The organism is Pacificibacter marinus, from assembly GCF_018860665.1.
Taxonomy (GTDB): Bacteria; Pseudomonadota; Alphaproteobacteria; order Rhodobacterales; family Rhodobacteraceae; genus Celeribacter; species Celeribacter marinus_A.
On record NZ_JAHKPK010000038.1, the window covers coordinates 1 to 115,343 of the forward strand.

The following is a 115,343-nucleotide window of genomic DNA, read 5'->3' on the forward strand; positions in this document are numbered from 1 at the left end:
CGGCATAGCACCGAGATGCTTTCCTCGCCACGCAGGCCCGCCAAGACGATGCGGATTTTCTCTTCAGCTGAATAGGTTTGCCGCGTCTTGCGGCGGATGTTCTTAACCACCTTGTCGGCGGCGTCTTTTGATGTCTGGGGCTTCTTCGTCATCTCGATCTCCTAATCGATAAGATGAACCAGAAATCCTCCGTTATTCAAATCCTCAAATCTGTCCCACGGGTGCTGACGTCAGACATGGACATCAAGTGTGTCCTTGGAAACGTCGATACCGATGGTAGTGTCCATGTGTCTTTTCTACCTTGTCTTGTCATACGGGCCCGAAGCCCTAGCATCCACCTCTCGGGACATTGCTATGCAATACCCTGCCGGTCAGTGGTTCAGGTCATTAGAAAAAACGAGGGCGACCTTACTCCTCCACGGTCCATCACGACCAAGCGGGAAACGATCCGACCCTCGCCGTTGCCCGACATAAATGCCGTGCCGGGCAACGGCTCCTGTATCGCACAAGAGCCACGTTCTGGATAAGACAAGTGGGATATGAGACAGACAACTGGAACACGCAAAAGCCCTGGCGCGGTCGAGCGGAAGGTGGGCCAAACATTCATCTGGGCGGCACTAAAGATTAATTATGCGTTTGTTGTATATGCCAAGCGGGCAGCTTTGTATGCGGTCAGAGCAGGCGGTAAGTCTTTGAGAGTGTTTTCCATCACAGACCTGTCGCCTTTTTCAGAGGCTATTTCCAGATTTTTACACAGATTGTGTAGATAGGTTGCGCCAATCATACCGCTTGCACCGGCTATTGAGTGTGAAATTGTTTTGATATCTTTGGCGTCATGCGTCGTGAGTAAGAGCGCTATATCCGCCTCGATCTGCGCCACAAAAGCATCTAGGCGGCTCTGCATTTTTGCAAGGCCAAGGATGTCCCGCAATTCTTGAAGTTGTTGCGTATCAATATGCTTAGAAGCGGGTAAGCTGGCCGCAGTCTGAAGGTTTACACCATTGAGCGCGGCCGCAATCGTCGCACGTCTAACGGGCTTTTCAATCGTCGCCAATATGCCGACGTGTTCGAACGCCAATTTGTCCTCTGCCATGACATTTGCTGTAACGGCAAAAATTGCAGTGAGTTTGTTGGGACCGTTTCCGGCCTTGATCAATCTGGTGGCCTCGACCCCGCTGATGCCAGGCATGGAAATGTCCATTAAAATGGCATCGTAGCCCTGTATTTCACAAATATTAACGGCCTCTTGACCTGTTTCTGCCAGCGTCACTTCATGGCCCATTTTGGTGAGCATAGCTTCGATCAGTTCACGATTAACGGCATTATCGTCGACCACCAAAAGGCGCATAGGCGCAGTGTGGGTTGACGTCTCAGGCGCGTTTTTAATCTGTTGAAATGCGTTTTCTTCGCATGGCGTGAACGGCAGTGTGACAACAAAAGTAGATCCGATGCCGATTTGAGACATGCATTGAATGTTACCTCCTAAGCGTTCGACCTGTCGTTTTACTATGCCGAGACCAAGCCCCGTGCCACTTTTACGTTTTTCGTAACGGTCCCCAAGAGAGACAAAGTCGTCGAAAATACGGTCTAAATCGTCGTTTGAAATGCCGATGCCGCTGTCAGTCACTTTAACGATCATGTGATGCAGGTCATCGTGTTTTTTTTCAATCTGTGTCGTTAATGTGACCGATCCTTTGGGTGAAAATTTGACGCCATTGCTGAGAAGATTGCTGAAAATTTCCCTAAGCGCGCGTGGATCAGACAGAATTGGCGCCTTGGCTTCATCCGCAAGGTGGGTGTTTAACAAAACTTCTTCGCTGTCAGCAAAAGGCTTAAGAGACTCCGCAATTGAACTGATCAAGTCGGAAAAGATGAGCGGCTCTAGCGAAAGCGTCTCGTCTGCATCCAATCTCTCAATCACCAGAACGTCGTTGATATGTTCCATAAGCACGTCGCCTGATTTTGTTGCGGCCTTTAAGTATTTCTCTTGTTCTTGAGACATCTCAGTCGTGCCCAGCAAATCCAGCGCTGCGATCACACCATTCAGTGGTGTGCGCATTTCGTGGCTCATGATGGCGAAGAAACGGGATTTTTCTTTTGCATTCGTAAGGGCTTGATCACGCATCTCAAGGATTTCAGCCTCGTAGGCTTTTTGGTTCGTGATATCACGAAAATAGGTCACAAATTTATTGTCGTCGCCATCTTTGACCAAACTAGAGCGCACAGCGGCGGGGAATTCCCGACCATCTTGCGCCCGCAGTGTAAATTCTTTCTCTCCTCGGTCAGCTATGCTGGTCATTCCAGTCTCGCGAAATTTTTTGAGATTTTCCATAATCTCACCTTGATGTCGGCGAGGGATAAGGTTTTCGACAAAGGAGTTGGAAATCAATTCTTCCGAACTTGCGGCAAATAGCTCTTGTGCGGCCTCGTTTATATCAAGGATCATGCCGCGGTCATTGATCAGCAGAACAGCATCACCAGAGGCCCGTAGCATTGTGTCTGATCTGGCTTTTTCAGCCAATGCGTTGGCGCGTGATTGGCGCAGGTGTTTGGATTGCTTCGAGAGAACAAAAATGGTTAGCAATAGGGCCAATGTGATGGCGATCAACAGGTAAAAGAGCCATGATACATATAATGTAATTTCGCTGCGTTGTTGTTCGGCGCGCTCTGCATGAATTTTTATCGAATCGATCGCGATACGCCGCGGCAATGGAGCGATATCCGCCATGAGGCGAGATATCTGAGTCCATTGCGCGCGCAGGCTCGCATCGTTGCTGTCGATCAGATCAAGAGTGTTGTCGAGCTTTGCAAGCAAGTCATCGATATCTGTCGCATCATCTCGCGCGTTGAGGTGAAGCGTTTGCGCCAGTTTGGTTCGGCTGTAAAATACGTTGAACTGTCTGCGGAACGCGTTGAGGTTTTGTGTCTCATTGTTTTCAAGGCTGTGCTGAACGTGCATAAGCTTGAGATATTCGACTTCCAGTTGGGAATAGGCCCAACCCCGTTGGTCGTTGCGCGCTGTGTTAAGCTCTTCTAATCGTTCCCAAAAAGAGAATGATAGTAAAGCTATGAACGCGAATGCCAGCAGGATACCCAGTAGCCACACTCTTTGAAACCACGGGTTTTCAAACCGATTTTTGCTCTTGCTACGCATTTTCAATTAGGCCAGTTCATTCATCAAAGGTGACACGGTCGAGTTGCCAAATAGAACGGCTATAATAAATCTCTGATTGATATGCTGTGTTCTGATCAAATGGGTAAATGACCCAAAGCGGGCCGTTTTCGCGTACAGACATGGCTTGGCCATTCAAAGCGTATGCGATGATTGGTCCATTCTCCACTGCGTCGGACACAGGGATTTCAACCGTATAGTCATTGATTGCAGTCGCATTCATCATGCCCTCGGTGACGTCGAAATGCGCCACGAAATCTTTTAATGAGACTCCCTTGAACACTTGCATGCCACCTTGCGTCCACTGTGTTGTGGTTTCAAATTCGTCAAACGGCATGGATTTGAGGTCATCCATGGTCAGTGTAACGCTTTTTTCGCCTTGATTGACTGTCAGAACAACCTCTTGGGCAAATGCTGTTACAGGCAGACAAAGGGCGCTGACCATGAGAATAGATTTCAAAAAAGACATATTGTTTTCTCCTGACGATACGAAACTGAAGGGATAGTTGCAGTTGCCTTTGGCTTTTTCCATCGCTCATCAGCACATGGCTTATATCCTTTCGTATAGTTTTATATTCTCACACGCTTAAATTGTATATTTACTAAAGGTGCCAAAGCTCTGTTATGCTGAGGTTAGCTCCATAGGGGCAATGAAATATACGTTCGTATCCGTTCTTGAGAGGAATATTTATGGCGCTCACCATTTTAATTGCCGATGATCACGATCTTGTCCGCGAAACGCTGGCGATGTTTCTAGATGCAGATGGGGAGAGCCAAACGGTATCCGCTAAGGATCTGAACGAGGCTTTGGATAAAATCAAAAGCGATGGCCCTTTTGATCTGGTGCTATTGGATTTTACCATGCCGGGAATGAAGGGGCTTGAAGGGCTGACAAAGGCGATCAAGGCCAATGAAGGCAAGCCCGTTGGATTGATTTCTGGCACGGCCACACGTTTGATTGCTGAACAAGCACTCGAAGCTGGCGCGGCAGGATTTTTGCCCAAAACGCTTCCGGCTAAATCTTTGGTGAATGCGGTGAAATTCATGGCCGCAGGAGAGGTCTACGCGCCAGTCCGATTCATGTCTGGTAAGGACGACCCCGAAGAAACCGATTTTGAAAAGGACTTGTCAGAACGCGAACGCCAAGTTTTACGTGGGCTCATGGCTGCAAAGTCCAATAAGGAAATCGCCCGCGACCTTGATCTACAAGAGGTTACGATTAAGCTGCATGTCAAAACACTTGGCCGAAAGCTGGATGCTAAAAACCGGACCGATGCCGCGATGATCGCGCGGGACGCGGGATTCATTTAAGCGATTTACTGACTTTATTTTTTAGGAACGCGCCTCATTTAGATGGCGCGTTTTTTTGTCTTATCAGTTTTTTGATCTAAGGGCGCAGCCGGTCTTCCAACGGTTATGTGCCGACTACTCCAAAGCATATCTTCCTGCCCTCCGTTACTCAAACTTACCCCAACGCTACACTGCGAGAAGCGTGGGCTTGCGCAATCATAGAGGCTTAACCGCTCGGACGCTCCCGAGCAGATGCGCAACTGTCGAAAGACCTTATGATCAGGAATGTCGCTCATGACCTGTCACTATTTTAAACACTCAAAACGCATGTCGAACATGCTTTATCTGAGCCTTGCCGTGCTAACCATAACTTTGACTGCTCCGGCACAAGCTGCCCGGCCAAAGTCACAGCAGGCAGGCGCAACAATCGTGATCAATGGAGATCCCGGCGGCAGCGTTCGCGATCGCTACAATGAGATCAAGCAAATTGATCGATTAGGTCAAAAGATAGAAATCCGCCGTGGCTCGTGCATGTCAAGCTGCACCATGTTTTTGGGCGCCAACAATGTTTGCGTATCTCCAGAGGCCTCGTTCGGGTTTCATGGTCCCTACCGATTTGGTGCGAAATTGTCCCAAGCCGACTTTGATCAATGGTCGCGGGTCATCTCTGCGCATTACCCTGCGTCAGTGAAGGATTGGTACATGACAAAAGCGCGTTTCAAAACTCACTCCGTTACGCGCCTGTCGGGAGCAGAGTTGATCCGCCATGGGGTGCAACGCTGTCTATAGCGGCGCCGAGGGGGTTCCTCGTACCTTAAAACATCGCCCAATAAACCTGTTCTGGCCGTTGAGTTTCGAGAGCACTATCTTCATCGACCAGAACATCTCATGATCGTACAACACCGCCGCATGGTTTCGATTTTCGTGACGATGTCATCGAAAAGACGACAAAGAATCAGCGGTTAACCGGTCCATCTGAAACACAGTATATGATGCTCAGCCTCTGCGGTTGTGATGTGTTTTGCTCAAGTGCGCAACGGGGGCGCTTGGCGTTGGTTATGGTCATCAAGTTGCGATTGCCTGACATCGTTTCCAATCCCGTCTCTCACACATGCAAATTGGTACATTCGACTATTTTCGTCCGCTGGGGCCGATCGTGAAAAATGGTGTCGAGGAAACGACTTGTTTCTGAATTGAAAGTGCCATGCTCGTATCTCTCCATAAGTTCTGGAATGCATCTAAACGAATGCTTGAGTCGCTAGGGACACTTCAGTGAAACATGGGGCGTATGTCTCTTATTCAGACAGTCGGATACTCTGATCCAAAGACTATTCCCTACCTATCCCAAAGCATATCGACCTCCCCACCGGCATTAAAATTTAGCCCTACGCTACAATGCGAGAGGCGCGGGTTTGCGCAATCATAAGTCCATCACCGCTCGGACGCTCCCGAGCAGATGCGCAACCGTCGAAAGACCTTATGATCAGGAATGTCGCTCATGACCTGCTACCATCCTAAATATTTAAAGGCGCTTTATGTCAGCGCTGTTTTCAGCGTCTCAGCGGGCTCTCTTGCCGCTGATGCTCTCGAAAGCACAATGACGTTTCAAATCGTAGAGACCTCATCAGAAGGTGTAGAAATGCTTGTCGAACGCGCCTCAGTAGAGCCGCAAGAAGTCATCCACTACACGCTCTCTCACGAGAACAAGACAGACAAAGAAATGCAGGGGTTGATTATCGGTGCCCCTGTTCCAGAGGGCGTGTCCCTCTCTTTGGACGGCAACAGCACCTCTGTGCCTGCCACTTTCGAGATCCAAGCGGATCTTGATCCCGAACTGGAAGGGCTTGAATGGTCGACCCTCCCAGCGATGCGCAAAGTCGTCGAAGCAGATGGCACCCTGCGCGAGGAAGAGCTCCCGATCGAAGAGGTCCGCGCCGTGCGCTGGTCTTTGAGTGAGGCGCTCGAAGCGGGCGAAACCGCCCTTACCACCTATCGCGTTCGCGTCAACTGATCCGTCTTTTTCGGGTCTTCCTCTAAATCTTACACACAAAGGTAAATCAACGTGTCATATCATTCTAAATTCATGCGTACGGCCAGTGTCGTAGCCGTCAGTGCGCTTGTGGGGACTGCGGTCTTCGCAGCACCTGAAGCGGGCGTGGTCATTGGCAACCAAGCTGTCGCCACATATCAAAACGCCGCTGGTGACACCATTACGGTGACATCAAACACAGTGGAAACCGTGGTCCAGCAGGTTGCAGGTGTAACCCTCACCTCGAACAATTCCGAAACCATTGCGCCTGGGGGGAAAGCCTTCTTACCGCATGTCATCACCAATGACGGTAACGGCCCTGACAGCTTTGGACTGTCCGCCATTGAAGACGATACAGGTGCGCTCGACACCACGAGACTTGTTTTCTACCCGGATGCCAACATGGATGGTGTGGCGGATAGCTCCACCCCTATCACCGAAACGCCTGTCTTGGGTAACGGTGAGCAATTCGGTGTCGTGATCGAAGCCTCTGTCGCGTCCACTGCAACGGGCACTGATGACATCACAGTGACAGCCACGTCGCTTTTGGATGGCGCTGAGACGTCGGTCAACACAGATACGCTGACCATCTCTACGGATGCGATTGTCGAGCTTGTAAAAAACATGACGGTCGATCCCGGCATCAACGGCATCGTTGATTCAGGGGATGAAGTGACCATCACGCTGACCTACTCCTCCACTGGTCTTGCCGCAGCAAATGATTATTCTGTGCAAGATATTCTTGACGCCGATTTGGTTTATCAAGCCGGGTCAGCGGTTTGGTCCGATGCATCAGGCGCGTTGGATGACGACAACACAGCGACGACGACCGATGCTACGAACGGAAATAGCGAAACCATTGCTTGGGATTATGACGACGCCCAAACTGTTGGCTTTACCATCTCGTCTGTTGGCTCTGGACGCTCCGGTAGCGTAACGTTCAAAGCGACGATTGCTTCTACTGCACAAGCTGGCATTGTTCAGAACACAGCAACTCAGACTGTCAACGGTGCCGCCTTCCCACCATCCAACACGGCTCAACTCACAGTGGATAATCAGTATAACATTTCTGTTGCTGATACTGCGATTGACGCGGCGGGCGCAGCCGATGCGGCGTCGAATGCATCGGGCACGGATGACGACACGCTCAACAATGATGTCGTCACCGAAAGCACGGACGTATATCAAGGCGGTGTTGTGAAGCATGAGTTTGTGCTGACAAACAACTCCAACGTTTCGGATAGCCTGTCCTTGTCGGTTGCGAATCTAGACTTTCCTGCAGGAACAACTTTCCGCTTTGTTGGTTCCGACGGTGTGACGCCTATTGTCGGTCCAGTGGGGCCGCTTGCGATCGGCGATAGCACAAAAGTGACATTGATTGCCCAGTTGCCAACGGATCTCCCTCCAACTGCGACAACCGATTACACGGCGACAGTGACCACAACCTCTGAAGGTTCCGGCATTTCAGATACATCCACTGCCGAATTTGACGGTGCGATCCTTGCGTCGGCTGTTGATTTGGAAAACGCAGTTGTTGGCTCAGAAGGTGACGGTGCTGCCCCAACAAACGGCGGCAATCCATGGATCACCACAACCACCGACCCAGGCGTTCCTGTTACCTTTGAGATGCTCGTTGAAAACAACGGCGCTGTCTCTGATACCTACGGTTTGGCTCTCAATACGCCGCTTCCAACTGGTTGGACTGTAGAGTTTCAATTGGCTGATGGGACAGTGGTTTCGAACACAGGCACGATCCCTGCAGGTAATTCTCTGCCGATTACAGTCGTTGTGACGCCTGCTGATCTTGCAGCTCCGGGTGACACGCTCATCGATATCAATGTTGAATCTGCCGTGTCAGATCAGTCTGACAGCATCACCAACCAAGTGACAGTGAACGAGATCTATGATGTTGAAATCATCCAAGATCAAACAGTTCAGGCTTCGCCGGGTGGTGTTGTTGATATTCTGCACACTGTGACCAACGCCGGTAACGTTACCATCATAGATGGTGCGATCACTGAGAGCGGTCTGTCGGACTTCTCGGGCGCGATTTTCTATGACATCGACAACAACGGTGTTCTAGATGCTACCGACCCTGTGATTGACAACTTCAACGATATCACTGGCGGTCTTGCAGCAGGTGACAGCTTGTCCTTGATCTACCGTGTCCAGACACCTTCGACAGCAACCGTCGGTGTGTCTGAAATCGGTACCATCGCCTTGGATAGCACGCTCAACACCACTGAAACCGATGCAGATACGGCGGATAACGCAAGCTCTGACACGATCCAGATTATCTCTGGTGACGTCACGCTGACTAAGTATCAGTATATCGATGCGGCATGTGATGGCACCGTGGGTGTCTTTACGAAAAACCGCCTCGATGTAGAGCCGGGCCAATGTGTGCGCTACCTCGTGGAAGCGGAAAACACAGGGTCCTCTGCGGCGGACAACGTGCTGATCAATGACGCGGCACCTGCCTACACCACGATCATCAACTGTGGTGGGTCATGTGATGCGGTGCTCGTTCCGGGCACTGCCACATCAACGATCACCGCGACTGGTATCAGCTCAAGCCACGGCACGGTTTTGCCAGGCTCTAAAGCATCGGTCGAATTTACCGTTCAGGTAGAAAACTGATCCCTCCGCGCCCCCCAGTTTCCTCGCTCAATTTGGGGGGCGCACTTTTTTTCTCTCATTTGACGGATAGACCAGATGCGCGGTTTTTCTAACACGTTGAATGCATGCGCCGCTTCTCTTGTCGCTGTTGTCGCATGCGTCATTTTCCTCTCACCCAATACCTTGAAGGCCGATCCAGCCCCTGCGGGAACGATTATTCGCAACATTGCTGAGGCACGGTTCTACAATCCTGATTTGGGTATCACTGAAACTGTTTACTCCAACCCAGTTGAAGCCACTGTCGCGGCGGTTCCAACGGTTGAATTATCTGGTTCCTCCGCACTTATTTTGTCGCGCGGAGCGATTGGCCAATATTACTTTAGTGTTGAAAACGTCGGGAATTTAGATGTCTTGACCCGTGTGTCTATCGCCGATTTAGATGCGCAGGATGTCAAGCGTGACGGCCAGCTTTATCTTGATGCCAATAAGAATGGTGTCGTTGATTATGGTGATGTCACATTAGAGCCTAATGCCGAAATCTCGCTTGAGACGGGTGCAAGTTCGCAGTTGATCTATGAATTCCGTATCGCATCAGATGCCGGTCTCGACACGATTGTCGCATCCCAACTGACTGTAGATGCAAGTGCTGGCTCGAACGAGAATGTATCTGTTTTAGGCACAGCCAGAGGCATGACCGAATTGGTTGAAGCCACGTTAGAGCTTGAAAAGACACAAAGCTTTGCGCGTGGTGACGATGCGGATCACCTGACCTACACCCTGCGTATGCGCAACAACTCGGACGAGGCCGTCGCCGCCTATGTCACGCTTGACGGTGACGCGCTGCGTATCGATGACGCGCAGGTTTCGGGCGTATTGCTACGCGATGCAATCCCATTGAATACTATATTTGAAGCGCATCTGTCTCAGGGCGCGATGCAGCCGCTTTTTCATCTGCGCGATATGCCTCTGCACGAGTATACAAGCATTGCGCCAACCGATTTAACCGATGTGGATGCGGTCGCTTTTTTCCACGAGGGCGACTATGCATCTGGTTTCTCAAGCGATGTGATGTTCCGCGTGCGTGTGCCCCATGCTCTTGGGCCTGTCGAGATCGACAACACAGCACAGGTCAATGTGACCGAAGAGATCAGCCAGCCGTCGAACACGGTCGTGTATGGCCGCGTTGACGACAGTCTCGCAGCGTTGCGTTATGTCGAGCCCGGCACAGATTTAGATATGGTCTATGGTGCGTTTGGGTTAGACACATCCTTGGTGCTCAGTGCAGGGGCTTGCAACCAATCGACTGACATCGATCAGGTCTTTGTCACCCTTCGCTCTACGCGCACCGGCGATGTGGAAACTGTTTTGGCAACTGAAACAGGGCCCAACACCGGAGAGTTTCGCACCGCGGCCATTCCCTTGGCCGAAATGGATTTGCCACGTTCCGAAGACGGCGTAATGGCCACATCCAACGGTGACCGTATCGTTGCGATTTCTGATTGTGCGGACACCATGCTTGAAGATATTCTTTGGGTGAACCCAGGTAATTTCGTGTTCAATTCCGTAACAAATGATCCGATTGATGGCGTTTTGGTTACTCTTGTCGATGCCGCCACTGGGGCGATGGTCGATAGCACTGTGACGGATGCGCAAGGCTTTTTCAGCTTTGACACCAATGAGACTGGCGTTTTCGCCTACCGCCTCGTTGGTGCGGATGATTGGACCTATCCGTCGGTGCGTCTTGATTTTCCGGGCTATGGCCGGATCGTGACCGAGGCGAGCTATGGCGAGGATTTCGCGCATATCAGCGGCCCACCGCAGGTTGCCGATATTCCTGTTGATCCGTTCTACGGCACACCGCTTTCTTTGGAAAAAACGGTGGATCGTGATCAGGTCGCCTTTGGCGAATTCGTGACCTACACTTTGGATGTGACCAACAATATGTATCAGGCGTTGATGCATACCACCTTGATGGATAGTCCTCCGCGTGGTGTGAATTTGGTCCTAGGGTCCGTGCGTTTTGACGGTGCGGTTCTTCCCGACCCGACACGGGATGCTGTCGGTGATCTGAGTTTTGATCTCGGGACGCTCAAGCCGCTCACCAGTTATGAATTGAGCTACACGATGCAGGTCAGTGCTGGGGCGCGTGAAGGTGAGAATATCAACACCGCACTCTTTTCCGGGTATCAGGCGGGAACGGGCACTTTGCGCAGTTCTCCCGTGGCGCGTGCTCGTGTCTTGTTGGACAATAGCGGCGGTGTTTTCGCGCGTCAGGGGACGGTGATCGGCTCTGTTTTCATGGATTGTGATGGCGACGGCATACGCGACACGTTTGATGATGAAGACCGTCTTGGCCGTCATGCTGAACCGGGCATCCCAGGCGTGCGCATCGTGACGGATCAGGGGCTAAGCGTCGTGACCGATATCGATGGTAAATATTCACTCTATGGTCTCTCTGCGGTGACCCACGCTTTTCTTGTGCAGCCCGAAACCCTGCCAAAGGACAGCGAAATTCAAATCACGCGTAGCAATGATCTGGGCCGTGCAGGATCGCGTTTAATCCCGCTTAAAAAAGGCGAGTTGCGTGCAGAGCATTTCGCGGTGCAAGCCTGTACGCCAGAAGTTATGAACGAGATTGATGCGCGCCGCACTTGGTTCGAAACAAATGCACAGACCGAAGCCTTGAGGGCTGCCGACCTGCCGCTGGTTGGATCACGTCCAGCGACACGTTCTGCACGGACAGAAGCAGGCGTGGCGACCACAAGCCAGCTTTCACCTGCAAAATTGCAGCGCGAGGCCGAGGCCGTGGGCGCAGAAACAATCGTTCAAAAATCCCGTAACCAACAACGGAGCCGTCCGCTGTCGCAACTGATGAACAGTTTGGACAATACGACTGGATTTATCGGTCTTGAAGACGGACAGGTTTTGGATCGTCGCAGCGCCTCAATCCGCGTCAAAGCGAATATGGATCTGTCTCTCAGCCTTATCGTTAATGGGCGCGAAGTCGATGCTGATCGTATTGGCGAACGCTCCACGTTGGACTCCAAAAATTTGCAAGCCGTTGAATTTGTCGCGGTCAGCTTGCGCGGTGATCAAAACACATTAACACTGGTGGGCCGTGACCCGTTCGGGATCGAACGCGAGCGTGTTGAACTGACGCTGTTTGCTCCCAGCAACCCAGCAAAAGTCGAGGTGATTGCGCCAGAGGTGGTTAATGCTGATCCGACCACGCCTTTTCCTGTGGTAGTGCGCTTTCTTGATGCCCGTGGACGTCCTGTCTTGGCCTCTTCGGTTGTGACGCTTGAGGCGCGTCGTGCGACTTGGGATGTGGAGGATATCCGCCCTGATGTGCCTGGGGTTCAGGTGTTCATCGACAATGGGGAGGCGACATTTGACGTCATTCCTCCGCAGGTCTCAGGTCCTGATCGTCTTGGTGTTCGGGCCGGTTTCGATGATGGCGCAACCACAGTTGAGTTCACACCCAACTTGGATGAACGTATTTTGATTGGCGTGATCGAAGGGGCCATCACTTTAGGAGGTGACGGAGCGGGGACGCTTTTGCCAAAGGATCAGTTCTCGCATTTTGAGGACACGACCGAAGGCCTGCGTGGATCGCTGTATCTTAAGGGCGTGATCCGTGGTGATACGCTTTTGACCCTGCGCTATAATTCAGATCGTGACACGGAAAACCGGTTGTTCCGCGACATACGCGGTGATGAATACTATCCAGTCTATGGCGATAATTCCGAACGCGGTTTTGATGCTCAATCCTCGTCAAACCTTTTTGTGAAGGTCGAAAAGGGGCGTTCCTATATGCTTTATGGCGATATTGATATTTCGCCTGAGGCGGAGGCCTTTAAACTGGGTGGTCTCAGCCGCGTGGTGACAGGAGCCAAGGCACATTGGAGTGACGAACGCACCTCTGTGACTGTGTTCGCAGCGCGTACCAACGCGGAACAGAAGATTATTGAAATCCGCGGCCGCGGTGTCTCTGGTCCTTATGATGTGGATTTGTCAGGCTATATTGACGGCTCCGAGCGGATAGAGGTGCTTGTGCGCGATGAAGAGGGTGGGGATGTCATCTCAACCGAACTTTTGCGTCGCGGCACGGATTATTTGCTAGATTTTTTCAGCAACACCATCACCTTTGATCGCCCTTTGCGCCAGTTCGATCTGGATGGCAATCCGATTTCTGTGCGTATGACTTTCGAAATCGAGGCTGAGAACGCAGAGAAATATTGGATCTATGGCGGCGAGATCAATCACACGCTCAATGAGCGGACAATGATCGGCGCGCGCCTTGTCCATGCGGATGCAGAACGGGGTCATGATGCTCGAACACGACTGATTTCTGGCTATGTCGCGCATGAGGCTCGCAATGGTGGTGACTGGGAGGCAGAAATTGCGCGGAGCGAGGACAAGGACGGCACAGCTGGTATGGGCGCACGTTTGGCCTATGATATATCCACTGACAACAGCCGCTTTTCCGCCGAAGCAATCTACACTGACAATAGTTTTGCGGCTCCAGGGGCATTGGCGAATGCAGGAACCACGCAGATGCGTTTTTCCTATGGTCGCACTCTGAGCCGTAAAGCTGAGTTGGAGCTCAACGGTGAATATGTTGAAGATCGGATCACTGACGCTAAACTGACTCGCTTGGACCTTTTGTATCGCTATCAAATGCAACCACATCTGGGTTGGGAAATCGGCGCGGAAATCGCACAACGCACTACGGCAGGCGAGAATAAAACTCAATCTGCGCTGATCGCCGGAGTGAATTGGGTGCCACAGGACCGCGACAATACCCGTGTGGATGCGCGCTTGCGTTTTCCTGTCTCGGGCGATGGCGCAACAGAACTCACTCTTGGCTTAACAAGTGAGCCAGAAAAAGGTTGGACGGTCTATTCCGAAACAGAGCTGCGTTTTGATAAAGGTGCGACGATCACTCGCTTTTCTATGGGCTTCGACTATCAGATGACCGACTGGCTTACTGGGACGTTTGATCTTAGCCGTGGCGCTGGGGATCAGGCGACCACCTATACCCAAGGCTTGGATGCTGTTTGGGATTATAACGACTTCACAAGGTTTACGTTGGGCATTGAGCATTCGCGTGAAATGGAAACGTCACAATCCAAGCTCACCTCTGTGGCGTTGGGTGCCAAATGGAGTTCTGCTGATGACACTTGGGTTGGAGATGCCGATCTTGAGGCAACGTTCGAGCCGACTGGTGAAACCTATTATGCCAGCTTGGGTATGGCGGGTCAGCTAAACGACGATTGGACTGTTTTGGGTCGCTCACGCATCGCGCTCGACAATCGCGATGGTGACGACAGCACGCGGATTAGGACTCGCATCGGGGCCGCATACCGCCCGTCGAATGATCCGCGCATGGAAGTGCTTGCGTGGTATGAGCATCGCCTTGAGGAAAAACATGGCACGACCCAAACGCATATGTGGTCCGTTGATGCGACCTATGAAGCCAGCGCAGATTTGCGCCTGAACGGCAAATATGCGGGACAGCACCAAAGCTACCGCTTGCCGGGCCATGCTGATGCCGCATCGCTCACCCAACTGGTGCAAGCCGGTGTGAATTGGGAATTCTCGGACGACCGTTTTCAATTTGGTGCAAATGTAGGCCATCTTTGGGACGACGCCGGAAATCGTTCGATGGGTCTTGGGGCTGAGCTGGGCTTTGTCCCTGCGAAAGGCACCCAAATTGCCATCGGCTATAACCACAGCCGCGGGCAGGTCGCAGGCCAATCTGATCTTTATCAAGATGGCCTCTACCTTCGATTTAATCTTCTTCTGGACAATTCCCTTTGGAATCATCTGGACCAGTTTCTTGGCAATTGAGCGACACGGTTGCCAAGAAGGCCGCCCCCAAGCGCATCTGGGGGCGGCCACTTTTTTATCCACCGGCACAGGTTGCTGCCCGCAAGGTAAGGCATTTGCTCGTAAGAGGAGTGATGCCTATCCCTTTGAGCTCCGCGCGCGCCTGATGCGCAAAAGCATTTCGATCAAACAAAGCGCATCATGAAGCATGATTTCATGTCGCAATGGAGATCCTAATGAAAACTTTAACTTACACACGTCCCGCCTTTGAAAACCCATCTACTCTACCGGGCAACTTTCTGGCTTCTCTCGCAATCAGCGTCGCCCTTTGTGGTGGTGCTCACGCCGAACAGTCCAGCTTTGATTTGAATTACGATGCGCTGCAAATTATGCCTGCCTCTCTGCCTTCGAGACCGGACTTGCCGTATGTCTCACAGGTTACAACGGCAGAGATCTTGCGTACATATCTGCCCTCATTTGAAAGCACTGCAACGGATCATTTGAAATCCCTGATTGCTTCTGTGGAGGCGGCAAGCGCAGGTTATGACGCGGTGGTTCACAGTGCTTGGGTGAAGCCTTCTGCACGTCCAACCGACATGACGATCGGGCAGATTTACGATTGGATTGATGCTACTCCTAATCAAAATCACGCGATAGGCCGCTACCAAATCATTCCGGCGACACTCAGACGCCTGGTCAGCAAAAGTGGTTTACCTCTTTCTTCGAAATATTCGGAAATCACCCAAGATTTTCTCGCGGATATGTTGTTGGAAGAAGCAGGTTACAGACGCTTTCTGAACGGCAGTTTAAGCCAAAGTCAATTCATGAACAAACTGGCGCGTATCTGGGCAGGTCTACCGACATCGAACGGGCGATCTTACTATCATGGCATTTCAGGCAACCGCGCGGTGATGTCCAGAAAACGCTTTGACCAGACAATGACCGCGATTTTTTCAAGCGGGGCACAAAGCAAACAGGTGTCGGAGTTGTTGAAATTCTAAAGGGGATGCCCATCCATCTTTAGATACCCAGAGGTCTGCGTGCTTGCCGCAAACCCCTTAACTTGATGTCGCCTTCGGGCGGCATTTTTTTGTTTTCTATACCACAGTATAGCGCGTCCTTACCTTTGCTTTTCCTGTAGTCCTAAGTCTATTTAAAATATTTTAAATCAGTGTCTTATGTTCTTTTTGGGTGCGCATATAAGCGCCTGAATGAAAGACGTCACCCACAGTTTCAGCCATTTTAAATCTACGTTTTCGGACGTGTCGCAAAAGGATTTGGATGCGCGGAACAATCCCTCGATTGGCCGCAAAATATGGAGGCCAAAATGCAGGGTCATATGATGGATCGGTTCAACGGAACCTTTAAAAACGACACTTTGACCTTGGATGGGAAAAGCGCTTCCGTACATGGCTGGGCGGGAAATGATGTCATTTCAGTTCTAGACAGTGCAGGCATGAGTGAGCTGTGGGGCGGGCGTGGCAATGACACGTTGATAGCCTCTGTTCCGGGTGCGGGACAGGTTCACATGGGCGGCGGTGACGGAAACGATACGATTGTCATGGATGTGACCAATCAAAGCGGTGCTCAAGGTCACCATGTGTATGGTGGGAAAGGCGCCGATAAATTTGTGTTTACAAATGTCGATCAAGCCGATGTGCCGACGATTGGGCGCATTGATGATTTTGACGCCTCACAAGATAGCCTTTGGATCGAGGATAGCGAAATCGATCTTTACAACCTTCCAGACGGGGTCGAACTGGTGAGGTACCAAGATCAATATTGGCTCAAGATAGGAGAAAACGTTGTTTATGCCCTTGAAGGGGCACGAGATGGCGGTGAAGAGCGTCACTTTTCCGATTTCCCCAGCTCCGTTGAAGATCTTGAACGTGTCACATGGCAAGACAATGTAAACTACGTGCCTATGGAATTGTACGAAGATGAAGTGGCGGACCTGAATGCGCTTTATGCGACTTACGCAGGGACTGCCGAGGGCACGGAAGAAAATGACTGGATTTACGACGATAACCTTGATCGGTTCGATGATGATGGTGATCAGGTTGTAACCGCCGACAGCACAATCCGCGCAGGTGCTGGCGATGATGTTATCGATGCAGGCAAAGGGGATGACAGGATTTATGGTGAAGATGGCGATGATTTGATCGCCGGCGGCCAAGACAACGACAGGCTTTACGGGGGCAGGGGGAACGATCAACTTTGGGGTGGGTCTGAAAATGACCGCCTTAATGGCGGACAGGGCGATGATACCTTGTCTGGCGGCAGCGGCAATGACGTGCTTGCCGGTAGCCTAGGAGCGGATGCGCTTTACGGAGATCGTGGCGATGACCGGCTTTTCGGTGGGGGCGGTAATGATGCAATGCATGGCGGAAGCGGTGATGATCGTCTAATTGCCGGCAGCGGCAATGACGTGCTTAACGGTGGTGACGGGGTGGATCGCCTTTATGGCAACCGCGGTTCAGATATGCTGTACGGTGATAGTGGTAATGATAAACTTTATGGTGCAGGCGGTAATGACGCGCTGTTTGGTGGCGATGGTGCTGACATCCTGCGCGGTGGCACAGGGGATGACGTTTTAACCGGCGGGAAAGGTCGCGATCTTATGCTCGGAGGGCAAGGTCAGGATGTTTTCGCGATCGGCGAAAATGATCTTGCGTCGTGGAGCGATCTCAGCGGAACTCGATCAGAGAAGATGGCTGAGCTTGATCTTGTCAAAGATTTCAAAGTCGGTGAGGACCGTATTTCTTTCGAAGCGATGGAAGGGGTGAACTCGATGGATGATCTTCAAATTTGGGCAACCAAAGACAACGAAAACCTAATGTATACTTTGCAAATCAAAGACACAGATGAGCGTTTTCTGATCGACGTCGATGACGACACCAAGTGGTCAGACATGATGTCAGAGGATAATTTTGGTTTTTGATTAAAAGCGACTTGCGAGATACGTCTCGTTTTAAACCTATCCGCATGTATATGGAACTATACGTAAAACAATGGTTTGTACCCTTTGCTAGGGGGCATCAATTCACCCGTCGATGGTATTCCTAATTGCAAGATGCGCAAAAAAGGAAAGTACCATGCAACGGGATATAACGAAACCGCCGGTCCAGATGGCGGGCGGGATCACGCAGTGGGTGGGGGCCACAACCTGCGCGATCCCGCATTTTAGCATGAGATTTGCCCTTGGCATGTTACGTGTCGGAGCAATTATAATCCCATTCAGTGGATACGTAGGTGCTTTTTTCGATGCGCGCCTCGCCACCCAGCTCATTTACCTGGTTATCAGTGGTCATGTATCGGCATGCCGCTCACCTCAATTCTGAGTGTCTTTTTTAGGTCCGATAGCCATCTCTGTATCCTTCAGGTGTGTCGCATGAAGTCGCTATGGAACATTCTAACCAATGGGATCATTGCATCTGTGTTTTTGATCCTATCGCACGCCGCACAGGCTGGTGAAAACTGCGGCGCGGCTTGCGTTTTCGCGGGGCCACGCATGGCCAGTGTACAGTCCAGTGACTCTGAGTTGCTTGGGCCTATCCTTGGTGGCTTGCTTGGAACAGACGTGGGGTTGAGCGTTCTGGATTGGAACGCCATAGCGGGAGCTGATCTAAACCTTCTTGATGTGATTGGTTCGGGCGATGTCGCCGTTTCCAATCCTGGACAGTTGATCGATGCTGATATTACGCTGCTCGAATTGGTCGATGCCTCGATTGCCGCGGCCGAAGCTGACAATGACACAGCCTTGGTCTCAGCGCTCGGGGCGCTGCGCATTCCTGTGGGTGAACTGAGTGGGACAATCAATCTGGTGGATTTGATTACAGTTGATTTGCCTCAAGGGGCCTTGGCCAATCTAGAGCTTAATGCGCTAGATTTAATTGGTGGGGCTATTCAGCTTTATAACTATGAAAATGTCGTTACAACGACAGAACCTGTCGCACTGAACAATGAGATTTTGCAACAATTTGGTATTGGCGGCGCCGAGGTGTTGCTTCAAGTCGTTGAACCGCCTCATTTCGAATGCGGTGGTGCTGGCACCCAGTTTCACACCTCAACAGTTCGCGCGAAAGTGTCGCTTGATCTTGCCGATTTGGCCTTGGATACGAGCACAATTGATGGGCTTTTGGGGCCACTGGTTGGCGGGTTGGCGTCAACAGATCTCACTTTGGGCGATCTTGATCTCTATTTCGAATTTGGCCGTGTGGATGGTGAGGTCCTCAGCGCGGACCCTGAAAGCAAAACGGCCAGTGTGATCCTTGCTCCCAGTGCGATTGATCTCTTTCTCGGCAGCATTGATGACGCACTCTTTTTCAATCGTGACCGTGCGATCGTGCCCTCTGATATCGCTTTCGGAACCGTGGGAGAGCTAGAGGTTGCACTTTTTGGCGGTCTCATTCGTGAACGGGCCTCTATCGAGGTCAAATCCTTTGCCCAAAGCGCGCCGGGGACATCACAGACACTGTTCTTTTCGCCACCCTATCCACAGAGTCAGTCCATCGGGGATGGGGCATCGTCTTTCAGTGATTTGATTGGCACGTTGGCGCAAAATTTGGATATTCGCGTCGAAGATACTCTTGGCAATCTCGTTGGGCCACTCATTGATACGGTCGTGGAACCGGTTTTGGGAAATCTGGTTGGGGGGCTGCTCGTTGACGCGATCTCGCCAGTTATCGATCTGACGCTTGATCCACTTTTGGGCTTTTTTGGCGTCGGTATCGGAGAGGCTGAGGCCTCAATTTCCGGTGTCACTTCGATTTGTGTTGAAAGGTCAGACTGTCCTGTGTCAGGCCCAGCCCCCAATGGCAGTGCATCTGCGCGCTACGGAAGTCCGACACATCTGATCTATGACACGCTGTTCATGGGCTTTGCCCCGCCTGACGAAGATACGTCATCACGGGCAAGTGTCGATGCGCTGGGCGATGACGAGAGCGGTTTGGATGACGAGGATGGGGTCGAGTTGCCGATATTCGCGGCAGGGCAGACGAGTGAGATTGAGATCACTTTGTCAGAAACCGGAGGCGAGGCAGGATATTTGCAAGGCTGGATCGACTGGAACGGAGATGGTGAGTTTTCCGACACCGAACAAATTGCCCGTGACCTTATGCTTGCGGGCGGCGGCGTTCTATCGCTGTCTGTGACGGTGCCAGATCCGGCATTTGTGGGCGGGAGTTTCGCCCGTTTTCGGTGGTCTACGCTTGCGGGCTTAAATGCGACCGAACCGGCGCCTGATGGCGAGGTTGAAGACTATTCCGTGACCGTAAATAGACGCCCTACGACAGCTGTGTCAGGGCGCATTTTGGTGGATACTGGGATCGGCGGGGGCGTTGCGCATGATGCTGTTCTTAATGGCGCTGAGCTCGGCCTTGATGGCGTGACGGTCCAGTTTGAGACGACTGAAGGTCAAATCATTAGCGTCGCACAAAGTGATGCACAGGGCAATTGGCATGTCGATCTGCCGCCAAATTTTATCGCCAACGCGATTGTACGGGTTATACCACCTGAAGGATATCTGGCAGTTTCAGAAACCAGTCCGTTGTTTGAGGGTGGAAGCGATGGACAAATTATCCTGACGGTTGCAGCGGGCGAAAACGTTTCTGGGTTGAATTTCGGCCTCATCCCAGCGCCACGGTTCTATCAGGATGGACAAGCCTTTGTGCAGGCAGGCCAAGTCGCCACGATTTATCACGATTATGTGGCGGAAACGGCAGGTGATGTCTCGTTTTCGATTGTGAATGGTGGTTCTGATCTGGCCAATATTGCTCTGTTCGAAGACCTCGATTGTGACGGAAGTCTAGATCAACTCGTTTCTTTGTCCCGAACTGTCGTAGCGGGGGAACGCATATGTCTTGGCGCGCGCACGTCGACAAGTTCCGGCCTCTCATCGGGGCAACAAATCCGTTATGAGATTAACGCGGTGACAGTGTTAGCCAATGACGCCGGAGACGTGACGCTCATCAACCGTGATGTGGTATTCATCGGGCAGAACAGCGGTGGATTGGTTATCGAAAAGACCGTTGAAAACATCACGCAAGGCACCGGTGAATTGCGCTCCAATTTTGGAGAAGTTGGCGATGAACTTTTGTATCGCCTTAAGGTCCGCCATCAGGGCCTTGCGCCGATCACGAATGTGGCTGTCTATGATAAAACACCGCCATACACCGAGCTGTCGAATACGATTACCCAGTCTTTCATATTAGGGGACGGGGTGAGCTGTGTTCTGAAACTGCCAGACGTCGCCAGCATTGGCTATAAGGGCAACCTGCGTTGGCGGTGTGACGGTCCAGTGTTTCCGGGCGCACAAAGCGCAATTGAATTTACGGTGCGGATCGCGCCGTAAGTGATGCGCCTGATTTGGCGTATATGTTGACTATCCCAAAGGATAGAGCATTGGCTAAATGCACTCGGCGAGCGCCAAAGGGGAAGAGGCGGCACTTGCAATTTTCTGAGAAACTAAAGCTCAGTGTCGCAGCCCTCAGTATGCGCGCGGGTCATTCTCATCCCAAACGAATGTCTCGTCCTGAGGTCTATCATTTCTGGGAAACTCTGAGGTGCCCCCGTGAATAAGCCTTTGTCGCGGCTTTCCAAGTCTGCCATAAATATTAGTCTTTCCATTTTTTTGACGGGCTTCGCCCCTGCCAGTTCTGTGATGGCTGGCGAGTTTCAGGTTGATTGGAGCACGTTTGATTGGCCTGCCGGTTTTGCCGGACCCATCACACGCACATGGTCAGACCAATACGGTTTTGAAATTGATGTGGAAGCAGAACTGACAGGGACATTCGGAAGCTATCAAGATAGCGGTGGCGCATCGGTGCCAAGTCCGGATGACGTGGAATTTTTTGGCGGCAATATCGATTCTCTTATCGTTATCGGCAATGCGCCACAAAATGCGGGATCTTTGGGAGATGATAGGATCACGGCAACGGTGCGTGCAAGTTCCGGTGGCGTGGCTTTTCCTGTTGATAGTCTTGAAATTGATATACTTGATATTGACGGTGTGGATACCAATAGCACAAGCGATCGATGTGATTATGTGACTGGGTTCGGCAACAACGGCAATCCGACATTTTCAACACAGTCTGTTACGCCATCCGTTCTAGTTGGCCCAGGGCCTGGGTCGGGGTTCACAGGAAATCTGGGTGCGAACGAGGCTCAGTGTATTTACATAAACGGGCCTGCGGATTCGCCCACATCTGCGAACGATAATACGGGAACTGTGCGTGCCACGTTCCCCGACGGCACGTCAGAGGCCACATTCTGGTATGATGAGTCGATCCAGAATGTGAAAAATTACAATGCCTTAACCAACTATAATCCAGGTGCGCGCGGCATTGGGATGTTTGGAAATGTTGTCTTTACCGTGGATCAAAGCATCGATTTGACGCGATCGGTCTCTCCGAACTCGGGCATCGAAGGCGATACAATCACTTACACTTATGTTGTCGAAAATACTGGGGCTTTGCCTTTTAATACAGGACAAGACCTGTTCATCGAAGACAGTTTGTTGGGCACTGTTACTTGCCCTGCCATCGCGAGTCCAATTGCGCCGGGCGGCACTGTCACATGTACGGAAAGCTACACAGTCAACGCGGTCGATGTTCTAAGTGGGTCTGTTGATAGCTCTGCTACGGCGGGCATTGGTGCCATTGGCACGCCGTTTGTGTCGCGGCTGCAATCGAATGTTGAAAATCTAAGTGTTGTGACCAACGTGTTGACCAATTCCACGGGGCCGCGGACTTGCACGCCACAATCTGCTTTTGCTCAACCGCGAACACAATTGGCAGGAAGCGGTAGCGCATCGGCCTTAACCACTTCTGATATTTTCGTTTTCGACAACGTTACAACTGATATCAACGGTAACGATATCGATGCCGTTTTCCAACTGACAGCTATAAGCAACGCAACGAATATTAATTTGGGCACCTCGCTTGAAGCAACCATGGCCGCCGCGAACAATGGCTATGTCAATTATAAAATGCGTCTGGTGCAGGATGGAACGGCAACAGTGTCAGATCCGCTCGGCACGCAGGTTGAGCAAAGCCGCATAAACGGCGTTATCATTCAACAAACCGATGTGGACAGTACAAACACGGGGCAAGACAGTTCCGATGTTGTGGGGCCATTGTTAGCCCCCGATGGAATATCCTTTTTCAATACCGCGACAGTGACTGGATTTCCATCAGCAGGCCAAGCCATCGCGATGGATCCCGCCAAGACTGGGGACCCAAACGACTGGACTGATGAGGCCAATGAATCGAACTTTGATAACTATGTTACGTATGAGTACGACACCTTCGTTGAGGCTGAATTCATTCATGGTTTGACCGGTACATACACGCCTGAACGCCGTCGTGGTTCCGCATTTTTGATTTGTGCAATCAGTAATATTTCAGCCAGTGTTGTTGCTGAAGATGATGACTACACAGCTTCGCCGCTGAACTCTCTTGCTGGTGGTTTAGCTGGTGAGGTGATGTCAAACGACACTATAAACGGATTGCCGGCGGCCTTTCCGACTGCCACGCTCGAAGTGATCACTCCGGCCACAGAACAGTCGCTGGGCGCTCTGGTGCCCTATCTTGAAACCGCAGGTGCCGAGGCGGGCAGCGTCATCGTGCCATCAGGTGTGCCTGCTGGCTTTTATGAAATTGAATATGAGCTTTGCGATAGCCTTGATCTGGAACAATGCGACCGTGCAAAGGTCACATTGTCCGTATTCGAAGGGATCGGCGTCGATTTTGGCGATGCCCCTGCGCCTTATTTGCCTGCCTCGCACGGGGTAGGACTGGCCGCAAGCATCTATCTGGGGGCCTTGGCGCCGGACACTGAACTGGTCAATCAATCGGATGCATTCGCAACTGCGGATGATCTGATCGGCATTGATGACGAGGACGGCGTATTTTTCCCCGCGATGACGCAGGGCGTCACCACGACCATTGATGTGACAGTCGCCGGAACAGCCTATCTACAAGGGTGGATCGATTTCAATGGCGATGGCATTTTCGATGATACGCAAGATGAACGTATCGCCAGCAACCTTTTGGATGACGGCAATTTTGACGATGATATCGCGGGCGATGGCGTGATTCAGATTGACGTAAGCGTGCCAACGGATGCGACCACATCGTTAACATTTGCACGTTTCCGCTATGCCAGCCAGACCGACACCCCCTTTGCTGGTTTCGCGTTGGATGGTGAGGTCGAAGATTACTCTTTGGTCATAGCAGCCGCTGATTTGGTGGATCGCGGGGATGCGCCCGAAAGCTATGGTGATCCGCGCCACATTGTTGTGCCGTCTATTTATCTTGGAGCTGGCTTGCCTGATACCGAAGTCGAAACCCAACATAGCGAGAATGCAGATGCAGACGACCTCAATGGGTTGGATGACGAAGATTCCATCGCGGTTTTCCCCATACTCGAAGCAGGAACCACTGTGTCTTTGACGGTTCAAACCCATGAAACATTGTCGAACCTCTATGACGTTGGTGTACCTGTGTTGACGCCGGGTATCACCAATCTACAGGTCTGGATCGATTGGGATCAAAGCGGGACGTTTGAGACCACTGAACAGATTGCCGTTGATTACCGCGATGGTGGCACTGGCGACACCGATGGCGTGTTCAACAATCAAATCAGTTTGGACATTCCGGTGCCAAACACAATTGTCAGTGGTTTCACCTTTGCGCGTGTGCGGTGGTCCACGTCCAGCGCTGTCGCTGCAAATCCTTTTGATGGATTGAATTTTGACGGTGAGGTCGAAGATTACCAAGTACGCCTTTCTGCAGGCGCTGTACCGTTTATTTGTGACGGGACGCTTTACCGCGTGGTGGGGACATCTTCGCAATTGCAAGAGTTGGTCTTCACTGAAAATGGCACAGGGGGATTTACTATTACCGATGCAAATGTGGGGTCACCTGCAGGTGTCGATTACAACTCAGCTTGGGGATATAACGCTTTAGACGGTTTGTTCTATGGCGTGGACAATGGGACGCTAGATCTTGTGCGGCTCGATTCCTTGGGGAACTTCGATGTGATCTCTACAATTCCCGCCACTGCCTCTGTGGGCAGTAACGCAGGCGATATTATGGCAAGCGGTGTCATGATTTACCGCGTGAGTGGCGGTGGCGCATTTCAGTTGATAGACCTGTCTGACCCGTTCAATCCGCAGGATTTGGGCCTCATCACATATGCCGATACTTTAACTGTGGCCGATTTTGCCTTTAATCCGAATGATGGCATGTTCTATGGGATCAATTCCGCCACAGATCGCCTGTTCTATTTTGATCCGCTAGGTGGGTCCTCTGGCTCGACGTCCATCGTTGATTTCGGACCGGCAACCTTTACCGCAAGCTATGGCGCGGTTTGGTTTGACTTCTTCGGGCGTTTCTACATCAATCAAAACGATACGAATGATGTTTTGGAGGTTGATGTAGGCTTTGAAGGAGACGGAGACGGTACGGCAACCGTGATCGATACTCTGACCCTGTCGAACGAAAACCGTGTGGATGCCGCGGCATGTCCGTCTCGTTTTGGTCCGTTGCCACCCGAAGGTTCGATCCGTGGCCTTGTTTATATCGACAGTAATTTGTCGGGCAATCCAGATGGACCAGGAGAACCTGGTATCGAAGCGGTCACCGTGTCAGCCTATGATATGAATTCGACCCCGGATGATTTCTCGGATGATACGTTCATTTCGTCGACACAAACGGATGATCGTGGCCGCTATTCTCTTGATGGGCTGTCGGCGCTTTTGACCTATCGGATTGAAGTCGATGAAACAGATCCTGATCTCTCTGGTGCGCAATTAACGACCGAAAATCCCTATCCTGTCGTTCGAGTGACAGCCGGAAGTCGGACACGCGGATTTGATTTCGGCTTTGCGACCTCCGCTGATTTGTCGCTCACCAAGGTGGCACTTGATACGAATGCCGTGGTTCTGACTGAGGCGACTGAGGGGACGGAGATTGATTTCAATCTCACGGTCACAAATGAAGGCACCAGAGCCACGTCAGCTGTGCAAGTTCGCGATCTGTTGCCGAGCGGCTTTACCTATGTTTCGGACACGGCTTCGACCAATGGTGATACATATGATCTAGGGACCGGAATTTGGGATATCGGCGATCTGGCCGATGGAGCCAGCGTCAGCCTGACCATTCGTGCGACCATGAATGCAACGGGTGAACATACCAACGTGGCCGAAATTATTGCTTCATCTGTGGATGATCCTGACAGTGATCCTAATACTGGTCCTCTAACGGATGATTTTGCGGATGGTGTGGAGGATGACGATGAAGCCAGCGTCACCGTTGCGTTTGTTGGTGGCGGCTCTGTTCTTACGGGAACCGTGTTTCAGGACAACGGCGCAGGCACGGCGTTTGATGGCGTTCAAAATGGCCTTGAGGTCGGGACAACCGCAGCCAAAGTAGAGGCATTTAATGGGGCCGGCACCTTTATCGATAGTCCTGAAATTGCCGCCGATGGCACTTGGTCATTGACCTTACCCGACAGCTTTGCTGGTCCTGTAACCATTCAGGTCACAGCCGCGGCAACCCATCTGGTGATTTCCGAAACGCCTGCGGCACTGCCCTCTGGGGTAAACACCGATCCACGCGACGGGCAGTTCACCTTTACGCCTGATCCTAATGAGGATTATCCGGTGCTTGATGTCGGGTTGCTGAAACAAGCCCGTCTGCGCGAAGATCAATCTGCCGTCATCGGGGCCGGTCAAGTCGCTGAGCTACGTCATGAATTTATTGTGGACGCCGAGGGCAGTGTCGCGTTTTCTGTGACGCCTATTTCTGAAACCCCCGCAGGTGGGTATTCGCAAGCCTTGTTTGAGGACACCAATTGCGATGGTACGGCTGATACAGTGATTTCGGGCGCTTTGACGACATCTGCGGATCAACTGATCTGTTTGGTGCTCCGCGTTTCTGCGTCGTCCTCGATCGGCCCGAACGCCAGCTATGTGGTGCAACTCGATGCGGTAACGACCTATGGCGCGACCGGTGTAAGCGAGTTGGATCGCAACACAGATCGCCTGACCACGGAGTCCTCTACGGGTGCTTTGCGGTTGTACAAAACTGTACGCAATATCACCCAAGGCGGAGCAGAAGGCGTGCGCAATGGCGGGGCTGTTGGCGATGTGTTGGAATATCGTATTACGGTTGAAAACCCGTCTGCCTCGCCTGCAAGTGAGATTACAATCTATGATCGCACGCCGCCATACACAGAGTTGTTCGCACCGATTGTCTCACCATCCGCTCTTGGCGATATGATCTGTACGCTTATCGCGCCGTCCAGCAATACTGCCGGATATGCAGGCAATCTGGAATGGGACTGTGTCGGGGCTTTCTTGCCGGGGTCACGTGGGAATGTCGCGTTCCAAGTGCAAATTGCGCCGTAATGCAAATTTGGTTGGATGTAGGTGTCTTTGTGATGCGTGGATCGCCCCCAAACATACTGAATGTAAACGTATTTGGGGGGCGTTTGGCTGTCCACTCTGCCCCCGCCACAGTTTCATTCGTTTGGACATTGCTGCTTTAGTGAAGGCGAGATGGATCGTTTTGGTGCGGAAGTTTTCACTTTGCTCACTCGGTGATACCATCCGATAGAGTTAGGTTTTGTCTTTTTGGGGGCACGTTTTTGCTATATTTCTGCGTAGACGCGATAGATTCGGCGCGTCGGGAAGGTAGAACAAGACCGCCTCATATGACGGTATCGTCACTCTAGGCACAAAATATCGCGGGCCTTTAATTGAGCGATACGATGCAACGTTGCGCAGTCAATTGTTCTGGACGTGGCTCCGTACCTCGGTATTTCTCCTGATGTCGACCAAAACCTCAAACACCCTCCGCATTACGGAAGGTGTTTGAGGTTTCAGGATATTACTTTTCAGGATGCAACGAGTTGTCTCACTGTTGCGACTAGAGTGTCTGTGTCGCAAGGCTTTCTAAGCCACCCGTTCGCGCCAGCTTGTCTCGCACGATCATGGGTCTCGCTGAACTGCTCGCTACTGTGGACTAAGATTGGTAGGGTTGCATTGCCCGTATCGCGTCGAATTGCCTTGATGAAATCGATACCATCCATTCTGGGCATTCGAATGTCAGTGATAATAATATCGGGGGAAAGTGCCGTGACGAACTCGATGCCCTCTACACCATCACGGGCGGCATGAAATGTGAAGCCGGCCGTCTCGAAAGCTGCTTGAAGAATGGCAAGAATAATATCTGAGTCATCTACCCCCAGAACTCTCACAGTCATTTTACAAAGTTTCTTCGGATCATTCTGATACGCGTTCCAACGCGGACCTCTGAAAGGTGCCGGATACACGCGATATTCCCCTGTTCCCAGAGCAACTCTCCTTGGATCTGACTGTACTTACCAATGCTAATACAGGCAAATTCTTTGTGAATGGACGCTCTAGAGCGGGTCATACTTTTTCCAACGGCATCAAGCATAAGAAATATCCTTTATTCTTCGACTAACACTATATCGCAAAAGCGTGCGAGGGCTTCGTCTCTGAGGGATGTTGCTTGTAGGCTAAAGGATATAACGCAGTGGGCCTGTCGCGCTTTCGTGCCGCCCTCAGTGCTCGTTTAGGCCACCTTGCGTTCGAAAGCGAAAGGGCTTTTGCAGCCCAATGCTGAATGACGGCGGCGTGGATTTACGAGGCCGTTGATGTATTCGAAGATCGCCATCTCAGCCTTCCGCCGCGTCTCCCAAGGATGCCGCCAGATAAGTTCAGCTTTGATCACTACCCGGCAAGGTATTGCGCAGCAATGTCCCGAGAAGACATTTCTGGTTTGGAGCATCTGCGTTGAAGTCACGATCCAGAAGATTGGGCGCGATGTTGAACTTATGATTGCTATCCCCCTCTCGGCAGATTGCTTTGCAATCGCCTGCGGGGCAATGGTCGTGACCTTGTGTTTGCGTGTTCTGAAAACAGATATGTCGTTCTGGCGGATTAAGCGGCCCACACGGCGGTGATCGACGCTCAAGCGCTCTTCTGGTAACTCTTCAAGTCTGTAGCTTTCCATGCTCAAACGGTGCTGTTCACGGATAGCCAAGCGACTTTCTTCAACTGAAAGGAGTAGGCTGGACTGATGCTTGCGAAACGATGGAGGCATGGCGTCAATGCGACAACGAAAAACGACCGCGCAGCGTTATCAGAAATATCTGCCCGATAATGCAGGCATTCTCAGGTGGCGAAACCAGCTCGCATTGTTGAGAAAAGATGGAAAACTCTGACACTCATTGGCAGAAGGTTTGGGAGTAGAGCATGAATTGTCTCTCGGTTTTCAGGCCCAAGGCTACAGTCGGGTGGGTACGAATTGGTGATGGTGCAACGCTGACCGTTACTGGATTCTTTGCACAGGAAGCCTAAGAGTCCGTCACATTCGAGCATTTTAAAGCTTTCAAGGCAAAATGAGTACACTTATCGGACCAAGCAGAGATGTCAGAGGTCGTCCCATCGTAATTGGGGTTTAACAAGGCTTCCCTTTGTGCACCGTTAATCATGCTGCGTAGCAGTGCTGCCGCTTCGTAAAGGTCAACATCCTTCTGAGGTGCGCAGTCAGTAAATATTGCGACAAACCGGCGGTCAAATCCTTCTGCGACCGTTTGGATCGACGATAAGTAATTATCGCGGAACTCAGGGAATTGGGATTGTTCTGCAAATACGGCGCGGGCATTTAAAACGCCGCCCTCACCAAGGACAAGTTGCGAATAGGCACGTGACAGCGCGAGGGCGGCGTTTTCAGCGGTTGTTTCACGGGCAGGGGTGTCGAGATGTGCGATGCTTGTCTTGATTGCGTCATTTGCGACCAGTCGGAACAGGCTCGCTTTGTTAGGGACTGTTTTATAGATCGTGCGGGTCGACATGCCTGCCTTGCGGGCGACAGCTTCGATGCTGGTGCCTGCGTATCCTTCGCTTAGGAAGACCTCAGTCGCAGCCTTGATCAAAAGCGCATGCGTTTCTTGTTGCGTGCGCAGGGAAGGGCGGCCGCGTGGTCGTTTTGTGGTGGGTGCTTTGTCTTTTGTCATAGGGGCTCCTTTATCGCTTTATAAAAACGGAAACTTTCTTAAATCAAGGGGCGAGTGCTGCGTGTCCGGCATATGCGCACCAAACGCGTATGAAGAGTAAGTTTCTGGCTTGACATCGGAAGGTCCAACAATTTAGAAAACCATGATTTTCCAAATAACCCTGACGTCGAGGATATGTGATGAAACTAAACAAAACCGCTGTTATCGCAGTGATCGCCGTCGCAGGGGCTGCAGCCTATTTAGGGTGGACGGTGAACCAATCCGCGACTTACCTCGTGCAAGGCGAAGTCGAGGCAACGCGCATAGATTTATCAGCGATGATTTCTGCACGTATTTCGGAAGTGTACGTGGGTGTCGGGGATCGTGTGGCCGCGGGAGATGTCGTCATACAGATGGAAAGCGCGATACTAGATGCGCAACTTGTCGCCGCTCAAGCTGCACTTGAGGTTGCGCGTGCCAACCGCGATTTAACCTACTCCACCCGTCCAGAAACAATCGCCGCCGCTCAAGCTCAGTTGGAATCTGCACGTTCAAACGTGACGCTGGCGCAAAGCAGCTTTGAGCGTTTCGAACAGTTGCGCAGCGATTCCGTTGTGTCGCAGGCCTCCCATGATCAGGCCGCCAATAGTCTGACTGCCGCAATTCAAGCGCAAGCCGCAGCGCAAGCCAGTCTTGACCAAGCGCGCAATGGCACGAGCCCTGAACAAAAGGCGGTGTCTGATGCGCAAGTTAAACAAGCTGAAGCAACTGTTGCACAGACCACCGCCAGCGTAGATGAAATGACGGTGACATCCCCCATCGATGGTGAAGTGACTGCACGAACCGCAGAGCTGGGCAAGCTGTTTAGCGCAGGCGCGCCGCTGATTTCGATCGTGGATGTCGACCACGCTTGGTTTACATTCAACCTACGAGAAGACCTTTTGGAGGGGTTGGAAATTGGCCAACCATTGAAAGCCCGCATTCCTGCTTTGGGGGATGAGGCCGATCTGATCGATGCAACGATCACTGCCATCAATGTCCAAGGCAGCTATGCCAACTGGCGGGCCACGAAAGCGACAGGTGACTTTGATTTACGGACCTTCTCGGTGCGTGCAGACCCCGTTGAGACGGTCACAGGATTGCGCCCCGGAATGAGCGTTTTGGTGGACTGGCCCGCCGCCGCGCGCGCAGATCGATAAGCCAGTGACAGCCTCGCATCTTCCCCCCGGTTTTCGTCGCGTTTGGCGCCGTGAGTTGCGCCAGATTGCGACACGACCTGCACTTGCGTTCATGCTGGTGCCGCTGCCCCTGATCCTGTTTTTGGTGCTGGCAGTGATCTTTGCGCCGGGCTTGCCACGTGATCTGCCTGTGGCGGTTGTCGATCTTGATGGATCCACGATGTCGCGCCAGATTGTACGGATGGCCGATGCGGCCGCTGATGTTGAAGTTGTCGAACAGCTTGCATCGCTCAGCGAGGCACGGCAAGCGCTTGTGGCTCAGCGCGCCTATGCGATTTTGATGATCCCCTCAGGAATGGAGCATGACCTGTTATTGGGGCAAAATCCAGAAGTTGTGGTGTTTTCCAACAGCCAGTTTTTGACGGCAGGCGGGATTGTTGGGCGCAGCCTAAGCACGACTGTTTCGACGTTTTCCGCGGGTGTGTCCTTGCGCCTGTTAGAGGCTCAGGGCATCGGGACTGATCGCGCGATGGATTTGATTACGCCCATTCCTGTTCAGGCGAGTCCACTGTTTAACCCTTCACTCGATTACATCCAGTTTTTGCTGTCAGCGATCATGCCAACCGTCATGCAGATATTCATCTGTGCCACTGCGGTTCTGTCCTTTTCACGCGAACACCATTCCCCCAACGGCATGCCACGTCTTCAACGCATTGCAGGTTCGCCAACCCGTGCAGTTTTGGGAAAACTTCTGCCCTATACCTTTGTCGGCACGTTTGTTTTGTTGCTTGGCGATGTGGTGTTGTTTCGCTTTTTTGGCGCCAGTTTTCGAGGCAATATTTTTGTGTTTTTCCTCAATGGATTCATGTTCATTTTGGCCTGTCAGGCCATGGGGGCGTTGATCGCTTTGATTGCCAAGGACACGACAGGGGCGCTTGGGATGATGGGGCTTATTGTGGCACCGTCATTCGGGTTTGCCGGCGTTAGCTTTCCACGCTTTGGGATGACGCTTTTTTCCCAAATTTGGGGCGCGATCATACCGTTGACGCCGTACCTGCAATTGCGGACAGATCAGACCTTGCGCGGTGCGCCGTTAGAGTATTCCCTGTCGACGATGGCATGGTTGTTCGCTCAACTTGTGGTTTTCTCATCTCTGTTGTGGCTGATGACGCGTAAGACAATGGCGCAGACACCTGTAGTGAAAGAAAATATCACCACCGATCCCCAAGAGAGTAAGACATGATAAAGCTGCGTCATTTCCTTGCCGAGGTATTTGGGGTCATTCGGACGCTTTTGGCGGATGATAGTGCCAAATCCACGATGATCGTTGGTATTTTGATCTATAGCGTCCTTTACCCGCAACCTTATGTTGGCGAGGTGTTGCGTGATGTTCCTGTCGTCGTGATTGATCAGGACAATTCGACAGCAAGCCGAACCCTTGTGCGTGAAATTGACGTGACCGATTTGGTCGATGTGACCATGTCCGCGCCAGATATGAAAACCGCGCGGGATGCTTTTTATCGACGTGATGTGTACGGAATTGTCGTCATTCCTGCTGGCTTTGAGGCAGATATCCTTGCCAGCCATCCTGCGCCCGTGGCGGCCTATAGTGATGGCAGTTATCTGTTGATCTATTCCAATGTTATGCGAGCCGTGGCTACGGTTGCGGGGACGATGGGAGCACAGGTGAATTATGCGCGCCTCACCGCACAAGGCATCGATGACAGCACGGCGCGCACGATGCTTTCGCCCGTAACTGTCACAGATATTTCGGTTTTTAACCCGCAGGGCGGCTATGCTAGCTATGTTATTCCTGCGGCATTTGTCTTGATCTTGCAGCAAACCTTATTGATGGGGATCGGGTTGCTGCACGCGGGGCGCAGGCCACCAACTGGGAGGCGTTTGTGGGCAACGATTGCGGCCTATTTCGGTCTGTATATGATCTGGGTTGCGTTCACGCAGATGTTGATCCCCTATCTTTATAGCATTCCGCGTACTGGCGATTTGGTGACGTTATTTTTGATCGCTGTTCCGTTTATCTGCGCCTGTATTGCAATGGGATTTGCCATCGCGATGGCCATTCCTTGGCGCGAAGGGGTTGTATTTTTGCTTGTGGTGATCGGGATGCCGTTGTTCTTTCTATCGGGTATCTCGTGGCCTGTTGAAATGATCCCTGACCACCTGCGCACTATATCATTGCTTGTTCCGTCATCCTCGGCCATTTCTGCCTTTGTTGCAGTGGATCAAATGGGGGCCTCTGCACAGGACGTGGCCAAAGCAATACAGACGCAGATTGTTCTTGTGGTTGTCTATTCGGCATTGGCTGTGGTTCTTTCTCGGCTGCCCCACAACAGACGGTAGTAAATTCTTGGAAGACAAGAGGCGGGCACCCAAGTGTTCAAGATCAACCCGCCTTAATCGAACATTAGTATCCGAGTATGGTGCTGGCGCACAAATGCCAACTCATGGGACGCAACTGTGCAGCCTGATCGTGCATGTATAGTGCCGCTTAATCAAATACTTCGCTCAACCCTGCGAAGTCGTGTCCCAATCCTACTTCTGCTCCGATAAATACTATACTTTGTATAACCTCCTGTTCACAGGACGTTTGGTATTCGGGCTGTTTTTGCCCCCAAGCTTCAAAGCCAAAATGCGTGCCAGAGCGGCTGGCTTTGGCATGGTTGTGATTTTATCAATCAACCAAGGAACCTCAATCTTTCTGTGGTCTTTGATGAATTACAAGGCGAGTGGGAAAAATGATAGATTTTTGACGACATTCGAGGCGGCGATCCTTTCCATTAGAATTTGTGAATGAGACAGTTCATACGATGCAGTCGCGTGCTGTTTTACTGCAAATTCTACATGGATCGAATGGCTAAAGGATATGATGAGATAATGACTATGTATCAACGCCTCAAAGCGCTTCCCAAGGTTGAGATACATTTGCATCTGGAAGGGGCTATTCATCCCAAAACGGCGTTTGAACTGGCACGCAAAAACAATGTCGCTTTGCTGCCCTGTCATGCGCCTGAAGACTTATATGACTATGAGACCCTTGATGCGTTTCTCGCGGTCTATTCCGCCATTTCGCAGTCCGTCGTCGAGGTCGATGACTTTCGGCGTGTCACATATGAGATGCTTAAAGGAGCGGCCGACAGCGGGGCACGCCATATTGAGTTTTTCATTAGCCCTCATGCGCATGATGGGGTTCCATTTGCACGGCAATTCGAAGGTATTCGCGCAGGAATGAAAGACGCATTGACTGATTTCGGTGTGACGTCTTTGATTATCCCTGGAATGAACCGAGAGCTAGGCCCTGAACGGGGCGAGGCATATTTGGATGAAATTCTAGCCAACCGAGAGGACGATGTAGTTGGATTAGGCCTTGATTACTATGAGGCACCGTACCCGCCGGAACCTTTTGCAGGGGTGTTTGCCCGCGCGCGCAAAGAAGGGCTTAAACTGTCTGCGCATTGTGGTGAAGCAGGGCCTGCCTCTTATGTGCGTGGATCGATTGAAACACTTAAGGTCGATCGCTTGGACCATGGGTATAATATTGTCGACGATCCTGAGTTGATGGCGCAAGCGCGGGATTTGGGCATTATGTTTACCTGCTGTCCATCGACCACAAAATACACCACGCCACATCGTGATTTAACCAGTCCATCGCATCCTATCAGGCGCATGAAGGAAGCTGGGTTGGTGGTGCCGATCAATTCGGATGATCCGCCGATGTTTAAGACCGACTTGAACGCTGAATATCAGATAGCACTGGAAGACTTAAAATTTTCTCCAGAGGATATAAAAGCTTCGGTTCTTGCGACGATTGACCATGCTTGGGTTGACGATGCAACAAAACGGCAGTGGCGCACAGAGTGGGCGGCGGATATCGACCGCGCGATCGCATCTTTATAGAAAATCACTTTAATCGGTTGATCGCATCGGTCCAGACGCAGGCAATGTTGGGCTTGGATACCGTATAAAGAAGCTTTTCCAGCAACAAATCCCCAAGATTTTGCGGCGTGTCTTCTGTCCAAATGCGTACAGTGCCATCGCGGCGTGTCGGATCAATGGCGATGGCATCGAATTTCATGCCCGGTTCAAATGTACCAACGGGCAAGCCGAGAGCTTGGCCGCCGCCACGTGTCGCAAGGAAAAACGCCTCGCGAAAATCTATTCGCCGATCTTTTGTGCCACGGATCTCAGATTCAATCTGTGCCTGCACACCTGTTTCGCGCATACGTGCCGCGCTGATGCCCATGCGCGCCGTTTCCCAGAGCGATCCAGATGGTCCGCCAGAAATATCAGAACCAAAACCAACATGAAGCCCTTTGTCTAAGGCGCGCCGTAGCGGAAAAACAGCCCCTGCGAAATAGGCGTTTGATAGGGGGCAATGAGCCACGCCTGCGCCATGTGTCACCATCAAATCCATATCTTTATCCGACAGATGCGTGCCATGAGCAAAAACGGCATTGTCGCGCATAAGGCCAAAACGTTCAAAGGCTTCAGAGTCAGAACAGCCACAGCGATCTTGAACATAACCATGTTGCCAATCGCTTTCTGATATATGGCTTTGAATATGCGCCCCAGTTTCTGCCGCGAGCTGTCCCAGACCTTCAAGACAGGCATCGGTACACGACGGAATAAAACGCGGCGTGATGACGGGAAACACCATGCCGTCATTATCAGGCAGGGAGTTGATATGGTCGATCACAGCGCGGGTGCCGTCGATGGCGGCCTGTGCTGAGGCATCACGGTAATCTTGCGGGCACTGATTTGGGTCGTCCATGGCGACTTTACCGACGAGCGCCCGTTGCCCTTTGATCAGACAAATTTCGGCCAAGCGTTGTGTGGCGGGCACATGGACCGTTGCGAAATGCAGCGCTGTTGTTGTGCCAATCGCCAACATATCGTCGATCAAGGCGGAATACACATGCTCGGCATAGGTAAGATCGGAAAATCGTGCCTCTAAGGGAAAGGTGTATGTTTGCAGCCAGTCCTCAAGTGGAACATCCAGCGCTGTTCCAAGTTGAGCGTACTGTGGGGCATGGACGTGTAAGTCAACGAGACCAGGGATCAAAATCCAGTCTTTGGGTAATCTGACGGCTTCTCTGGGGTCCCCATTTGCCTCAATAGATACAATGGTGCCGCGTTCATCAAGCGTTAGAACCGCGTCGTGAAAGGCTTCTATCACGCCGATCTGTGGTGCGTGATACCCAGAGAATAGGACTTTGCATCCACGTAGGTCGTTGATGTTCATTTGTGTCATGTCTTGTCTTAGGCTACGTGATTTTCGGGCAGAGCAGGGCCAAGTGTCGTGCCGTAAACGCAGCCTTTTTCTTTTAGCCAACGCCGATAGGCGATAGATGTGGCATCTGCGCGGGTCGGTGTCTCAACGCGTGCTTCCAATGGCAAAAGAAGTGGGCGCTGGTTTTCAAGGATGATCCGGTCTTGTAAAAAAATGACCTGTTGAAAGGCGATTAAGTCGGCGTCGCTGCTATCGACATCCAATAAGAACATCACAGGATGAGCACGAGACAGCCCCGGTTCCATCGGTTGCACAAACAAGCAGATAACATCCCAACGTGTTTGTGAAATGGGGCAGGTTTTGTACAACAGCACCGTAAACGGCGTGGTTACGCGGTAGATGTAATCGGTGCGCAGGGGCTCTGTTGCTGATTTCGCAGCGAGCGGTTGAGTGAAAACACAATCCGTTGCCCAGACTTCATCAACGTCACGTCTGATTTCACATTTGTATTTCTCGACTTCGGAATGTGCTTCGGATCCCAAAATATCTTTGTGGACAAACGGAAAATGCGCCATGTCTAAAAAGTTCTCAATCACACGTGGCGCAGAAGATCGGACTTTGACAGCCCCACAAGGCACATAGCGACGATCGGCTTCTTCGGCTTCAGGAATATCCGGTACGTCTGTGTTAGGGAGGCCCAATGTCGACCAAAGATAACCGTACCTTTGGCGCATAGGCAGGGACCGATTGCCCTTGGCTTCACATGTTGTAACCAAAGGGGCGCTGCCGCCGGAAATAGTGAGATCAACACCCAAAAGTCGCGTGCGCATACCGGATTTTGGAATATCCGCGAGGTTTTGGATGCAATACCATTGATCGAGTGTGGATTTGTCCAATGTCTGAGTCATAGGGTATTTCTCATGCGTAAATTCGATCCATTGTTTGGGCATGGTCGTGCATTGCTGCATCAATATCCAGACGGGTAAAGGCTCCTTGTTCGATCACAGGGATACCGTTGATGAAAGAGTAATCCACATTAAATGGCCCGCACATAACAAGTGCAGCCAAGGGATCACGCTGCGTGCCGGCCATGCCAAGCTGTGTGCGCTTGACGGCGATCAAATCGGCGGATTTTCCCGGTGCAATCTGTCCAATGTCATCACGGCCTAATATTTTTGCCCCGCCGCGTGTCGCCATCCAAAGCGCCTCGCGCGCCGACATCGCCGCAGGTGTGCCGCCAAATCCGCCGCGTCCCCCCGGTGTCTCAGATAAGTAGCGATCCGGCGCGACACGTTGCAAGAACTGCGCAAAGCGGACTTCGGAAAACATGTTGGAGGTATCGTTTGAAGCTGACCCATCTACGCCAAGCCCGACTGTGACCCCTGCATCCAACATTTCGCGTGCGCGCATGATGCCGAGTCCGCAGCGCATATGAGCGGAGGGGCAAAAGGTTGCACCGGTTCCGGTTTCGGCAAAGGTTTTGATTTCTGAGCTGTTTAGGAAAATGGAATGGGCAAACCAGACATCCGGCCCCAACCAGTCGCAACTTTCCGCATATGCCACAGATCGCATGCCATAGGTTTCTAGACAGTATTCTTCTTCGGATAGGACTTCGGCGATGTGAGAATGCAGTCGAACCCCTTCATAGGTGCGCGCCAAAGCCGCCGCATCTTTCATCAAACCTTGCGTGACAGAAAAGGCCGAACATGGCGCAAGGACGATCCGCGTCATCGCATGATCTGACATGTCGTGATAGGTGCCAATCAGGCGTTCGGCGTCTTTCAGGATATCTTCTTCCTCTTCTACGCAGCTGTCCGGTGGCAATCCACCTTTGCTTTCGCCACGGCTCATTGCGCCGCGTGCAGCGTGAAAACGCATGCCCACTTCCTGTGCCACACGGATGGGCGTGTCGAGGGTGCAATCGTTCGGCATGATATATTGGTGATCCGAGCTTGTGGTGCAGCCTGAGATGATCAGTTCTGCCATCGCCATGCGCGATGCTGTGGCCATCGCGCGATCATCCAGCCGCGCCCAAATCGGATATAGCGTCTTAAGCCAGACAAACAATTCGTCATCTTGAACCATAACGCGGGTGAGGTTCTGATAAAAATGATGATGCGTGTTGACCATGCCTGGCATCACCACGTGATCCGACAAATCAAGCACACGATCCGCTGTGCGCTCTGCGCCCTCGGGGCAGTCCGCCATAGGGCCGCAAGCGATAATGATATTGTCGCGGATCAGGATAAACCCGTCAGAAATTTCCGCACCTGCATCACGGTTAGGCCCGTCAAATGTGGCAAGATGAGAGATGTGTTTGAAAAGAATAGATGTCATCTTTGATCCCTATAATAAGGCGCAGTGATCCCCTCGGGGGCGGCCATAAGGCGGCGCATACGTTGCCATGTAATCACTGGTAAAATCATCAAAGCCATCGTCCCGAGGTAAGGTAACATTGATAATATTGAGGATGCGATAGGCCAGTTGCGGGCCTGACCGGTAAAGCCGAGCGCTGTGACAAAGCCAAAGAGCAACCCTGCCAGCACAGCATTGATGGGTCTGAAACCGGCAAAAATAACAAGAGCAACAGCAATCCAGCCGCGCCCCGCGACCACGCCTTCCGACCAGCTTGGAACAAAGGATAAAGTGAGATAGGCCCCAGCCCCTGCGGCCAATGCAGACCCCAATGATGTGTACCAAAACCGCATCTTCATCACAGAAATACCCGCTGCATCAGCCGCCGCAGGGTTTTCGCCAACGGCCCGCATATTCAGGCCATGGCGTGTGTAAAACATCATGTAATGCAACGCCAAGGGAAGCGCGAGAAAGATGACATAGACCAATATGTTGTGGCTGAAAAACGCACGTCCGAAAAATGGTAAATCGGACAGTAACGGAATGTGAAGATCCTCAAATGTTACGGGCACGGGTGAGCCGGAAAACGGTTTGCCGATCGTGGCGGCCATGCCTGTTCCGATATAAGTCAGGGCGAGACCGCACAGAATTTGATTGGCTCGTATAATCACCGTTGCGGTTGCAAAAATCATGCCAGAGCAAAATCCCACAAAAAGCGCCACAAAAAGCCCAAGCCATGCAGATCCTGTGCTGACAACTGTCGCCACAGCAGACATGGCGCCCAGTGCGATCAAGCCTTCTACGCCAAGATTAACAACCCCGACACGTTCGGCCAAAACTTCGCCCAAAGCCGCTAAAGCTAAGACGCCTCCTGCAAGGAATGCGGTTTGAATCAGACCTGCAATAATATCCATGTCAGATGTCCTTCACTTTGGGATGTAGAATTTTGTAATGGGCCATTTCGTCGCCGATGGCGGCGTAGAGAAGGATAAGGCCAGTCACAGCCAAAACAGTATGAGTGGTTAACCCTTGTGACTGCAAAACAATGCCGCCATTCAAAAGAACCGCCATGAAAAATGCTGTAGCCAAGACGCCGATGGGAGCAGCCCGTGCGAGCACGGCAACCATAATACCGATATAGCCGTAATTGTTCGATATACCGCCTTGCAAGCGTCCCACCGTTCCAGCCACTTCCATCATTCCGCCGAGCCCTGCAATCGCACCGGACAACAGCATGATGCCGATCAATTGGGTTTTTACCGGCATGCCTGCATAGCGAGCTGCCCCCGGATTGGCGCCTGCGATCCGCACTTCGTATCCCCAACGTGTATAGGTTACAAAAAGCGCCAATGCGATTGCCAGAAAGATGCCGACGAGAGGCCCCCAATGCACAATCCCCCAAAGGGCAGGCACAGACACAGGCAGTCGTGACGTTGTCGCCAAAGCCATGCCCGACGGATCAAGCCATGGGCCCGTCGCGACCCAATAGACCAATAATATGGCGACGAAATTCATCAAAAGCGTTGTGATAAGTTCTGAAACATCAGCATAAGCACGCGCCAATGTCGGGATCAAAATCCACAGCGCGCCGCCGACCATTCCCGCAAGGGCCATCAAAGGTAGGATGACCCAAGTCGGCCCCTGTACAAACAGGGCAACACCCGTTGCACAAAATGCCCCGAAATTGAACTGGCCTTCTGCGCCGATATTCCATGCACCAATGCGTAAGGCGACAGCAACGGATAGGCCGCAATAGACCAAAGGCGAGAACAAAAGGGCCAGATCCTCTAGGCCGAAAGACGATCCAAAGGTTGCGGAAATGACCTTTGCTCCCAAGGCAACCGGACTGCGCCCACTTATCGACAAGGCAATCGCAGTGGTGAAAAGGGCTAAAAGAACCGAAGCCACCCGAAAGGCAAAGGCCACGCGCGGCGTGGCAATTGGCATGCGTTGAAGGCGTATCAAGTTCATGTCAGATCCTCCTGCCGTGTGCCGCCCATCATCAAACCGATTTGTTCTACATCGGCGTCTTTTGTGGGGATAATGCCCATGATTTCACCGTGAAACATCACGGCAATTCGGTCAGAGAAATTCATCAATTCTTCCAGTTCCTCGGAAATAAGAACCACGGCGACGCCTTGGTCGCGCAACTCAATGAAATAGCGCATCATCGTATTGATCGCGCCAACATCGAGCCCACGAGAAGGGTAGGCGGCAATCAATATTTTTTCTGCAATCCGCATTTCGCGCCGCGCAACAAGCCGTTGTTGATTGCCGCCGGACAGATTACGTGCAGGCATATTGAAATCAGGCACCATCACATCGGCGACTCTCGCAATTTCACGGGCCAGATTGGCCGCACCTTTCGGTGAGAACCAGCCTTTGCGCGTCAATGGCGGTTGAGCATATTCACGCAAAACAGCGTTGTCCGTGATCGACAAGGTCGGGGCCATGCCGGAATGAAGACGATCTTCCGGGATGTGGCCGATGCCCGTTTGCGCCATGGTCCGTGCGCCAGCTTTTGTGACATCTTTACCATCAAGGGTCAGCATGCCAGAGCTGGGCGTGGAAAGACCGGACATGACGTAAGTCAATTCGCGTTGCCCATTGCCGGCAATCCCAGCGATGCCAAGAATCTCTCCTGCGGCCAGATCAAACGATATGTTGTTCAGAACCGTTCCCTGATCTGTCGTCAGGCTAATATCTGACAGATTAAGAATGGGAGCGGTTTTGATTGAAGGCGCTGTTTTTTTCTGTGTCTCGGTCAAGACGATTTCCCGTCCGACCATCAACTGCGCAAGGCTATTTTCTGTGCAAGTGTCCGTCCATTCCGTTGCCACTTTTTTACCCCCGCGTAACACAGTCACGCGGTTGGACACTTCCATCACCTCGTCAAGTTTGTGCGAGATGAAAATAACCGCATTCCCACGCGCCACAAATGCTCGCAGAGCTGCAAAAAGCTCGCGCGCTTCTTTGGGGGTCAACACGGCGGTGGGTTCGTCAAGGATAAGAAGTTTGGCATCACGTGCAAGAACGCGGAGAATTTCGACGCGTTGTTGTTCGCCCGTGGATAGGTTCGCGACGATGGCTTCGGGTTTCACCGCCAAGCCTAAATTTTGTGCAAGTGCGTGAGTGCGGGATTCTAAGTGGCGCTTTGAAATACATTTCGGGGTTTGAGGCCATCCGAGGTGAATGTTTTCAGCCACGGTAAACGCGCGTACCAACTTGAAATGCTGATGCACCATGCCAATGCCCGCGTCTATCGCATCCGTGGGCGACGAAAAATCACGCGCATGGCCTTCAATGATCACTTCGCCCGCATCCATTTTGTAGATGCCGGTTACGATGTTCATCAAGGTTGATTTGCCCGCGCCGTTTTCCCCTAAAAGGGCGTGAATTTCACCGGGGTAGACATCGATATCGACATCTTCATTGGCGATAACACCAGGGAAATATTTGCTGACACCTTTCAGTGCCAAAATAGGTGGCGTCCCGGGCGTTAACCCGAGACGCTGTTGGATCGATGCGGTTTGCCGCGCCATCTTTACGTGTCCAAACCTGACACGCCCTCGATGGACCAATTCCAATGATAGAGCTCTTGCTCGGTCATTGTTTCACCTTTGGCGACTTTGACGTTGCCTTTGCTGTCCTTGATTTCGCCTAAGAACGGGTTGAAGGACCCGTCCATGATTGAGGCTTTGACAGCATCGGCTTTTGCGGCGACATCCGCAGGGACAGTTGCGCCCCATGCGTCGACATCCACGCCACTGCCGAAGGGCAGAAGGTCTTGGGTCGGGGTCCATTCGCCAGCAAGACGGCGGCGGACTTGTTCGACATAAAAGGCTTTAAAGTCCACGATGATTGATGAAATATAGGCGTTAGGGCCATAGCGGCGCAAATCGGTGTTCCACATGACGGCTTTAGCGCCACGTTCTTCCGCAACTTGCAAATAACCCGCTTCATCCATGATACCAAAGAGCACGTCACAGCCATTATCGATCAAAGCTGTGCCGGCCTGTGTGGCCGCTTGCGGGTCAAACCAGCTGTTGATCACGATGGCTTGCAGTGTTGCTTCGGGGTTGACCGTCCGTGCGCCCATAAGGAAAGCATTGGTGCCAGAATAGACTGAAGGCACAGGGAAAGATGCAACATAACCCAATTTTCCAGAGGGTGACATGGCCCCCGCAGCGATCCCCGCGATGTAGGATGGGTACCAATGCGACACATAGTAAGTGCCAAGATTTTCGAGTGCGCTGCGGCCGTCACATTCATAGAATGCAACGTTTGGCGCACGATTTGCGACGTCATATAGGAAGTCGCCGTAATTCGATGTGGCGAAGACCATGTTGGCGTCATCGGCCACGAATTGACGGTAAATACGCGTGGCATCCGCTGAATAGGGGATGCTTTCAACATAAGATGTGCGCAGCTTGGGGAATGCCGCTTCGACAGCTTTCATGCCTTGGTCATGCGCCCAAGTCCATCCCTCGTCAGAGGTTGGGCCAGTGTGCCCAAAAGCGATATGTGCATTTTCTTCTGCGACCGGGGCGAGTGGGGCTGCTGCATGTGCAGGCTGGAGAAGGCCGGTTTTAGGCAAAACAAGGCCTACGCCAGCTGCGACACCCATGTTCAAAAAGCCGCGGCGGGACAGGGATTTGGTCGAAATCATAAGGAAGAACCTCTTATCTGTTTATGCTGCCTCATCCCCTTTGTGTGACCATTAGGGATGAGGGCGCGACTGAACGCGCTTAGATGGAATGTTTGGGTGCCAGCGTGATGCGCCAGCAGCCAAACCTCGAAATTCGTGTCAGCGACAAGGCGGTTTGTCCGTCTCATCTTTGTGTGTGACACCACGTTTCCAAAAGTAAATGATGCTGAATAGAGGCTAAGTTTGCACCTCAATGTTGCTTATAGAACAACACTTGACGGTTGTGGAATTCGCCTCTCTAAGTGATTCTGATATTAAACATTCAGTCGTTGCCTCTGTGTTTCTTGGGGCTTTCTTGTGGGATGCTGTGCGCGCATATGAAAATCGAACAGGTCAAATTTACATTTAAGGGCGATTTGCTTGCTGCGAGCTTCCTTGAATTTGCAGAACACCGCGCGCGGCGCTTGTCGGTGCAACTTGTCACGCAGGACCAAAGTGACACCTGCGCGAAAATGATCGTGACAGGGCAACCAGATTTGGTGGATGCATTTGAAATGGCTATGAGCCTTGGGCCACAAGATTGCGTTGTTCACGATGTTTGGCGTGACGAAATGCTGATAAAAAAAGGAATGTCTTTATGACGCAGACCGTGGAAGTTCTGTCACAATGGGTTCCGATCGCCCTATCAAATATGATCGAATCTGGCACATCTGCTGGCGTGGTTGCCAAAGGCGCTGAGATTGTCGTTTGGCGTGACTCCTCTGGCGTTGCGCATGCTTGGGAAGATCGTTGCCCTCATCGTGGTATGAAAATGAGCTTTGGGTTCGTGCGAGGCGACCACATTACCTGCCTTTATCATGGCTGGGAGTATGATCAGAGCGGTACGTGCCAATATATCCCTGCCCATCCTGAGGTTGAGGTTCCAAAATCTATCTGTGTTGCCCGATATGGTGTGGCCGAGGCGGGGGGGCTCATTTGGGCGCAATTGCCGCTTGGGTCAAGTGAGAGCAGCTTCGCAGGTTTGCCTGCTATGGAAGGGGTGAAATCCGTATACATTGACGCCTCAGATGCGACTGTTTTAGCCGTCTTGCGCAAGCAGGGCTGTGCTGATGGTGATGTCGCGAATGTCGTGATCTTGGAACGTGATGGAGCCACGATGACCATTGGTATTCAACCCATCTCAAGCGCCCAATGTGCGCTACATATTACTGTGCCTGAAGGCTGTGCGGGCGATGTAAGGGAATCTATTCTTGATTGGAGCGAGGAACTGCGACGCAGCATCGAAGAGCTGGAGGTCGTGACATGATCTTACATAATTATGATCTTTTTGAGAATTGCTATCGGGTTCGTTTGGTCGCATCTTGTGCTGAAGTGGCGCTGGAACTGATCAATGTGGACGCCTTTCCCGGCACAGAAGAAAAATCCCCTGAGTACTTAAAACTAAACCCGATGGGGCGTCTGCCTATTTTAGAGGACAATGCGCTGGTTTTGCGTAATCTTTCAGCAGTTCTAATTTACGTGGCGGAACAAGATATCGATAAACGATTCATACCTGATGAGGCAAAGGACCGCGCTCGGATGATGGATTGGCTGGGATTCGCTTGTGATGATCTTGCTGTTGCGGTGCAGGCACGCGCTGTCGCCTTGCTGGATGCGGCGGGGGATGTTGCTGAATTACGTGCGCAGGCGCGGGCGTTATTTCGTATTCTGGACGACCATTTGACGCGGCAGTCTTTGAGAGGCGAAAATTTTGTGGCGGGGGATGTGCCCAGTTTGGCAGACCTCGCGCTGTTCCCAGCTTTCGCACTCAGTCGAGATTTTAATCTTGATCATGATGAGTTTCCTGCACTACGTCTTTGGGCGCGCAGAATACGCCTGTTGCCAGGTTTCATAACGATGCCGGGAATTCCTGACTATCATTAGGCCAGACTACTTTTAGGAAAGCTATTGGATTTACATCGCCTCGGTCTTGTTTCGTCTCGCGTCTACCACTTTTCTCTGGTGGCCCGCTTGGGGTCCATCCGTCAGACGGCATTGACGTTAAATGTTGCGCCGTCTTCTATTTCTCGTTCGATCAAGCAACTTGAAGAAGACCTTGGCACACCATTGTTCGACCGCACCAAGCAACGATTGCGGCTGACCTCTGCTGGGGAATTACTTGAGCACCACATCAAGCAATCAACGGGTGAAATGAACCGCGCTGTGACGGAAATCGGCGACCTGCAAGGGCTGCGCCGTGGCACTGTCACTTTAGCTGTCATTGAAAGTGCGTCGAGGGGGATTCTGACAGATGTGCTAGCCGGTTTTTGGGTGCGCCATCCAGAAATCAGTGTCGATATACAGGTTGTAGGGTCACAAAATGCGGTTGATTTGGTGCATCAAGGTGAGGCGGATCTCGCACTAGCATTCGATGTGCGCGTGCCGCGTAATGCGCGTAGGTTGACATCAATTTCTCTGCCGCTTGGAGTTTTGGTCTCCCCCGGCAGCCCGCTTACGAAGCTGCGTGGAAAGTTGAAAAGTTACGATCTTTCAGGCGAACGGGTCATCTTGTCTGACGGGTCTTTGACGCTTGGCAGTTCAGTCGAGCAAATGTTTTCTGGGGCTTTTGTTGAATTTTCACGGCGGACAAAAACCAACTCTATTGGCTTGATGATTGATCTCGCGACTCGTGGGTTAGGCACTATTTTGCAGACCAAAATGGGGGTGCAGGCCGAGATTGCGCGCGGACAACTGACGTTTATTCCTTTGTCTGATCCTGGTTTAAGTCTAAGGCGGTTGACGCTTGTGTCGCGCCCGAAAGGTGAAGTGTCTGAAGCGGCTCAGGCGCTGGCGGATGTTTTGACGTCTACTCTTGAATCGATGCGGGAAACTTCACGCGACTAGTGTTGCGCTGAGTGAAACAACTCGTTCTACAATTACCGTCTTTTGGGAACAGTTTTTTCCTGACAGGTTGATAGAAATCGAGCTATCAACCGGAGGGAATGATGAAACAAAGTGCCGTCGATGCAGTGATCCGCGGGCTGAAACGGGCTGGGGTGACGCTGGTGTGTTATCTCCCCGATAGTTTGTTCAAAGAACTTTACCCCGCACTTGATGCCGACCCAGACATTCGCACGATTCAGGTGACGAATGAGGGCGAAGGCGCTGCGATTTGCGGCGGTATATTTTTGTCAGGACAGCGCGCAGCATTGGTCATGGAAAATTCCGGCCTGCGGGCGTCAGTTGAGCCTTTGGCGCGAATGGGCCTTGGGGCTGGCATTCCGGTTGTGATGCTTATGAGCTACCGTGGCGATATGGGCGAAAACAATTGGTGGGCTGTACCACACGCCACCACAATGGAGCCGGTTCTTAAAGCGCTGCGCATTCCCTATGCGGTTGAGCGCGAAGAGGAACGCATCGAACAGGCCATCGTCGATGCCTATGAACTGGCCTATGCCTCTTACTATCACACAGCTGTGGCCCTATCTGGGAGTATCGTACGATGAAACGATTTGATTGTATGACCAAATTGGCAGCGCGCCTGTCTGATGAGTTGGTGATTTTGTCACTCGGTGCCTCCGTTGATGAATGGTACAATGCTGCGCCGCATATGCGCGAAGCGTCCCTGTTTCAACAACAGCTTGGCTGTGTGACCCCTGAAGCTTTCGGACTGGCAGCAGGTCTACCTGACCGCCAAATTGTATCGCTCGACACAGATGGTGGGCTTTTGTTTAATTTGGGTATTCTTGCGACTTTAGGCAACGAGCAGCCGAAAAACCTGTTTGTCGTTGTTTGGGATAACGAGCAATACCAATCGATTGGTGGCCCCAAAACGCATACCGCGTCGGGGCGTGTCGATCTTGCGGGGATCGCGCGCGCTTCTGGTATCGATCAGGCGTTCACCGCAACAACGGTGGAAGAATTCGACGCACATTGTGAAGCGGGCCTGAAGGCTGAGGTCCCTTATGTCGTTGTCGCCAAGGTTTCAGGCACTGTGCAGCCTGAAATCAAGCGCAAACATTCTGATGGGCGTGAAGATAAATACATCTTTGTACGCCATGTCGAGAAAACCGAAGGGATCACGATTATGGGCCCTTCCGAGCACAATTGATCAACGTATGAAAACCAGCTTTGACTATATCATCATTGGGTCTGGATCAGGGGGCTCTGCGGTTGCGCGGCGTCTTCATGATGCGGGCGCAGATGTTGCCGTGGTCGAAGCTGGGCGGTCTAGCTTTGGTATTTCCGATATCGAAGATCCGTCAAAATGGTTCGGGCTGCAAAGTGGAGTATGGGATTGGGGGCATCATTATGCCCCGACCAATCGCATCCTTGACCGCGAAATTGCGATCCCGCGGGGCAAGGCTTTGGGCGGGTCTACTGCGACCAATGCAATGATGTGGTATCGAGGTGTGCCTGCTGATTATGAACGTTGGAATGCGCGCGCGGCTGGCTGGAGTTGGCAAGATTGTTTGCCTGCGTTCAAGGCGTCTGAAAACTGGTCCGAGGGGGCAAGCGATCTACGTGGTGGCGAAGGCCCACTAAAAATCACCCGCCCAAATCCAGATCATCCGCTCACGCAAGCGATGCTTAAAAGTGGTGCTGCGATGGGACTGCCGCTGCTCGATGATCCGAATGGCCCTGAACCTTTTGGTGTGGGGTTGGCAAATTTCAATATTGATAGCGCGGGTCGGCGACATACATCGGCAGAGGCTTACCTTGCGCCGATTATGGTCTCGGATCGCGTAACTATATTGACCGAAACTCTTGCGCTTTATCTGACATTCGATGGAGATCGCACATCAGGTGTTGCGGTGAGTGGTCCAGACGGCGAGGCGCATCTCACAGCGCAATGTGGCGTGATTTTATCTGCTGGAGCACTGGAGACGCCGCGTCTTTTGATGTTGTCTGGGATTGGACCAGAGGCAGAATTGGCGCGTTTGGGCCTGCCGATCAAACTTAAAGCCGCTGCCATTGGACAGAACCTTCAAGACCACCCTTTGTTGCGCGCATTGAACTTTCGTGCCTCAGCGCCGCTCGGCGAAATGGTGGGCAACGGCGGAGGGACATTGACGATATGGAAATCTGATGACGCGCTTGCCCAAGCCGATCTTTTGGCGTTTCCTGTACAAGGGCGGTCTGCGACGCCAGCGCTTTGGGATCAGTATAATTTGGATGGGGACGACATTTTTGCCATTGGGCTTGGTGTGATGCAGTCGCATTCTAAGGGCCGGATACGCCTGAACGCTGCGTCTCCCACTGCGCCGTTAGACATTCAACCCAATTTACTTGGTGATCCGCGTGATTTGGCGGCCCTCGTCAGTGGCATTGAGTTTCTTATGGATATGGTAGCCTCAACGGGGTTTGCACCCTTTTTCAAAGACCATGTCGCGCCACGACGATCTGATGATTTTGAGACCTTTGTGCGGCGCTCTTGTTCCACCTTTTTTCACTGTTGCGGAACAGCCCAAATGGGCTCTCATGATGATGCCCCCGTTTCCCCTCGGTTGGGCGTCAAAGGCGTTCGCGGTCTCTGGGTCGCGGACGCTTCTGTCATTCCCGAAATCCCTGCGTGCCATACCCACGCGCCTGTCACGATGATCGGTGAACGTGCCGCAACATTTATATTGGAGGACGCATGAGCGACCTAATTTTGACTGCCGATGCCATCGTAACAATGAATGCAACGCGCGAAACGCTGACAGATGCGGCGATTTTCGTGAAAGGCGATGAGATTGCCGCCATTGGCCCACAGACCGAAGTGATTGCCGCCAACCCGAACGTATCTGTCAAAAATCTGGGCAAAGCTGTTTTGATGCCAGGATTGATCAACGCGCATGCGCATTCAGGATTCCTGCGCGGCACAGCTGAACATTTACCTGTCTGGGATTGGCTGGCGCAGCATATCAACCCCATGCACCGTGTCCTTTTGCCCGAAGAAGCCGAGGCGGCGAGTTACCTTGCTTACGCCGAAAGCCTGTTGGGCGGCACGACAACAATCGTCGACATGTGGCGTCATATGGATGGATCTGCACGCGCCTGCGAAGTTCTTGGTAATCGTTTGATTGCAGTGCCTTATGTTGGGGAACATCCTGATTACAACTATTTCGACACGCTTGATATGAACGAAGGATTGATTGAGCGCTGGAATGGCAAAGCGCAGGGGCGTGTGAATGTTTGGGTCGGTTTAGAACATCTTTTCTACGCCGATGAGCCCGCCCAACAGCGCGCCATTGATATGTCGAAAAAATACAACGTTCCGTTTCATACGCATTGCTCGGAAGCTGAAATCGAACTGGCGGAATACCAAACACGTTACGGAAAAAAACCGATGGAGGTGTTCCGCGATCTCGGTTTTTTTGAGACCCCCTTGGCGATGTTCGCTCATGCGGTTTGGTTCTCGCAAGACGAGATAGAAATGGTTGCCGATTACAACGTCTCCGTGGCGCATAACCCCGTATCGAATATGAAATTGGCCTCAGGGATTGCGCCCATCAAAGAAATGCTTGCCGCTGGTATCCCCGTTGGCATTGGTACTGATGGCGAAAAAGAAAATAACAACTTTGACATGTTTGAAGAGATGAAAACAGCATCTCTCAAAGGTAAGCTGCGTGAACTGGATGCAGCTGCGATGGACAGTTGGTCTGTGTTGGAAATGGCGACCTGTTTAGGGGCCAAGGCCGTGGGGCTAGATAAGGTCACGGGGTCTTTAGAAGTGGGTAAAAAAGCGGACATCATTGCCGTAGATGGTCGATCACCACGCATGACGCCATTTTTCCCAGACGGGCGTTGGTTTAATTTGCAACACAATCTTGTCCATGCAGTCAAAGGCGGCGATGTCAAAATGACGATGGTCAACGGTGAGGTCTGTGTCGATGAGGGACGCCTTGTTTCTGGCGATATGTCTGAAATTATTGATCGTGTTTCCCGTCTGGCACCAGGTCATTTCCAGCGTCGCCAAACTTGGTTGGATGCCAATGGTGGCGGGACGACGCAATGGACGGACTAAAGGAGAAAAAGATGGCAGGCACCCAAGATCCCGTGGCGCTTAATGACTGGTATGCTGTTGCGACTGCGACAGATTTGGATCATGCAGCAGACACCAAGTTGCTTGGCCACCCCATTACCGTCGGTCCGGGCCACAAGGTGGTTCACGATGGTCGAGATTTGCCAGTGCGTGAAAAGTTTGGGGTGCTTTGGACCACATTGGGCACACCGAACAAAGAGATTTTTGATATTGCAGAAAGCCAAGAGACTGGTCGCCGTTTCGTTCCATGTGGCTGGGTCAAAATGCGGGCTTCTGGATTGCGGGTCGTGGAAAACTTTCTCGACATGGCGCATTTCCCCTTTGTTCATGCGGATATTTTGGGCTCTGAGCCTCATACAGAAGTGCTGAGTTATAAATCAGAAATCCGCCATGACGTGGATGAGGTCTGGGCAACCAATTGCAAATTTTTTCAACCTCAGATGACGACGACGCGTCCGGATGGCGAATTCGCGCAGCTTACCTATCGGGTTCCGTCGCCCTTTGTTGTGATGCTTTATCGTGTGGTGCCGGACAGTGGTGGAGTTGAAGATGCCATCGCGCTGTTTATTCACCCAATAGACGAAGATGAAGTGCGCGCGATCCCTGTGATGTATCTTACGGATCAAGAGGCCAGCCACACCCAACTGTTGCGGTTTGAGCAGGTGATTTTTTTACAAGACAGGATCATCGTTGAAAACCAGCGCCCGCGGCTTTTACCACTTGAAGCGCGTGCTGAAATCCCAACGCGTGCCGACAGTTCCTCGGTCGCTTATCGGCGATGGTTGAAACAAAAGGGCTTAACATTTGGAACAACAACGCCGGAGGCGGCATGAAAATCACGCGGCCTGATAGTTTAAAAGAGGCTGCCAAGCTGATTGCGACAGGAGGCGTTGCCGTTGCGGGGGGCTCCGGTTTTCAATTGGAGTTCTCTCAAGGCCAAACACCACCCGCACAGTATGTGCCCATCGGCCATTTGATCCCCAAAGGTATTCAGGGTCTTACACTCGGTGCAGGCACGCCACTCGAAGAAATCCGGCACGCTAATATCCCGCTTTTGTCCAAGGCTTGCGCTGATGTGGCCGCGCCAAATGTTCGGCGTTTGGCCACTTTGGGGGGCAATCTCGCCTGGGGCAAAGGCTGTCTTATTCCTGCGTTGATCGCTTTGGACGCTGTTGTTGAAACGACCGAGGGCGCTATGAGCGTCTTGGAATATTTGAAAGCGCCTTTTGGGATTATTTTGTCGCTTACCGTGCGGCCGCTCGAAGATAATAAACCTAAAAGCACATGGCGAAAAGTCGGTTTGAGACAGGCTTTTACAGCATCTATTATTGCATCGGCTGGGATGATGTCGGTGAAGCATGGACAAATATCAGGCCTACGTTTGGCTGTGGGTGGCGGTGCGACACCACCGCAAAGATTGTATGATGCTGAAGCGTGGCTGTTGGGACAAACGCTAGAAGATGTTGATCTGACTGATTTACGACACCGCATGAGAGCAGAAATTTCCGCCCCTGACTGTGCCTTTCGAACGGCGAGCTACCGCAAACGTGTGGCGGCAGCGGGGCTTGTTGCGGGGCTGTTTGGCGCGCCAGATGTACCGCTGCATAAAACAACGCGCCGCCCCACAAAGATGCCCCTACCTGAGTTGACGGAATTATCGCGCAGCGCAGGACAGAAACGTTGGCAAACGCGCCCTGATATGCCCGCGAAAGTGCGTGGAAAGCTGCTCTATCTCACGGATAAACGTGAGGCGCAGATGTTGGTCGGGCGTATTCTTCGCGCAGGGCGACCTCATGCGCGCATCTTGGCGATTGATACATCAAAAGCCGAGGCTTTGTCAGGCGTAAAGGCCGTGGTGACGCATCGTGATATCAAAGGGCTGAACGGGTTCGGTATTGTGTTTCAAGACCAGCCAGCTTTATGCGCTGACAAAGTGCGCTATACTGGTGACCCTGTCGCGGCTGTCGCTGCTATCGATGAGGCCACTGCATCCAAAGCCTTGTCGCTGATCAAAGTCACCTATGAAGATTTACCTGTCGTCACAGAGGCGCGCGCCGCTTTGATGCCTGACACGCCTTTGGTCCATGAGACGGGCAATCTGGTAACTGAGGTATCTCACGGTCGTGGCGATACGGAGCTAGAGTGGACTGAAGCATGGGCGAACGTGGCGCATATCGTCGAAGAGACCTATGTAACCCCGCGCCAAATGCATGGCTTTATGGAAACCGAAGGCGGCTGGGCGGCACCTGAGGGTGCGGGCTTGTTAATCTGTGCCGGCGGACAGCATGGTGCGCGTGATCAAATGCAACTCTCGCGTATTCTGGATATGCCCACAGAAAATTTGCGCGTGATCACATCGCCCACGGGCGGGGCGTTTGGCGGCAAAGATGAATTGACGGTTCAGCCAGCGCTTGCGCTTTTGGCGCAAAAATCAGGACAAGCTGTACGGTTGCATCTGTCACGGGCCGAAAGTGTACAGGCCGGAACCAAGCGCAATCCCATGTGGATAAAGATGAAAACCGGTTGCGATGCAAAGGGGAAAGTCATCGTGCAAGACGTCGATGTGCTGTCCGAATGCGGAGCCTATGCATCCTTGTCGCCCGGTGTTTTGGAAACGGCGATGGAGCATGTGGTTGGGCCTTACGCGATCGCGCATTATCGTGCGCGTGGACGTTTGGCCTATACCAACAACGGAACTTGCGGGGCGTTTCGGGGCTTTGGTGCCAATCAGATGACCTATGCTATTGAGTGCCAAATGGACCGTCTGGCAGGGCTGTGTGGCCTCGATCCGGTTGACATGCGCCGTCGCAATCTTCGCGCGCTTGGCAGCCCTGGTGTGCTTGGTCAAGCCGTGGCGCCGACAGAGCGCTTGCCCGAAATGCTTGCCGCCGCTTCAGCTTCGCGCATGTGGCAACCATTTGCCGTCAAAGAAGATGAATGGGCCGGTGTCGGGATGGCTTTGAATTATCAAGGCAACGGATTGGGGACTATTCCAGAAGACGAAGCTGATTTCGGGCTCGCGCTTAAGGATGGAAAAATCCAAGCCTTGTGCGGTTTGGATGAAATGGGGCAGGGGCTTATTGCCTCCTTACATGCCGCTGTTTCAGATAAGTTGGGCTGTGATCGCGCAGATATTTACGCTGTGATTGGCGATACAAAGCACGCCCCCGACAGCGGATCCACAACTGCGGCTCGCGGTGGTTATGTGGTTTGGCGTGGTGTCGAAGAAACGGCTCCAGCGTTTCAAGCGGCTCTTTTGGGGCGGGCTGCACAGATATTGAACTGCGCCAGCGACACACTTGCAATCGTGCCTGGCGGGATCACAAAATTTGGTTTGAATACGCAGACACCTTGTTTGACATTCGCCGACTTAGGAGATGTCGCGCCGGTTCAAGCACATTACCTTTTCCCAAAGACGAACTACACCAAAGGCAATGCGCGTTTCATTTTTGCATTTGGGGCAACTTTGGCACGCATTGCTGTGAACCGAATAACAGGCATGGTGCGTGTCGTTGACTTTGAAATGCATACGGCGGCTGGCCCCGTGATGGATATGGCATCCTATCTGGGGCAAATGGAGGGCGGTCTGGTGCAAGCCCTTGGTGCAACCTTGACGGAAGATATGCCCTATCATGCGGGGCATCCTGTTGCGCGAAATTTCGATAGCTACATGATGCCGAACGTCAAGGATGCACCTGAACATATACGTGTAACGGCGCATGAAAGTCTTGATCCTGAAGACCCGTTCGGGCCGCGTGGAGCGGGGGAACTTGGGGTTGGTGCCGTGGCGCCCGCGATTGCCAATGCCGTTGCTGACGCAATTGGGTTTTGGCCTGCTATAACGCCGATTTCGCCCGAGACAATTCTTACGGTGATGGACAGCTTTACGGAGATGGACAACCTTACGACGATGGAAGGGCGGGCATGATACAGTTTAAGCTTAACGGCGTGCCGGCACAGATTGCCGCTGATGCAATGCTCGTGACGTACTTGCGCGAAGATATCGGAGCGACGGCTACGAAAATCGGCTGTGACATCGGACGTTGCGGCGCTTGTACGGTACTGCGTGACGGCGCACCGATCAATGCTTGTCTCGTGATGGGCTGGCAAATTGAGCACGCAGAGATCACCACGATCACCGGACTTGAAACGCAACCTGCTGGCAGGGTGTTGATTAAAGCGATGGAGATCGAGAATGGGTTTCAATGCGGGTATTGCGCACCCGGAGTAATGATGAGCCTCACGGGGCTTTTGTCTGTTGAAAGCCTTCCAGACGACGCGATGATCGAAGAGGCGCTTGAAGGCAATATTTGCCGCTGTACAGGCTACCATTCCATTTTGCGCGGGGCGCGTTTGGCACGAGATATGATGAAGGACACGAGACGATGACATTCACTGTAAAACCCTGCGCGCCTAAAACTGTCGGAGCTAAAGCTTTGCTGTCTCGGCCTGTTCAACCGGTTTGGATTGGGGGCGAATGGCATGTTTTGTCTGAGACCTTTGACAGTCACGATCCCGCCACAGGAAAGCTACTGACGCGCTTGTCTCGTGCGGGTCAGGCTGAAGCTGATCAAGCTGTTGAGGCGGCCAATACTGCGCTGATTGGCGCAGATTGGGCGGGGATGTTACCGGCCATGCGTCAGGCGCTTTTGTGGAAAATCGCTGATCTGATCGAAGCCCATGCAGATGAATTGGCCGAACTTGAATGTCTGGACCAAGGCAAAACATATGCCACAGCCCGATTTGGCGAACTGAATGGCGCGATCGCGCAGTTTCGCTATTACGCAGGCTATGCGACCAAATTATCGGGTCAGACCATCACGCCGTCCATCGGATATGCGCCAGCAGGCAAACAGGTTATGGCCTACACGCGGCGCGAACCCGTGGGGGTGGTCGCGGCGATTGTACCGTGGAATTCGCCTTTATTGATGGCCGCGATGAAGCTTGCCCCCGCGCTGTGTGCGGGGTGTACAGTAATTTTGAAACCCGCCGAAGAGACTTCTCTCACGGCGGTGCGTTTGTGCGAATTGATCGAACAAGCTGGGGTGCCCGTTGGCGTGGTGAACCTTTTGACGGGGCTTGGGCATGAGGTGGGAGAAGCGCTGGCTGTCCACCCCGATGTGGCCAAGGTCGCCTTTACTGGATCGACAGACATCGGGCGTCGTTTGTTAGGATCCGCACAGGGCAATTTGAAAAAACTAACGCTTGAACTTGGTGGGAAATCTCCGGCTATTGTCATGAATGATGCCGACCTTGATCTGGCTGTGTCGGGGGTTGCACGCGGTATTTTTGCCAATTCGGGACAGGTCTGCGTGGCCGCCTCGCGTATCTATGTTCAACGAGGGATTTATGATCGCTTTGCCGAAAAATTTGCGGTATCTGCGCAGTCAATGCGACTTGGGCACGGGCTTGATCCTGACAGTGACCTTGGGCCTTTGATCAACGCAGGCCATGCCAAACATGTGGCTGAGATTGTTGACGCCGGTCGCACTTCTGGCGCCGAAGTTTTAGCGGGCGGGGCGATCAATGCGGATTATCCGGCTTTCTACCACCCAACTGTGTTAACGAATGTTCGCCCTGAGATGTCCGTGATGCGCGAAGAGGTTTTTGGCCCTGTGGCCACGCTTACTGCGTTTGATGAAGCAGATGAGGTGGTCGCCATGGCAAATGACACACAATACGGTTTGGCTGCCTCGGTGTGGACACAAGACCTGTCGAGGGCGCATCGTTTAAGTGCTCAAGTGCGCGCAGGGACGGTTTGGGTGAATTGCCACAGTTACTTTTCGCCAGAGCTGCCAAAAGGTGGCATGAAGGCGTCTGGCTGGGGTGTTGAGAATGGCGCCTTGGGGCTGGACAACTATCTGGAAAATAAGACTGTTTGTATGCTTGTTTAAGCCATTTCTGGGCGCGACTATGCAATATGAAATGTCGGGCCCAAGATGGGGTGGGATCTTACCGTAAAAGCTTCGTATTAATCTGAAAGGGCTAAGACATTGACTGTCGATATTGCAATTATTAATGGCACAGTGATGCCAATGGGTGGCGCTGACGTCATCGAGCGCGGCACGGTTACCATCAAAGGAACCAAGATCGCCCAAGTCGGTGCGGCAGATGCAATTGATATATCCGGCGCAATCAAAGTGATTGACGCCAACAATTGTGTGATCATGCCCGGCTTTTGCAACAGTCACACTCATATCGCGTCCAACATGTTGCTGCGTGGGCTATTGGAAGATGTGCGCCTGTTCGAATGGCTAAGTACCATGTGGACCTTGAAGCAAAATTTTGATCCAGATACGCTCTATTGGGCCAGCATGAATGGTCTTGTAGAAATGGTGAAATCGGGCATCACCTCATTCAACGAACATTTCGACGCCTATGCCGTGGAGCCACAGATTGAAGCGCTCAAAGTGATCCCGCTGCGGGCGACTTTGGGGTACGGGTTTGCGGATCGTGGCATCTATAAATCAATAACCGACTGGTCGTGGAAAACGCTGCACGGCTACGGCGATCTTGTGGCCCAACATCATCATAGCAATGGCGGCCTTTTACAGATTGGGCTCTCGCCTCATGCGACCTATTCCTGTGGTCCTGAAATGTATCATCTGGTGCGCGAAGTGGCCGATGCGCATGGGGTTCCGATCCATACTCACCTTGCCGAAGGGCCGCAAGAAAACGCTTATGTCCAAGAGACCTATGGCACGTCGCCAGTGCGTTGGTTACATTCTTTAGGCTTTTTGAAATCCGATGTGACGGCGGCGCATTGCACCCAACTGGACGATGAAGACGCACGTATTTTAGCAGAAACCGGCACTAAGATCGCCCATTGTCCTGTCTGCAATGCCAAGCTGTCTTCGGGCACGCTGCATTTGAAATGTGTACAACATCACGGCGTAACGGTGGGCTTGGCGACCGATGGTCCGGCCAGTCACAATTCGCTCGATATGTTCCAAGAAATGAAATTCGCCAGCATCATTCACAAAGATAAAACCGGTGACGCAGAGTTTTTGCCGACGCAGCAAGTGTTAGAAATGGCAACGGCTGAAGGGGCAAAGGCGATGAATAGACCTGAAACGGGTCAGTTGACGCAGGGGATGGCGGCGGATGTGATTGTGGTTAATATGGACACAGCACACACGATGCCCGTCTACGACCCCGTCGCGACACTGGTCTATTCCAGTCGCGCAGATGATGTGGTGCATACGATTGTTGCGGGGCGTGTTCTTATGGAAAACCGAGTGGTTATAGGCATTGATGAAGCAGAAGTTCGTGCGAACTTTCGTGCTAAGGCGCATGCGCTTCGGACGCGAAGCCTTGGGTGAGCAAAGGCTTACGATAGGCCCTTTTAATCTCGTCCATTGTAACTGTTTTGGGTATGTCGAAAGATGCGTGGGGATCGTTTGCCAACTGTTGCGCCACATCCTGTTCACGAACAATGATTGAATAAATTAATTGCAACGCGTTAGCCTCAAATGGCACATAGAGTACGGGGTGTCATTGTCGCTGGTCAGAGACGATATGCCCGTCTTCCAATGTGATGATCCTGTCCGCCATCTCAAGAATACGGGGGGCATGGGTGACCATTACGGTTGTCGTGCCACGGGCCTTGCCAAGCGATTTCAACATTTGAACAACCTTATGCCCGGACTCTTTGTCCAGTGCAGCGGTTGGTTCATCGGCCAGAATAATCTCCGGATTCGATACCAGCGCACGCGCCACCGCCACCCTTTGCTTTTGTCCGCCAGACAAATTACTTGGTAAATAGTCGCGTCGGTCTGCAAGTCCGAGCAAGTTAAGAATGTGGTGCGCGGCGTCGCGTTGTTTCTGTGGGTTGCCGCCGCCATGTACCTGAAGCCCCATCAATACGTTCTGAGTGGACGTCAGGCTTTCATGCAAATTATGCGCCTGAAAGATAAACCCAAGACGGCGGCGCAAGCCTACTAACAAGTCCTCATCCGCATTGTTCAATTCATGGCCAAGAACGCTCACGCTGCCATCACTTACCTCTCGTAGGCAACCGATCAGCGTCAGCAGTGTCGTTTTACCTGACCCGGATGGCCCCATCAGGATGGTCAGGCTGCCACGTTCGATTTCAAGATTGACGTCAAAGATTGCCTGCTTGCGGGCGTCGCCTTTTCCGAAAAAGTGGTTCAATCCCCGCGTTGTGATAGATGCATTTCCCATCAGAACAAATCCGCCGGATCAGCATTGGCCAGCCTACGTGTGGCAATGGCGCCAGATAAGCTGCACGCCATGAGGGTCCCAAAGAACACAAGAAGCGCGCGGCCAGCGTTCATTTCAACAGGCAAGCCGGTGAAGGATACCAGCCCTGCGTATAATCCGAGTGAAACCAAGATCCCAGGAATAAACCCGAATAAGGCGAGGATAATGGCTTCCTCAAACACGATACCTAAAAAGAAGGATTGCCCGTACCCCATAGCCTTGAAGGTTGCATATTCGCGCAAGTGGTCGGCGACATCCGTGGATAGCACCTGATAAACAATGACCAGTCCCACAAGAAGGCCCATAAAGACGCCGAAGCCAAAAATGACTCCAGTGGGTCTTTCGGTCGCCATATAGGCCAGATCATTGGCAGCGGACCCAGACTTGGTTTGAATGCGCAAGTTGCCACTTGGTAACGTATTCATCAGACGCGCAACCACAGCATCGTTGGAAACACCGTCAGCGATGCGGATCAAAATGTGGTTTGGCGCGCCACTGGAACGGCCTGGAAACACACGCATAAAACTTTGATCGGACATAATCATCATCCCATCCGCCAGAAAGCCGACGCCTACATCCATTGTGCCAATCGCGGTGAGAGTGTTGCCTCCAGTTTCAAAGCGAAACTGCCCGCCGTCTATCAGCTCTGCAATAACGTCTTTTGGCATTCCGCGTGTGCCTTCGTCCAGCAACACTGTATTCTCTAGAGACAGTTTTTCGAGGGACGTCGCGATGGCAGGGGTTGCAAAAAGTGGTTTAGCCACATCCATACCAAAACTAAGGAGTGACACCGACGACCCGTCTTCAAGTGTGAATGGAAGATTTCCAATAAACAGCGCAGAAGCATCAGAAACGCCTGCAACGCCAAGCGCCTGAAACATGCGCGCACGCGGGATATGCCCGCCATCCGTCAATGTGTTCCCGTCTTGTGATGATAGGATGATGTCGGCGTCAAGTATGTCGTAAGGTGCCACCGTAGAGTTGTTTAATGCGCCCATAATCCCAAGCTGCATAAACACAAGAAGATTGGCAAATGCCACCCCTGCGACAGCCGCAAAAAAACGTCCGCGACTGTGCGTCAGTTGCAGCCAGCCAATCGGCAGGCGGCCAAATAATATTGTAAGCAGATGGCTCATGGTGTGCGGCCAGCGTCGATCCGTACGATAGTTTCAAGATTGGTGAACGGAGCTGCAGTGGGCGAAGATGCCGCGTCAAGTGTCACGATCACATCAACCACGCGGGCGTCTGTGTTGGCAGCCGGATCGTCAGACGTGATTGACTGGCGCCCGATTTTCAACCCGACGGCGGTGACGGTTCCTGTCAAAACATGCTCTAGGGCATCCGCGCTAACGATCACAGGATCACCGATGGTGACGCGCCCTATCATGGTTTGATAAACCTCGGCCTCGACTGTCATTTGCGATGTATCACCCAGATCAATGATCCCCGTTGTTCCAGCGCGCTCGCCTGCGCGTACATTTACATCAAGAACCTTGCCACGCTCAGGGGCGCGTACATAGGCGCTGTCCAAATCCTGTTCGGCGCTTGCAAGTGTGGCGCGGGCGGCATCCAGATTGGCCTCAGCGACTGCAATATCCGCCTGCACCGTTTCCGACCCTGCCGAATAGCGCGATAAAGTGGCTTGTGCGCGTTCTACGTCGCGCGCGGATTGTGTAGCAGCGGCAATGGTTTGATCCAAATTCGCGCGGGTGCTCACGCCGCGTTCAAACAAAGTGGTGATACGGTCCAGTTCCGATTGGGCTACACCTGCCGCCACCTGCGCGCGTTCAAGTGAGGCTTGCGCCTCGGCGCGGCTTGCGGCGTTGGACGCACGCGTCTGGGTCAGATTAGCTTCGCGCACACGCAAACCTGCGCGCGCTGAAGTCACCGCACTTTGAAGTTGAGGCAAATTGTCCAGAACGGCAAGGATTTCGCCCTGTTCGACATCATCACCCACAGACACCCGCAATTCTGCGATCCGTGCGTCGCCCGCGCCAGAAGGTGTTGCAACGCTGATCACATCCCCGCGTGGGACAATTCGACCCAAGGCCACCACATCTCCTTCGCTGACCACGGCGATTTGTTCTTGCGTTTTGACTTGCGAGATAGCAATCGCGATGGGCGTATCGGTGCCCGCTCCCGGCTCCAATCCTGTCGCATTGAAAAACACCCTTAATCCAGGCGGTTGGAAATACATACCGATGACGGCACCCGAGAACAGAGTGGCCAACAGCAAAGGGATCAGGAGTAGCCATGACTTTCCAGCGACTTTCTCTGCATTTGCAGGGTCAGCTTTAATTAAACCTGTGTCTTCTAAAGGTAGGTCGGCAACAGTGTTTTGATCTTTGGACATTGTTGGGCTTCATTTCTCTTTTTCAGGTCGCGGCATTTGTCTTTTCCAATATCTACTGTGAGGCGGTTCGTGTCATTCAACACATTTTTGGCATTTTGGGCCTTGCGATGGATCAAAGCGGATTGCGCAACTCAAATAATCATTTTTAAAGTTCCGAAACGCATTTCAGCCGCCTATGATCTTATGACGATTGGCATTGATGTAGAAATATATTTTTGCTACCCCCAGTCACCGTGGCTCAAACGAGATCACAAACAGATTACTGAGATAATGCTTTCAGCGTGGAACTGGCCTATCTGTCCATTTTCCAGCCAAGTTCAATGCAATTGCACGACAGCTTAACGGGCGTCTTCGAAAAACCTTACAATATCAAACACCAACAGCAAAGATAGCACAGCGTGCAGAATCGACCGGTTGAGATCATCGCCGAAAATTACCTAACTTTGAGCGATTATGCGTTTTATCATTCAATCCGATTTTCACTCAGGCTTGTGAGATAGTGTCCATATCGAGCTCCGGCAACCATAAATACTATACTTTGCACAACCTCCTGTTCACAGGAGGTTTGTTGTTCAGTCTGTCCTTCAGCCCCAAGGCTCAAGGCCAAAATGCTTGCCAGAGCGCCGTGAAGCTCCAATTGCGGGTGCATGCGCTTGCCGCCAGTGGGCCGTGGTGTCACCGTGATTTTGTCAATCAAGCCACGGATCTCATCACGGGCCTCGTTCTCACTGTTTGGGTCTCCAAGCTGCGTGATAAGGGACTTGATGCGCGCATGATAAGTGTGCGCCATCTGCGGATGGATGCGCAGATTAGAAGTCGGGACAGGGGGGCTGGCAAGGTCATGTTCCAACTGTTGTTGGCGCGCTTCAAGTTGGCTCATGCGGTCATTAATCCGCGCTGCTGGGGTTCCTGCCAGAAGGGCGTTGACCAGAACATCCTGATCTTTGATCACTTTGGTCAGTTCTTTTTGCTTTGAGGCGCGGTCATCTGTTTTGTGCGCAGAGAGGCGATTGCGCTCAGCGATGTATTCCTTGGCAAAGATGGCGACCAAGTCGGGCTCCATCAGATTGTCTGAGAGGAGATCAAGAATTTGACGTTCCATATCTTTGCGTGCGACCGTCGTGCGGTTTGTGCAGACTGAGGTGCCTTTGTTGCGCGAGGCACTGCAGCCAAACCTGTCCTTGGCGATGGTCGAAAACCCACCGCCGCAGCAGCCGCATTTGATAAGTCCTGTAAACAGAAAACGTGGTTTGCGCCGTTGCCACGCTTTGCTGTCACTTTGTTTAATTGCCTGACTCTTTTGACGCGCCTTTACGGCCTCCCAAAGATCTTGTGGCACGATCCGCAGGTCTGGAACCTGCGCGATACACAATTCGGACTTCGCTTTTGGCCGAGACTGCCGTTTGCCGTTGCACTGCCGGTAATAGACGGGCGGGGCCGCTACTTGGATAACATCTTCATCGAACGGCTGTGACAGGTTCACTTTGAATCGTCCTGCACATGGGCATAATGGCGTGTTACGGCAAGATGCGGCAAGCCGTGACGTGACAACTCTTAACGTCAAGTTGCCTTGTAGACTTGGCCTCAATATTCATATTTTTTGCAGCGCACCGTAGAAAATTTTTCTCCAAAGACCCTGAATTCAACGCCGTGTCTGCTTGTCAACAACTTGCGCAGAGTGACAGTAGATATATTTTGCTAATTTAAAAAGTAAAGTAGATTCAAATTGCTTATATTATGGATTTTGAGGCATGATTGACGAAATAGACCTGCATTTATCGGTGCCACAATGCGCCACGAATGCAGCCGTCACGAACGATTTCGTAAGGAAAATAAACGATGGCCTCAACCGAAACTGCTTCACCCCATTCCAGCACAAAGGCCTTGATCGCTCAAATACGCGCCGGTGTAATTGGAGAGGGGCGCATCATCCCCGGACCTTATGGGCCACGCCCTTTGATCTATGCTGACTTCATTGCATCAGGCCGGTCGCTGGATCTGATTGAGACATCCATCAGAGACAATGTGCTGCCAACTTATGGTAATACCCACACGGAAACATCCTACACAGGGCGTCGCACCACGACGTTGCGTGAAGAAGCGAGGCAGATTATTGCCGATGCGGTTGGCGCGACAAAAGCCCACGCGGTTGTTTTTACGGGAAACGGGGCCACGGCCGCATTTGACCGTTTGGTACGAGGCATGGAAATCGAACAAAAGGTGCGCGCGGGCGATCCGCCTGTTGTTTTCCTAGGCCCCTATGAACATCATTCCAACGATCTGCCTTGGCGTGACTCTGGTGCGATTGTAGAGCGTATTTCGTTGAATGCTGCAGGGCACATAGATCTTGATCATTTGGCTGATCGTCTGAACGCGCATCAACTGGCCACATTCAAAATAGGGGCTTTTTCTGCCGCCTCCAATGTGACTGGGGTACGCACTGACCTTAAAGCCATCTCAAAACTGTTACATCAGAATAACGCGGTCTTCATCTGCGATTTTGCCGCGGCAGCGCCCTATGTTGACATGCAGCTATCCCTTGATCCGCTTGACCCATTGGCGCGGATAGACGCCATTGTTTATTCGTCGCATAAATTCATCGGCGGACCTGGGGCTTCAGGGGTTCTTATCGCGGATAAGAGGCTTTTCACCTCGGATCGCCCCAGTGTCACAGGGGGAGGGACGGTCAGCTATGTCACGGCCGATCATCATACCTATGTAAGAGATATTGAGCGGCGCGAAGAAGCTGGTACACCCGGTATCGTTGGTGACATCCGTGCGGGGGCTGTCATGGCGCTTAAGGAAACCGTCGGATCCGCCACGATTGAAGCGCATGAAAATGCGATCATTATGACCGCTTTGAATCGATTGTCTGATGTCGACGGTATCGATATTTTGGGCCCCAAAGATGCGGATCGCATTGGCGTGATGTCCTTTAATATCTCATGCGAGGGCCAGCAGCTTCATTACGGATTTGTTGTGGCTTTGCTCAATGATCTTTTTGGTATTCAGGCGCGTGGCGGCTGTTCTTGCGCCGGACCTTATGCGCATGAGCTGTTGCATATTTCAAATACATCTGCCGCCAGTTTCGAAAATATCGTGTCGCACGGACAGAGCATCATGCGACCAGGATGGGTGCGGCTTGGCTTTAACTATTTTTTTGATGATGAGACCGTAGATTACATCATCTCAGCGATTTTATTCATATCTGAAAATGGGTTACGCTTTTTATCCGACTATACTGTGGATGTATCACAAGGGGTGTGGCGTCACAAACACGCTGTCTTAGATATGCCCCCTTCAATCAAAGATTTCTGGACGCATAAAATTGAGGCGCAGACGTTAGAATTCCAGCGATTGAGCACTTTTCTCACGGTGGCCGCAGAACTCGCTGCGACACGTGACGTGCCGATCATGAAGCAGAATGCCATATTCGATCTCGAGTGTGAGGCATTGCGCGATTTTTGGATGCCGCACGACGTGATGCAGCCCCCAAAAATAAACCCTGATACATCGTTGAAGCATGTCGACCCAAGCCCAAATGAACGGGTTTAAGAGACGTCCTCAACTCAATTGACACTATATAGGAGACCACAGTGACTGACACACCGGAAATAACGCTTGAACAACTCTCTGGCGCTTACGCGATGCGCGCCAAATTCTATATGCACATGTTCGATGTGCTGCGAGATGAACTTGGTGCAGATAAGACCATCGCACTGATGGGGGAGGCCACCTATCGACTGGGAGCGGAAATGGGTGAAAAATTAAAACCACACGGTCCCGCCAATATCGAGGCATTAACCGAACAGTTTCTTAAAGGCATTCCGTGCCGTGACCATCTTTTTGCGCCCGAGGTTCTTAAATGTGACAGTGACAGTATGGAAATTCAATTTCATCGCTGCCCTCTCAAAGACAATTGGGAAGCTGCGGGCCGCGCGGGAGAAGACCTTGAGATGCTCTGCCGTGCGGCAGGCGCCATTGATACGGGCATGTTCACGGCCGCTGGGTTCACCTTTAAGGGCGAGACGTGGAAACCAGGCCGCGAGGGCTGTTGCCACCTGATTGTAGAACCGGGCCCTGCCTCAGCAACATAGTGCAACCAATAGTAAAACATAGCACGTTCAAAAATAAAGATGATCAGATCCGGAACAACCGGGCATTTCACCCCGCCAAAGTAAAAAATGACCAACAGAGGACTTTAATATGAAACTTACACGCAGAACAGCAGTCTTGCTTACACTTGCAACCAGTTTGACCCCTATCGCAGCCTTTGCACAGGACAGTGTCAAAATTGGTTATCAACTGCCCCTTACAGGTAACACCGCGCAATATGGCCAAGGCTTTCATGAAGCGGCAGAAATTGCGTTAACCAAATTTAATGCCTCCGGTGTGCTGCCGGTACCCGTGGAAATCATCTATGAAGATTCCCGTTCGGATGCGAAAGAGGGCGTAACCATCGCACGTAAATTCGTGGATGACGACGACATTGTTGGTGTCTTGGGGGATTTCACTTCAACCGTGTCCATGGCCGCTGCGCAAGTTTATAAAAAGGCAGGTATGGTGCAATTGTCGCAATCCGCCTCACATCCTGATTTTGCCAAAATCTCAAAATGGCAGTTCCGCAACATCACCACACAAGACCAAGAAGGTGCTGTAAATGCGGCATGGATGATAGAAAAAGGCATCAAAAAAGTTGCTGTGATTGCAGAACAAACCGACTGGGGCCAGTCTGCGGCTAACGGTTTTGTTGAGCCGTTTGAAGCCGCCGGTGGTGAAGTTGTCTACACTGAGTTTTTCAATCGCGGCCTTGCAGATTTTCGCTCTATTATCACCAAAATTGAAGAGCACGAACCTGACGCAATCTATACCGGTTTCTTTTATGAAGACGGTGCGCAATTCCTCAAACAAGTAAAACAGCTTGGCGCGGATACCCCTGTGTATTCGACTTCGGCAGCTTACAATGACACGTTGATTGAACTGGCTGGCGACGCCACCGAAGGGCTTTTCTTGACCGCAACATTCCTTCCATCACGTCAAGATGAGAATGTTCAAAGTTTTGTCACTGAATGGAAAAAAACTCATGATGTCGCGCCAGGACAGTTCCCTGCACAGGCCTATGATGCTGTGAACATTATGTTGGAAGCTGTCGTGAGGGCCTATCCTGACATTACACGCGAGAGCTTGCGCGATGCCGTCGCTGAGACGACTGATTTCCCTGGTGTGACAGGCAACACATCCTTTGACGACAATGGTGAGCCCCTCAAAGAATTGACCAAGGCGACCGTTTCAAATGGCGTGTTTGTCGAAGTCCAATAAAACCTCCCCCCTGCCCATTTCCATCGATTGTTAAATGGGCAGGATCAACAACAAAAGGGGGATAGCGTGTTCGATCCTTACATCTTACAACAATTGGCCATTGGCCTGTCTTTGGGCATGATTTATGCTCTTATGGCGATCGGGTTTACACTGATCTTTGGAGTCTTAAACGTCGTCAACTTTGCACATGGCGAAGTTTACACCATCGGTGCTTTCGCGGGCCTCATGGCGATTTCAGCCTTTGGGCCACCGCTTTTGGTCGTGCTGTTCATCGCCCTCGCCGCAGGCGCGTTTGCAGGGTTCAGTCTGGAGCGTTTGGCATTTAGTCCTTTTAGACGTTTTTCAGATGAAGCCTCTTTGAAATCCCGCGCCATGCGTGAGGCAACGTTGATGTCTTCACTTGCTATGTCGATCATCGCGCGTGAAGCTATGGAAATGATCTTTGGATCGCAGTTTCAATCCGTGGATCTGGCCTATCTTATCAACAAACCGATCAACATCGGGCCGATTACAATTGTGAACGGCGACCTGATTATCTTTGCCGTCACGTTGATCATGCTAGGTGGGCTTCAATGGTTGCTGAAAAAAAGCCCTATCGGCTTGTCCATCCGAGCGGTTTCGAACAACGCACTTGGTGCAAAATACTGCGGCATCAACACGGACCGCACGATTATCATCACCTTTGTGATCGGCTCAGGCATGGGCGCGCTCGCGGGCATTCTGGTCGGACTGTATTACGGCGCTATTTTCCCAGCTATGGGATTTGCACCTGGGATCAAAGCTTTTGTTGCTATGGTCATGGGGGGGCTGTCATCTATCCCCGGAGCAGTGATCTCTGCAATCATTCTAGGTCTGTCTGAAAGTCTCTCGACCAGCTTTATGTCGTCGGTTTGGTCTGACATGGTCGCCTATGGCTTCTTGCTTTTGACCCTCATCTTTTTCCCGCAAGGCCTCTTTGGGGCAAGGAGGGATCGTGTCTAAATCGCGTCTCATAAAACTTGGACTGATTATTTTGGTCTTCGCATTAGTTCCCGCAATCCTCGTTGGTTTTGACAAGGGATACTACTATCAAATCGCCACAATCGCCGCGATATTCATGCTATTGGCAGCTTCGCTGCACCTCGTGACAGGCGTTGCCGGATTGCTACATTTGGGCCACGCCGCTTTGTATGGCGTCGGAGCCTATGTTGCAGCAATTTTGGGTGCTGAATATGGCATCGGCTTTACCATCGGCGTGCCTCTCGCAGGGTTGTCTGCTGCGGCCATCGCCTTTCTCGTCGCCTTGCCCACCATGCGGTTGATGTCGATTTATTTTGCCGTTGCGACTCTTGGCATTGGCCAAATGCTTTTTCTGATCTTCCAAAACTGGGTAGGTCTGACCAAAGGACCCAACGGCGTCATGCTGTTTTCAGGGCTCAATTTGTTTGGCTTTGAAATCGATACAGATCTAGGCATCTACTACGTCGTTGCCAGTATTGTGGCCCTGTCTATTTTGGTGCTGAACCGCTTGAGTCACTCGTACTATGGAAACGCGTTGCGGTCTTTGCGTGAAGATGATCAATGCGCCTCGGCCATGGGCATCAATGTCACGGTGATGAAGATACAAGCCTTTGTTATATCATCTTTTTTCGCAGGTATAGCTGGCGCGCTTTGGGCCTACACAACAGGGTATATTTCGCCAAATGACTTCCAATTCTCGCAATCGATCCTCATCCTCACCATGGTCGTGGTCGGTGGCTTGGGCAGTCTTCCTGGCGCATTGATCGGAGCACTCTTGCTGATCATCTTGCCTGAAATGCTGCGTTCCGTCGGAGACATCCGAAACATCATTGTTGGTGTCATGATGTTCGGTGCGATCCTATTTTTGCCCAAAGGCCTGTTTGGAGAAGTCTCTGCACTCAATTTTGCCCGCCGTATGCTTGGCCAAGGCTGGGCCGCCAAAAAAGGCGAGAAAGGGATTGGCTGGAAATGACCGCAATTCTTGAACTTGATGGTCTCACCCGAACGTTTGGCGGATTGCGTGCCGTCGATAATGTGACAACACAGGTCAATCAAGGCGAGCTGTTTGGCCTCATTGGCCCCAATGGTGCCGGCAAAACCACGTTGTTCAACCTGATCTCAGGGTTCACCCCGCCGTCGTCTGGCGAAGTGCGCTTTAAGGGCGAACGCATCACCGGATTGTCAGCGCATAAAATTGCCCACAAAGGCATGTCGCGAACATTCCAAAACTTACGCGTGTTTCCGAACATGACCGTGTTTGACAACATCTCGGTCGGCGCGCTTGGCATGATTGGGGTTGGTCCGTTTTCGTCCCTCTGGGGCGGTAAGGCTCGCGCTCGGGAAATATCTGAACGCAGTTGGGAGATGCTTGAAAAAGTGGGTCTTGCTGATCACGCCGATGATCTGGCCGCAAACCTGTCCTATGGCAAACGCAAATATCTAGAGATCGCGCGGGCTTTGGCAATGAAACCTGATCTGTTGATTTTGGATGAACCTGCCGCGGGCATGAACGATTCTGAAACCACAGAGCTTGCCGAATTCATCACCGATCTCAACAAAAGTGGTTTGACGGTGATGTTGGTTGAACACGACATGGGTTTGGTTATGGGCATTTGCGAACGTCTTGTGGTTTTGGCCTCTGGGCAAAAAATTGCGGATGACGTGCCAAAAGTGGTGCGTCAAGATCCAGGTGTTTTAGAAGCCTACCTTGGGGGAGATGACTGATGAGCAACATTCTTGAGATCAAAAATCTGTCTCTTAAAATCGGTGTCCAAGACATCTTGCACGACATATCGGTTGCCGTGCCACAACAAGGTATTGTGTCTGTTCTGGGGGCAAACGGAGTTGGAAAAACCTCACTCATGCGCTGTATCTCAGGTATTTATCATGCCACGGGCGGCGAGATTTTGTTGGATGGTGAAGATATATCCAAACTCAAAAGCCACGAAATCGTTGACCGTGGAATTATGCAAGCGCCAGAGGGGCGGCAGATATTTTCCAACATGACCGTTGTAGAGAATTTGGTCATGGGGGCTGGACCTTTGGGGCGCCAAGAACTGGATCACGTTTTGGCTTTGTTTCCGCGTCTCGAAGAGCGGCTGAAGCAACAAGCGGGCTCCATGTCTGGCGGCGAACAACAGATGTTATGTATTGGGCGCGCGTTGATGCGCAAACCCAAAGTACTGTTGCTTGATGAACCATCTCTCGGCCTCGCTCCGCGTTTGGTTGCTTTCATATGCGAGTTGGTGTCCAAAATTCGCGATGAGGGCTACGCGGTTCTGTTGGTTGAACAAAACGTCAAAGCTGCCTTGCGCATTTCCGACACTGCATCAGTGATTGAGCATGGGAAAATCGTGATCGAAGGCGACGCTCAAGCTCTGTCCAATGACCCTCGCGTGGCAGAGGCTTATCTGGGTGGTCACGTCAGTGAGAATGCTTAGCGTGGCGTCATATCAGCAGGGGCGACAATCGCCCCTGCTTAAGCGTGTAGTCTCACAGATACTTTGTGGGAACCGCGGTGGTGAATTTCAATTCTTCCATCGAAATCGACGAATTCACAGTCGTAAATTCAACCTCATTGATCATCCGCTGATAGACCACATCGTAGGCGTCAATATCAGGGACAACGACTTTCATAATGTAATCCGTCGCCCCAGTCAGGCGATACGCCTCGACCACTTCTGGAATGTCTTCGATCAGAGCTTGGAACCTCTTGAACCATTCCATCGCATGACGCGGTGCCGTCACGCCGATAAAAATTGTCATGGGCACATTAACAAGTTTTTGATCGACCAAAGCGACGCGTGCGCGGATCAGCCCAGCCGCTTCCATTCGTTTGATGCGACGCCACACAGGGGTTGGACTAAGCGCCACCTGTTGGGCAATTTCAGCAATTGGGATGTTGCTGTCTATTTGCAAAATACCAAGGATGCGTTGATCGACTTCATCAAATGTAGTTTCAGTCATGCGGTCTGCTTTCTAAAATTGATGCGAGCAGACTGCCACAAAAGTTAAAATAATAGAATAGAAATCTAATTTATGCGCAAAGCATAGCAATCTCACCCAAACGTCAACTAGCTTTGAAAGTGATAAAATGTCAGCCCCCATCACATTCCCACCTTCTCTTTGGGCCGAAACCGCACCCACGCGCATGCCCACTGTGGCATTGGTCGGCACAGTTGAAACTGACACTGTCGTCATTGGTGGCGGGTTTTCAGGATTGTCGGCAGCGCTGCATCTCAGCAAAGCGGGTCGTGAAGTCACAGTACTCGAAGGTCAAGCCGTGGGCTGGGGCGCATCGGGGCGCAACAACGGCCAAGTGATCCCGACATTGACGGCAGCAGAGCCTGACATGTGGGTTCAGCGCTTTGGTGAGACTGGGCGAAAATTTGCCCAACTGATAGGTGCGTCAGCTGGGATGTTGTTTGACAAAATCCGTGAAGAAAGGATTGATGCCGAAGCCGAACAAACGGGTTGGTTCCAACCGGCACATTCGGCAGGACGCACCAAGTTGAGCCTAAATCGTACCAAGGCATGGCAACGTTTTGGTCTTGAGGTGGAATACCTCGATCGCGCGGCAACCTGCGATTTAATGGGCACGGATCATTGGTATGGCGGGATGTTGGCCCCCTCTGGCGGGCACATCAATCCGCTGGCTTTGGCCCGTGGTTTGGCAGGGGCAGTCGAGCGCAATGGGGGTAAAATCTTTGAGCAAACCCGCGTGGACAGCTATACGCATGACGGCACCGACTGGATTGTGAAAACATCAAATGGCACGGTCAAGGCCCGGGCATTGGTTCTGGCCACGAATGCCTATACCGGCGAATTGGCCCCGCGTTTGGCGCGGCGTCTCGCACAGTCCATCGTACCAGTTTTGTCTTGGCAAATGGCCACAGAGCCTTTGTCAGATGATCTGCGGGCTGGACTTTTGAAAGGCCGTCAGGCGGTGTCTGACACCCGTGGGGATCTACGTTTTTTTCGCTATGACGCACGCAATCGTTTGATCACGGGCGGGGCGATATTGGGCGGGGGGGATGTTCGGGCACGGATCGCGCGTAAGGTTGCAGCCAATCTTGCTGACTGCTTTCCACAGCTTGCTCCCCCGACAATGACCCATGTTTGGTCAGGATATTTATCAATGAACTGGGATCGGTTCCCGCGCGTGCATCAACTTGGGCCAAACGGATGGGCATGGATCGGATGCAACGGACGTGGTGTTGCGCTTGGCAATGCTTTGGGGCGTGAAATTGCCCGAGCCATTGATGGTGAAGATCTACGTGATCTGGCGCTGCCCATCACCGAGCCGCAGGCCTTACCATTTCATCCTATAGCGCGTCGTATAGCGCCTTTGTATCTCACGTGGTTGCAACGCAAAGACCGCATAGACCCCAAACTCTAAGAAAGGCCAGTCCATGAAAGACCTACCCATTTTAGAACGTCGCCGCATCGAAGCAATGATCCTCAAGCACGTGCTAGATGTGATCACCGAGCGCTCAGGGCGTGCAGAAGCCGAAGCCGTGATTGGCGATGCCTGTTCGCGCTCAGCCATCGAGCAGGGAAAAGCACTGGCAGCTGATCTTGGCCATGCGCCGGATTTGTCAGATTTCGCAGCCATATTGCCCAATTGGACCAAAGAGGACGCTCTAGAGTTAGACGTTTTGGTCACTGAGCCAGACAAGATGGAGTTTAACGTCACGCGATGTCGTTATTCTGAGATGTATCAAGAGATGGGGCTCGGCGACATCGGGCATCTGCTGTCGTGTAACCGCGACGGGGATTTTTGTATTGGGTACAATCCAGATATTGAATTGACCCGCACGCAAACCTTGATGACTGGCGCGAGCCATTGTGATTTTCGCTACAAACTAAAGAAAGATTGAGACATGGCCATTGGAAATTGGGTGTCACGTAACATCGATGAGCTTATCGCATTTCGTCGAGATCTGCATGAAAACCCCGAGCTGCTGTATGAGGTGCATCGCACCGCTGGCAAGGTGGCAGACGCGTTGCGCGCCGCAGGTGTAGATGAGGTTGTTGAAGGGCTGGGCAAAACTGGCGTTGTCGGTGTGATCCACGGTCAAAGCAACACATCTGGTCGCATGATCGGTTTGCGCGCAGACATGGATGCCTTGCCAATCATAGAATCTACCGGGCTGGACTACACGTCAAAGTCACCCGGAAAAATGCACGCATGCGGCCACGATGGACACACGACCATGCTGTTGGGTGCGGCCAAGTATTTAGCCGAAACTCGCGTTTTTGATGGCACTGTGATTGTTATTTTTCAACCCGCAGAAGAGGGCGGTGCAGGCGCACAGGCGATGATCGAAGATGGGCTGTTCGACCGTTGGCCCTGTGATGAAGTCTACGGCATGCACAATATGCCGAACTTGCCGCTAGGCCATTTCACCACAGCAGTTGGGCCCAATATGGGGGCCGTGGATATGCTCGATATCACCATTACGGGCAAAGGGGGGCATGCTGCGGCACCACAAACGGCCATCGACCCTTTCCCTGCTTTGGCAGGGATTATTCAGGCCATTCATGGGATGAGTGCGCGCAGCGTGGACCCGTTTGAAGCCCACGTCGTCTCGCTTTGTGCCATTGAAGGCGGGAATGCGTACAATGTCATTCCACAAGATCTCACCCTTAAAGGCACAGTGCGAACTATGAACGAAACTGTGCGGGATCATGTTGAAAAACGTCTGCAAGATATCGTTTCAAGCATCGCCAGCGGGCATGACTGCGTCGGCGCATTGACTTATACACGCAGCTATCCTGTACTCGTCAACCATGAGGCAGAAACCCATTTTGCAGTTGCAGCCGCTGGTACGGTCGCGGGTGCCGACAATGTTTCACTGGATATGACGCCGACGTTGGGTGGTGAAGATTTTGCTTTTATGCTGAATAAAGTCCCAGGTTGCATGATCAATATCGGTAATGGACCTTCCGCCAATTTGCACCACCCTGAGTATAATTTTAACGACGATGCGATTGGATGGGGCAGTTCCTATTGGGTGACTTTGGTCCATCAACGATTGGCAGCAACCGAAATTTAAAGTCATAAATGTCCTTGCTTTGGTGTCATGTACCACCTGTTTTGTCCGCGTATAAGCATTATCCATAATCTCAGCGCGACTACCTTTTTATCAGGCTTTATGCATTTGCTGCGGTGCAGAGATGACTTGAGCCAGTTTGCGGAGGTTTTGGACGGTTGCAACGTGAAGCAATTCGTTAATGGCACCATTCGGACCGCGCAGTTGCGGTCGACCCAGCCCAAGAATGCGTTAAGAGACCATTTGCTCTGGCATGTCCTGAAATAATCTTTTGGAGGGGGCGCTTGCGTGTTCCGACTTGATTTGAGTGGTCCGGTTTTGCCGTAAAGCAATCGCCACGGGTTTGTCTGGAAACCCTAACACTTGGCACCACTACGTTGGCCCCAAAGCCTATATAGTTTGTCTAGATGAAGTTGATCATCATACCGGATGCATCGCCGACCTTCATTAATAGGATGCGGTTATATTCTGGCACAGTGAGGTCAAAGCTTTGGATTAATGCTGTCAATGTGGATGGGCTGTGTCATGGTTGTGTGGATGTGAACGGCGTCCAAATCCATGTGGTCACAACAACGTGACCGATATCCACTAGACGACTGGTCTAGTGACCCCCACATACACTCCATGACAGAGCAAACAACAGACACAAAAAACAAAATCCTAGCAGTTGGTCGCAGGCTAACGGCCCAACATGGCTATAGCCGCGTGGGTTTGAATGAATTGCTGAAGGCAGCAGACGTTCCCAAGGGGTCTTTCTATCATTACTTTTCATCGAAAGATGCATATGGCTGCGCCTTGCTGGAAGACTTCGTTGCTAAATATAATGACAGTTTGAGCGCGACTTTGAACGATCCGTCGCGCAACGCGCATGATCGATTTTTTGCATATTTTGAAGGGTGGAAAGTTAAGCAAACCGCCCCTGACTTCCAAGACCGTTGTTTGGTCGTCAAGCTTTCGGCAGAGGTCACCGACCTCTCCGCATCCATGAGCGCTATTTTGAAACGTGGTGTGGACGACATTGTCAAAAGCCTAACAAAAACCTTGGATGAGGGCATTTCCGAAGGCTCAATTGCTCCCCTAAAAGACACCACAGAAGTGGCCCAATCCATTTACCATCAATGGTTGGGCGCAAGTCTCGTGGCTGGGCTGTCAGGGGATGATAAGGCGTTACGGGCAGCTATGAAAGCCACTGAACAGACCATTTTAACAGCGTAACTCACCAATTTCCGTCTCTGCCGCATATAAAAATTTTGATGCGTGCTTGCGTGTTACAACACAAGGATACTGATCCATGAACAATTTTGATTTTCACAACCCAACTCATATTCTGTTTGGTAAAGGCCGCATTGCAGATTTGAGCGCGCAAGTCCCAGTCAAGGCCAAGGTTCTCATCCTTTATGGCGGGGGCAGTGCTGAGCGCACAGGAGTATTGGGCCAAGTTCGCAGCGCACTTGGTGATCGTGACGTCGTTGAGTTTGGGGGAATTGAACCAAACCCGCGCTTTGCAACTGCTCTCAAAGCTGTAGATTTGATTACTGAAACGGGCGTTACCTATTTGCTCGCCGTCGGCGGCGGATCGGTCATTGATGCCACCAAATTTATCGCAGCAGCGGCAAAATTCGAAGGCGATCCATGGGACATTCTCACATCGCGCGGCGCAGTTGTAAAAGACGCCATGCCGTTTGGCACAGTGTTGACTCTGCCTGCCACAGCATCGGAAATGAATTCTGGTTCGGTGATCACTCATGCTGATAAAGGCGCCAAGCTGCCGTTCCGCAGCCCGCATTGCTATCCAAAGTTTTCGATCCTTGATCCAGAATTGACCTACACCTTGCCCTCACGTCAGATTGCCAATGGTGTGGCGGATGCCTTTGTTCATATCATCGAACAATATCTTACCTATCCGGTCAATTCCCCGGTTCAGGACGGGTTTTCCGAAACGCTTTTGCGCACCTTGATCGACCTTGGTCCCAAAGCTCTTGAAGCACCCGAGGACTACGACATTCGGGCCAATTTAATGTGGACAGCAACGCTGGCGTTGAACGGGTTGATTGGTGCAGGCGTGCCCCAAGATTGGGCAAGCCATATGATTGGCCATGAAATTACTGCGTTCAACGATACAGATCATGCGCGCACTTTGGCTGTTGTTCTGCCTGCCTTGATGAACGATCAACGCGAGACGAAGCGCGAAAAGCTGCTAAAGTTTGCAGCCAACGTTTGGGGCATTCATGACGGCGATGAAGATGCACGTATTGATGCCGGTATCAAAGCCACTGTCGACTTTTTCCATCTCCTTGGGATCAAGACCCGCCTGAGCGATTACAATGTCACCGCCTCAGACATCGACACCATCATTGGCGCGTTGACCGATCATGGCATGACCGCCCTTGGCGAACATGGCGCGATCACCCCAAAAGACGCCCGACGCATTTTAGAAACAGCGCTATAGGAAACCCAGAACATGACACAAAACACATCTATAAACCGCCAAATCGTCCTTGCCGAACGCCCCAAAGGTGAGCCAACAAAAGACACGTTAAAATTGGTCGAAGCAAAGGTGCCCACAGCTGGCGCAGGCGAGATGGTGCTGCGCACTGAATACCTGTCGCTTGACCCTTACATGCGTGGTCGTATGAGCGACGCTCCATCCTATGCGGCTCCCGTTGAAATCGACGGCGTCATGGTCGGCGGCACTGTCGCGACCGTTGTGACATCAAATATTGAGGGTTTTGACGTTGGTGACTTCGTTCTAAGTTTTAGCGGCTGGCAAGATTACGCGGTGTCTGATGGGACGGGCGTGACCAACCTAGGAAAATCGCCTGCGCATCCGTCTTGGGCACTTGGGATCATGGGTATGCCGGGCTTTACCGCTTGGGCAGGGTTGACCAAAATTGGAACGCCGAAAGCGGGGGAGACTATCGTGGTGGCGGCAGCAACAGGGCCAGTTGGGGCAACCGTTGGTCAGATCGGTAAAATCTTAGGGTGCCGTGTTGTAGGTGTCGCTGGCGGAGCAGAGAAATGCGCATATGCCGTAGATGAGCTTGGATTTGATGCCTGTATCGATCACAAGGCTGACGACTTTGCCGAGCAGCTTGCGAAAGCCAGCCCTGATGGGATCGATGTTTACTTTGAAAATGTTGGTGGCAAGGTTTTGGATGCAGTCATTCCCCTTTTGAACCCGAACGCACGGATGCCTGTATGTGGTCTGGTCTCGCAATACAACGCTACCGAATTGCCCTCTGGTCCTGATCGTATGAACTGGCTTATGGGACAAATTTTGCGCAAGAAAGTCAAAGTCCAAGGGTTTATTATCTTTGACGATTTCGGCCATCTGTACCCTGAGTTTGCGAAAGAGATGGGCGCATGGGTCGAGACTGGAAAGGTCAAATACCGTGAAGAGATGATCGATGGTTTGGAAAATGCACCAGAGGCTTTCATCGGCCTATTGAACGGCGATAACTTTGGAAAACGCGTGATCCGCGTTTCTGAAAAATAAGCCGAATTGCGCAAAATCAAAGGATTACACACATGAAAATTCTCATGGTGCTCACATCTCACGACCAACTGGGTGATACAGGTAACAAAACGGGGTTTTGGCTTGAAGAATTCGCCGCACCTTATTTTGTCTTCAGAGATGCAGGGGCCGAGATCACGCTTACCTCCCCCAAAGGGGGGCAGCCACCTATTGATCCAGCCAGCGATGCACCTGAGTCACAAACGGACGATACGCGCCGATTCAAAAACGACATCGAAGCTCAAAGGTATCTCGCAACTACACTTAAGTTGTCAGATGTCTCAGAAGCTGGGTTCGATGCAATCTTTTATCCCGGAGGGCATGGTCCCCTTTGGGATTTGGCCGAAAATGACGATAGCAAGCGCTTGATCGAAGCCTTCGCTGCCGCGGATCGCCCAGTGGGTGCAGTCTGCCACGCACCTGCCGTGTTCCGTCACACAGTTGGTGCGGATGGAAAGCCATTGGTCGCGGGGCGCCGCGTCACAGGGTTTTCAAACACTGAGGAAGCCGCTGCAGGCCTCACAGATGTTGTGCCGTTTTTGGTTGAGGATCTGCTCAAATCCAATGGGGGGCTGTTTGAAAAAGGCGACGACTGGGCCAGCTTTGTGCGCCGAGATGGCAAGCTGGTGACAGGGCAAAACCCAGCATCATCCGCAGAAGCTGCAAAACAGCTCCTCGATTTGCTGAGTTAAAACCTTACCTTTAAGCTCGTGGCGAGCAGGCTCGTCACGAGACTTTGGGCCGCAAGTGCTTTGAATTTTTCTTAGACAACCAAGGTCTATCTATTTCGCTTTTTGAGTGTCGTGATGTTAATCCGTGAGAGGTAGACCAGCTTACAAAAAATTTATCATGCAAGCTGGCCTGCTATGTTACTCTGTCTCTCTTAACCGAGGTCTTGCGTGCCATCACTGTCGGTGTCGTCGAAATCAAAAAAAACATGTATGTGCTCTGACCAAAGGAATGTGGAGCAATATGAAGGGCTGAAACATGTGTCTAAGTTTAACAATGTTTCCAGATGACTGATCGCCGAAGATGTTTTGGAAGTCCTTGAGGGCAATTCCATTTACTTATTCGGTAAGACAGGGTTTCGGCAACCCTATACAAAGGCAAGTATTTATCAAGCCGAGCTCCCGCAACCAACAGTCCGTTGGAATTTTGTGCTACACTTGTATGTCCGGGGTTTGTAGTTAGTGCATTGTTATTAAAATGATTATAACTAATATCGGGTAATTTTTGGGCCGACTATTTCTCCGCCATTATATTTCACGCGTAAATTTTTATTTTCGCGTGAAATCAATGGTTTAAATGTGACTTGGTCTGAGCCCCTTTTTTGCCTCCCTTAATTTTCTGGATCTGTCGCAGGATGTCATGGCGCGCTTCGGTGTGTCCCATGGCGGCACGGGGCATGAAAATGCTAGATCAACAAGGTGAAGCGATCACCAAGTGGGGGTGCTCATCTTTTTACAGATAGGCGGATTTGCCATGTGGATATTTCCATGTGATCGCCAGTCGGTTTCGTAAGACCTCGGATCAGGATGTTTTTCGTGTTAGATTTTGACGCCCAAAGTGTTCGATCAGGAAATCCATAAACAAGCGAACTTTGGCGGAGACGACGTTGCTTTTGGGGTAGATCAACCAAAGCGCCGGTTTATTTGCCAACTCATAGTCGGGCAAAACACGCGTCAAGGTTCCGCTCTCAAGCTCTTTTTGAACGGCCCAAAGTGAGTTGATTGAAATACCACCGCCGTCGAGCGTCGTGAGCTTTTGGCTTAGCCCGTCGTTCACGATCAGATAATGAACGGCATCTTTGGGGATGAATTGCGCTTGCGTGCCTTCACGTGAGACCAGCGTTTTGGGATCACTATTTTTAAACGCAATGAGGCGATGTTTTGCCAAATCTTCAACGCGATTGGGCGTGCCATAGCGTTCAAGGTAGGTCGGTGAGGCGCACAGGATGCGCATGTCATCCGCGAGTTTGCGTGCCGTAAGGCTGCTATCGGCCAAAACTGAATTGCGCAGCGCGAGATCGTAACTGCCCTCGATGAGGTCAAATTCGGAATCCGAGAGATGCAAATCGAGACGCAGGTCTGGGTATTCGTCCATAAAAAGCGGCAACAGCGGCGCGATGTAGAGCTGTGCAAAGGTACTGGACGCGGCAAAGCGCAATGTACCGCTGATCGTTGTCCGACCTTTGCCGAGGGCAGCAAGCGCGGCCTCCTCCAGAGCGATCATTTCGCGTGCATAGGGCAGGAAGTCGCGCCCTTCTAACGACAGTGACACTTTGCGGGTGGAGCGGTGTAACAGGTCTGCGCCGACAAGATGCTCCAGTTTTGCGATACGCGTGCTTGCGACAGCGGGTGCCATACCGAGCGAACGACCCGCCGCACTTATGTTCAATGTCTCACAGGCAAGAACGAAAAGACGGAGGGTTTGCGTGTCCATATTTTATACTTTTTCGGAATACTGAAATCAAATATGCCTTATTTATATAATTTATGGAAGTGATAAATCTATGCTCAAGACAGACACAGGAACTTCCAATGGCACAGATCGCAACCGTAAATTACCACGTCCACAAACCTGAACAGCAGGCGTTCGTCGTTGATGCGGGCGGGATTACCGGCAAGCTGATTTCGCCCGATCTTGCGCCAACGCAGGTGAGGGTTCGCGATGTCCGTGCGGCGCATGCGGGTGCCACATTTGAGAAGGGCTCTGTCGGCTTTACAACTTTCCCGACGGCTGTGGCATCCTTTGCGGGTAAGGATTGGCAGCACGCCTATGATGCCGAGCTGACCAAGCTGCTTGAGACCGAAATCGGCGCGCAGGAGGTCATCGTGTTTGACCATACGTTGCGTGAGGATGACCCGAAGGCAGATCGCGCACCGGCCCGTAATGTGCATAGCGACTATAGTGTCGAGGGCGCCGAAAAGCGGTTGATTGACATTCTGGGCGAGGACGAGGCTGCCGAATGGGCCAAAGGCCACTTCGCATTCGTCAATGTCTGGCGACCAGTGGGCGCACCGATCAACTCGGCACCATTGGGATTTATCCGCCCCGCCACTGTGGCAGATCAGGACTGGATTTTGCTCGATCTAATCTATCCCAACCGCAAGGGGCAGATCATGGGGATTGCGGCGAACCCGCGTCATGACTGGTTCTATATGTCCCAAATGACACCCGACGAGGTAACGTTTTTTAACATCTTCGACAATCGCGGCCGACCTTCGATCGCCCATAGTGCTTTGGACATGATTGAGGATCCGAACATTCACACGGTTCGGCGCAGCATCGAGAGCCGTACTTTGGTCCGTTACGCGGCCTAAATTCCCCAAGGTGGGACCAACACGAAAGATGACCCAATGACCAAGACAATTCTCATCACAGGCTCCACCGACGGGATCGGCCTTTTGACCGCACAAACCCTTGTGGCGGAGGGGCACGTGGTCCTTTTGCATGGACGCAATGCGGCCAAACTGGAGGCCGCGGCGAAAACGATCGCAGGCCCTGTCGAGCAATATTTGGCCGACCTGTCGGATATGGCTGATGTGCATGCTCTGGCCAGCGCCATTCGTGCCAAGCACAGCCAGATTGATGTGGTGATCAATAACGCAGGTATCCTTAAGGTGCCGAACCCTGTGACCAAAGGCGGTTATGATCTTCGCTTTATGGTGAACGCCATTGCGCCTTATGTGCTGACCCGTGAGCTTTTGCCGATCATTGCGAAAGACGGTCGCGTCGTGAACCTATCCTCGGCAGCCCAAGCGCCCGTTGATCTGGATGCCCTGCACGGACGCAGGCAGTTGAGCGATATGGACGTCTATGCGCAAAGCAAACTGGCGCTGACCATCTGGTCGCGCGAAATGGCGAAAACACTGCCTGATGGCCCAGCGATCATTGCGGTCAATCCCGGCTCCTTGCTGGCGTCCAAAATGGTCAAGGAAGGCTTTGGCATTGCAGGCAACGATCTGAGCATTGGTGCGAATATTCTACGCGATGCGGCTCTGGACGCATCCTTCGCCAAGGCGAGCGGGGCCTATTTTGACAATGACAGCCAGCTGTTTGCGCAACCCCATGCCGCCGCCCTTGATGCGGCCCATAGCGCCGAGGTGATGCAAGGTCTCGACGAGGCCGCAGCCATGCTTGGCTAAGCACATTACGGCGAACACTCTCATTCGGGCCGATGCAGCGCACGGCCATATCAGGAGCACATATCATGCAATCCACCTCCCTTGAACGCGCCCGCGCGATCCCTCGTCCTACGCGTGAAGCAATGTTGCAGCGCACCCCATCGGTTCAAAAATTCTGGGACCAGAACACGTCCTTATTTCAGGAGGCATGGACCCAATGGGAGGCCAACACTGGCCAAGAGGCCGTTCTGGACAGCAGCCTTTACGACCCTCAATTGCGCGAGGCCATCGCGCAGGCATGGCAAGATCTAAGCAAGGAGGGCGCTGTTAGAGACCTTTGGACAGAAGTCTTCCCAGGTGTTTATGAGGCGCAATTTTTCGACCCCGCGCGCCTGTCGGTTTTGCGTGAATATCTTGAGCGTGTGGCTGACGCGGGTATCCCGCTGCGCCCGCCTTATGGTATTTCGCTCAACCGTGGTGGCGCGATGCTCGACCCGCGCTCGGAGGGCTATCTTGCCGCGCCGAATTTTCAGGCATTCTACCGCGATTTGATGGACGCCTATATGCGGCCCATCTCGCGGCTCTTGTTTCCCGATATTGTCGGATATGACACGCAAACCTTTGGCTTCTCAATCCAGTGGCAAGCCGATGCGGACAGATCTTTGCGCGCCCATACGGATGCATCCTCAGTCACCTTGAACCTAAACCTCAACCTGCCGGGCGAAACGTTTTCCGGCTCGGGCGTAAAGTTCTTTGACCGTGAAACCCGTCAGGTGACCGAGTTGAGTTTTGCCGCCGGAAAAGCGCTGATCCATCACGGCAGCGTGCCGCATGAATCCATGCCGATCACTGAAGGCGAGCGGACAAACTTTGTCCTGTGGCTCTATGGCGACAAGGGTCAGGTGCCCCGCTTCGGCGCACCAGTTCATGTGCTCGACGCCAAAGAACGCTGGAGCATTCCTACGATTCCCAAGGACGGCTTCGCCCCGTTCTAAGGCGCAAGCCTCCCCGTACTTATCAAGAGGGCGTTGCCAAATGCCGTCTCATACAACCCGCTTTAAACCTACTCAAGGACACCTCCCATGAAAGCTACCACCATTACGTCTTACGGCGAGACCGCAACATTCGAAATCGCAGAACTGCCCAAACCCACGCCGACTGCAGGCCACGTGGTCGTGCGCATTGCCGCCAGCAGCGTGAACACCGTTGATACAATGATCCGCTCAATGGGCGCTGATCTGCCCTTGTCTCCCGCGCTCCCCGCAGTTCTGGGTATGGATTTCGCAGGCGTCGTTGAGGCGGTTGGCGAGGATGTAACAGCATTTGCCGTCGGTGACGAAGTCTACGGCTGCGCAGGGGGGCTGGCCGATCTCCAAGGTGCGCTTGCTGAGTTCATGCTGGCGGATGTCCAGCTGATCGCCCACAAACCCAAATCCATTTCCATGCGCGAAGCGGCGGCTATGCCATTGGTTGGCATCACCGCTCTTGAAGGACTTGAGCGGGCAGGTATCACAGAAGGCCAAAAAGTTCTCGTCCAAGGTGGCGCAGGCGGTGTTGGCCATTTGGTCGTGCAATTGGCCAAGTATTTTGGTGCGGAGGTTTATGCAACCGTTTCCAAAGACCAACAGATTGAGATCATTAAGGGCTACGGAGCCACTCCCATCAACTACACCTCGGAAAAGATTGCTGACTACGTCGTAAAGTATACTGATAGCGTGGGCTTTGATCTGATATTTGATACTGTGGGCGGTGCCAATATGACCAACTCTTTCGAGGCCGCAGCGCTCAATGCAAATATCGCCTCCACTGTGTCGCTTCTGGAAATTGATCTGTCGCCCGCGCATTTCAAAGGGCTGTCCTTGCACATCGTCTTTATGCTGTTGCCCATGCTCAGCGGGCAAGGTCGCGCCAAGCACGGTGAGATTTTGGCAAAGCTTGCCGAAATTGTCGACGCCGGCGCGTTGAAACCCCTGCTTGATGAGGCGGTTTTCGATCTTGATCATGTTGGTGAGGCTTATGATCGCCTGACAAGCGGCAAGGCCATCGGCAAGGTCGTCATTGACGTCTAAACAAGACGGACTGTCGTGATGAGTGGTTGCCCTGCCAAAACCGCATTGGCAGCCACTCAACCGTTATGAGGGGGCTTGAGCAAGTCCGCATGGTTCTGCACGGCTCCAAAAAAAGGATGTCTTTCGTATAAGCTCAGGACTTTCGGTCAAAAAGCATCGCGTGGCAGTTAACCATCGATATCGTGTCGATACTCCCTCAAGGAATTCGCAACTGGGCAGAAGTCATCAAGTTCCGTATGCGCCGATGCTATGAACAGCAGGCCATAGGTCGCCGGCTTGTTTCAATAGGCAACTCGCGCGACCTCGGCTCGCAGTAGAGAAGATCATGCGGAAGAGTTGGTCGATGTCACTTCACCTGAACCCAGTAAGTTTATGGGCAGGTTTTCGGTAAATACGGATTGCGCACAGGATCGAGGCGTTCGAACCGCATCCATTTTTTTGACCAGTTGTAGTGTTCGGTTCGCCCGTCAATCTGCGTGACAAGGATGGCATGATATTCCCAAATATAGCTGCCGCTTGGACTTGTTCTTTGCGATCTGACTTGGGGCAGGCGCATTTCCCATATGGAGTTTAATTTGGTGTCGTACTCACTTGGATTGGGTATAAGAATACATGCAGTGTCAGCATGTTCTGCTGCTCCGCGATGTGCATACATGCTGATCGCAGAGGCCCATGACCAGCTGGCCATGAGGCAAAGAACCAAGGCCCCGATACATCGATACACGCGCAAGTTTTGTTTGGGTGATGAAACCGCCCTGATCAGCAAGATATACCCCACGCCCCCCAAAATATAAAAGAGCATGATGGCCCCGCTCGCAGATGTGCCTTCTACCCATGTCATCAACGCGAGAAATGCGCCGATGATGAGGAGAACTGTGGCGAGAACCGCAGTTGCCTTTGAGGGGCTTGTGCGTTTGCTCTGAGGTTTTGCGGTCAAATGCGCTATAATCAAACCTAGGATGCAGGCGACTGCGGCGAAAATGGCGCCTCTCTCTGGTGTGGATGGAAACCAGCTGCTGATCCAAAAAATGAGGACAAGAAATGTAGGTAAAACTTTCAAAATGGTTGCCCTCCCAAACTCAACCCAACCCAACACAACACAACGCGATGCGATGCTAATATGCCAGACTTACAAAATCTATGCGGCTCACCCGTTTATCTTGACCGAAGTTGATCACCATGGTCCATTCGGGATCAGGGGTCGGATTGTCCGAGCAGACATAAGCCGTGAATCTCTGCGATGTGACCGTATATCCGTCGGGCACGCGCCCCAAAAGCCGGATAACTTCGCCGCGCGTTAGTCCAACCCTCAGGCCCGACGGCATCTTCCAACTCGGCGATGTTGTGGTCATGGCGTAAACGGCATCTTGGAAAATATCGAGATGCATTCCGACAAGCGTCATGCGGTCGATGGCCTCGCCGCGCCCGTCGGGGTCTTCGATGGTCTCTGGTGATCCGAGCTTGCCGAGCGCACTCAGTGGATCGCCCATGCGCACGCCGCCAAAACTAAACTCACTCGCGGGCAGGCAATGCTCGATGAGGCTTTCGTATTGGCTGTCCTGCAAGGTCGACGTGGGCGTCTGCTGAATACTGTCGGACACCCAAGTGAAAGAATAGGGGTCCCATGTTTGGCCTGCGGTCACTTTAATGTCGTGGATTCCGCCGCCAAAACCATAGCTTACCGTGTCTGGGATACACTCAAGGCCCGCGGCATGTTCGCCACTTTCCGTCACTTCGATCCATCCGAAACGGCGTGGCTCATGTTCCATGTCCTCTTCGGAAAAGGGGCGATCAAAACCGCCGCCCACATTGTAAGCGTAGTCGCCATTGTAAAAGGTGACGCTCTCAAAGATCGACACGCCGGACCCCGACCAAGGCTCGAAATCGACGCGCTCAACAGGTTCAGACAACTGCAATTCAGGCGCGCCACCAATCGGCCCATAGCTATAGGTTGCAACCTGATCGTCGAAGCACACGAAGACTTCCGTTTCGCGCCCCTCAATCTGGCACGAGGTGAAGGCCTCTTGCCCTTGGGGGCACCCTGCGTGCGCTTGTACGGCCCAAAGGGTGGTTACAAAGAGACAGGACACGCCAACATTCATTCTCACTTACTCCGCTTTGGTCCGTTCATGTGCGATTGCCGTCAGATGGTGGTCAGGTTTGAGATCAATGTCTAGCCATAAGTCTTTGAGTGTAAAGCAAATGGTCCATAGAGAACCGACACGTCTTGCCGCAACTGGAATGCTATTCCGTTGATAACGCGACTCCCAGTCCCACTTTTTTTCTTCCCATGACAACAGAGGTTCGAAAGCGTCGTACGTTAGAGTTCTCGAAAAACAAACGATGTGTCAGCTGCTCAAAGTCTTGCATATTCTTCGCCGTACAAATCAGGCAAAAGTCGGCATCTCCGGTGACGTAGTAACATTGTTGTACCTGAGGTTCTTTACGCGTTTGTCGGACAAATTGATCGATCTGGTCTAGCCGTTCACGTTCAAGTTCAACCATCACGACAAAGCTCATGGATTGGCCGAGTTTCTGTGGGTCCAGCAGCGCAACCTCGCGATCAATTACCCCTGTCTCGCGCAAAGACTTCAGTCTGCGTTGCACTGAAGCGGTTGAGAGCCCTGAAATATGTGCCAGCTTTTCCAACCCAACCCGAGCGTCTTTCTGGAGAGTGTCTAGGATCGCAATATCGGCGCTATCAATAGTCATATGTCACCATTATTAATAATGTTTGTATAATTTATCATACTATTGAAGTTTTCGATCAAATTTGATCATTCAATCTTGATACGTATCATCTATGGAAAATACAACTTTCGCACTTTGCCCCGACGCAGCAACGAATTTACTCAAGCAATGGCCGAACTACGCGCCCACGCCGATAAGGCGCGTTGCGAATAGTATGGGAAATACAAAGCTATTGATTAAGGACGAGACCAATCGGATGCGGCAGGGGTCATTCAAGGCTGTTGGTGGCGGATATGCTGTTGCACGATTGGTTATGGGGCGCGCCTCTAAATCTAAAGTGATGCTTTCCGACCTGCGAGAGAACGCCTGCGACAAGACATTCATTTGCGCCAGCGCAGGCAATCATGGGGTATCTGTTGCCGCTGGGGCTCAATATCTAGGAGCTTCTTCACGCATTCATCTTTCGAAACGCGTCCCAAGCGAATTTATCACCCGGTTGACCCGATTGGGGGCAAAGGTCATTCGTTCGGGTGAAACCTATGAGGATAGCGTGAGCTGCGCCATAGAAGACGCCGCCCAAGGCAACGGCATTCATCTGGCTGATGGATCTTGGCCAGGATATACCGAGCCTCCGCGGCTTGTAATGGAAGGTTACACCATAATCGCAGAGGAAATGCGTCTTGACTTTGAACAGTGCGGCGATTGGCCAAGCCATGTTTTCTTGCAGGCGGGTGTCGGCGGGCTTGCAGGGGCAATTACTTATATGATCCGCAAAAACTGGGCTGTGCAGCCCCATATTTGCGTCGTTGAGCCAGATTTTGCGCCTTGCCTGCACGACAGCATGAAGGCGGGGTATTTGATTGATGTGCAAGGCCCAGCGTCAAATATGGGCCGACTGGATTGTAAAACTGCATCGCTTCTTGCCTTCGAAATTCTGAGCCAAAAAGCCGACGCATTCGTCACGGTGTCTGATCAGCAGGCTCAGCTCGCGGCCAAGGCTCTCGCCGCACAGAGCGTGGCAACCACACCGTCGGGGGCAGCTGGCTATGCGGCATTTCTTCAAGCCAAATTGGATGAAAATTCTAACGCCTTAATCATCGTGACCGAGGGGGCCATCACGTGATCAAAATTGAAAATCTGTACCGCTATCCAATAAAAGGCTTTCCCGCCGAGCCCTTGATCGGGTCATCTGGCGAAGACACACAAAGTACTTTGATCTGCTCGTCCATTCCGAGTGAAGCTTTTGTCTTGGATATTTGAACTGAATAACGTCCTGAGATTGGTTTTGGCGAAGCCTGTGCAAACGAAGTTGGTCGTTTCAATTCTCAGCCAATAGATCACTGCGGGGGGGTGCTGCTCGGTGAGGAATGGGGATGTTTGTGGTTCAAAGCAACGTTCTATTTTCTGTGGCCAGTCTTGTAGACTTTGCTCCGCGCTGCTGGGGGAAAGGCTCTGCCGCCTGAGCGGATGGATAATATGCGCGTCACGGGTGTTGGAAAATCAGGCTTGTGATCCTAATGAAACCATGGTTATCTCAATTTTGATACACGCTATAGGCCCGCTGTTTCTTTGTGCGGAGTTGGCGGTAAGGTAATGTTCAGGCAGGCGCACAGTGGACGAGACGCAACTCAATTTCAAAGATATAGGCGCGCGCCTTAAGGCGCATCGGCTTGGTCGGGGGCTTGCACCTGAGGAATTGGCTGTGCGGCTGAATATCTCACGCGCTGCGCTTTACCGTGCGGAAAAGGGTGAGATTGCCAAGATCGACATGCTTTCGGCCATCGCCAATGAGCTTCATGTTTCTCTTCCGAGTTTGTTGGGGGTTGGGATTGAATATGTCGACAATGCTGTGGGTTTTTTCGAGCGCATGCGTCAAATCGAAGAGGATTGCGATCAGATTATTGGTCTGTTTAGTCCGATCTCCTATCTGGTGACGACTGAGCAGTATGATGTCATTCTGAAGGACGTCCTGCGAGAATCGGTTCAAGAGACTGAAGGACAGGATGTTGATGCTATTTTGAGTATATTGAAGCAAAGAAAAGCGCGTTTCGCCAAAAGGCGCCCGCTTTTGGCTTCGATTATCTCGGATGCGGATATCCGTAAGTTCCTCAAAGAAGGGCTGGAAGGCGCTGCGGAATTGTCCAATGATGTCCGTGATCAACGCCGGAAAATGGCTCTGTTTGAGGTGCGTCATATTGTTGAAATGTTGCGCGTGCCTGACATAGGTGTTCAGATCGGCGTGGCGCGCGAGCCGATCCCGTCAACATCGTTTCAAATTGTCCGGCAGGGTGGGCGTTCGGTTTTGACGATCAGCCCGTTCCGCCTTGGGCACAATCCAAATACCCGTGTTGGCGTTGGTCTTATTACCTCTGCGCCCGAGGCGCTTGATCTGCATGAGGGGATCGCCAATCGGCTTTGGTCGACATCTCTTAAGGGGCAAGAGGCGGCTGACTATATCGAGGAATTGATCGCGCGCGAGGGGCTTTCGGGGGATTGATGTTGCCTAAATATTGATCAGTATTGGTCGGTATTTGAGTGTTTTCAAGATTCGTCTCATTTTTTAGACTTTCCATATTGACCTCTCGCCGACTTTCATGGGTTTATGTGTTCTATAAAGAAACCTAACAACGGGGAGTGCATCATGCCTCATTCTAAATTTATTTTCTCTGCGTCTCTTTTGGCCAGCCTAACCTTTGCGATGCCGACTGTGGCGCAGGACTATGTGGCGCGTATCGGCCATCTTGAAAGCACACAGCAAAGCCGCCACGTTTTTCTAGAGAACGTTGCTGAGCTTGTGGCAGAGCGCACAAACGGCGATGTGGAGTTTCAACTTTTCCCCCAAGGTCAAATGGGTAACCAACGCCAGATGAACGAAGGTGTTCAACTTGGCACGCTTGAGGCCACGGTTGCGCCTGCGGCATTTTTGGGTGGTTTCAACCCACTCGTTTCTATCCTCGATATTCCCTACTTGATCCCCGAAGATGCCGATGAGGCAGCCGCACTGCGTGATGGTCCTTTTGGTGAGGCGCTGCTTGATAGCTTTTCCGATAAAGGCATGGTTGCGATTGATCTGTGGCCAAACGGTAAAAAGCAATTCACCTCGAATGAGCCGCTCGACACGCTTGCGGATTTTGCGGGTCAAAAATTCCGCGTCATGGACAGCTCGATCTTGATCGAACAGTTCAATGCACTGGGGGCTTCGGCGATCGCATTGCCGTTCGGTGAGCTTTACACATCGCTGCAAACCGGTGTCGTGGATGGCGAAGAAAACCCGCTCGACACCATCAAAGCGATGAAGTTCTACGAAGTTCAAAAGAATGTGGTCGTGTCAGATCACGGTGCGATGGAGGATGTGATCCTGTTCAGCCCGATGTTCTGGGAAAGTCTGCCAGCCGATTATCAGACCATCATCAAAGATGCTTTTGCTGAGGTGATCCCGGATTTGACCGCGCATAAAGCAGCCGCCGTTGACGCCGCTCTTGTGACCATCAAAGAGTCGGGTGCGAATGTCCGTATCGCGGACGAAGAAGAGCGCGCCGCTTTGCGCGATGTGATGTTTGGGCCGGCCTCGGATGCCTATGTCAGCAAAACCGGTGAAGCAGGTCAGGCATTGCTTGATATTTATACCGAAGCATACGGCGCACTTTAACACCACTTTGAGACTTGGCCCTTTTCGGGTCTCTTTGCTCCGCAGTTTTGGCATGGCCTGACTGCGGAGCTCCTTTTTCCAGATGATCGAAAGCCCATCCTATGAAAGCACTTACAGCGCTCCGAACGGTCGAAAGAACCGTCCTTATCGCCCTTTTTCTGATCATGGTGTGTCTTTACACAGGGTCCGTCGTGACCCGTGAAATTGGCGGCACATTTGCAAGCCGCTTTGCGTGGATCGAAGAGGCCGTGCGGATGATGAATCTGTTTTTGGTATTTTTGGCACTGGGTCTTGCTCTTGAGCGTGGCAAACATGTGGGCATCACCAATATGCGTGCGAAACTGCCCGCGCCAATGCTGAATGTGGTTTTAAAAATTGTCGACCTCATAGGGATGGCTATGTGCCTTTACGTGGCGTGGCTGGCGCTTGATTTGGTGCAATTCGTGCTCAAAACAGGTCAGAAGTCTCCGACCCTTGGTGTGCCTATGGGCTACATCTATCTAGCGCCTGTTCTGGGCTTTTTGCTTTTGGGGCTGCGCTATGGGCTGAGCCTTTTTGGCGTCATTGACCGCTATCAGGAGGTCGCAGAATGATCCTTGCACTTATCCTTCTTTTCGCTGTCGTTTTATTGGTTGCGGGCTTTGAAATGCTGTTGGTGCTGGGGCTTCCTGCGCTGGCTTACAAAGAAGCATTCTATCCCCGTTTGCCGGATGCCGCTGTGGTACAAAAGATTGTAGGTGGCATTGACCATTCGACGCTTTTGGCGATCCCGTTCTTTATTTTTGCCGCCAATTTGATGGGCTCTGGCCAAATCGCACGTCAATTGATCGGCGTGGTTAAAGCATTGGTCGGCCACACAAAAGGTGGCATGGGCCATGTTGTGGTTGGCGGTAGCATGGCCTTTGGCGCTGTGTCTGGTTCTGCCCCCGCAACGGTGGCAGCCATGGGGCGTATGGTCTATCCCGAATTGCGCAAAGCAGGGTATTCGGATCGTTTTAGTCTTGGGCTTTTGGTGTCTTCGGCGGAAACCGCGCTGTTGATCCCGCCCTCGATCACATTGATTGTGTATGGCTGGATCACCGGCACCTCGATTGCCAAACTTTTTGCGGGCGGGCTTGCCGTTGGTCTGCTGCTTGGGGTGGCGTTTTCGGTCTATGTGCGCATTCAGGCCGCGCGCGATGGCGTGGCGCATGATCCGCGGATGCCTTGGATGGATCGGCTGCGCGAGATTTGGAACGCCAAATGGGCGCTTGGCATGCCTGTTATCATTCTAGGCGGAATCTATTCCGGGATTATCACGCCGACCGAGGCTGCTGCTGTCAGTGTGGTCTATGCGATCTTAGTCGAGATGTTTGTGTTTCGCGCATTGGACCTGAAAGGTCTTGCCAAGATCACAGAAGACAGCGCAGTGAACACCGCGATCATCTTTGTGCTGTTGGCAATGGGGGGGCTGATTGCGTACTTCGTCACGCTGGCGCAAGTTCCCAACGAAATCATCGCCTTTTTGGACGCCACAGGCGCGGGCAAAATCACCTTTTTGATTGTGGTGAACATCCTGTTTTTCATCGCGGGCATGTTTATCGATCCCAACTCGACGCTTTTGGTTTTGGTTCCGCCGCTTTATCCGGTGGCGATGAGCTTTGGCATCGATCCGGTCCATTTCGGGATGTTGGTGACGCTCAATGTCAGCCTTGGCATGATCACGCCGCCCTTTGGGCTTGATATTTTCGTGGCCTCCTCGACGCTCAATAAGCCGGTTGAGGACATCATCCGCGGGGTGTGGCCATTCGTGTTGGTGAACCTCATCGTGCTTTTGCTGGTGACTTATATTCCGCAAATCTCTCTCTTTATTCCCAAGCTGATCTACGGCTGATCGAAGGCAGACTTATGACCCATTTCCCAACTGTTATGACTGTCCCTGTGCCGCAGGGGCTGCGGCCCCGCTGTTGCGAAGCCACATGTCGCGTGGTCTCGAATACGCCTGTGAATGGCGAGTATCGCTTGCTGACTTTGGAGGCTCCTACAGAGATCCTCGATTGCCAGCCGGGCCAGTTTTTTCAACTTTTATGTCCTGCTCCATTGGGCGAGCAACCATTTCTGCGCCGCCCGATGAGCATCTATGGCTATGACAAGGCCGCAGGGCGGTTGGAGTTTCTTTATAAGGTGACAGGAGCAGGGACACGCGGCCTTGCCACGCTTGAACAGGGCGATGCGTTCAACGTTCTTGGACCGTTGGGGCAGGGGTTCTCAATGCCGGACGACTGGCAACATCTGATGTTGGTGGCGCGGGGCGTGGGGCTTGCTACACTCGCCCCCTTGGCCCGCATGGCCAAAGAAAAGGGTCGCAAAATGACCGCGATCTGTTCAGCCCGCAGTCCTGAATTGGCGATGTCTGTTGAGCTGTTCGAAAGCTACGGTGCCGAAGTCATCGTGGTGCATGACCAAGATGGCAGTTCAACACCTGAAGCTTTGCGTTCGCTCATTGAATCGCGCATTGACGCGGGTCAAGTGGATGCGTTTTACACCTGTGGGTCATCGCGACTTTTGCGTCTGTTGCAAGAGCTCGGCGCGCACCATGACATTCCCGGCGAGATCGCTATGGAGCAACAAATGGCCTGTGGACTTGGCATGTGTCAGGCCTGTGTACGCAGTTTCCGTGTCGGTGATCGGATCATCCAACGCCGTGTCTGCCGCGAAGGACCTGTTTTCCCTATTTCGGAGGCCATGTGATGAAAGATGTGCAAAACGCAGATTTGAGGGTCCGCATCGGGGCGCTCACACTTGAAAATCCCATCATGCCTGCTTCTGGCACCTTTTCCGAAGATTTGGCCGATGTGTTTGATCTTGATGTTTTGGGCGCTCATGTTCTTAAAACCATCATGCACGGCACCCGCGCAGGAAATCCCACGCCACGCGTGTGTGATCTGCAATCGGGGATGTTGAATGCTATCGGCATTCCGTCCAAAGGCATCGACTATTTCCGCGATGAGATGTTGCCCTATTGGGCGGATTTCAAAGCGCCGCTTGTCGTGTCCATTTCGGCGCATTCCTATGACGAATTTGCGCGCCTGTGCAGCGAAGTCAGTCTAGCGGGTGTGGCCGCGATTGAGGCGAATATTTCTTGTCCAAATATCGAGGCCAACGGCAATGCCTTTGCCATGCGGCCTGATACGACCCATGAGGTTGTGACGCGGTTGCGGGCCGAAACCGATTTGCCGCTTTGGGCGAAACTCACACCTAATACGGGCGAGCCAGCCGAGGTGGCTCTCGCGGCACAGGCGGCAGGCGCAGATGCGCTTGTGGTCGCCAACACGGTTCTTGGAATGTCGGTTGATATCGCAAGCCGCCGCCCGCGCCTTGGCAATGTCATGGGGGGCATGTCTGGCCCCGCAATCAAACCCATCGCCCTGCGCATGACCTATCAATGCGCCAATGCGGTGGATATTCCTGTTATTGGCTGCGGTGGGATTTCTACCCGCGATGATGTGCTTGAATTTCTGATCGCGGGGGCTGCTGCGGTACAGATCGGCACCGCCACATTCCAATCGCCCACCGCGATGGCGCGTTTGATCACTGAACTTGAAAGCTGGATGCAAGAACATGGCGTGGCAAGTCTTGATGAGATCATCGGTTCCATTGAGGCGCCGAACGCGGGGGTGTTTGAATGATGCATCACAGTACAGGGCACGCAAAAGACAGTGCATCAGACTTGGCCGCGAAGATGTTCGAGGACATTCGCGCCCTGTCTCAAGACGCGGCCGGGGTAAGCCGTCCGGCGTTCTCCGCGAAAGAAAGCGAAACGCTTGCGTATCTTGCTGCGCGTGCGCATGAGGCGGGGCTTTGCGTCTCAGAGGATGCGGGTAAGAACCTGTGGTTTTGCTTGCCTGAGCATGATGGGGCAGAGCATTACACGGTGATCGGCAGCCATGTGGACAGCGTGCCGATGGGGGGCAATTACGACGGGCTTGCAGGCGTGATCGCAGGTCTTTTGGTGCTCATTGAGGCGCGTCGTGGTCGCCGCCAGTTGACCAAACCGGTCAAAGTACTGGCTATGCGCGGTGAGGAAAGCGCATGGTTCGGGGCCTGTTACCTGGGATCAAAAATGTTGACCGGTAGCCTGCCTGCGGGTGAATTCAATGCCGCACATAAAGGCGATGGACGCGCGTTACATGCGCATTTGGAGGGGCTTGGTATCGACACGGCCCCCATTGCGGCGCAACGCCCGATTTGTGATTTAAGCCAGATCGACGCCTACCTTGAATTGCATATCGAACAGGGGCCGCTTTTGGTTGAGCGCAATCTGCCCGCGGCTGTGGTGACAGGTATTCGAGGTAATTTCCGGTACCGTGACATTCATTGTATCGGTCAGGCGGGACATTCGGGCGCGGTGCCGCGTGCTTATCGCCACGATCCGGTTTTGGCCTTCGCCGAATTGATGCATCGTTTGGATGGAACATGGCAGCATTTGCTGAGTACGGGGCAGGATTTAGTGCTGACCTCTGGCGTTGTGGGCACAGACCCTAGCCGTCATGCCATTGCGCGTATTCCTGACGAAATTGCCTTTTCACTTGATGTGCGCTCCCAAGATGCGGAGACCTTGGACCAGATGCGCGATTATTTGACGGGTGAGATGGAAGACATCGCGCGTAGCCGTGGCGTAACCTTTGACGTTGGCGCACCGGTTTCGGTTGCGCCAGCTTTGATGGATCATGCTTTGGTTGACGCGCTATCGCAGGCAATGGAGCGCGTCACCGGTGAGGCGTTCAAAATGGCCTCCGGTGGGGGGCATGATGCGGCGGTTTTCGCGCAGGCAGGCGTGCCATCTGGCATGATCTTTGTGCGTAACCGGAACGGGTCTCACAATCCTGATGAGGCGATGGAAATCGCTGATTTTATGGTGGGCGTTGATATTCTTTCCGCCTATATGGGGGCGGCATCATGAAGGAACCCCTTGCCATGTCACTCAGCCCACAGTCCCGTATAGATATTGCCCAAGATACGGCACTGGCCTTGCTTGATATTCATGCGGTGGAGGTGGCCAAGGAGCGTCCCTTTATCCTGTCTTCAGGTGTTGCCAGTCCGGTCTATATCGATGTGCGCAAGGTGATTTCTTTTCCTTCGGTGCGTGAAAAGCTGATGGCATATGCGACAGATATGATTGATGCCAATATTGGTCGCGATCAGATCGACGCGATTGCGGGCGCAGAGACAGCGGGCATTCCCTTTGCCGCATGGATCGCCTTTGAGACGGGATTGCCGATGCAATATGTGCGCAAACGCGCACAGGGTTTCGGCCCCCAGGCGCATATCGAAGGTGTTTGGGAACCGGGGCAGCGTGTGTTGCTGGTCGAGGATCTGACGACAGATGGGGCCTCTAAGTTGAGGTTTTGCCAATCGCTACGCGCGGCGGGGCTTGTTGTCCAAGATGTGTTCATGCTGTTCCAATATGACATTTTCGCCGAGACCGGGGCCGCAATGGAGCGCGCGGGCATACGCCTGCATGCGCTGTGTACTTGGGCTGATATTTTGGATGTCGCTGTTACTCACAACCGTTTTACCAAACAAGAACGCGACACCATCGCTGCGTTTCTACAAGACCCTTTGGGCTGGTCCGCCGATCACGGTGGCGCACGCAGCCTGACATTTTAACCTAAGGAGACACTCATGTTTACTTTTCTTCTCGATCTGTTGACAGAAAAAGGCCGTGGCATTCACGCCTATGCGGCTGTGGCCAAAGTCGCTTTTGAACGCGCTGTGTCCGAGCCCGAACATGCCGCAGCCTTTTACGTTCTGGCAACCAGTGCAGAAAATTTTGTGGATTTACACGAACGTCAACCCCTTTCCAGCAAGGCACTTGAGCAAAGCTTCGACGCCTTTCGTGCCGATGTCGAGGCCTTTGAGGCCGCATCTACAGGCAACGCCGAGCAGCGTTTGTCCGTGTTGACAGAAGTCGTTAAATCAAACGTGCAAAGAACGCGCTAAACCTTGGTTTGCCCCTGCCGAGCGCTGAAATGTGCTCGGCAGGGGGGCGAGCCAGTGACAAGCGACTGGGGCTACGCAAACCTAATCTGGCGACAAGTGGATGCGGCTGGCCACGTTGCTGTTCGGCTAAAGCACGCCTCGGGCAATTTGATCCGCTTCAATGCTTTCGAATAGGGCTTTAAAGTTGCCTTCGCCAAAGCCATCGTCGCCCTTGCGTTGGATGAATTCAAAGAAGATCGGGCCGATGACCGTCTTGGAAAAAATCTGCAGCAAAATCCGAGTTTCGCCGCCGCCAACAACACCTTCACCGTCAATCATGATGCCGTGTTTCATCATCCTGTCAATCGGTTCTTGGTGATCCACCACACGTGTTTTGCTCAGCTCATAATAGGTGGCAGGCGGGGCTGGCATGAATTTCAGCCCACGTCGCGCGATTTCATCGGTCGCGTCATAGATATCATGGGCGCCCACGGCGATGTGTTGAATGCCTTCGCCGTTATAGCGTTTGAGATACTCAACGATCTGTCCTTTTTCGCCGCGATCTTCGTTGATTGGAATTCGGATACGTCCGCATGGAGAGGTTAAAGCACGGCTCAAAAGGCCAGAGTGTTTGCCCGAGATGTCAAAGAAACGGATTTCCTTGAAGTTGAACAGGTCGCCGTAGAACTTGAACCAAACGTCCATGTTACCTTTGTGGACGTTATGGGTGAGGTGATCGAGATAATGAAAACCGACGCCCTGTGGGTGTGTTTTGGCAACCCAATTGAATTCGGCGTTATAGGGGTTTGTTTCGTAATAAGTGTCGATGAAATAGATAAGGGACCCGCCGATGCCCACGATTGCAGGGACATCCATTGTCTTATCTGCGCCGTCATAGGGTGTGGCACCATTTTTGACAGCGTGATCATAAGCATGCTGCGCATCGACAACGCGCCATCCCATCGAGGGGGCGCATGGGCCGTGCTCTTCAACGAAACGGCGTGCATGACTTTTAGGGTCGTTGTTGATGATATAGGTGATGTCGCCCTGCTGCCAAAGCTCGATGTCTTTGGTTTTGTGGGTCGCAGTATGCATGTAACCCATTGTGTCGAACAAGGCTCTCAGTGTGTCAGGCTCTGGATGTGCGAATTCTACGAATTCGAAGCCATCCGTGCCTGCTGGGTTTTCATTTGAAATTGTGGCTTTGGGTGCGTCGTGGGGGAATGGTCCCATGTTTGTTCTCCTCTTTGTGTCGAGGATAGGTCATGTCTGATGCTTTTGGCGCCCATATATGGGCGCTATTTTGTCAAAGTATGCGTCAGTATTGCGTATTTTTCAAAATTATGCGTAGTTGCATCATGGCTAAACTCGATTCCAAAGATATTCAAATACTGGCGACCTTGCAGCGAAACGGCCAAGCGTCGGCATTGGAGATGTCCGATCACCTTGGCATGTCGGCATCGCAGATCGGTCGGCGGCGTCTGCGCATGGAGGCGGAGGGGTATATCGTTGCGACAACCTGCCGTCTGAATCCTGCGCTGTTGGGTCTTGGTGTTCAGGCATTCATCCAAGTACAAACCGTTGCCCAAACGGGTGATACGCACCAATCAATCAAGACCCTGACGTGTGACCAGCCCGAAATCGTGGCAGCGTGGACGTTAACGGGCGAGGCGGATTACATTTTTAGGGTGTACTGTTCCAGCCTGACATCATTGAATGATCTGGTGCAAAAAACCTTGTTGCCCCATCCCGCGATTGGCCGTGTCCACAGTCAAATCGTGATGGAGCAAGTGAAGGATGACACAGCGCTGCCGCTGGACAGCGCAAGGGTCTGATCCTCTGGGGGTCGTTTCAGTCATTGGCGCAGTGGCGGACGAGGACAATGGCGGATGAGGACAATAGGGTCTGTCGCGTGACCTATAGGATGATCTAAACGCCGCTATTAAGGCGACAAAGTCCTGACAACAATCGACCAATCCTGACGGATCCAAAACATCCACCTACGTTTTCAAGCCCGCGGTCCATGCGCTGTGAAGCATTGGTCCAATGATGAATGTCGGTCCGTGCGATAGGCCTGCGAGATGGCGGTTATTTGTTCTTTGACAACTCGGTAAGGCAGCGTCGCAAGATGACCTGTTCATCTTCGGTAAAGCGTTCCAGCAGGGTGGTGTTATATTTTAACGCTTCGGACTGTAGGTGATCAAAGGCAGATCTTCCCTGTTTGGTCAAAGACAGGACTTCGTGGCGGCGGTCAGTAGGAACCTCGGTGCGTTGCAGGAAGCGCTGACGTTCGAGTTTAGAAACCGCACGGCTGACTTTGGTCTTGTGTATATCTGACATGGAGCAAATCTGCTTGGCCGTGAGATCACCATAGCGTCCCAAGTGAAACAGAACCCGCCATTCAGTTCGCAGCATTCCGTAGCTATCTTTGTAGATTTTTTGGAAGTCGAGACTGGTTGTCTCTGCTGCACGATTGAGCATGTAGGGGATGAATTCATCGAGTTGAAATGGGCCATTTTGTATCATTTTTTTAAAATACCCGTTGATAGTTACAAATGCAACAAATATCCAAACGTGAGTTTAGAGAAGGGATCACCAATGAGCAAAGTCACCGCGTCACACGGATTGCAGCAAGCCCCGACCACACTTGGGACACATGAAGGATATATGCCCGGGTTCGGAAATGATTTCGAAACCGAGGCCCTACCTGGTGCATTGCCCCAAGGGATGAATTCGCCGCAAAAGTGCAATTATGGTCTTTATGGTGAGCAGCTTTCCGGAACAGCGTTTACCGCCCCGAGCCACCAAAACGAACGTACGTGGTGTTATCGTATTCGTCCTTCGGTGAAACATTCGCATCGCTACACGCGCATCGATGTGCCGTATTGGAAATCCGCACCGAATGTGGTCGAGGATGTCACGTCACTGGGCCAGTATCGCTGGGATCCTGTGCCTCACACAGACGCGCCGCTTACGTGGATAACTGGCATGCGCACCATGACCACAGCTGGCGATGTAAACACGCAGGTTGGCATGGCGACCCACGTGTATCTTGTGAATGAAAGCATGGTTGATGCTTATTTCTTCTCCGCTGATTCCGAGATGCTTGTCGTGCCGCAAGAGGGCCGTTTGCGCTTCTGTACAGAATTGGGTGTGATTGATGTGGAGCCTCAAGAGATCGCCATTCTGCCGCGCGGCCTCGTGTATCGCGTTGAAGTGCTTGAAGGCCCATGCCGTGGTTTCGTTTGCGAAAACTACGGGCAGAAATTTGAACTGCCGGGCCGCGGCCCTATTGGTGCGAACTGTATGGCGAACCCGCGAGATTTCAAAACGCCGGTTGCCGCTTTTGAAGACCGTGAGGTACCGTCCACTGTTACCATCAAATGGTGCGGGCAATTCCATGAAACCAAGATCGACCAGTCCCCGCTGGATGTTGTCGCATGGCATGGAAATTACGCGCCATGCAAATATGATTTGAAAACATACTGCCCAGTCGGCGCGATCTTGTTCGATCACCCAGACCCCTCGATCTTCACAGTGCTCACCGCACCATCCGGTCAAGAGGGCACAGCGAACATTGACTTCGTTCTGTTCCGCGAGCGCTGGATGGTGGCCGAAAACACCTTCCGTCCACCATGGTACCACAAGAACATCATGTCTGAACTGATGGGTAATATTTACGGTCAATATGATGCGAAGCCCAAAGGATTCATTCCGGGCGGTGTGAGCCTGCACAATATGATGCTGCCGCATGGGCCGGACAAGAACGCTTTTGAAGGGGCATCGAATGCCGAACTCAAGGCAGAAAAGCTCGACAACACCATGTCCTTTATGTTCGAGACCCGTTTCCCCCAGCATCTGACCACTTTTGCTGGCAAAGAGGCGCCGCTTCAGGATGACTACATCGATTGCTGGACCGATATGGAAAAGAAATTTGACGGCACGCCAGGTGTGAAATGAAGCTTTTCAGCTACTGGCGATCCACCACATCCTACCGCGTGCGCGCAGCCCTAAACCTCAAGGGCGTGGCCTATGAGACCGTGCCTGTCGATTTGGTCGCAGGTGCGCAATCTGAGCCGGACTACGTCAAGCTCAATCCGGGGGCAGGGGTGCCAACCTTGATCTTGGAGGATGGAACGGCTTTGACGCAATCGATGGCCATCTTGGATTACATTGATGCGATCTGGCCTGAGCCGCGCTTGATCCCCGAAGACCCGCTTGAGCGCGCGCGGGTTTTGGCCGTTGCCCACGGCGTTGCCATGGACATTCATCCGGTGAACAACCTGCGGGTCGTTCAGGCGCTGGGTGCCGATTTTGGTGCCACGCCAGCGCAAAAAAAAGCTTGGATGCAAAAGTGGATGGCGCAAGGTTTTGCTGCCATTGAAACTCAAATTTCCAACGATACGGCCTTCGCTTTTGGCGATGTACCAAGCCTTGCTGATCTGTGTATCGTTTCGCAGATGTATAATGCGCACCGCTGGGATGTGCCCCTTACGGCCTTTCCCAAACTCACACGTGTAACGGCAAAATGCCTTGCGCTTCCGGCCATTGCGGCCGCTCACCCTGACAACCAACCAGATGCGAAAGAAATCATATGACATTGCTCCGCTCATGGGTCGCAAGCGCTAACAGCGCCGACACGAACTTCCCGCTCAATAATTTGCCCTACGGTGTTTTTGCCGTTGATACCGACACAATGCCGCGCTGCGGTGTCGCCATTGGCGATATGATCTTTGATCTGTTCAAAGCTGAAAGCGACGGTTTGGTCGATTTGGGCGCCTCCGTTTTTGATGTTCCCTACTGGAACGACGTGATGGATCTAGGGCCCGAGGCGTGGGCTGCTTTGCGTGCGCGTTTGACAGAACTCTTGGCGGAAGGGGCGAAGGCTTTGCCGGACTACCTTGTGGCACAGGTGGATGTCACAATGCTTATGCCGTTCAAAGTCGCCGAATTTACGGATTTCTACGCGGGCAAACACCACGCGATGAACGTCGGCACAATGTTCCGCGGGCCTGAGAATGCACTGCCGCCAAACTGGCTGCATATCCCGATTGGTTACAATGGTCGTGCGTCCACCGTCGTTGTGTCGGGCACGGACATTGTGCGCCCCAACGGTCAAATGAAAGCGCCTGACGCCGAAGTGCCGTCTTTTTGCCCCTGTAAGCGTCTTGATATCGAACTTGAAATGGGCGCCATCATCGGCGGATCAAATGCGATGGGGGATCCGGTATCTGTGCAGCAGGCCGACGACATGATCTTTGGCTATGTATTGCTCAATGATTGGTCTGCACGCGACATTCAAGCTTGGGAATACCAACCACTTGGCCCGTTCCAAGCCAAAGCCTTTGCGACCTCCATCAGCCCATGGATCGTCACAAAAGACGCGCTTGAGCCCTTCCGCACCAGCACGCCTGAGCGCGAGAAAGAGCTGTTGCCGCATTTGGTCGAGCCCGGCCCAATGCTTTATGACATCGCGCTTGATGTGACGATGGCACCAAAAGGGAAACCTGCGACCACCATCGCGCAGACCAATTACAACCGGATGTATTACTCAGCAGCTCAACAACTGGCGCACCACGCCTCGTCCGGCTGTGCGATGAATGTGGGTGATTTGATCGGGTCTGGCACGATCTCTGGTCCTGAGAAATCCGAGCGCGGCTCGCTTCTAGAGCTGACATGGGGGGGCAAAGAACCGATGACCTTGGATACGGGTGAAAAACGTACTTTCATCGAAGATGGCGACACCTTGACCCTGACTGGCGCTGCAAAAGGTGACGGCTATCAAGTCGGATTTGGGGCCTGCATTGGCACCATTCTTCCTGCCAAAACATTCCCAGTTTAAGGACCATATTCATGGCAAAAGCATTCGCTTCCCAAGGGGACATGTCTGAAAAGAAAATCACCTTTGATGAAATCGGCGACGGGCTCTATGCCTTCACCGCCGAGGGGGACCCGAACTCTGGTGTCATCATTGGCGACGACAGTGTGATGATCGTCGAGGCCCAAGCGACACCACGTTTGGCGAACAAAGTCATCGAGAAAGTGCGCGAAGTTACCGACAAGCCGATCAGCCACGTTGTTTTGACCCACTATCACGCCGTGCGTGTTTTGGGGGCGTCTGCCTTTGGCGCGCAGCAGATCATCATGTCTGACGTGGCGCGTTCCATGGTGATGGAGCGTGGTCAGGAAGATTGGGACAGTGAGTTCCAACGCTTCCCACGTTTATTCGAAGGCCATGAAAGCATCCCCGGCCTGACGCTTCCAACCACGACCTTCAGCGACAGCATGACGGTTTACCTTGGTAAGCGCCGCGTTGACATCAAGCACATCGGCCGTGCGCATACTGCGGGTGATGCGGTTATTCATGTGCCAGATCAGAACGTTATGTTCACGGGGGATATCGTGGAAGATCACTCCGCCTGCTACTGTGGGGATGGCCACTTTGCAGACTGGGGCAACACGCTTGATGCAATCAAAGCCTATGACGTTGATGCGATTGCACCGGGGCGCGGCGGCGCATTGATTGGCAAAGACGCCGTTGAACGCGCGATTGAGAGCACTCGTGATTTTGTCAACTCGACCTATGCCCCTGCGGCGCGTGTGGCTGTCAAAGGCGGCAGTTTGAAAGACGCTTGGGATGCGGTGCGTGCTGAATGTGATCCGAAATTCGCGGATTATGCGATCTATGAGCACTGCCTGCCGTTCAACGTTGCCCGCGCCTATGACGAAGCGCGCGGCATCGCCCACCCCCGCATTTGGACCGACAAACGCGATATGGAAATGTGGGAGGCCCTTCAGGGATAAGTCACTATGGTTGCTGTCAGATATCAAACGGCCTTCACGCTGTACCCGTATGAAAAAGTCGCGGAGCAAGATGCCGCCAATCCCGCACGTCACCCCGTGGTGATTGTGGGCGGTGGTCCCGTCGGCATGGGGCTGGCGCTGGACCTTGGCAAAAAGGGTGTGCCCTGTTTGGTTCTGGACGATCACGACGGGGTCGGGCGCGGCAGCCGTGCGATCTGTTTTGCCAAGCGGACGTTGGAAATTTGCGACCGCTTGGGCTGTGGCGATCCGATGGTGGATAAAGGCGTGGTGTGGAATGTCGGCCGTGTTTATCGGGACGAAAAGGAGGTCTATACCTTTAACCTGCTTCCTGAGGACGGCCACAAACGCCCTGCTTTTATCAATCTGCAGCAACCCTATTTTGAACAGTTCCTTGTCGAAGAGATCCGCCGCCAACAGGCGGCGGGTGCTCCGATTGAAATCCGTGGCAAAAACTGTGTGACGGCGCTGACGCAGCACGGCGATCATGTGGCGTTGGAGGTCGACACGCCAGACGGCCCTTACCAGCTTGAGGCCGACTATCTGGTGGCCTGTGACGGGGCCAGCTCGCCTACACGCGCTATGATGGGGCTCGACTTTGAAGGCCGCGTGTTTGAAGACAACTTCCTGATTGCCGACATTAAGATGAAGGCAGAGTTTCCAGTTGAGCGTCGTTTTTGGTTCAACCCTTCATTCAACCGTGGCGAAACCGCTTTGATGCACAAGCAACCAGATGATGTCTGGCGGCTCGATTTCCAGCTCGGCTGGGATATTGACCGTGAGGCCGAATTGAAACCTGAACGTATCAGCGAACGTGTTGCGGCGATGATCGGGGAGGGGATTGAGTTCGAATTGGTCTGGACGTCGATCTACACATTCCGCTGCTGCACCATGAAGGACTACCGCCATGACCGTGTGCTCTTTGCGGGCGATGCGGCCCATCAAGTCAGCCCGTTCGGCGCGCGCGGGGCCAATGGCGGCATGCAGGATATCGATAATCTTGGCTGGAAATTGGCGGCTGTCATCAACGGTCATGCCGACGACACCTTACTCAATAGCTATCACGAGGAACGCAAATACGGCGCGATGGAGAACATTAAAAACTCCAGCCGCTCCGCCGACTTCCTCACGCCGCGCAACCCTGCGCATAGGTTGTTTCGTGATGCTGTGCTCGATCTGGTCGAAGACCATGATTTTGCGCGACCTTTGGTCAACTCTGGCCGTTTGTCGATGCCATGCACCTATGATGGTTCAAACCTGAACACGGCTGATGCGCTGCCAGATGCTCCCGCACGCAGCCGTCCGGGCAGTGCTTGCAGCGATGCGCCCTTGTCGGATGGGTTCTTGCTTGATCAATTGGGTGCGGAGTTTACCCTTCTGACCATCAACTGTGATCTGCCAGCGGATCTCACACTTGACGGCCCCTCGGTGACACCTTTGATCCTAACGTCAGCAGACGACCCAACAGGCGCGTTGCAAGAGCGCTACCTTGGCGATGCCAAGTCGGCGGTTTACCTCATCCGGCCGGATCAACATGTCGTCGGGCGTTGGGCCGATTTTGACGAAACACGCGTTGGCGCCGCCCTTGCACGCGCACTCGGAAAGACCTGAACATGACAGCATTGAATACGTTACCAAACTTTGAAAACACCGATGATTTCTATGCAGCCTTGCTCGCGGCCCATGATGGCCTAGACAAGGCAGACATCCATGCGTTGAATGCGCGGTTGATTCTTGTTTTGGCCAATCACATTGGGGAACAGAACGTTTTGGAACAGGCGCTACAAGTCGCCTCGCGCTAAGACGCACGCGCGAAGATACTTGGACTGATCCGCAAAAGGGGGCTTTGCAGTAAAAGGGGGCTGTGATCTAGATCATGAGACCTTTGAACACTCACATCCCCCCACACAAACTGAAATCGTCAAAACATCAAAACTCAACGCTGGGTTCATCAAGCGGACTGTAAATAAGACGCCACGGTAGGCGGATTCAAAATGGTGTTTGGTTGGCAGTCGGTTGCCATTAAGGGCTCGATTTATTCTTGCATTCATCAAAGCAGCGGACCTCACATGTGCCGCAAATCGTATCGCTCGCAAGAGAGACATTCACGCCAATCGCCTCGGATTTATGGGCATGAACGTTGTTTTCACCCAGAACATCAAGACAGTTGAGGCGCCTTAGAACATTCAAAACACTGGGATTGGCCGCGATAAGATGTACGTCCTGTCCATGACCGCGCGCTCGTTTGGCCTCTGATACAATGAAATCGGCGCCCGCGAGGTCGATTTTTCCGACCCCTTTCAAATTTAAAATGTAGGTCTTGTAGCCGTCTTTTTCCTCCATCTTTCGAAATGCGCGCTCAATGTGTTCGATGGACGCAAAAAACAATGGTCCCTCAATACGAACAAATCTGATTTGAGGGCATTCTTGCAATCCGTGCATTTTCACATTCATGAAAGCGCGCCGGTTGTTGACCACGGTCGGCGCACCAACCGCGACTAAGGGGTGCGCGCTTTTGTTTAGAAACACGGATAAAGAGGCGACAACCCCAACGAGGATTGCAAAATCGAGTTCGGAAAAAATGCCTGTTAAAAACGTTGCTGCAAGAATGAAACTTTCTGATCGGCTGGTGACCAAAACGTGTTTGATTTCGGAAATATTGACCAGTTTCCATGCTACATAAAGAATGACCGCGGACATCGCAGGCACTGGAACGAAGCGCACATAAGGGGCAAGAAGCACCAGCAACACGGCGAGAAATCCAGCGGCGAAAATGGCAGACAGTGGCGAGGTCGCGCCGCTTTCGGCATTCAGGCCTGAGCGCGTAAAAGAGCCCGATCCCGCATAGCATTGAAAGAAGCTTCCTGTGAGGTTCGATAGACCCTGTCCAACCATCTCCTGATTTGAATCATAAGTCTCGCCGCGTCGAATGGCGAAAGACTTGCCTATAGAAATCGCCTCAAGAAGCCCCACACAGGCCACGGCTGCCGCCGCAGGCAAGAGAGCGCTTATTGTGCTAACATCAAGCGCCGGAGCGCGCAGCGCTGGCAGGACAGCGCCTAAAGGTTCGAACATCTTCACACCAGAGGCCTGCGCGCCAAGCAGATGTCCGGTGGCAGCGCCAAGCACCAAGCCGATGATGTAATTCGGCAGACGGCGGCTGATCCGCGCGCAGGCGATCACGCTTGCCAATGTCACCGCCGCGATGATCACCGCATCCATGTTCACCTTGTCGATATGCGCGGCGACCTGCATCACACGATGCATTACACCGCCAGTCCCGCTGTCCAGCCCCAAAGTCGGCCCGAGCTGGGACACTCCAATTAGCACGGCTGCGGCGGCGGTGAACCCAACGATCACCGAATGGGAAATAAAGGCGATAAGGCCACCGAGGCCCGCCAGACCCGCCGCCAATTGAAGCACCCCAACCATCAAGGTCAACAAAAGCGCGAGTGCGATATAGGCCTCACTTCCAGGCAGGGCGAGACTGCTCAGCGAGGCAAATAAAACAGCAGAAATCGCTGTGGTTGGGCCAGACACCATAACCCGAGAAGAGCCCCAAAACGCGGCCACGACGGTCACGATGATTGCGGTGAACAATCCGTATTCTGGTGGCAGGCCCGCAATCGTCGCAAAGGCCACCCCTTGCGGCAAGACAATCGTTGCATTCGTCAGGCCCGCGATTGCGTCCGCTTTCCAATCGCCTTTCTCCCTGTCATGCAACCATGGTCGATTGAGCGAGAGATATCTGAGTGTCGCGCCTGCTATCTTCATGTTTTTATTGGCTTAGGTTGTTTATCTTCTTTTGCCAAGAAGTCGTTGAGTTCGGCTTCGTTGCGGTACCCGATGAGGATGCCGGATTTCGCCTCGCCGTAAATGCTGTCACGCGCTGCGATCCAAGCGTCGGAACAGGTTGTGCGCTGTGATGTGCGGCGCGCCCAATCAAAGAAGTGGCGTTCCATACGCTGACACTCTTGTGCGAAATCCGGGTTTGCGCCTAAATCCGTTAACTCGTCCGGATCGTTTTCAAGATCAAACAACATCGGACGAAACCTTTCAGCGAACACATATTTCCATCGTCCATCACATAGCATTGTCAGCTTGGCATCTTTGACTTCGACACCAAGACGGCGGCGCACGTCGCGCATGGAATAATCGTATTCGGAGATTGCCACCTCGCGCACGGTCTGCGCTTGCCCATGCAAGATAGGCTGCAACGGGTGTCCTTCAAGAATATGCGGCAGGTCCGCGCCATCAAAGAAGTTTAGAATGGTCGGCACAACATCAATGGCTTCGATCAGCGCTTTTGATTTGGTGCCGCGAGTCGCATCGGCTTCGGGGCGGGGGTCGACAACGATTAAAGGCACACGCGATGAGGCATCATGAAACAACTCCTTTTCGCCCATCCAGTGATCTCCCAGATAATCGCCATGATCTGAGGTAAAGATGATCATGGTGTCGTCTGTGATGCCCTGTGCATCCAAGAACGCCACCAAGCGCCCCATTTGATCGTCGATCTGTTTGATCAACCCCATGTAGGCCGTCAAAACGCGGGTACGGGTTTCATCGTCGCAAAAGGCGCGCGAGACCCGTTCTTGCATAAATTCGCCATAGACCGGATGCGGATCGGCGCGCTCGGCTTCGGAACGCACAGGCGGCAGATGGGTCTCGGGGCCGTACATATCGTGATAGGGCGCGGGCACAATATAAGGCCAATGGGGTTTGATATAGCTTAGATGTAAACACCACGGTGTGTCGCCAGCCTCACGGATGAAATCCATAGCGCGGTCGGTGATATAGGGGGTTTCGCTTTCTTCATCGGCGGCGCGAGCAGGTTTGTCCGCGTTGTCCATAAACCAGCCGCTGAGCAAGTTTCCGTCGTCATCTTCGGCGCTGTTCGCCACGCTGTCCCACGGGTTTTCATCCGGCCAACCGCGATCTTTCATAAAGCGATCATAGGCGTTATTGCGAGCGTATCGTGGCCCGTTCGGATGCAGCCCGTCTTCGCGCTCGAAGGGTTCGAACCCGCATTCAGCCACCAGCGCACCAATCTTGCTATCGGGTGCAAGGCCAAGCCGTTTCATGCCCTCAATGTCGGCGGTCATATGGGTTTTGCCGCACAGGGCTGTGCGCACCCCCAAAGGTCGCAAGTGGTCGCCCAGAGTCATTTCTCCGACTTTTAACGGAATGTTGTTCCAGGTAGAGCCATGCGAGTTGACGTATCGACCGGTGTAAAAAGACATCCGCGAGGGGCCGCAGATGGGGGATTGCACGTAAGTTTGGTCAAACAGCACGCCGCGTGCCGCCAATTTATCAATATTGGGTGTGTGAAGGGTCGGATGACCGGTGCAGGACAGGTAATCCCAGCGCAACTGATCACACATGATAAAAAGGACGTTCTTGGGCACGGCAAACTCCAGTGGTAAAACCATCAAATAGTGTGCGCTAGGGCGCGGACGCCCTAGAGATTATGTGTTATCCACGCGCAATGTCGGGGATCGAAACACCCAGCTCTTCAAGGGCGCGTATTGCACCTGAATGAAGTGGCATGTTGATGTCTTTTACCGCGGTTTCAGGGGTGATAGCGGCAAGCCAAGGCGCAGAGGTACGCATTTCAGCGACACCTGCAAAAAAGGTCTTGGTCATCTCATAGATCATGTCGTCGCTCGCATCCTCATGCGTGACGATCCCCACAGTTACACCCAATGTTGTTGTCTCTGTTTCATTGACCTGATTATCGCCGTAAACACCTACGGGGATTGTATCCAAGCCAAACCCGGGACGATTTACAAGCGCTTGGACGGCCTCTGTTTCAAGTTGGTCCGCAGGAATGCCGAGAAAGCGGATCGGGTTTGTCACCGCAATTTGCGTCAAAACCGGGCTGGGGGCATTGGTCGGATTACAGTACACATCAAGGTTGCCGTCTTGAAACGCCGCTGCTGCCGCGTCCCAGCCAAGTTTTACAGCTTCATAGTCGGTGCCTTCTTCAAGTCCCGTAAGTGATTTGAACAGGCTGCTCATTGTCGTATAAGCCGCGCCACCGGGTGGTCCTAGGAAAACGCGTTTGCCTTTGATGTCATTCAAGGATGTGATGCCCGACGACTCGTAAACGGCAATGTGATAGATGCCCATCGGAAAGTTCAGCACTGCGCGCAGCTTCTTTGCCAATTCTGGCGCTTGATCCATTTTCGCATACATTGCACGCTGGCTTGTCATCAGAGCATGAATGACCGGCGAAGACATGCAAAAGGCTGTCTTACCCATTGCGACTTCTAGAACATGACGCGTGGCCGCGCCTGTCGCGTTGACTTGGATTTCAAAATCCGGCAACTCGCGATTGATGATATTGGCGAAAGTGGTCATCACAAGGTTCGGGCTTGTGCCTGGTCCCAGTGTAGACATACGCAACAATTCCTTAGCAAAAGCTGCGCGAGGCAACAGGGCCGCTGCGGCAGTGGCTGTTGCACTGGCAAGAACTGTGCGTCGATTCATTGTGGTGGTTTTCATGGGTATCTCCTCCTCAAGATCATGAAATGATAGATTTGTTTGTTAGTTCCAGGCGATCGAATGCCATGAGGGCGACGGCGGCGATTGCCGCGCCCCAAGATGCAATCGGTCCGAAAAAGATAAGTCCAATGGCGATGCCAAGCCCGACGGGCACCATGTAGAGTTTGTCGCGGCGCGGGTAACAGGCGCGCGAAATCAAGATGACCGCAAGCAATACAAAGACAATCGCCTGCACTGATTCCCAGATTGGAAATCCAGTCCCAAGAAGCAGGGCAGGTTTGTAAATGAAGGCGAATGGGATAACAAAACCGGGCAGCGCCAAACGAGATGCTTCAAGTGCGGTGGCCATCGGGCTTGACCCCGCAATAGGGGCCGCCGCAAATGCCGCCAAGGCCACAGGCGGTGTGATGGCTGAGAGCACGCCAAAATACAGCACAAATAAGTGGGTGTGGATGATTGGTACGCCCAATTTTTGCAAAGATGGGCCCATGACAAGCACAATGATCAAATAGGCGGGAACCGTTGGCATCCCCATTCCAAGCAACAAGCAAGCAATGGCCATTAAGATCAGCGACAAGATCAACTGGTCGTCGGCGAGATTTGACAACAACGACGCAAATCGCAGCCCGACACCTGTTAAATTCAGCACGCCAATGACAATGCCGACAGCCCCAACAATAATCACCAGTTGCGCCGAAATCTTTGCGGCGGAGCGAATAAACCGCAACCATCCCGCAAGGTCGACCAATAGATTAGGGCGAAGTGCGAAACCAAGTACGGCGGCAATGGCGACGCCCATAAATCCTGCATAGGCAGGGGACGATCCGCCAACCATGGTGACGACGATCCCAGCCAATGAGAGTGCAAAAACGATCATCTGTGCGATTTCACGCCAATCAAATGAGACGCGAGGTTGAGGTTCATCTGCAAGATCCATGCTGCGCGCTGCGCTTGAAATCGCGACAAAAAGCCCTCCGTAATACAATACAGCAGGAACCGTCGCTGCGAGACAAATGGTGAGGTACGGCACACTGGTGACATCCGCCATGATAAAGGCTACGGCGCCCATAATCGGCGGTGTGATTTGCCCGCCACTTGACGCGGCGGCCTCGACGGCGCCGGAAAAGCGCGCAGAAAACCCGCGCTTTTTGATGAGTGGAATGGTGATGACACCGGTGCCCACAACATTGGCGACAGCACTGCCGGAAATGGTCCCGAACAAACCGCTTGCAACGGTTGCGGCCACCGCAGGGCCTGCGCGCATCTTACCCGTGAGGGCCAATGCCAATCTAACGAGCACTTTGTCTATTGCCAAAAGCTCTAACAACGCGCCGAAGATGATGAAGATCAAAATTGTAGAGACAACAGTGGCCATTGGACGCCCGAACACACCATCAAACGAGAACCATAAAACGGTCATAAGCTCTTCTGTTGACACGCCTGCATGGCGCAAGAAACCCGGTGCCATATGGCCGAAAGCGCCGTAAATAAGCACTGACCCTGCAACCACAGCCATGACCGCGCCGACGGAGCGTCGGGTTAATTCAACAATCGCGACAAGCCCCAGAAATCCCATACAAATGTCTTTGGAGGACAAGAAATACAGGCCTGTTTCGATTTCTTCGGCAGCTCGAAAATATTGGTAAACGCCAAGTATGAGCGCGATCGAAATGAGAGCTAATATACCCTTATCCACTGCATTCTTTGTCGATCTTAAGTCGCATAAGAGCACCAAAAGGCCCCCAACCACCAACATGCCGACACGCAGATAGGAATCTGAGAATACCCCAAAAACCGATACGTAGAAAACCACAGCAACCACAACCGCTGACAGCGTTGTGATGGCGAGCTCTAAAAACAAGCTTTTCTTCAATTTAGTCACGATGTCCTCCCAGACCGCATGAGCACGCGAGCGTCTCGCGTATCCTCCCAAGATACTTGCTCATAGAAGTAGTCTAGGGAGAGGTGACACCCGTGTCGATTTAACGTTACACTAGATGAAACGCAGTTTGTTTGAAAATAGGGTCGTTCCTCCATGTTGAAATTGAATCGTTCGATTGATCGCAGCTTGACTGTTTTGGAAGAGATCCAATCCAACGGGACCTGTTCGCTGGCCTTGTTGGCTGAAAAAACCGGATTGCCCAAACCAACATTGATGAGGATTTGCGCGACATTGGAAAACCGCCGTTGGTTGATCCGAAGGAACAGCGATGGGTGTTATCAACTCGGCTCGGCCTTTCCAAACATCGGCGGCATGCCAGAGCAAATGGATCGGCTCGTTATGGTTGCAAAGGAGTCTATTATTCGTTTGTCCACGCAAACTGGCCTGGGGGTTGATCTGGCTGTCGGCATCGGTGGCGGGCGCACCGAGATTGCCGATTCAACACGTGCCTTCAGGCGACACGGTGTCTATCCAGAGGTCATTGGTTATCGCCCATCTCCAGTGTTTTCCGCGTTAGGTCTGTCTTTTCTTGCGGTTTTGCCTGCTAAAGATCGGGCCAAGGCTTTGCAGGTTCTCGCAGAGAAACTGCCTCGCGAAGAACGTGCTTCCTTGCCTGGGGTCCAGAAGTTGTTGGAACGAAATTTAAAGCGAGGATATGCCGTACGTGCAGATGGGCATTGGGGGCGCGCGGTTGATTATGGCGCTTTACCTTCGGCAATCGCCGTCCCGATCCTCGCCAACACTCATCCTATTGGAGCGATCAATCTTGTGTGGAAGGCGGACCATGCGACAGTCGACGCCGTTGTAAATAAGCATCTTCTGCTTTTACAAAAAACTGCGGCAGCCATTGGCCAAAACTATGCAGAGATCGCCCGCTAGCTTGGGCGTTTCTTAAAACACAGGGCGTTAGCCCAACAGTGAAATACAGTTGCTCAGGGCACCGCAGTGCCCGCTAAAGGTTCTGGCGCGGCTGTAAACCTATAAGTTCCTATAGGTTGCCCAAACTTCGAGATCGTAGAGAGTTTTGCCAATCTTGAACGACCCCGTTTGGGATTCGAACAGCATAAATTAGGAGACACAGTCATGAAACTTTACACTATGGCCGCTTTGGCTGCGGCCACATTGCCTCTGGCCGCCTGTCTGGGAAGCGGAGACAATGAACTTCCAGATAACTATGAAGAAGTGATTTCGCTGTATGAGGCCGTAGAGAACGAAGAACTTGAAGAAGCGTCCGAAGAAATGATGAGCGGGACCGCAACTCTTTCCGGCGCAATCGCTATTTCTGATCTCGGAGAGGATGAAGATCTGGAAGCGATTGGCGAGTTGACCCTGACCGCAAACTTCACAACCGATGAAGTGACAGGGACAGCGGATAATTTTGCACTCTATGACGAAGACACATCCGACCTTGAAGCGTCGTTGACGGGATCATTGGATATCGAGGGTGACATTACTGGCACTTCCATGGGGGCTGGTCTTGAAGGTACTTTGAGTGATGACGAGGATCATGAGGTTTCTCTGTCCATGTATGGTACCTTTTATGATTCCGATGGCGCGCTTGCCGTTGTTGGTGAAGTCGATGGTTTGATTGACGGTGAATACGTCGAGGGCGGTTTTGCTGCGATCGAATAGTAAACTGTGTGTAACGATTGAATATGGTCAAAGTGCTGCGGGGAAACCCGCAGCACTGTCCTGCATAACATAAGAGCGATATGGCCTATGAGGCATCCTTTTCCCTTGCTGCAGATGTGTGTCGCGATATTGGCTTTCATGAGCATCGCAAGCGGCGCGCAGGCAGAGAGTACGCTCTCTCCTCGTGAATCCTATGTCACATTTATGCAACTTGGGCGGGCGGCCTTGACCAAGGAAGCCCCGAAAAAGGCGATTGTTTATTTTTCCAAGGCCCGCAGGATTGCTCCCTCAGATTTGCCTGCGCAACTGTCCTTGGCCGAAGCCTTTGCGCGCAGTGGGCAGGTCCGCAGAGCTGAAGCCTTTTTGCAGTATCTGCTCAAGCGCCCTGAATATGGTCGGTATGAAACACAGTATTTGGCGGCGCTGGCAAAGCTTCAGGCCCGATATCCTTTCGTTGCCTCTGTCAGTTTCGCAGCCTTGCCAAGCACGAATATCAGGAACACCTCATCAGAGACCGTTTTTGATACGCTCATTGGACGTTTTGAAATCGACGACGGTGGCGAAGAAACATCTGGCATTGGGTTCGAAGTGGGTCTGCATGGCAGGTATCGTCATCCGATCGCCGATGGTCTGACATTTGAAATCGGAGCAACACTTAACCGGATATGGTATGACGACCCCGAACTGAGATACTGGCGTGGGCGTGTGACAACAGATATCAAAAAAGTCGGCACACATGGGAGTATTCTCGGCGGCCTGCATTTTGATCGCACCTATTATGCCGAGGTTGAGGGCGATAGTTCTGATCGTATTGCAACGGGCCTGCATGGGCAGTGGTCTCGGTCTTTCACTGGGAAAACTCAGTTCACCTTCAGCGGTGTCGCAGAGTATCGCGATTATCTGGACAAAGATAGCCTGTCTGGCCCCTTTGCCTCAGTGCATTTGGGGTGGAACAAAAGACTTGAAACAGGTGCTATAATTCACCTTGGCGGCACCGTCGAGCGCTCGAAACCTTCTTTAGATTATCATGGGTATTGGGGGGGCACTTTGCGGGGGGGCTATGAAACAAATCTCACCGACACGTTGCGCGCCGGTGTAAACCTAAGTGCCGCAGTGAGGCGATATGACAGTGATTTCGCCGCAGTAGATTATCCACGTCGCGATGAAATCTATCGGTTCGGCTTTACCGTGTCCGACAGTCGGATCAAGATCATGGGAGGGACACCAAAACTGTCCTGTGGTTATAAAATCCAGAACTCAAACATTGCGCTTTACCAATCGGCGTCAACAGATTGCAGGATCGGATGGTCGTATCAATTTTAAACAAAATCACGGGCCAAAAAGGCTAGGATGCTATGTGGCGCAGGCCCTCATCGTTGGTTATTTGTTTGATCAGAGGCTTAAAGTGCTGCGTCAAAACAAGATGACCAGCATTTTCAATCGCTTGGAAACTGGCATCCGGTAAGGTTTGCGCAATTGCCTGAATATCGTGAATGGGACTGATCGGGTCTTCTGTGCCGTGAATGAACGTCACCTGACAGGTTATCTTTTTAAGATCATCAAGCCAGTTGCGTTGCAGATTGGTGAGCTCATCAATAGAGGCAAGGGTGGCATGGTTTGCGATCAGGCGTAGCCATTCAGACAGATGTGGTTTTTGAAAAAGAGTATCCAGACAGGCTGTGTCTGCCACAGATTTCCGATACATATGCAGCAAGCCTTTTTGCGCCAGAATAGGGACGCGGCTGATCGCGTTATAAACCTGCGTCAACCCGGCTATAACCCGTTCATCTCGGCGCAGGCGTTGCGACATTTCGATAAAGAGCGTGCTCTTTTTCGGTTGCTCAACCATCTGAAACAGCTGCGGGGTGGCCGCAAGGACAAGCCGCGACACCATATGCGGATGATGCCGCGCAAAATGTGCCGCCCATGGGACGCCAGCGCTTTCTGCAATACAGATCACAGGTTCATCAGACAGATGTTCTACAGTCTCAGCCAAGGCCTGCGTGAACCTGCTGAGACGTGTTGGAACATCGAAACGATCATCCATTCCGAGAAAATGTCTCGGCACGATCAGCCAACGCAGGTTCTGTGCCTTAAGTAAGTTGATCATGTCATCGTGGAAGACGATAGGGGCCAGCATGCTATGAAAATACAGTACAGGTCGCCCGCGTCGTGCGCCGAATTCCCATACGGGAATATCTGGCCCGTCTCCGACCGAGATCGTCGTCACAGTTACATCTTTGCCGAACTGACGTTTGACCAGAGCTGCCTCAAGGTTTCGATCTTGAAGCGGTAAAATTTCATCAAGAACAGCTGCCGTAATTTCTAGGGATAATTTGCTTAGTAAGCCCGTTTGTGTCTTCGCGCCGAGCTTGTCCAAGATGACCTGACTTTGCTTGCGTTTGGTATCATAAGACGTGCCTAAAAGCGCCGCCGTTGCTTTCAAATCCAGGCCGGTCAGAAGATGGGATAACATCAGATATTCCGACGGGGTGAGCCGTGTTTCCCCTCCATAAGTCGCCAATGAGGCAATCCGTTCGGGATCAATGCGCACGGCGATAAGTGCGACATGGTCAGGAACGTCGCTCCAACGTTCCATGCGGTCATACAAAAAGTAGAGCATATCATTGCTCACGACAAAGGCGCATCCACTCGCAGAGCGCTGCGGCATTCGCATGAAAGAGGGAAAATCATCACCAACATGGGTGACAAGACTGTCGATTTGTCGCTTACCTAGCCGATCATATAGATTGGCAGGCAGTCTGCAGTTGGAGAATTTTCGATAAAAAAAACGCTCACTGCTGGCCTCATCCTGTGGTTGCAGCAAAAGTGAATCTTCCGGTGGTAACGCCAAAGGGTCTTTTTTGAGGACTGTTGATAAGACCTGAATGAACTGCGTTGGAGTGGGCACCGAACTATTCTTCCCGTCATTTTGATCGTCTGTCAGCTTGGCCTGCAAACGGATGAATTTTGATGCAAAATTTTGAAAATTGACATTGCTGGGCGAGCATTTCGCATAAGGATTGAAGTTAATCTTGCGCACTCCCCTTCAAAAAACAAGCCAAAACAAAA

At 52.4% G+C, this 115,343-nt stretch carries 92 protein-coding genes and 2 pseudogenes; 65 read left to right on the forward strand and 29 right to left on the reverse strand.

The window, feature by feature from the left end; genetic code table 11:
- From KO497_RS10990 to KO497_RS11000, 3 genes and pseudogenes are all read right to left on the reverse strand, one after another.
- A pseudogene (locus tag KO497_RS10990) lies at positions 1-152 on the reverse strand (IS3 family transposase); the annotation flags it as partial.
- Between the two features lie 476 nt (positions 153-628).
- Positions 629-3,106, reverse strand: a complete 2,478-nt coding sequence (locus KO497_RS10995; RefSeq protein ID WP_215944018.1) for a hybrid sensor histidine kinase/response regulator — start codon at positions 3,104-3,106, stop codon at positions 629-631.
- A 64-nt stretch (positions 3,107-3,170) separates the two neighbouring features.
- Entirely contained in the window at positions 3,171-3,641 is a 471-nt protein-coding gene (locus KO497_RS11000; protein WP_215944019.1) for a molybdopterin-dependent oxidoreductase, read from the reverse strand.
- Positions 3,642-3,862: 221 nt separating this feature from the next.
- Between KO497_RS11000 and KO497_RS11005 the strand changes: the two genes are divergently transcribed.
- The 9 genes from KO497_RS11005 (at position 3,863) to KO497_RS11045 (ending at position 27,354) form a co-directional block, all read left to right on the forward strand.
- A complete protein-coding gene (locus tag KO497_RS11005) occupies positions 3,863-4,483 on the forward strand; it encodes a response regulator transcription factor (protein WP_215944020.1) in 621 nt (206 codons plus the stop codon).
- Positions 4,484-4,756: 273 nt separating this feature from the next.
- Entirely contained in the window at positions 4,757-5,251 is a 495-nt protein-coding gene (locus KO497_RS11010) for a hypothetical protein (RefSeq protein WP_215944021.1), read from the forward strand.
- A gap of 709 nt (positions 5,252-5,960) precedes the next feature.
- The gene (locus KO497_RS11015; protein WP_215944022.1) at positions 5,961-6,473 is read left to right on the forward strand and encodes a hypothetical protein; all 513 of its coding nucleotides are present in this window, start codon (positions 5,961-5,963) and stop codon (positions 6,471-6,473) included.
- Positions 6,474-6,524: 51 nt separating this feature from the next.
- Positions 6,525-9,131: a beta strand repeat-containing protein gene (locus tag KO497_RS11020; RefSeq protein WP_354668111.1), complete on the forward strand. Its 2,607-nt coding sequence runs from the start codon at positions 6,525-6,527 to the stop codon at positions 9,129-9,131.
- Positions 9,132-9,206: 75 nt separating this feature from the next.
- Complete coding sequence (locus KO497_RS11025; protein WP_215944023.1) at positions 9,207-14,963, forward strand: DUF11 domain-containing protein; 5,757 nt, start codon at positions 9,207-9,209, stop codon at positions 14,961-14,963.
- Positions 14,964-15,178: 215 nt separating this feature from the next.
- Positions 15,179-15,943: a hypothetical protein gene (locus KO497_RS11030; RefSeq protein ID WP_215944024.1), complete on the forward strand. Its 765-nt coding sequence runs from the start codon at positions 15,179-15,181 to the stop codon at positions 15,941-15,943.
- Positions 15,944-16,269: 326 nt separating this feature from the next.
- Complete coding sequence (locus tag KO497_RS11035) at positions 16,270-17,883, forward strand: calcium-binding protein (protein WP_215944025.1); 1,614 nt, start codon at positions 16,270-16,272, stop codon at positions 17,881-17,883.
- A 450-nt stretch (positions 17,884-18,333) separates the two neighbouring features.
- The gene (locus tag KO497_RS11040; protein WP_215944026.1) at positions 18,334-21,294 is read left to right on the forward strand and encodes a GEVED domain-containing protein; all 2,961 of its coding nucleotides are present in this window, start codon (positions 18,334-18,336) and stop codon (positions 21,292-21,294) included.
- Positions 21,295-21,513: 219 nt separating this feature from the next.
- The gene (locus KO497_RS11045) at positions 21,514-27,354 is read left to right on the forward strand and encodes a GEVED domain-containing protein (protein WP_354668112.1); all 5,841 of its coding nucleotides are present in this window, start codon (positions 21,514-21,516) and stop codon (positions 27,352-27,354) included.
- Positions 27,355-27,842: 488 nt separating this feature from the next.
- Here the strand turns inward: KO497_RS11045 and KO497_RS19465 are convergent, their stop codons facing one another.
- From KO497_RS19465 to KO497_RS11060, 3 genes and pseudogenes are all read right to left on the reverse strand, one after another.
- The gene (locus KO497_RS19465) at positions 27,843-28,211 is read right to left on the reverse strand and encodes a response regulator (protein WP_215944027.1); all 369 of its coding nucleotides are present in this window, start codon (positions 28,209-28,211) and stop codon (positions 27,843-27,845) included.
- Positions 28,212-28,546: 335 nt separating this feature from the next.
- Positions 28,547-29,071 (reverse strand): annotated as a pseudogene (locus tag KO497_RS11055) (IS3 family transposase); the annotation flags it as partial.
- Between the two features lie 259 nt (positions 29,072-29,330).
- Complete coding sequence (locus KO497_RS11060) at positions 29,331-29,993, reverse strand: TetR/AcrR family transcriptional regulator (protein ID WP_215944028.1); 663 nt, start codon at positions 29,991-29,993, stop codon at positions 29,331-29,333.
- A 179-nt stretch (positions 29,994-30,172) separates the two neighbouring features.
- Here KO497_RS11060 and KO497_RS11065 point away from each other — a divergent pair, with 179 nt between their 5' ends.
- The 4 genes from KO497_RS11065 (at position 30,173) to add (ending at position 35,065) form a co-directional block, all read left to right on the forward strand.
- Complete coding sequence (locus KO497_RS11065) at positions 30,173-31,171, forward strand: HlyD family secretion protein (protein ID WP_215944029.1); 999 nt, start codon at positions 30,173-30,175, stop codon at positions 31,169-31,171.
- Positions 31,172-31,175: 4 nt separating this feature from the next.
- A complete protein-coding gene (locus KO497_RS11070; protein ID WP_215944030.1) occupies positions 31,176-32,393 on the forward strand; it encodes an ABC transporter permease in 1,218 nt (405 codons plus the stop codon).
- Entirely contained in the window at positions 32,390-33,511 is a 1,122-nt protein-coding gene (locus KO497_RS11075) for an ABC transporter permease (protein WP_215944031.1), read from the forward strand. Before KO497_RS11070 ends, KO497_RS11075 begins: the two co-directional genes overlap by 4 nt.
- A 534-nt stretch (positions 33,512-34,045) precedes the next feature.
- On the forward strand, positions 34,046-35,065 hold the full coding sequence (add, locus tag KO497_RS11080) for an adenosine deaminase (RefSeq protein WP_215944032.1): 1,020 nt from the start codon (positions 34,046-34,048) through the stop codon (positions 35,063-35,065).
- A 4-nt stretch (positions 35,066-35,069) separates the two neighbouring features.
- Here add and KO497_RS11085 read toward each other — a convergent pair whose 3' ends face one another.
- The 7 genes from KO497_RS11085 to KO497_RS11115 are packed head-to-tail and all read right to left on the reverse strand — an operon-like array spanning position 35,070 to position 43,422.
- The gene (locus KO497_RS11085; protein ID WP_252729628.1) at positions 35,070-36,419 is read right to left on the reverse strand and encodes an amidohydrolase family protein; all 1,350 of its coding nucleotides are present in this window, start codon (positions 36,417-36,419) and stop codon (positions 35,070-35,072) included.
- 8 nt (positions 36,420-36,427) lie between these two features.
- Entirely contained in the window at positions 36,428-37,306 is an 879-nt protein-coding gene (locus tag KO497_RS11090; protein ID WP_215944033.1) for an aromatic ring-hydroxylating oxygenase subunit alpha, read from the reverse strand.
- Between the two features lie 10 nt (positions 37,307-37,316).
- Positions 37,317-38,735, reverse strand: coding sequence for an 8-oxoguanine deaminase (locus KO497_RS11095; RefSeq protein ID WP_215944034.1), 1,419 nt, complete (start codon positions 38,733-38,735; stop codon positions 37,317-37,319).
- Positions 38,732-39,667, reverse strand: a complete 936-nt coding sequence (locus KO497_RS11100) for an ABC transporter permease (RefSeq protein WP_215944035.1) — start codon at positions 39,665-39,667, stop codon at positions 38,732-38,734. Before KO497_RS11100 ends, KO497_RS11095 begins: the two co-directional genes overlap by 4 nt.
- 1 nt (position 39,668) lies before the next feature.
- Positions 39,669-40,724, reverse strand: coding sequence for an ABC transporter permease (locus tag KO497_RS11105; RefSeq protein ID WP_215944036.1), 1,056 nt, complete (start codon positions 40,722-40,724; stop codon positions 39,669-39,671).
- Positions 40,721-42,295 (reverse strand): ABC transporter ATP-binding protein, encoded by a 1,575-nt coding sequence (locus KO497_RS11110; protein WP_215944037.1) that lies wholly within the window; start codon positions 42,293-42,295, stop codon positions 40,721-40,723. The genes KO497_RS11105 and KO497_RS11110 overlap by 4 nt, the downstream gene beginning before the upstream one ends.
- 2 nt (positions 42,296-42,297) lie before the next feature.
- Entirely contained in the window at positions 42,298-43,422 is a 1,125-nt protein-coding gene (locus KO497_RS11115) for a BMP family ABC transporter substrate-binding protein (protein ID WP_215944038.1), read from the reverse strand.
- 356 nt (positions 43,423-43,778) lie between these two features.
- Here KO497_RS11115 and KO497_RS11120 point away from each other — a divergent pair, with 356 nt between their 5' ends.
- The 13 genes from KO497_RS11120 to KO497_RS11180 all read left to right on the forward strand — a co-directional run bounded on the left by KO497_RS11120 (position 43,779) and on the right by KO497_RS11180 (position 57,729).
- On the forward strand, positions 43,779-44,042 hold the full coding sequence (locus KO497_RS11120; RefSeq protein ID WP_215944039.1) for a hypothetical protein: 264 nt from the start codon (positions 43,779-43,781) through the stop codon (positions 44,040-44,042).
- Positions 44,039-44,707 carry a Rieske (2Fe-2S) protein gene (locus tag KO497_RS11125; protein WP_215944040.1) on the forward strand — a complete coding sequence of 223 codons (669 nt, stop codon included), beginning with the start codon at positions 44,039-44,041 and terminating at the stop codon, positions 44,705-44,707. The genes KO497_RS11120 and KO497_RS11125 overlap by 4 nt, the downstream gene beginning before the upstream one ends.
- Positions 44,704-45,324, forward strand: coding sequence for a glutathione S-transferase family protein (locus tag KO497_RS11130; protein ID WP_215944041.1), 621 nt, complete (start codon positions 44,704-44,706; stop codon positions 45,322-45,324). The genes KO497_RS11125 and KO497_RS11130 overlap by 4 nt, the downstream gene beginning before the upstream one ends.
- 24 nt (positions 45,325-45,348) lie before the next feature.
- A complete protein-coding gene (locus tag KO497_RS11135; RefSeq protein WP_215944042.1) occupies positions 45,349-46,284 on the forward strand; it encodes a LysR family transcriptional regulator in 936 nt (311 codons plus the stop codon).
- Positions 46,285-46,382: 98 nt separating this feature from the next.
- The gene (locus tag KO497_RS11140) at positions 46,383-46,886 is read left to right on the forward strand and encodes a thiamine pyrophosphate-binding protein (RefSeq protein ID WP_252729629.1); all 504 of its coding nucleotides are present in this window, start codon (positions 46,383-46,385) and stop codon (positions 46,884-46,886) included.
- Entirely contained in the window at positions 46,883-47,491 is a 609-nt protein-coding gene (locus KO497_RS11145; RefSeq protein ID WP_215944043.1) for a thiamine pyrophosphate-dependent enzyme, read from the forward strand. Before KO497_RS11140 ends, KO497_RS11145 begins: the two co-directional genes overlap by 4 nt.
- A 7-nt stretch (positions 47,492-47,498) precedes the next feature.
- The gene (locus KO497_RS11150; RefSeq protein ID WP_215944044.1) at positions 47,499-49,022 is read left to right on the forward strand and encodes a GMC family oxidoreductase; all 1,524 of its coding nucleotides are present in this window, start codon (positions 47,499-47,501) and stop codon (positions 49,020-49,022) included.
- The gene (locus tag KO497_RS11155) at positions 49,019-50,389 is read left to right on the forward strand and encodes an amidohydrolase family protein (RefSeq protein WP_215944045.1); all 1,371 of its coding nucleotides are present in this window, start codon (positions 49,019-49,021) and stop codon (positions 50,387-50,389) included. Before KO497_RS11150 ends, KO497_RS11155 begins: the two co-directional genes overlap by 4 nt.
- An 11-nt stretch (positions 50,390-50,400) precedes the next feature.
- Positions 50,401-51,240 (forward strand): aromatic ring-hydroxylating oxygenase subunit alpha, encoded by an 840-nt coding sequence (locus tag KO497_RS11160; RefSeq protein ID WP_215944046.1) that lies wholly within the window; start codon positions 50,401-50,403, stop codon positions 51,238-51,240.
- Entirely contained in the window at positions 51,237-54,335 is a 3,099-nt protein-coding gene (locus KO497_RS11165) for a molybdopterin cofactor-binding domain-containing protein (RefSeq protein ID WP_215944047.1), read from the forward strand. The genes KO497_RS11160 and KO497_RS11165 overlap by 4 nt, the downstream gene beginning before the upstream one ends.
- Positions 54,332-54,796 carry a (2Fe-2S)-binding protein gene (locus tag KO497_RS11170; RefSeq protein WP_215944048.1) on the forward strand — a complete coding sequence of 155 codons (465 nt, stop codon included), beginning with the start codon at positions 54,332-54,334 and terminating at the stop codon, positions 54,794-54,796. The genes KO497_RS11165 and KO497_RS11170 overlap by 4 nt, the downstream gene beginning before the upstream one ends.
- Positions 54,793-56,301, forward strand: a complete 1,509-nt coding sequence (locus KO497_RS11175) for an aldehyde dehydrogenase family protein (protein ID WP_215944049.1) — start codon at positions 54,793-54,795, stop codon at positions 56,299-56,301. The genes KO497_RS11170 and KO497_RS11175 overlap by 4 nt, the downstream gene beginning before the upstream one ends.
- Before the next feature lie 99 nt (positions 56,302-56,400).
- Complete coding sequence (locus KO497_RS11180) at positions 56,401-57,729, forward strand: amidohydrolase family protein (RefSeq protein WP_215944050.1); 1,329 nt, start codon at positions 56,401-56,403, stop codon at positions 57,727-57,729.
- Between the two features lie 172 nt (positions 57,730-57,901).
- Here KO497_RS11180 and KO497_RS11185 read toward each other — a convergent pair whose 3' ends face one another.
- The 4 genes from KO497_RS11185 to KO497_RS11200 all read right to left on the reverse strand — a co-directional run bounded on the left by KO497_RS11185 (position 57,902) and on the right by KO497_RS11200 (position 62,466).
- Positions 57,902-58,591, reverse strand: coding sequence for an ATP-binding cassette domain-containing protein (locus KO497_RS11185; protein WP_215944051.1), 690 nt, complete (start codon positions 58,589-58,591; stop codon positions 57,902-57,904).
- Entirely contained in the window at positions 58,591-59,766 is a 1,176-nt protein-coding gene (locus KO497_RS11190; protein ID WP_215944052.1) for an FtsX-like permease family protein, read from the reverse strand. The genes KO497_RS11185 and KO497_RS11190 overlap by 1 nt, the downstream gene beginning before the upstream one ends.
- A complete protein-coding gene (locus KO497_RS11195) occupies positions 59,763-60,983 on the reverse strand; it encodes an HlyD family efflux transporter periplasmic adaptor subunit (protein WP_215944053.1) in 1,221 nt (406 codons plus the stop codon). The genes KO497_RS11190 and KO497_RS11195 overlap by 4 nt, the downstream gene beginning before the upstream one ends.
- A gap of 463 nt (positions 60,984-61,446) precedes the next feature.
- Positions 61,447-62,466 (reverse strand): zinc ribbon domain-containing protein, encoded by a 1,020-nt coding sequence (locus tag KO497_RS11200; RefSeq protein WP_354668113.1) that lies wholly within the window; start codon positions 62,464-62,466, stop codon positions 61,447-61,449.
- Positions 62,467-62,822: 356 nt separating this feature from the next.
- On the opposite strand from KO497_RS11200, the gene KO497_RS11205 reads away from it, so the two are divergent.
- From KO497_RS11205 to KO497_RS11235, 7 genes are all read left to right on the forward strand, one after another.
- A complete protein-coding gene (locus KO497_RS11205) occupies positions 62,823-64,538 on the forward strand; it encodes an aminotransferase class V-fold PLP-dependent enzyme (RefSeq protein ID WP_215944054.1) in 1,716 nt (571 codons plus the stop codon).
- Between the two features lie 41 nt (positions 64,539-64,579).
- Complete coding sequence (locus KO497_RS11210; protein WP_215944055.1) at positions 64,580-65,080, forward strand: L-2-amino-thiazoline-4-carboxylic acid hydrolase; 501 nt, start codon at positions 64,580-64,582, stop codon at positions 65,078-65,080.
- A gap of 109 nt (positions 65,081-65,189) precedes the next feature.
- On the forward strand, positions 65,190-66,302 hold the full coding sequence (locus KO497_RS11215) for an ABC transporter substrate-binding protein (RefSeq protein WP_215944056.1): 1,113 nt from the start codon (positions 65,190-65,192) through the stop codon (positions 66,300-66,302).
- Between the two features lie 66 nt (positions 66,303-66,368).
- Positions 66,369-67,283, forward strand: coding sequence for a branched-chain amino acid ABC transporter permease (locus KO497_RS11220; RefSeq protein ID WP_215944057.1), 915 nt, complete (start codon positions 66,369-66,371; stop codon positions 67,281-67,283).
- Positions 67,276-68,274 carry a branched-chain amino acid ABC transporter permease gene (locus tag KO497_RS11225; RefSeq protein ID WP_215944058.1) on the forward strand — a complete coding sequence of 333 codons (999 nt, stop codon included), beginning with the start codon at positions 67,276-67,278 and terminating at the stop codon, positions 68,272-68,274. The genes KO497_RS11220 and KO497_RS11225 overlap by 8 nt, the downstream gene beginning before the upstream one ends.
- Positions 68,271-69,026: an ABC transporter ATP-binding protein gene (locus tag KO497_RS11230; protein WP_215944059.1), complete on the forward strand. Its 756-nt coding sequence runs from the start codon at positions 68,271-68,273 to the stop codon at positions 69,024-69,026. The genes KO497_RS11225 and KO497_RS11230 overlap by 4 nt, the downstream gene beginning before the upstream one ends.
- Positions 69,026-69,742, forward strand: a complete 717-nt coding sequence (locus tag KO497_RS11235; protein WP_215944060.1) for an ABC transporter ATP-binding protein — start codon at positions 69,026-69,028, stop codon at positions 69,740-69,742. The genes KO497_RS11230 and KO497_RS11235 overlap by 1 nt, the downstream gene beginning before the upstream one ends.
- 52 nt (positions 69,743-69,794) lie before the next feature.
- Here KO497_RS11235 and KO497_RS11240 read toward each other — a convergent pair whose 3' ends face one another.
- Positions 69,795-70,268, reverse strand: a complete 474-nt coding sequence (locus KO497_RS11240; protein ID WP_215944061.1) for an Lrp/AsnC family transcriptional regulator — start codon at positions 70,266-70,268, stop codon at positions 69,795-69,797.
- A gap of 127 nt (positions 70,269-70,395) precedes the next feature.
- Between KO497_RS11240 and KO497_RS11245 the strand changes: the two genes are divergently transcribed.
- The 7 genes from KO497_RS11245 to KO497_RS11275 all read left to right on the forward strand — a co-directional run bounded on the left by KO497_RS11245 (position 70,396) and on the right by KO497_RS11275 (position 77,563).
- Complete coding sequence (locus KO497_RS11245) at positions 70,396-71,700, forward strand: NAD(P)/FAD-dependent oxidoreductase (RefSeq protein WP_215944062.1); 1,305 nt, start codon at positions 70,396-70,398, stop codon at positions 71,698-71,700.
- Between the two features lie 13 nt (positions 71,701-71,713).
- Entirely contained in the window at positions 71,714-72,181 is a 468-nt protein-coding gene (locus KO497_RS11250; RefSeq protein WP_215944063.1) for an L-2-amino-thiazoline-4-carboxylic acid hydrolase, read from the forward strand.
- Between the two features lie 3 nt (positions 72,182-72,184).
- The gene (locus KO497_RS11255; protein ID WP_215944064.1) at positions 72,185-73,360 is read left to right on the forward strand and encodes a M20 aminoacylase family protein; all 1,176 of its coding nucleotides are present in this window, start codon (positions 72,185-72,187) and stop codon (positions 73,358-73,360) included.
- A 621-nt stretch (positions 73,361-73,981) separates the two neighbouring features.
- Positions 73,982-74,572: a TetR/AcrR family transcriptional regulator gene (locus KO497_RS11260; protein ID WP_215944065.1), complete on the forward strand. Its 591-nt coding sequence runs from the start codon at positions 73,982-73,984 to the stop codon at positions 74,570-74,572.
- A 76-nt stretch (positions 74,573-74,648) separates the two neighbouring features.
- A complete protein-coding gene (locus KO497_RS11265; protein ID WP_215944066.1) occupies positions 74,649-75,806 on the forward strand; it encodes an iron-containing alcohol dehydrogenase in 1,158 nt (385 codons plus the stop codon).
- A 12-nt stretch (positions 75,807-75,818) separates the two neighbouring features.
- Positions 75,819-76,853 (forward strand): NADP-dependent oxidoreductase, encoded by a 1,035-nt coding sequence (locus tag KO497_RS11270; RefSeq protein WP_215944067.1) that lies wholly within the window; start codon positions 75,819-75,821, stop codon positions 76,851-76,853.
- A gap of 32 nt (positions 76,854-76,885) precedes the next feature.
- Positions 76,886-77,563: a type 1 glutamine amidotransferase domain-containing protein gene (locus KO497_RS11275; protein ID WP_215944068.1), complete on the forward strand. Its 678-nt coding sequence runs from the start codon at positions 76,886-76,888 to the stop codon at positions 77,561-77,563.
- Between the two features lie 838 nt (positions 77,564-78,401).
- On the opposite strand, the gene KO497_RS11280 is transcribed toward KO497_RS11275, so the two are convergent.
- The gene (locus tag KO497_RS11280) at positions 78,402-79,313 is read right to left on the reverse strand and encodes a LysR family transcriptional regulator (RefSeq protein ID WP_215944069.1); all 912 of its coding nucleotides are present in this window, start codon (positions 79,311-79,313) and stop codon (positions 78,402-78,404) included.
- Positions 79,314-79,411: 98 nt separating this feature from the next.
- Here KO497_RS11280 and KO497_RS11285 point away from each other — a divergent pair, with 98 nt between their 5' ends.
- From KO497_RS11285 to KO497_RS11300, 4 genes are all read left to right on the forward strand, one after another.
- Positions 79,412-80,194, forward strand: coding sequence for a CmcJ/NvfI family oxidoreductase (locus KO497_RS11285; RefSeq protein ID WP_215944070.1), 783 nt, complete (start codon positions 79,412-79,414; stop codon positions 80,192-80,194).
- A gap of 36 nt (positions 80,195-80,230) precedes the next feature.
- Positions 80,231-81,019, forward strand: a complete 789-nt coding sequence (locus KO497_RS11290; protein WP_215944071.1) for an SDR family NAD(P)-dependent oxidoreductase — start codon at positions 80,231-80,233, stop codon at positions 81,017-81,019.
- 65 nt (positions 81,020-81,084) lie between these two features.
- Positions 81,085-81,993, forward strand: a complete 909-nt coding sequence (locus KO497_RS11295) for a 2OG-Fe(II) oxygenase family protein (RefSeq protein ID WP_215944072.1) — start codon at positions 81,085-81,087, stop codon at positions 81,991-81,993.
- An 87-nt stretch (positions 81,994-82,080) separates the two neighbouring features.
- Positions 82,081-83,067, forward strand: a complete 987-nt coding sequence (locus KO497_RS11300) for a zinc-dependent alcohol dehydrogenase family protein (protein ID WP_215944073.1) — start codon at positions 82,081-82,083, stop codon at positions 83,065-83,067.
- Between the two features lie 370 nt (positions 83,068-83,437).
- Here KO497_RS11300 and KO497_RS11305 read toward each other — a convergent pair whose 3' ends face one another.
- The 3 genes from KO497_RS11305 to KO497_RS11315 all read right to left on the reverse strand — a co-directional run bounded on the left by KO497_RS11305 (position 83,438) and on the right by KO497_RS11315 (position 85,779).
- A complete protein-coding gene (locus KO497_RS11305; RefSeq protein ID WP_215944074.1) occupies positions 83,438-83,869 on the reverse strand; it encodes a hypothetical protein in 432 nt (143 codons plus the stop codon).
- 313 nt (positions 83,870-84,182) lie between these two features.
- Complete coding sequence (locus KO497_RS11310; RefSeq protein ID WP_215944075.1) at positions 84,183-85,043, reverse strand: hypothetical protein; 861 nt, start codon at positions 85,041-85,043, stop codon at positions 84,183-84,185.
- A gap of 268 nt (positions 85,044-85,311) precedes the next feature.
- The gene (locus tag KO497_RS11315; RefSeq protein WP_215944076.1) at positions 85,312-85,779 is read right to left on the reverse strand and encodes an Lrp/AsnC family transcriptional regulator; all 468 of its coding nucleotides are present in this window, start codon (positions 85,777-85,779) and stop codon (positions 85,312-85,314) included.
- Positions 85,780-85,870: 91 nt separating this feature from the next.
- Here KO497_RS11315 and KO497_RS11320 point away from each other — a divergent pair, with 91 nt between their 5' ends.
- The 11 genes from KO497_RS11320 to KO497_RS11370 all read left to right on the forward strand — a co-directional run bounded on the left by KO497_RS11320 (position 85,871) and on the right by KO497_RS11370 (position 95,389).
- A complete protein-coding gene (locus tag KO497_RS11320; protein WP_215944077.1) occupies positions 85,871-86,881 on the forward strand; it encodes a pyridoxal-phosphate dependent enzyme in 1,011 nt (336 codons plus the stop codon).
- A complete protein-coding gene (locus KO497_RS11325) occupies positions 86,878-87,018 on the forward strand; it encodes a hypothetical protein (RefSeq protein ID WP_215944078.1) in 141 nt (46 codons plus the stop codon). The genes KO497_RS11320 and KO497_RS11325 overlap by 4 nt, the downstream gene beginning before the upstream one ends.
- Before the next feature lie 352 nt (positions 87,019-87,370).
- Positions 87,371-88,255, forward strand: a complete 885-nt coding sequence (locus KO497_RS11330; RefSeq protein ID WP_215944079.1) for a helix-turn-helix domain-containing protein — start codon at positions 87,371-87,373, stop codon at positions 88,253-88,255.
- Between the two features lie 144 nt (positions 88,256-88,399).
- The gene (locus KO497_RS11335) at positions 88,400-89,407 is read left to right on the forward strand and encodes a TRAP transporter substrate-binding protein (RefSeq protein ID WP_215944080.1); all 1,008 of its coding nucleotides are present in this window, start codon (positions 88,400-88,402) and stop codon (positions 89,405-89,407) included.
- Between the two features lie 101 nt (positions 89,408-89,508).
- A complete protein-coding gene (locus tag KO497_RS11340) occupies positions 89,509-90,000 on the forward strand; it encodes a TRAP transporter small permease (RefSeq protein WP_215944081.1) in 492 nt (163 codons plus the stop codon).
- A complete protein-coding gene (locus tag KO497_RS11345; protein ID WP_215944082.1) occupies positions 89,997-91,280 on the forward strand; it encodes a TRAP transporter large permease in 1,284 nt (427 codons plus the stop codon). Before KO497_RS11340 ends, KO497_RS11345 begins: the two co-directional genes overlap by 4 nt.
- 14 nt (positions 91,281-91,294) lie before the next feature.
- Positions 91,295-92,137 carry a dihydroorotate dehydrogenase electron transfer subunit gene (locus KO497_RS11350; protein WP_215944083.1) on the forward strand — a complete coding sequence of 281 codons (843 nt, stop codon included), beginning with the start codon at positions 91,295-91,297 and terminating at the stop codon, positions 92,135-92,137.
- A complete protein-coding gene (locus KO497_RS11355; protein WP_215944084.1) occupies positions 92,137-93,075 on the forward strand; it encodes a dihydroorotate dehydrogenase in 939 nt (312 codons plus the stop codon). The genes KO497_RS11350 and KO497_RS11355 overlap by 1 nt, the downstream gene beginning before the upstream one ends.
- On the forward strand, positions 93,072-94,349 hold the full coding sequence (locus KO497_RS11360; protein WP_215944085.1) for a Zn-dependent hydrolase: 1,278 nt from the start codon (positions 93,072-93,074) through the stop codon (positions 94,347-94,349). The genes KO497_RS11355 and KO497_RS11360 overlap by 4 nt, the downstream gene beginning before the upstream one ends.
- Positions 94,346-95,056, forward strand: a complete 711-nt coding sequence (locus KO497_RS11365) for an orotate phosphoribosyltransferase (protein WP_215944086.1) — start codon at positions 94,346-94,348, stop codon at positions 95,054-95,056. Before KO497_RS11360 ends, KO497_RS11365 begins: the two co-directional genes overlap by 4 nt.
- Positions 95,057-95,071: 15 nt before the next feature.
- On the forward strand, positions 95,072-95,389 hold the full coding sequence (locus KO497_RS11370; protein ID WP_215944087.1) for a hypothetical protein: 318 nt from the start codon (positions 95,072-95,074) through the stop codon (positions 95,387-95,389).
- A gap of 126 nt (positions 95,390-95,515) precedes the next feature.
- Here the strand turns inward: KO497_RS11370 and hppD are convergent, their stop codons facing one another.
- Positions 95,516-96,601, reverse strand: coding sequence for a 4-hydroxyphenylpyruvate dioxygenase (gene hppD, locus KO497_RS11375; RefSeq protein WP_215944088.1), 1,086 nt, complete (start codon positions 96,599-96,601; stop codon positions 95,516-95,518).
- 125 nt (positions 96,602-96,726) lie between these two features.
- Here hppD and KO497_RS11380 point away from each other — a divergent pair, with 125 nt between their 5' ends.
- Positions 96,727-97,203, forward strand: coding sequence for an Lrp/AsnC family transcriptional regulator (locus KO497_RS11380; protein WP_215944089.1), 477 nt, complete (start codon positions 96,727-96,729; stop codon positions 97,201-97,203).
- A gap of 253 nt (positions 97,204-97,456) precedes the next feature.
- Here KO497_RS11380 and KO497_RS11385 read toward each other — a convergent pair whose 3' ends face one another.
- Positions 97,457-97,894, reverse strand: coding sequence for a MarR family winged helix-turn-helix transcriptional regulator (locus tag KO497_RS11385; protein ID WP_215944090.1), 438 nt, complete (start codon positions 97,892-97,894; stop codon positions 97,457-97,459).
- Positions 97,895-97,966: 72 nt separating this feature from the next.
- Here KO497_RS11385 and hmgA point away from each other — a divergent pair, with 72 nt between their 5' ends.
- The 6 genes from hmgA to KO497_RS11415 are packed head-to-tail and all read left to right on the forward strand — an operon-like array spanning position 97,967 to position 103,992.
- Positions 97,967-99,328: a homogentisate 1,2-dioxygenase gene (hmgA, locus tag KO497_RS11390; protein WP_215944091.1), complete on the forward strand. Its 1,362-nt coding sequence runs from the start codon at positions 97,967-97,969 to the stop codon at positions 99,326-99,328.
- On the forward strand, positions 99,325-99,966 hold the full coding sequence (gene maiA, locus KO497_RS11395; protein WP_215944092.1) for a maleylacetoacetate isomerase: 642 nt from the start codon (positions 99,325-99,327) through the stop codon (positions 99,964-99,966). The genes hmgA and maiA overlap by 4 nt, the downstream gene beginning before the upstream one ends.
- Complete coding sequence (gene fahA / locus KO497_RS11400; protein WP_215944093.1) at positions 99,963-101,210, forward strand: fumarylacetoacetase; 1,248 nt, start codon at positions 99,963-99,965, stop codon at positions 101,208-101,210. The genes maiA and fahA overlap by 4 nt, the downstream gene beginning before the upstream one ends.
- An 11-nt stretch (positions 101,211-101,221) precedes the next feature.
- Entirely contained in the window at positions 101,222-102,172 is a 951-nt protein-coding gene (locus KO497_RS11405) for an MBL fold metallo-hydrolase (RefSeq protein ID WP_215944094.1), read from the forward strand.
- A gap of 6 nt (positions 102,173-102,178) precedes the next feature.
- Positions 102,179-103,801 carry an FAD-dependent oxidoreductase gene (locus tag KO497_RS11410; RefSeq protein WP_215944095.1) on the forward strand — a complete coding sequence of 541 codons (1,623 nt, stop codon included), beginning with the start codon at positions 102,179-102,181 and terminating at the stop codon, positions 103,799-103,801.
- A gap of 2 nt (positions 103,802-103,803) precedes the next feature.
- Positions 103,804-103,992 (forward strand): DUF2783 domain-containing protein, encoded by a 189-nt coding sequence (locus KO497_RS11415; RefSeq protein ID WP_215944096.1) that lies wholly within the window; start codon positions 103,804-103,806, stop codon positions 103,990-103,992.
- Positions 103,993-104,212: 220 nt separating this feature from the next.
- Here KO497_RS11415 and KO497_RS11420 read toward each other — a convergent pair whose 3' ends face one another.
- From KO497_RS11420 to KO497_RS11435, 4 genes are read right to left on the reverse strand one after another with little or no spacing between them, the layout of a single operon-like run.
- Positions 104,213-105,964, reverse strand: coding sequence for a SulP family inorganic anion transporter (locus tag KO497_RS11420; RefSeq protein ID WP_215944097.1), 1,752 nt, complete (start codon positions 105,962-105,964; stop codon positions 104,213-104,215).
- On the reverse strand, positions 105,961-107,622 hold the full coding sequence (locus tag KO497_RS11425; protein ID WP_215944098.1) for an alkaline phosphatase family protein: 1,662 nt from the start codon (positions 107,620-107,622) through the stop codon (positions 105,961-105,963). Before KO497_RS11425 ends, KO497_RS11420 begins: the two co-directional genes overlap by 4 nt.
- 43 nt (positions 107,623-107,665) lie before the next feature.
- Positions 107,666-108,697, reverse strand: a complete 1,032-nt coding sequence (locus tag KO497_RS11430) for a TAXI family TRAP transporter solute-binding subunit (RefSeq protein ID WP_215944099.1) — start codon at positions 108,695-108,697, stop codon at positions 107,666-107,668.
- 19 nt (positions 108,698-108,716) lie between these two features.
- Positions 108,717-110,579, reverse strand: coding sequence for a TRAP transporter permease (locus tag KO497_RS11435; protein ID WP_215944100.1), 1,863 nt, complete (start codon positions 110,577-110,579; stop codon positions 108,717-108,719).
- 153 nt (positions 110,580-110,732) lie between these two features.
- On the opposite strand from KO497_RS11435, the gene KO497_RS11440 reads away from it, so the two are divergent.
- From KO497_RS11440 to KO497_RS11450, 3 genes are all read left to right on the forward strand, one after another.
- Positions 110,733-111,518, forward strand: coding sequence for an IclR family transcriptional regulator (locus KO497_RS11440; protein ID WP_215944101.1), 786 nt, complete (start codon positions 110,733-110,735; stop codon positions 111,516-111,518).
- Between the two features lie 204 nt (positions 111,519-111,722).
- Entirely contained in the window at positions 111,723-112,271 is a 549-nt protein-coding gene (locus KO497_RS11445; RefSeq protein WP_215944102.1) for a hypothetical protein, read from the forward strand.
- 138 nt (positions 112,272-112,409) lie between these two features.
- Positions 112,410-113,594 (forward strand): porin family protein, encoded by a 1,185-nt coding sequence (locus KO497_RS11450; protein ID WP_215944103.1) that lies wholly within the window; start codon positions 112,410-112,412, stop codon positions 113,592-113,594.
- Positions 113,595-113,616: 22 nt separating this feature from the next.
- Here the strand turns inward: KO497_RS11450 and KO497_RS11455 are convergent, their stop codons facing one another.
- Positions 113,617-114,894 carry an alpha/beta fold hydrolase gene (locus KO497_RS11455; RefSeq protein ID WP_215944104.1) on the reverse strand — a complete coding sequence of 426 codons (1,278 nt, stop codon included), beginning with the start codon at positions 114,892-114,894 and terminating at the stop codon, positions 113,617-113,619.
- Positions 114,895-115,343: the final 449 nt, after the last annotated feature.

Coding starts and splice junctions, on each gene's coding strand:
- KO497_RS11240 (WP_215944061.1), bottom strand. CDS start 70,268: ATGACTGAAACTACATTTGATGAAGTCGATCAACGCATCCTTGGTATT.
- KO497_RS11015 (WP_215944022.1), top strand. CDS start 5,961: ATGACCTGCTACCATCCTAAATATTTAAAGGCGCTTTATGTCAGCGCT.
- KO497_RS19465 (WP_215944027.1), bottom strand. CDS start 28,211: ATGACTGTGAGAGTTCTGGGGGTAGATGACTCAGATATTATTCTTGCC.
- KO497_RS11160 (WP_215944046.1), top strand. CDS start 50,401: ATGGCAGGCACCCAAGATCCCGTGGCGCTTAATGACTGGTATGCTGTT.
- KO497_RS11345 (WP_215944082.1), top strand. CDS start 89,997: ATGATCCTTGCACTTATCCTTCTTTTCGCTGTCGTTTTATTGGTTGCG.
- KO497_RS11185 (WP_215944051.1), bottom strand. CDS start 58,591: ATGGGAAATGCATCTATCACAACGCGGGGATTGAACCACTTTTTCGGA.
- KO497_RS11040 (WP_215944026.1), top strand. CDS start 18,334: ATGAAGTCGCTATGGAACATTCTAACCAATGGGATCATTGCATCTGTG.
- KO497_RS11060 (WP_215944028.1), bottom strand. CDS start 29,993: ATGACAAAAGACAAAGCACCCACCACAAAACGACCACGCGGCCGCCCT.
- KO497_RS11175 (WP_215944049.1), top strand. CDS start 54,793: ATGACATTCACTGTAAAACCCTGCGCGCCTAAAACTGTCGGAGCTAAA.
- KO497_RS11025 (WP_215944023.1), top strand. CDS start 9,207: ATGCGCGGTTTTTCTAACACGTTGAATGCATGCGCCGCTTCTCTTGTC.
- KO497_RS11150 (WP_215944044.1), top strand. CDS start 47,499: ATGAAAACCAGCTTTGACTATATCATCATTGGGTCTGGATCAGGGGGC.
- KO497_RS11190 (WP_215944052.1), bottom strand. CDS start 59,766: ATGAGCCATCTGCTTACAATATTATTTGGCCGCCTGCCGATTGGCTGG.
- KO497_RS11245 (WP_215944062.1), top strand. CDS start 70,396: ATGTCAGCCCCCATCACATTCCCACCTTCTCTTTGGGCCGAAACCGCA.
- KO497_RS11090 (WP_215944033.1), bottom strand. CDS start 37,306: ATGACTCAGACATTGGACAAATCCACACTCGATCAATGGTATTGCATC.
- KO497_RS11355 (WP_215944084.1), top strand. CDS start 92,137: ATGAAAGATGTGCAAAACGCAGATTTGAGGGTCCGCATCGGGGCGCTC.
- KO497_RS11215 (WP_215944056.1), top strand. CDS start 65,190: ATGAAACTTACACGCAGAACAGCAGTCTTGCTTACACTTGCAACCAGT.
- KO497_RS11115 (WP_215944038.1), bottom strand. CDS start 43,422: ATGATTTCGACCAAATCCCTGTCCCGCCGCGGCTTTTTGAACATGGGT.
- KO497_RS11410 (WP_215944095.1), top strand. CDS start 102,179: ATGGTTGCTGTCAGATATCAAACGGCCTTCACGCTGTACCCGTATGAA.
- KO497_RS11315 (WP_215944076.1), bottom strand. CDS start 85,779: ATGACTATTGATAGCGCCGATATTGCGATCCTAGACACTCTCCAGAAA.
- KO497_RS11005 (WP_215944020.1), top strand. CDS start 3,863: ATGGCGCTCACCATTTTAATTGCCGATGATCACGATCTTGTCCGCGAA.
- KO497_RS11085 (WP_252729628.1), bottom strand. CDS start 36,419: ATGACACAAATGAACATCAACGACCTACGTGGATGCAAAGTCCTATTC.
- hmgA (WP_215944091.1), top strand. CDS start 97,967: ATGAGCAAAGTCACCGCGTCACACGGATTGCAGCAAGCCCCGACCACA.
- KO497_RS11320 (WP_215944077.1), top strand. CDS start 85,871: ATGGAAAATACAACTTTCGCACTTTGCCCCGACGCAGCAACGAATTTA.
- KO497_RS11350 (WP_215944083.1), top strand. CDS start 91,295: ATGACCCATTTCCCAACTGTTATGACTGTCCCTGTGCCGCAGGGGCTG.
- maiA (WP_215944092.1), top strand. CDS start 99,325: ATGAAGCTTTTCAGCTACTGGCGATCCACCACATCCTACCGCGTGCGC.
- KO497_RS11430 (WP_215944099.1), bottom strand. CDS start 108,697: ATGAAAACCACCACAATGAATCGACGCACAGTTCTTGCCAGTGCAACA.
- KO497_RS11265 (WP_215944066.1), top strand. CDS start 74,649: ATGAACAATTTTGATTTTCACAACCCAACTCATATTCTGTTTGGTAAA.
- KO497_RS11010 (WP_215944021.1), top strand. CDS start 4,757: ATGACCTGTCACTATTTTAAACACTCAAAACGCATGTCGAACATGCTT.
- KO497_RS11000 (WP_215944019.1), bottom strand. CDS start 3,641: ATGTCTTTTTTGAAATCTATTCTCATGGTCAGCGCCCTTTGTCTGCCT.
- KO497_RS11380 (WP_215944089.1), top strand. CDS start 96,727: ATGGCTAAACTCGATTCCAAAGATATTCAAATACTGGCGACCTTGCAG.
- KO497_RS11235 (WP_215944060.1), top strand. CDS start 69,026: ATGAGCAACATTCTTGAGATCAAAAATCTGTCTCTTAAAATCGGTGTC.
- fahA (WP_215944093.1), top strand. CDS start 99,963: ATGACATTGCTCCGCTCATGGGTCGCAAGCGCTAACAGCGCCGACACG.
- KO497_RS11365 (WP_215944086.1), top strand. CDS start 94,346: ATGAAGGAACCCCTTGCCATGTCACTCAGCCCACAGTCCCGTATAGAT.
- KO497_RS11450 (WP_215944103.1), top strand. CDS start 112,410: ATGAGCATCGCAAGCGGCGCGCAGGCAGAGAGTACGCTCTCTCCTCGT.
- add (WP_215944032.1), top strand. CDS start 34,046: ATGACTATGTATCAACGCCTCAAAGCGCTTCCCAAGGTTGAGATACAT.
- KO497_RS11445 (WP_215944102.1), top strand. CDS start 111,723: ATGAAACTTTACACTATGGCCGCTTTGGCTGCGGCCACATTGCCTCTG.
- KO497_RS11455 (WP_215944104.1), bottom strand. CDS start 114,894: ATGCTCTACTTTTTGTATGACCGCATGGAACGTTGGAGCGACGTTCCT.
- KO497_RS11250 (WP_215944063.1), top strand. CDS start 71,714: ATGAAAGACCTACCCATTTTAGAACGTCGCCGCATCGAAGCAATGATC.
- KO497_RS11165 (WP_215944047.1), top strand. CDS start 51,237: ATGAAAATCACGCGGCCTGATAGTTTAAAAGAGGCTGCCAAGCTGATT.
- KO497_RS11205 (WP_215944054.1), top strand. CDS start 62,823: ATGGCCTCAACCGAAACTGCTTCACCCCATTCCAGCACAAAGGCCTTG.
- KO497_RS11100 (WP_215944035.1), bottom strand. CDS start 39,667: ATGGATATTATTGCAGGTCTGATTCAAACCGCATTCCTTGCAGGAGGC.
- KO497_RS11230 (WP_215944059.1), top strand. CDS start 68,271: ATGACCGCAATTCTTGAACTTGATGGTCTCACCCGAACGTTTGGCGGA.
- KO497_RS11130 (WP_215944041.1), top strand. CDS start 44,704: ATGATCTTACATAATTATGATCTTTTTGAGAATTGCTATCGGGTTCGT.
- KO497_RS11065 (WP_215944029.1), top strand. CDS start 30,173: ATGAAACTAAACAAAACCGCTGTTATCGCAGTGATCGCCGTCGCAGGG.
- KO497_RS11030 (WP_215944024.1), top strand. CDS start 15,179: ATGAAAACTTTAACTTACACACGTCCCGCCTTTGAAAACCCATCTACT.
- KO497_RS11300 (WP_215944073.1), top strand. CDS start 82,081: ATGAAAGCTACCACCATTACGTCTTACGGCGAGACCGCAACATTCGAA.
- KO497_RS11405 (WP_215944094.1), top strand. CDS start 101,222: ATGGCAAAAGCATTCGCTTCCCAAGGGGACATGTCTGAAAAGAAAATC.
- KO497_RS11145 (WP_215944043.1), top strand. CDS start 46,883: ATGAAACGATTTGATTGTATGACCAAATTGGCAGCGCGCCTGTCTGAT.
- KO497_RS11095 (WP_215944034.1), bottom strand. CDS start 38,735: ATGACATCTATTCTTTTCAAACACATCTCTCATCTTGCCACATTTGAC.
- KO497_RS11295 (WP_215944072.1), top strand. CDS start 81,085: ATGCAATCCACCTCCCTTGAACGCGCCCGCGCGATCCCTCGTCCTACG.
- KO497_RS11275 (WP_215944068.1), top strand. CDS start 76,886: ATGAAAATTCTCATGGTGCTCACATCTCACGACCAACTGGGTGATACA.
- KO497_RS11360 (WP_215944085.1), top strand. CDS start 93,072: ATGATGCATCACAGTACAGGGCACGCAAAAGACAGTGCATCAGACTTG.
- KO497_RS11105 (WP_215944036.1), bottom strand. CDS start 40,724: ATGAACTTGATACGCCTTCAACGCATGCCAATTGCCACGCCGCGCGTG.
- KO497_RS11120 (WP_215944039.1), top strand. CDS start 43,779: ATGAAAATCGAACAGGTCAAATTTACATTTAAGGGCGATTTGCTTGCT.
- KO497_RS11285 (WP_215944070.1), top strand. CDS start 79,412: ATGGCACAGATCGCAACCGTAAATTACCACGTCCACAAACCTGAACAG.
- KO497_RS11305 (WP_215944074.1), bottom strand. CDS start 83,869: ATGCTCTTTTATATTTTGGGGGGCGTGGGGTATATCTTGCTGATCAGG.
- KO497_RS11440 (WP_215944101.1), top strand. CDS start 110,733: ATGTTGAAATTGAATCGTTCGATTGATCGCAGCTTGACTGTTTTGGAA.
- KO497_RS11140 (WP_252729629.1), top strand. CDS start 46,383: ATGATGAAACAAAGTGCCGTCGATGCAGTGATCCGCGGGCTGAAACGG.
- KO497_RS11260 (WP_215944065.1), top strand. CDS start 73,982: ATGACAGAGCAAACAACAGACACAAAAAACAAAATCCTAGCAGTTGGT.
- KO497_RS11255 (WP_215944064.1), top strand. CDS start 72,185: ATGGCCATTGGAAATTGGGTGTCACGTAACATCGATGAGCTTATCGCA.
- KO497_RS11170 (WP_215944048.1), top strand. CDS start 54,332: ATGATACAGTTTAAGCTTAACGGCGTGCCGGCACAGATTGCCGCTGAT.
- KO497_RS11270 (WP_215944067.1), top strand. CDS start 75,819: ATGACACAAAACACATCTATAAACCGCCAAATCGTCCTTGCCGAACGC.
- KO497_RS11110 (WP_215944037.1), bottom strand. CDS start 42,295: ATGGCGCGGCAAACCGCATCGATCCAACAGCGTCTCGGGTTAACGCCC.
- KO497_RS11280 (WP_215944069.1), bottom strand. CDS start 79,313: ATGGACACGCAAACCCTCCGTCTTTTCGTTCTTGCCTGTGAGACATTG.
- KO497_RS11420 (WP_215944097.1), bottom strand. CDS start 105,964: ATGAAGATAGCAGGCGCGACACTCAGATATCTCTCGCTCAATCGACCA.
- KO497_RS11290 (WP_215944071.1), top strand. CDS start 80,231: ATGACCAAGACAATTCTCATCACAGGCTCCACCGACGGGATCGGCCTT.
- KO497_RS11385 (WP_215944090.1), bottom strand. CDS start 97,894: ATGATACAAAATGGCCCATTTCAACTCGATGAATTCATCCCCTACATG.
- KO497_RS11425 (WP_215944098.1), bottom strand. CDS start 107,622: ATGGTTTTACCACTGGAGTTTGCCGTGCCCAAGAACGTCCTTTTTATC.
- KO497_RS11075 (WP_215944031.1), top strand. CDS start 32,390: ATGATAAAGCTGCGTCATTTCCTTGCCGAGGTATTTGGGGTCATTCGG.
- KO497_RS11335 (WP_215944080.1), top strand. CDS start 88,400: ATGCCTCATTCTAAATTTATTTTCTCTGCGTCTCTTTTGGCCAGCCTA.
- KO497_RS11125 (WP_215944040.1), top strand. CDS start 44,039: ATGACGCAGACCGTGGAAGTTCTGTCACAATGGGTTCCGATCGCCCTA.
- KO497_RS11340 (WP_215944081.1), top strand. CDS start 89,509: ATGAAAGCACTTACAGCGCTCCGAACGGTCGAAAGAACCGTCCTTATC.
- KO497_RS11195 (WP_215944053.1), bottom strand. CDS start 60,983: ATGTCCAAAGATCAAAACACTGTTGCCGACCTACCTTTAGAAGACACA.
- KO497_RS11035 (WP_215944025.1), top strand. CDS start 16,270: ATGCAGGGTCATATGATGGATCGGTTCAACGGAACCTTTAAAAACGAC.
- KO497_RS11370 (WP_215944087.1), top strand. CDS start 95,072: ATGTTTACTTTTCTTCTCGATCTGTTGACAGAAAAAGGCCGTGGCATT.
- hppD (WP_215944088.1), bottom strand. CDS start 96,601: ATGGGACCATTCCCCCACGACGCACCCAAAGCCACAATTTCAAATGAA.
- KO497_RS11155 (WP_215944045.1), top strand. CDS start 49,019: ATGAGCGACCTAATTTTGACTGCCGATGCCATCGTAACAATGAATGCA.
- KO497_RS11415 (WP_215944096.1), top strand. CDS start 103,804: ATGACAGCATTGAATACGTTACCAAACTTTGAAAACACCGATGATTTC.